We start from the raw sequence: 114,825 nt of genomic DNA on the forward strand, positions 1-114,825 counted from the left end.
GGTGTGGCCGCAGCAGCGGTCACCTCGCGCGTCTTCACCGGCATGCCGACCTGGATCTTCTGCAGGCCCTGCACGATCACGCTCTCGCCTGCAGACAGGCCTTCGCTGACCACCCAGCGGTCGCCCACAGCATCGCCGGTCTTTAGCACGCGCTGCGCCACCTTGCCATCGGCACCGACCACCATCGCCACCGCCTCGCCCTTGCTGTTGCGGGTGACGGCCTGCTGCGGCACCAGGATCGCCTGCTCGTTGACCGCCATCGACAGCACCGCCTTGACGTACATGCCGGGCAGCAGCAGATGGTCCGGATTTGGAATCACCGCACGCAACTTCACCGTGCCGGTGGTGGCATCCACTGCGGTGTCCACCACTTCCAGGGTGCCGGTACGCGCGTAAGCGCTGCCGTCTTCAAGCAGCAACTTGACCTCGGCCTTGCCGTCCACTGCCTTGACCTGGCCGTCGAGCTTGCGGCGCAACTGCAGCAGCTGCGCGCTGGATTGGCTGACATCCACATAGATCGGGTCGAGCTGGTTGATGGTGGTCAGCACATCGGTCTGGTCGGCAGTGACCAGTGCGCCCGGGGTAAAGCTCGATGTGCCGATACGGCCGCTGATCGGCGCGGTGATGCGGGTGAAATCCAGATTGAGTTTTGCGGTCTGCAAGGCGGCCTTTGCGGCGGTCACCGCGGCCTCGTTCTGACGCAACGTGGCGATCGCATCATCGCCATCCTGCTGGCTCACTGCATCGAGCTTGACCAGCGTCTGATACCGCTGCGCCTTGGGCTTGGCCGAGAGCACTGCCGCTTGCGCCTGCGCCAGCTCGCCCTGCGCGGAGGCATACGCGGCCTGAAACGCGGCTGGCTCGATCTGGTACAGCACCTGCCCGGCCTGCACCTGCTCGCCTTCGGTAAACAGCCGCTTGCGCAGGATGCCGCCCACTTGCGGGCGTACCTGCGCGCTTTGATACGCCACCGTGCGGCCGGGCAGCGTCTGGTCCATCGCCAGACGCTGCACGTCCACGCGTTGTACGCCCACTTCCACTTGCCGCTGCTGCGGCGCTTGCGCAGGCGAACAGGCCGCCAGCGCGACGGTGATCATGGCGGCCAGCAGCCATTGGCGCGGTACCACGACAGAACGGGAAGAAGTGACGGAACGCATGCGGCGCACTCGGGAATGATCGGAGGATGCGCACGCTACGCTGCGAATATGGAGCAAATTTGAAGATTTGCTTTGACAGACAGCAGGCGCTTGCTTTCGGGGTTTAATCAAGTCCCAATACGGGTGTGCAAGACAGGCCGCGCAGCTGGCAGCTGCAGTCGACGCCGCTGCAACATTCAGTCAATGCAGGTAGTCATGCCAGCAAGCGCACGTGCGTGACCTCATTCGCAACAAGGTTTTCCCAACGTCGATGAAACTCGGAATCACCGCCAAACTCTTTCTCGCCATCCTGAGCGCGTGCATCGCAGTGCTGTTGATCAATGGCCTGGCCGGGCAGCTATTGCTCAGAAAGCAGTTTCTCGACTATCTCAGCGAGCAAGGCATCGAGCGGATGATGGAAGTGTTGCCGCGCGTGCAGGCCGATTACGCCAAGCATGGCGACTGGAACTTCATCCGCGACAATCCCGATGCCTGGTTCGTGCTGATGCGCCCGGAGCTGGCGCAGAATCTGCCACCGCGCGCGCCGCCGATCTCCGACCAGACCGGCGCGGTGTTTCGCTTCGCGCTGCTGGATCGCGATTACCGCGTGATCATCGGCAACCCCGATGTCAGCCGCACCGACACGCTGCGCCCGGTCGTGGTGCGCGGGCAGACGGTGGGCTGGATGGGCATGCTGCCGTTCGAGAGGGTGCTGACCGCCAACGACGCACGCTTCTACCAGGCGCAGCAACGGCTGTGGTGGACAGTGGGCGCGGCATCGATCGGTGTCGCTGCGCTGTTTGGCTGGCTGTTGTCGCGCACCTTGCTGCGCCGCCTGCGTGGTTTGACAGTGGCAACCCATCGCCTGGCCGCCGGCGACTACGGCACGCGATTGCAAGCGGGCATGCGCGATGAACTCGACCAGCTCGCACGCGACTTCAACCAGCTGGCGCAGGCACTGGACAACAACGAACGCGCACGCCGCGATTTCATGGCCGATGTCTCGCACGAACTGCGCACGCCACTGGCGGTACTGCGCGCCGAACTGGAAGCGCTGCAGGACGGCATCCGGCCGATGACGCGTGAGTCGCTGACCTCGCTGCATCAGGAGGTCGGCCAACTCGGCAAGCTGATCGAAGATCTGTACGACCTGTCGCTGACCGATGTGGGCGCGTTGGCGTATCGGCGCGCGCCGATCGATCTGAGTGTGGTGCTGCAGTCCACACTGGCCGGCATGCAGACGCGCATCGCTGCAGCGGGGCTCACGCTGCGCGCCGCCGGCATCGATGCGCCGCTGCATGTCAACGGCGATGAGCGCCGCCTGCAGCAGTTGCTTTCCAATCTGCTGGAGAATTCGTTGCGCTATACCGATGCCGGCGGCCAACTCGTTGTGCACTGCGCACGACGCGGGCATGCAGTGGAAATCGTGGTGGAAGACAGCGCGCCCGGCGTGCCGGCAGACAAGCTGGATCGCCTGTTCGAGCGCTTCTATCGCGTGGAAGGGTCGCGCAATCGCGCCAGCGGTGGCAGCGGGCTGGGCCTGGCGATCTGCCGCAATATCGTCGGCGCGCACGAGGGCGAGATCCACGCGACCGCTTCGCCGTTGGGCGGCCTGCGCGTGACGCTGCGGCTGCCGGCATTGGAGGCGTAATGGACAGCCAGACCGCAACGACCGCACATGTGCTCATCGTCGAAGACGAACCGCGACTGGCCGCGGTGCTGGGCGAGTATCTGCACGCGGCCGGCTATTCGCATCATTGGGTGGCCGATGGCGCGCAGGCGATCGCAGCGTTTCGCGCGCAGGCGCCGGATCTGCTGTTGCTGGATCTGATGCTGCCAAATCGCGATGGTCTGGAGATCTGCCGCGAACTGCGCAGCCTCAGCGCGGTACCGGTGATCATGGTGACTGCGCGTGCCGAAGAGATCGACCGCCTGCTCGGGTTGGAGATCGGCGCCGACGATTACATCTGCAAACCCTTCAGCCCGCGCGAGGTGATCGCGCGCGTACGCGCGGTGCTGCGCCGGCACCGGCATGATCCCAACAGCGAGCCGACGCACGGCCTGGTCATCGATGACGCCGCCTGCCGGGCCAGCGTGGCCGGACGCGATCTGGATCTCACGCAGGTCGAATTCCGCCTGCTACGTACGCTCTCCGCATCGCCTGGGCGGGTGTATTCGCGCGAACAGCTGATGGACCGTGTGTATGTGGACCACCGCATCGTCACCGACCGCACCGTGGACAGCCACATCAAGAACCTGCGCCGCAAACTGGCCGATGTGGGCGGCGAAGAGTGGGTGCGCTCGGTGTACGGCGTGGGCTACCGCTTCGAGTATTTACCCACCGAGGCGTAATCCCTGCCCCGCTCTTGGTAGCAGCGCGCCCGCGCGCGACGCTTTACCGATAACCCACCAACGACACGCGGGTGACACCCACCACTCACACCTTCAACCACCGCGTGGAAATCGCCACGCCCACCATCAACACCGCAACGCCGAGCAAGGCACCGACCAGGCCGATGCCGTGGGCGGCGAACCCGATCAATGCCGGCCCGGCCAGAATGCCGGCGTAACCCAATGTCGTGACTGCGGTGATGGCGATGCTCTCCGGCATGCGCGTCTGGTTGCCGGCCAGCGAGAACAGGGCCGGCACGATATTGGCGCAACCCAAACCCACCAACACGTAACCGGCCAACGAGGCCTGCCACGGGCTCACCAGCGTAAGCACCAGAAACCCCGCACTTGCCAGCAGCGCGCCAAGCACGATCGAGCGGATGCGCCCCAGCCGCTCCACCACCGAGTCGCCCAGCAGACGGGTCACCGTCATGGTCAACGCAAACGCCACATAGCCCAGCCCGGCGTTGCTCGGGTCGACCTGGTGCACATCGGCCAGGAACACCGAGCTCCAGTCCAGAATGGTGCCCTCGGCCAGAAACACCACAAACGCCAGAATGCCGATAAACAGCACTATACCCTTGGGCAGCGCGAGCAACGGCCCCTGCTGGGAGATGCGCTCGGCACGCCAATGCCGAACGGACAGTGCACCGACAAGCAGCATGGCAATCACACCGGCGATCGCAGCGCTCAGCGGACCAATGCGCACCGACAACAGCAGCGTCGTCGCACCGGCACCGACAAAGCCGCCGATGCTGAAAAACGCATGGAATCCGGACATCATCGCGCGCTTGGCATCGCGTTCGACCACCACCGCCTGCATGTTCATCGCGCAATCCATCGCGCCCACGCCGGCGCCGAACACGAACAGCACCGCGCCCAGCATCCACGGGTTGGCGACAACCGCCAGAAACGGCAGGCTGATGCAGATCAATGCAGCCGTCACCGCCATCACCGTGCGAAAGCCGAAGCGCGCCGACAGGGCGCCGGCCAGCGGCATCGCCAGAAACGAGCCTGCGCCCAGGCACAGCAGGATCAACCCGAGCGCACCATCGTCCACGCCGGTCCTGGCCTTGGCGAACGGCACCAGCACCGCCCAGATGGCCGCAGCAAAGCCGGGAATGAAGAACGCCGCGCGCGTGGCGTGTGGTTGCGCGCGAGCGCTGGAGGCAGGTGCAAGCGGCATGCAAACAATTCCAATAGGAGCGGCGAACAGAAACGGCAACGGGGTCGCCAGGCCGGCGCTCGCTGGTTGGGACGTGGCATGACCACTGCTCCACCACGCTTGCTGCAACCGTCCCTGGCCGATGGGATGAGATGCGTCAACCGCTAGCGAAACACCACCGTGCGATGGCCATTGAGCACCACGCGATGTTCGACATGACGGCGCACCGCACGCGCCAGCACCAGCGATTCGGTATCGCTGCCCAGCCGCACCAGATCGCGCGGCGTCATCGCGTGGTCCACGCGGGCGACGTCCTGTTCGATGATCGGGCCTTCGTCCAGGTCTTCGGTGACGTAATGCGCGGTGGCGCCGATGATCTTGACCCCGCGCGCGTGCGCCTGGTGATACGGCTGCGCGCCCTTGAAGCTGGGCAAAAAGCTGTGATGGATATTGATCGCGCGCCCAGCCAATGCGCGGCATAGTTCCGGCGAAAGAATCTGCATGTAGCGCGCCAACACCACCAAATCGATCTGCAAGGCGTCGACCAGTGCGAGCAATTGCGCTTCCTGCGCAGCGCGCGTGTCTGCCGTTACCGGCAGATGGTGAAAGGCGATGCCGTAAGACGCGGCCAGCGGCGCGAAGTCGGCGTGGTTGGAGACCACTGCGGCGATGTCCACCGGCAGTTGCCGGCTATGCATGCGGAACAGCAGATCGTTGAGGCAATGCCCCTGCTTGCTCACCAGCACCAGCAAGCGCGCGCGACGGCGCGCGTCGTGCAATTGCCACTGCATCTGGAATTCGTCGGCCAGCAGCGCGAAGCGCCGCTCCAGACCGGCGATCTCGGTGGCCTGCGGCTTGTTGAAGTGCACGCGCAGAAAGAAGCGGCCGCTTTCGTCGTCGCCGAACTGCTGTGCGTCGAGAATGTTGCAGGCCAGATCGAACAACAGCCCGGTCACGCGATAGACGATGCCGGTACGGTCGGGACAGGACAGGGTAAGGATGTAGTCGGAGCGCATCTACACAATGATAGCCAATGCGCGCAGCTGCAGGCGCGGTGCTTGCGCCCGTAACTTTTCCCTCCGACTCAGCGCGGCGGCAGGCGCAGCATCAGCCGCCGATTGATCTCGTCCAGTTGCGCCATCGATGCCTCCACCGAGGTTTCCATCGCTTCGTGCGTGGTGATGTGCGCGCGCAGATGCGCGGGGTCGGCGAGCTCGCCACGCACCAGGAACACGTTCTCGCCCACTTCGCCGACATGCCGGCTGAGCACCACGTAGTCCACCTGATCGAAGCCGTGCTGTTTGGCCAGCGGCAACAGACGCGCGGCCATGCGCACGCTGGCCTCGTCGGTGGGTTTGTTCAACTCGGCATCGAGCACCGCCACCGCTTCGCGGATCTGCGCGAACAGATAATGGTCCGGGTGCTCGGGATGCTCCGGGCCCACCGGGCCCTGATCGACGAGGGGTTCGGCGGTCATCGTGTGTCACCGGCGCAGGCAAGTGCGCGCGGTGTGCGCTCGGTCGAACCGAACGTGATCTGCAGGTGTCGCATCGCATCCTCCCTGGAGCGGCGGCTGTTACGAGCCGGCATTTTAGAAGGTCTGCTGCATGTTGGGGTGAGCAAGATGCATCGCGCATCGCCTTCAAGCGAAGCGCGATGCGCGCAACCCACTTGCGCCCCGGTGCTGCGATCAGGCCACCTGCCCTACCCGCCGTGCCGAGACCTCTGCCAGTACCGCCCAATCGGCGTTGCCGTCGCCATGTGCGATCGCCTCGTCCAGGCCGGCGCGCAGCAACTCGCCCAGCGGCATCGGTACCTGCTTGTCGGCGCCGGCCTGGATCGCCAGATCCACATCCTTGCGGCCCAGCGTGGCGGTGAAGCCGGCCGGCAAATACTCGCGCTGCATGATCAAGCGGCCGTAGCCCTGATACGCGGGTGCTGCGAACAAGGTGCTGGTGAGCATGCCCAGGAACTGGGTGGCCTCCACGCCATGGCCGCGTGCCAGCGCGCTGGCCTCGGCCATGGCGCCGATCGCACTGGCCAGGCAGAAGTTCGCCGCCAGCTTGACCGCATTGGCCTGCTCGGGGGTGCGGCCGATCTCCCAGGTGCGCTGGCCGAGCACATCGAACATCGGCTGCACGCGCGCCAATGCTGCCTCGTCGCCAGCGGCCAGAATGTTGAGCTTGCCGGCTTCGGCCACATCCACGCGGCCGAGTACCGGTGCGGCCACGTAGGCCACGCCGCGTTCGGCATGCAGGGCGGTCAACTCGTGCGCCAACGCCACCGAGATGGTGGCCATGTTGACGTGCACGCTGCCGGCCGGCAGCGCGTCCAGCACACCGCGTTCCAGCAGGGTTTCACGCACCGCGCTGTCGTCGGCCAGCATCGAGAACAACAGCGGGCCGTGTGCGGCGTCGCGCGGTGCGTCCACCACCGTTGCACCGGCCTCGCGCAACGATTGCGCGCGCTCGGGCGAGCGGTTCCACACACTCAGCTCGAACCCGCCGCGCAGCAGGTTGTGTGCCATCGGCAGGCCCATTGTGCCCAAGCCCAGAAATCCTATCGGCATCTGTTTTCCTCATGCGATCTTGCGTCAAGAGCGGCGATCCAAACACCGGCCCGCTCTGCTTGTTTACCACTGCCAGCGTAAATCAGCTGGCGAACACGCCGCGCGCCTCACGCGGCTCGCAGCGCAGGTATTGCGGCGCCGGCGTGACCGAGGCACCGAGTGCAGCGGCCGCATGCCACGGCCAGCGCGGGTCGTACAGAATGCCGCGCGCCAATGCGATGGCATCGGCCTGGCCGTCTTGCACAATCGCCTCGGCCTGCGCCGGCTCGGTGATCAGGCCCACGCCGATCACCGGCGTGTCGACCTGCGCCTTGATCTGCTGCGCAAACGGAATTTGATAACCCGCCTGCACCGGAATCTGCTGGCGCGGATCCAGCCCGCCGCTGGAGACATGGATGTAATGCGCACCGCGTGCATCCAGCGCCTTGGACAAGGCAATGCTCTGCGCAAGATCCCAACCGCCCTCCACCCAATCGGTGGCAGAAATCCGCACGCCGATGGCGATCTTGTCCGACACCGCCGCACGCACCGCATCGAAGATGCGCAAGGTCAGCCGCATGCGGTTGTCCAACGAACCGCCATACGCATCGCTGCGCTGATTGCTCAGCGGCGACAGGAACTGATGCATCAGATAGCCATGCGCGGCATGCAGCTCGATCAACTCCAGGCCCAGACGCTCGGCGCGCTGTGCCGAGGCGACAAATGCTTCCACCACCGCATCGATGCCGGCCTCGTCCAGCGCCTGCGGCAACGGCTGGCCCTCGCGAAACGCCAGCGCCGATGCAGACACGGTCTGCCAGCCATGCGCGTGATCCGGTGCGATCGCCTCGCCACCCTTCCACGGCAGATCGGTGGAGGCCTTGCGCCCGGCATGTGCCAATTGAATGCCGATCGGCATCGGCGACCAGCGCCGTACCGATTGCAGCACCTCGTCCAACGCCTGCTCGGTGGCGTCGTCGTACAAACCCAGATCGGCGTAGGAGATGCGGCCCTGCGGCTGCACTGCGGCCGCTTCCAGAATCAGCAGGCCGGCACCGGATTGCGACAGGGTGCCCAGATGGATGCGATGCCAGTCGCTGGCGCGGCCGTCCTGTGCGGAGTACTGGCACATCGGGGCGATGACGATCCGGTTGGCAAGCGCAAGCGGACCGAAGCGAATGGGGGAGAACAGCTGGCTCAAGAGGGCATCCACAAATGACACGGGGATGCCCATTGCACTGCGCCGCGCGCGTGGGCACAACCGCTGCGATGGATCACTGCGTCATGCCGAGCGCGCACTGGCGTCATTGACGCTGCGTGCAAGCAGCGGATCGAACGGTGCAGACAGGAATGCCAAGGCCTGCGCGCACGACTGTTCGACCTTCAGGCTGAGCAGTTCGTCTGCACGGGTGCGCCCGAAGTTGAGCGCGGCGATCGGCAGGCCGTTGCGCGCCGCGCTCTGCACGAAACGAAAGCCCGAATACACCATCAGCGACGAGCCCACCACCAGCACCGCATCGGCCGCCTGCAGATGCGCAAACGCGCGCTCCACGCGCTCGCGCGGCACGTTCTCGCCAAAGAACACCACATCCGGCTTCAGCACGCCGCCACAAACCGGACACGGCGGCACCGCAAAACGGTCGAAGGCCACATCGTCCAGGTCCGCATCGCCATCGGGCGCCTGCGCCGCGTCCAGGTTGGCCCAACCGGGGTTGGCCTGTTCCAGCAGCAGCTGGAAGTCGGTACGTGGCATGCGCCGCTCGCAGCCCATGCAGCGCACCACATCGAGCCGGCCGTGCAGATCGATCACCGCCTGGCTGCCGGCGGCCTGATGCAGGCGATCCACATTTTGCGTCAGCAGCAGTTCCAGCTGGCCACGCGCTTCCAGCGCGGCGAGTGCGTGATGGGTGGCGTTGGGTTGCGCCAACCCGAAACGCGGCCAGCCGACCAGACTGCGCGCCCAATAACGCTGCCGCGTGGACAACTCACCCATGAAGGCCTGGAAGGTCACCGGTTGCGGACGCTTCCAGCCGCCTTGCAGATCGCGGTAATCGGGAATGCCCGAATCGGTGCTGCAACCGGCGCCCGTGAGCACGAACAGGCGCCGATGGCGCTCGATGAAGTCCTGCAGCGCGTTGCCGTCCTGAACCGGTGCCGCCGTCATCGTGCAACTCCGGTGGCCATGAGGTAGCTGCGCAGCAACACCACCAGTTGCGTCTGCAGCGGCGCAATCCGCGCAGCCGGCGCGCCATCCTCGAGCAGGCTCTTCAACGGCCCGGCGATGGCCGCCATGCCGATCTCGGCCACCGCCTGGCAATCGTCGAAGCGCACATCGGAGGCGGTGGCGAGCGCGGCGGCGAACGCCCGCTGCGAGCGCTTGTGCGCTTGCGACCACAGGACGGCGCCACCATGCAGCTCGGCAATGGCGTACAGCGCGCGCGAGACATCCACATGCTGCAGCTTGGCCTGCACGAAGGCGCGCACCAAGACCTCGCACTGCTGCGCAAGCGCGCACCCGTGCTGTTGCGCGCAGGCCAGCTCCACCGCATCGCTCACCGTCTGCAGATGCCACTGCAGCAGCGCGATCAACATCGCCTGACGGTTCGGGTAGTACTGATACACGCTGCCGACCGACACGCCGGCCCGCTCGGCCACTCGCGTGGTGGTGCAGCCCCGCAGTCCGTCGGCCACCAACACCTGAATGCTGGCCTGGCGAATGACCTCCACGGTGGCGCGCGAACGCGCTTGCTGCGGGGCTTTACGCGGTGCTGGCAGGGGCAGGGAGGTGCTCACGAATGCGAATGTACACACGGATGGATGGCACATAGTCTGGGGGCCTTCTTCGTGATTCCAAGGAACCGCCCCATGTCCACCTCCGCACCCGTCGCGCTGATCACCGGCGCCAACAAGGGCATCGGCCTTGCGCTGGTGGACCATCTGGCCAACGCCGGCTGGACCGTCTACCTGGGCAGCCGCGATCCCGCACGCGGCCAGGCTGCACGCGACTCCCTCAGCCAGGCCGACAACGTGCACGTGCTGCCGCTGGATATCACCGACCCCGGCAGCATTGCCGCAGCGGTGGCGCAGTTGCAGGCAGACGGCGCAACACTCGATGTGCTGGTCAACAATGCCGCGGTGATCGTCGACGATGGCACGCCCGCCACCGCGACGCTGGACAACCTGCGCGCCACCTACGAGGTCAATCTGTTCGGCCAGGTCGCCATCACCCAGGCGCTGTTGCCGCTGCTGCGCGCCGGCACGCTCAAGCGCATCGTCAATGTCTCCAGCGATCTGGGCTCGCTGTCACTGCACGGCGACCCCGGTTATCGCTATCACGCGGTCAACGTGTTGGGCTATTGCTCGTCCAAGACCGCGCTCAACGCCTTCACCGTGTTGCTGGCAAAGGAATTGCGCAACGAAGGCTTTGCGGTCAACGTGGTCAATCCCGGTTACACCGCCACCGATCTCAACGGCCACACCGGTCCCGGCAGCGTGGAGCAAGCGGCCGCCACCGTGGCGCATGTCGCGATGTCCGAGCTGGGCACCGGCGGGTACTACACCGAGGGTGGACGATTGGCGTGGTGATGCGCCCTGACTAACGCGTAGCCCGCAGCCTGCCACAAACGGTTGAAACCGCTTTAAAACGGGTTACCCGTCACAGATCGTTACTCCGGATTGCGCACCTAGCGTGATCCGGTGCACACGCAACGCTGCGGAAACATGTCGCCGCGACAGTGGACAACTCCCCCGCTGCCACACTCCTTGCCATGCCCTACACCCACATCCGGACACGCTCCGGAGTGCGTCGTGCCGTGTCGCGTCGTCCGCTCGCCGTCGTTCTTGCACTGAGTCTTGCCACACCCGCATTCGCGCAGGAAACCGGCGCGCCCTCCACGCCTGCCACGCGCAAGAGCGAGGACGGCATCTTCTCGCTGGACCGGATGATCGTCACCGGCGCCGGCCAGGCCCAGAATCAATTCGACGCCTCGTATGCGATCACCGCGCTGACCGCCGAGCAGATCGACAAGCTGGCCCCGCTCAACCTTGCCAGCCTGATCGGCTCGATGCCGGGCATCTATGCCGAATCCACCGGCGGCGAAGTGCAGAACGTCTACCGCATCCGCGGCATTCCTGACGAAGGCGCGTTTGCGGTCATCCAGGAAGACGGCATCAGCCCTTACCCGGACAACAACGGCTACTTCTACAAGACCGAAGGCCTGGTGCGCCCGGATTTGATGGTCGAATCGGTGGAAACCGTGCGCGGCGGTCCCTCGCCGATCTTCGCCTCCAATGCTGCGGCCATCGTCAATTTCGTCACCCGCCAGGGCGGCGACACGCCTGAAGGCGCAGTGCGCACCACCGTCGGCGACACCGGGCTATATCGGCTCGATGGTTATTGGTCGGGCAAGCTGGCGCAGGATTGGTATCTGGCTGCCGGCGGCTTCGTGCGGCGTAACGACGGCTACCGCGATGTGGGCTTTCCGGCCGACGAGGGCGGGCAGTTCCGCATGAACCTCACGCACACGCTGGGCCACGGCAAGCTGACCTTCACCGCCAAGCATCTGGACGACAAGAACGCGTTCTACATGCCGATCCCGCTGTACGACCCGCGCGACACCACGCGCTCGCTGGACCCGCTGATCGACCGCTTCACCGGCACCTTGAGCACCGCGCAACTCAAACGCGCCATACTTATTTCCAGCGATGCCAACGGCGCGCCGCAGCGCGAGTTGCGCGATCTCTCCGATGGCCGCCACATGAAGTTCAATCATCTGGGCGCCAACCTGGACCTGGCCTTCGACAATGGCTGGAGCCTGTCCAACAAGGCCATCGTCAATCGCCTGGACATGACCTTCGATGCGCTGTATTCCAGCAATGCGCCGCAGGATGCCACCGCCTATGCCGGCAGCCGCCGCGCTGCCGCCAGCGCCGCGTTTCCCGGCCTAGCATCGCTGGGCTACGTCTATACCGACAATGGCAGCCGCTTCGATCCAGCCACGACAGATGGCCTGGTGATCCAGGGCCAGTACCGCGCCATGAACGTGCGTGCCGATTCGTTTGCCGATGATCTGCGCCTGCACCGCAGCTTCGATTGGGGCGGCGACACCCATGACATCACGTTGGGCCTCTACGGCGCCTATTACGCCCGCTCGTACAACTCGCGCTACCAGAGCTATCTGTTCGAAATGCGGCAGAACCCGCGCACGATCGACCTGCTCGGCTACGACGCGGCCGGCAACATGGTCGGCGGCGTGACCAAGGACGGCGTGGTGATCTACGGCGCAGACCGCACCCAGGGCAAGGCCTACACCAGCATGCTGGCGCCCTATCTCGCCGACACCTGGCAGGTGACCGACAAGCTGCGTGTGGAAGGCGGCGTGCGTCACGAGCGCTACCGCTATCGCGCCTGGAGCATGCTGCGCAGCACCGGCAACCTGGGCATGACCGACACCCTGGCCGACGATGCCGCACGCCTGTTCACCGGTGCCCGCGCACACACCGCGCTGGACGTGGGCGTGACCAACTGGACGGCGGGTTTCAACTACGACATCACCCCCGTGGTCGGCATCTACGGCCGCGCCTCGCGTGCGCACCGCGCGCCCAGCGAAGGCGCCAACGAAGGCAACGTCAACATCCCCACCGCCGACCAGTTCGAGCTCGGCACCAAGCTCAATTTTGACACCCTGGACGTGTTCGCCACCGCCTTCTACACCAAGTACGACCCGTACAACATCGGCACCAGCGCGGTGAACCCGCAGACCGGCGCCGCCGAGTCCAAGGACTACCGCGGCAGCGTCACCAACCCGGGCATCGAACTGGCGGCGGTATGGACACCGGCGCAGTGGCTGCGTTTCGATGCGAATCTGACCTACAACGACACCAAGGTGTCCGATCTGACCGAAGTGGTGGCCAATGGCGCGGTGGCCGTGATCGATGTGGACGGCAACATGCCCAACCGGCAGCCAAAGGTGTACGGCAATGCGGGGCCAACGCTGTTCTTCACCACCGGCAAGTTCGATTGGGAAACCTCGTTGCGCTACGCCTACGTCGGCAAGCGCTACGCCGACCTGGAGAACACCACCGAGCTGGCCGCCTACGACACCCTGGCGGCCAACATCCTGATGCGCAACGGGCCCTGGGATGTGCAGCTGTCGGTGGACAATCTCACCAACACCTTCGCACTGACCGAAGGCAACCCGCGCACCGACACCATCTCCGGCCAGGGCACGCGCGAGCCGATCTACGGCCGGCCGATCTACGAGCGCAACTCGCGGCTGGTGGTGACTTACCACTTCTGAGTGCGCTGACGTTGAGTGCTGTATCGCTCGATGTCAGCGCCTTACGTTCCCGATGCATCGCCTGCAACGTGGCATACGCGCTGCAGGCCACAAGGACTGCCATGACACCTTCCCCTCTTGCCTGTGCGCTGCTGTTTGCGGCAGCGACGTGTTCCGGCAGTGCCGCCGCCTGGGGCCACCGCGCGCATGCCGCCATCAATCGCGCCGCGGTGCAGGCCCTGCCCGACGATGGCCCGGCCTTTCTCAAACAGTACGCGCAGGTGATTGCCGACGGTGCCACCCTGCCGGATGGCTGGCGCAGCGAAAGCAAGCCGTTTCTCAAGATCGAAGAAGACCCCAACCACGGCTGGTTCCGCGAGCAGTTTTCCTTCATGCAACACCCGCCGCGTTCGCGTTACGCCTTCGTGCTGGCGCTCTACGACGAACAGCGCCGCATCGCCAAGCGCGACCGGCAACTGGCGCAGCGCATGAACGTGCGCTGGGCCGGCACCCTGCCGTACGCAGCTACCGAGGGTTATGAGCGCATCGTCGCCACCATGCGTCAGATCCGCACGCTGCGCGCCAAGGGCCAGGACACGCGCGAACTCGAACACACCTGCGCGTTCTTCGTCAGCTGGTTTGCGCACTACATCGGCGATGGCGCGCAGCCGCAACACGACAGCATCCATCACGATGGCTGGCAAGGGCCAAACCCGAACGGCTATAGCACCGACCCCAAGGTGCACGGCAAGTTCGAGAGCGATTACGTCGACAAGATCGCGCTGACCCCGCAGGACCTGCTGAGCAGCATGCCGGCCCTGGCGCATCAGCAGGGCGATGTGTTCGAGCAGATCCTCGGCTTTCTCGACACCGGTACAGGCCGTGTCGAGCAGGTGTATCGCCTGGAAAAAGCCGGCGCCTTCGACGATGCCGCCCGCAGCGACGGCCGCGCGATGGTCTATCTCACCGCCGGCGATGGCGCGGCGATGCTGCGCGATCTGCTGGTGCGCGCCTGGCACGAAAGCGCGCTGCAGCCGGGCACATCCGCGCTGCCGCGCAGCATGGACCCGAGCCATCCGCAATACGACCCGGCGACCGGATCCGCGCCTGCCGGCACCTCGCCAACCTTGTAACCGCCGTTGGCGAGATGGGTGCGCCGCCATCGGCCGACGCGCACGCCGGCCAATGGCCGCTGCGCGCCTGTCGGCAGCGCAGCGGGCAATCCAGATCGGGCATGCCGTCACGCGGCGTCAGTGGGCCGCGTCGGCCTGTTCGACAAAGCGCAGCAGATCCTGATTGAAGTGCACGCTGTCTTCCACAAATGGCGCATGCCCGGCATCGGGATAAACGCGCGTCTGCGCACGCGGCTGCAATTGCCGCGCACGCGCCAGCGCCGGCTCGGTGGTCACCAGCGCATCGCGTGCACCATACATCAGCAGCACCGGCAGGCGCGTGCGCTGCAGGCCGGCGACATCGATCGACATGCCTTGCACGGCTCGCTGCATGTCCCATGAGGCCAGCGATGCATTGGCCAGCAATGTGTCGAACACCGGTGCAGGCGGGTGAGTGGCAAAGCACAGCCGCAGAAAGTCCTGCACCGCCTGCAGATGCGTGCGCAAGTCATCGGAGACCAGATCGCGATAGATCGCCGGATGCGCGCCCAACTGTTCCGCACGCAGTTCGATCACGCCATCGACATACACCACACCCGCAAGCCCCGCATCGCCGTGGCGCGTGAGGTAGTTGGTGATCACCGCGCCGCCCAGCGACCAGCCCACCAGCACCGCGTCACGCGCGTTTGCGGCTTTCAACACGGCAGCAAGATCGTCAGCCCAGCGCATGCCATCCCGATAGGCCGACGCTGCAGTCGGCTTGCCGGACAAGCCATGCCCACGCAGGTCGTAGGTGATCAGGCGATAGCCTTGCAGGCGCGGATCGGCCAGCTGCGCATCCCAATTGATGCGGCTACCGAGCAGGCCGTGCACGAACACGATCGCCGGACCATCGCTGGCGCCATGTTCCTGCACGGCCAGGGTGACGCCATCGGGCGCGGTCACGGTGTAGCTGCGGGCAGCAGGTGTGACCGCGGGGCCCGCCGCAGCCACTGTTGAAGAAACCAGCAGCAGGCAAGCCAGCGCGTAGCGCATCGGCAGCGTGCCGATGACAGGGAGGAAGCGAACAGACATCGCAGTGAGCTCCGGACAATAGGAGCCGCGATCCTGGAGCCTCACACCAGTGTGAGGGTCAAGCGTTGCGTGCAACGTATGCTTGGCGCATGACGAGATCGTCCGAACCATCGCTGAGCATTGGCGCACTGGCGCTGCAGACCGGCGCCAGCGTGCGCTCGATTCGTCACTACGACGCGCACGGCCTACTGACGTCCTCGCGCAGCGCCAATGGCTACCGGGTGTTTCCCACCACCTGCGTTGCACAGGTGCGGCAGATCCAGCGGTTGATCGCCACCGGCTTCAGCCTGGACGACATTCTCGGCTTCCCCGATTGCATGCGCCTGGTGGAAGGCGCGCAGATGTGCCCGGAAACCGCGCAGGCGCATCGGGCACGCCTGCAGCTGATCGAGCGCCAGCTGGCCGATCTGGAACGGCGACGTGCGCGTTTGCTGGAAACCCTGGCGCAGGGTGCGGCGGATGCAGCCACAACGTGATCGCCAGCAGCGCAGATCAAACGCAGCAAGCGGGCGCCTCAGAGCGGCTGACAAACCCCGTGCAGTCGTGTTGTCAGTCGCGCTTAGATGCGTTGGTCGATCTGCATCACTCGCCCCGCGCTGGGTGCGGGGCAAACCGGCCGTAAGGCCGCGCGTCGTCGGCGCGTTGGCGCAGCACGTAGGCCGCCGCAAAGGCGAGTACCAGCAACGTCAGGCACATGCCCACCAACGCGCCCCAGCCACCGTGTTGCCAGAACCAGCCGCCGAGCGCGCCGATCACGCTGGAGCCGGCGTAATACGCCAGCAGATACAGCGACGCCGCGTGACTGCGATGCGCACCGCCGAGCCGGCTCACCCAGGCGCTGGCGGCCGAATGCGCGATGAAAAAGCCGATCGTCAACAACACGATGCCGGCCACCACCAGCGCAAGGACATGCGCCAGGGTCAACGCCACGCCGAGCATGCACAACACGATGCCGGTGGTGACCACCGGGCCGCGACCGAAACGATCCGACGCCGCACCGGCCACCGACGAACTGACGATGCCGAACACATACGCGCTGAAGATCATGCCGATCTGGCTCTGGCTCAAGCCGAACTCCGGCCCACCCAACCGAAAGCCGGCATAGTTATAGAGGCAGACGAACACGCCCATCAACAAAAACGGCAACGCAAACAGGAACGGCAGATTGCGATCGCGCAGATGCCCGGCCCAGGCACGCAGATGGAAGCGCAGGTTGATGCCGTGCCGGCACACGAAGTTGCGCGAGGGTGGCAGCAGCCAGAAGAACGCCAGCGCGCACAGCAGGTCGAACACGCTCAACATCGCCAGTGCGGTGCGCCAGTCGTAATGATCGGTCAGCACGCTCATCACGATGCGCCCGCTCATGCCGCCGAAGGCGTTGCCGGCCACATACAACCCGGTGGCCGCACCCATCTTGTTGGCCGGCAGCTCTTCGCCCAGGTAGACCATCGCCACCGCGGGCACCCCGCCCAGCGCGATGCCCGACAAGGTACGCACCAACACCAACGCACCCCAATGCGGAAGGAACGCGGCGACCAGGTTGAGCACTGCGGCCAGTGCGATCGACACGAACATCAGCCCGCGCCGGCCGAGGTTTTCCGACACTGCGCCGGCGCAGAAGATCGCCAGCGCCAGCGCACCGGTGGCCAGCGACAACGGCAGCGAGGCGGTGGCCGCGTCCACGCCGAAGGCGCGCGCAAATTCGGGCAGCACCGGCTGCACGCTGTACAGCAGCGAGAAGGTGGCAAAGCCGGCCAGAAACAATGCCAACCGGATGCGGCCGCTGGCGGGCGCGTCGATGGCAGGCGGCTGGGTTGCGAGGCTTGCGGCAGTATCCGGGGACGTGCCGGAGGGGCGATCAGAACAGGACACGGGGGCGATGTTGAGACGTGGGACGGCGAGTATTCGCCTGCCACCACCCCCTGTCCAATATATGATGCTGGCAGTTGCCATATGTAGAACAGATAGCATGGAGCTTCGCCACTTCCGCTACTTCCTGGCTGTCGCCGAAGAAGGCAACTTCACTCGGGCAGCAGCGCGGGTCGGTATCGGCCAGCCACCGCTGAGCCAGCAGATCCAGGCGCTGGAGCGCGATCTGGGCACGCCGCTGTTCCGGCGCACCCACAGCGGCGCCGAGCTGACTCCGGCCGGCGAGGCATTCCTGGTAGAGGTGCGCCGCGTGCTCGCCGATGTGGAACGCGCTGCCGAAACGGCGCGCCGGGTGGCGCGTGGCGAATCCGGCCGGCTGCGCCTGGGCTTTACCGCCTCGGCTGCGTTCAACCCGGTGGTGCCGCATCTGATCCGCGACTTTCGCCGGCAATGGCCGCAGGTCGAGTTGCTGCTGGAAGAAACCAACACCGCCGGATTATTGGTGGCACTGGCAGATGGCCGCCTGGACGCGGCGTTTGTGCGTTACGGCTTGAGCACACCGCCCGATCTGCAGCTGCTGCGCTTTGCCGATGAGCCGATGAAGATCGCCGTGCCCGCCGCGCATCGCCTGGCTGCACGCAGCAGCGCGCCGTTGGCGGCACTGGCGGGCGAGCCGTTCATCCTGTTTCCGCGCAGCTTCGGTTCGAGTCTGTACGACGAGATTCTCGCCGCCTGCCGCGCATCCGGCGTGACCTTGCGCATCACCCAGGACGCGCCGCAGATGTCGTCCATCGTCAATCTGGTCGCCGCCGAACTGGGCGTCTCGGTGGTGCCCGCCTCCACTGCGCAACTGCAACTGCCCGGCGTGCGCTATCTGGACATCGAAGGACAAATGCCGCTGGCAAGGCTTGCGTTGGCGGTCTCGCCCGGTGCGTTGGAGACCGCGCCATTGGTGCGGCATCTATGGGCGCTGGCAGAAGTGCTTTAAGCGAGGTTGAGTTGAGCCAATGACAGCGAACGCACCGCGGCTGTTGTAGGAGCGCACTCGTGCGCGATGGGGCTTTCCCGGTAACGCCCCGTCGCGCACAAGTGCGCTCCTGCCCGCATCCAGGCTTGAACACGTCTTGACCTCAACCGCGATTGAGGTCGTTCAATACGTGCACCTTCTGCCACGTGCGCCCGCCATGCATCTTCGCCATCTGTTGCTGCCCTGCCTCGACCTCGACCTCAGCCTGCGGTTCTATCGCGATGTGCTGCAGCTTCCGCAGTACGGCAACGCCATTTCCATCGGCTGGAGCACGCTGGAATGCGTGCAGGCACAGCAGCCGGTGGGCAGTGTGCATCTTGCCTTCAACGTGGCACCGTCGCGCTTCGAGGCAGCTGCGCAGTGGATCGGCGCGCGCGCAACGCTGCTGGCCGATCCGCAGGGCCGTCGGCAGTTTGAACTGGGGGGCGTCTGGCAGTCGCAGTCGGTGTATTTCGCCGGCCCCGACGGGGCGGTGCTGGAACTGATCGCGCGCAATGCGCTGCAACAGACCGCCACCGGGCAAGGCGATTTTCATGGGGAGGAATTGCTGTGCCTGAGCGAGATCGGGCTTCCCAGCAACAACGTCGAAGCGGTCACCAGCAGCATCGCCAATCACTTCGGCATGCACCCGTTTGCACCTGCACTGGAAGGCTTTGTGGCGCTGGGTGACGATCAGGGCCTGTTGATCGTGGTCGACCAGGCGCGGCGCTGGTTTCCGCAGCAGCGGCAGCTGCCCTGGGCCGATGGTTTACGGATCAGCGTGGATGCACCGCAACCGGGGCTGCGGCTACGCGACGCGCAAGGGTGGGAATTGCTGGCGGCGTGATCCGCCGCCGCTCGACTCAGGCAGCGACCGCAGGCGCGGGCAAACGGAAAAACGCCCGTGCTGCCGCCGTGCTGTTGGCCGCGGTCAGCGCCACGTCCTCACCACGATCGCGTGCGAGTTCTTCCACGATATGCGACAGAAACATCGGCTCGTTGCGGCGGTCCTTGGGCATCGGCTTGAGTGTGCGCGGCAGCAGGTAAGGCGCGTCGGTTTCGATCATCAACCGGTTGGCCGGAATCGAACGCACCAGCTCGCGCAGATGCGCACCGCGACGCTCGTCGCAGAGCCAGCCGGTAATGCCGATGTAGTAATCGCGGTCCAGATACGCGAACAGCTCTTCGCGCGTGCCGGTGAAACAATGCACCACCGCCGGGCCCAGGCGGCCATCGAAGCTGCGCATGATCGAGAGGAAGTCGTCGTGCGCATCGCGCTGATGCAGGAACAACGGTTTGCCGTTGTCGGCGCCCAATTGCAGTTGCCGTTCGAAGGCCCTGTGCTGCGCCGGGCGCGGGGCGAAATCGCGGAAGTAATCCAGCCCGCATTCGCCTACCGCCACCACTTGCGGGTGCGCCTGCAGCGTGCGCATTTCGGCCTCGCATTCGGCGGTGAATTCCACCGCGTGGTGCGGGTGCACGCCGGCGGTGGCGTAGAGAAATCCCGGGTGTTGTTGCGCCAGTTGCAACGCCAATGGTGAGTGCTCACGGCTGGCGCCGGTGATCACCAGTTGCGTAACACCGGCCTCGCGTGCGCGTTGCAGAACCGCATCGCGGTCGCGGTCGAAGGAGTCGTGGGTGAGGTTGGCGCCGATATCGATCAACTGCATGCTGCGGTGTCGTGTGGGGAGAGCCGGGCAAGTGTAACGAGTGGGAGTTGTGTGCGCTTCGCGCTGCGCGCCACCTTCTCCCGCCGGGAGAAGGTGGCGCGCAGCGCCGGATGAGGGTGCGAGCGAAGCCTCGCATGACCAACCACCCAATGTGGCTTCGCCCCGTACCCTCACCCCAACCCCTCTCCCGCAGGAGAGGGGCTTTGCTCCCTTCTTCCAAGAGAGAGAGGGATTCAACCCACCACCGGCACCACCATCGCATCGATCTTCGCCGCCAGCGCCTGGATCGCCAGCTGCGCCGAGCGCGAGAGTTGCCGTTGCGGGGCCACGCACAGCGCCAGCGTCATCGGCTTGGTCAGGTGCTGGCGGAACGGCACGAAGGCCAGTCGCCCATCGGCCACGTCCGGCGCAGCGTCCAACCAGGACATCAGCCCCACGCCGGCACCGGCGCGCACCAGTCCGCGCAAGGTGCGCACGTCGTTGCAATGGGTCAGCCGCTTCACGTCGATGTGCTGGCGCTGGTACAGCACCTTGGCGTGCTCGCCGACGATCAACGGAGCGGCCGGCAGCAGCAGCCGATGCTCCAGCGTCTCGCTCAGCTGCAGCTCGGTGCGGGTGCTCAGCGGGTGGCCCACCGGCATCGCAATCCCCAGCGGGATGTCGGCGAATGCGCGCACCTCCAGGTCCACGCTGCTCACCGGGTCCAGCAGCAGGCCGATGTCCACATCGGCCGAGGTCACCATCTCCATCACCCGCTGGTTGCGCGCGGTGGACAGGTTGAAGGTGATGCCGGGGTACTCCTGCACCAGCGCCGCCACCGCCGCCGGTACCACCCCCTCGCTGAGCGCGTCGATCATGGCGATCTCCACATGCCCGCGGCGCAGCCCCTTGAGCTCGTCGAAGCGCTCCAGCGTGCGTGCGTAGGCCTTCTCCCAGCCGCGCACGTCCACCAGCAGCAGCTCGCCGGCGGCGGTCAGCCGCAGCCGGCCGGGCAGGCGCTCGAACAGCTGCGCGCCCAGTTCTTCCTCGGCCTTGAGGATCTGCCGGTCGATCGCCGAGGCCGACACATGCAGCACGTCGGAGGCCTTGCGGATGCTGCCGCAGCGGGCCACTTCGATGAAGTAACGGGTGAAGCGGGAGAAGGTCAGCATGCGGCGGGGCTCGGTTGGCGTTGCATTTTTTGCAATGGCTTGGCTGAAAATCGATGTTTGATAACACACCCCCGGCTTCCTAGAGTCAATCCGGCACCACTCCCGCCTCACGCCAGAGACCGCCCCATGGATGTCGCCGTCCCAGCCCTGCCGCTGCACTGCACCTTCGAAGCCGCTGACTGGCAACGCCTGGCCCAGCATTGGCACGCGGTGGCGCTGAGCAGCGAGGTAAGCGAGGCGCCGTTCAAGGCCACCCTGCTGGACGAGCCGCTGGTGCTGTACCGTCTGGGCAGCGAGCTGGTGGCCGCGCGCGATGTCTGCCCACACCGCGGCGTGCCGCTGAGCATGGGCACTGCCGATGGCGGCGGCGTGGTCTGCGCCTACCACGGGCTGCGCTTCGGAAGCGGTGGGCGCTGCAACCATATTCCCGCCAGTCCAAATCAGAACATCCCGGCCAAGATGCGCCTGCACACCTATGCGGTGGCCGAGCGCTATGGCTTGATCTGGGTGTGCCTGGCCAAACCGGCAGGCGTCGGAGAGGCCGAGGTACAGATCCCGCCGATGCCCGGCTGGGACGAGGACGGCTTTCAGCAGATCGTCTGCCCGGCCTTCGACATCGGCGGCAGCGCCGCACGCCAGCTGGAAGGTTTCATCGACGTGGCGCATTTCGCCTTCGTGCACACCGCGACCTTCGCCCAGCCGGACAAACGCGAGGTGCCGGCCTACACCACCACCGAAACACCCACCGGCTTCAATGCCGATTATCTGAGCTCGGTGGCCAATTATTCGGTGGACATGCCGTTGCCGGAGGTGGCGCCGGATTTCCAGTGGCTGCGCCATTTCGAGGTGCATCTGCCGTTCACCGCCACGCTCACCATCCATTTTCCGGTGCCGGGCAAGCGGCTGGTGATCATGAACGCGGCCAGCCCGGTGTCCAAGCACAAGACGCGCCTGCTGGTGCCGATCGCGCGCAATTTCGACACCCATCTGCCGGTGGAAGACGTGCACGCCTTCAACCTGCGCGTGTTCGAGGAAGACCGCGCCATGGTGGAGGCGCAGCGCCCCGAATACCTGCCACTGGATCCGCTGCTGGAAGTGCATATTCCCGCAGACCGCAGTTCGATCGCTTACCGCCGTGGCCTGCGCAGTCAGGGCTATAGCGACTTCTTTCTGCGCTGACGGCCGAGGAGCACGCCATGCAACTGCACGAGGTCCGCGTCGCCGACGTCTTCGACCAGGGCCATCGCCAACGCGCGATCCGGCTGGAGCCGGTGGGCGCGCAATTGCCGGCATTCGAAGCCGGTGCGCATGTGGATCTGCATCTGCCCGATGGCTTGATCCGCCAGTATTCGATCGCCAGTGCGCCGCATGTGCGTGATCACTATCTGCTGTGCGTGAAGTTGGCCGATGCTTCACGTGGCGGCTCGCGGCATCTGTGCGAGCAGCTCAGCACCGGCGACCGCCTGCAGATTTCCAGCCCGCGCAATCTGTTCCCGCTGCATCCAGGCGAACGCCATGTACTGCTGGCCGCCGGCATCGGCATTACTCCGCTGCTGTCGATGGCCGAAGCGCTGGAAGCGCGCGGCGAGGCCTTCGTGCTGCATTACTACGCGCGACGGCATGCCGATGTAGCCTTCGTGCAGCGGCTGCAACAAGGCTTCACCCATGGGCAGGTGCACGTGCATCTGAGCGATGGCGGCGAAAGCCCGCGCGTGCATGTGCCCGAGGAACTGGGCCAGGCGCGTGCGCGCGACCAGCTGTATCTGTGCGGGCCTGCCGCGTTCATGGACCACTTCACGCTGCTTGCCAAAGCGCACGGCTGGGCGCCGGAGCAACTGCACCGCGAACACTTCGCCGCTGCCGAAACCAGCCTGGCCCACGATGCCGATAGCACCTTCGAAGTGGAGCTGGCCGCCAGCGGCCGCGTGGTGCAGGTGCCGGCCGATTGCAGCATCGCCAGCGCCTTGCTCGATGCCGGCATCGAGGTGCCGCTGTCGTGCGAGCAAGGCATGTGCGGCGCCTGCCTGACCGGCGTGCTGGGCGGGACGCCGGATCACCGCGACAGCGTGCTCAGCGACAGCGCGCACGCCGCCAATACCCAGATCACGCTGTGTTGCTCGCGCAGCCGTTCGCCACGCCTGGTGCTGGATCTTTGAGCGCTCCGTATGTCGTGCGCCTGCGCAGACACGACGACAGCGGGCGCGCAGGTGGCTGACGCCGGTCACGCTGCAGCGCGAAGCGGCCGCCAACCTCGCAGCACACCTGTGGACGGACGTGAGCCCCGCATCTTCTTTCACGGTTTGGTCGATGGGTGCACAAGGCGCCGCCGGCGCAGATACAGACAAAGCCTGCGGTTATGCCATCACACCGCGCAACACGCATTGCACTTGCAGCGCAATCCGTGCAAAGGGTCCGTGGCAACCGCCGTCGCACAGTGCAAGATAGTTGGCCCGCGCGCGTCCACCGCAATCGCGCGTGCCCCTGTGTGCCGATGAGATGCCTGCCGATGGTTGTTTGTGTGATCGCCTTCGCCCGCCCGTGCACGGGCGTACGCTGATGCGCTGGCCCGGATTTGCACTGTCCGCCAATGGCAGCAGCGTGCGTACCGAGATCCTGGCCGGTGCCACCACCTTCCTGACGATGGCCTACATCGTCTTCGTCAACCCCGACATCCTGGCCACCACCGGCATGGACCACGGCGCGGTGTTCGTGGCGACCTGTCTGGCCGCCGCGCTTGGCTCGCTGCTAATGGGCGTGCTGGCCAACTATCCCATCGGCATGGCACCGGGCATGGGCTTGAATGCGTTTTTCGCTTTCTCTGTGGTGGGCACGCTGGGTTACAGCTGGCAGCAGACGCTGGGGCTGGTGTTCGTGTCCGGCTGCGTGTTCCTGCTGCTCAGCGTCACCGGCGCGCGACGCTGGCTGGTGGATGGCATCCCACCCACCTTACGCAGTGCGATTGCAGCGGGCATCGGCCTGTTCCTGGCGTTGATCGGCTTGCAAAAAGCCGGGCTGGTGGTGGCGCATCCGCAGACGCTGGTGACCCTGGGCGACTTGCATCGGCCCGAGCCATTGCTTGCGTTGGCTGGGCTGCTGCTGATCGGCGTACTGGAAGTGCGCCGCGTGCGCGGGGCGATGTTGCTGGGCATCCTGGCGGTCACCGTCGCTGCGCTGGCGCTGGGTCTGGTGCACTATCAAGGCGTGCTGTCGCTGCCGCCGAGCCTGGCGCCCACGCTGCTGCAGCTGGATATTGCCGGCGCCTTGCAAGGCCATGGCGGCAGCGGCGCACTAACCGCCGTCCTGCACGTGGTGCTGGTGTTCGTGCTGGTGGAAATGTTCGATGCCACCGGCACCTTGATGGGCGTGGCCCAGCGCGCCGGCCTGTTACACACACAGGCGCACCGTCGCCAGTTCGACCGCGCCCTGCTCGCCGACAGCACCGCCATCCTGGCCGGCTCGCTGCTTGGCACTTCCAGCACCACCGCCTACGTGGAAAGCGCTGCCGGTGTACAGGTGGGTGGGCGTACCGGGCTCACCGCGCTGGTGGTGGCAGCGCTGTTTCTGCTGGCGCTGCTGTTCTCGCCATTGGCGGCGATGGTGCCGGCGTATGCCACCGCACCGGCGCTGATCTACCTGGCATCGGTGATGCTGCGCGAGTGCACGCAGATCCAGTGGGACGATGTCGGCGACGCGCTACCGGCCGCGATCTGCATGCTGGCCATGCCGCTCACCTATTCCATCGCCACCGGCCTGGCCTTCGGCTTCATCACCTATGCGGCACTCAAGCTGGGCAGCGGCCGCTGGCGCGCCGTGCATCCGGCAACCTGGGCGATTGCCGGCCTGTTCGTGCTGCGCTATGCCTTGGAGTGAGCGAGTCGCACCAGCTATTTCATCTCCTGCCTCCTGGTCACCCACCGCCTCGCGCGGCAAGCTGCACCGCAACCGGCAGCGCCACGACGTGCTGTCTCATTCCCAGAGCTCACACATGCCACATCGTTATCGCTGTCTGATCCTCAGCTTGTGCACCTTGTTACCGGGCATGACGCTCGCACGCCCGGCGCAGGCGCCTGCGCAACAACGCGAGCAGCAGGTGGCGCAGCTGTTTCACGACGCGGCCGCGCAACCTGCGCAATTGCGCGCGTGGCTGCAAGCCATGCCCAAGGGCGGCGACCTGCATAACCATCTGTCCGGCTCGGTGTATGCCGAGAGCTACCTGCAGTGGGCCAGCGCAGATGGCGCCTGCGTGCAACTGGACGACCTGAGCCTGCGCGCGCCGCCGTGCGCCAAGGGCCAGGAGCCTGCACGCGATCTGGCCACGCGCAATGCCGCGCTGTATGGCCGGGTGGTGGATGCCCTGTCGATGCGCAAGTTCCTGCCCAGCCCATCGCAGCCCACCGGACACGATCAGTTCTTCAGCACCTTCGGCAAGTTCGACGCGGTGGTGCGCGCGCGCGTTGCCGACACCGTGGCCGCAGTGCTGGAACAGGCCGCGCGCGACCGCGTGCCTTACGTGGAAATCATCGCCAACCCGCCGCAGATGGATCAGGCGGCGCAACAGATGCAGGCGCTGCCATGGAAGGGCGAGGACGACGACGCCAATCTGCGCGCGTTGCAAGACGCCTTGCCGCCGCTGGTACTGGCCGCACAAGGGGCGCTTGCCGACACCGACGCCCAGGTGCGCCGCGTGTTGCATTGCGACCTACCCGATGCGCGCCCTGGCTGCCAGGTCACGTATCGCTACGTGCCTTACGTGTTGCGCGTATTGCCGCAGCCGATGGTATTCGGGCAGATGGCGCTGGCCCACGCCTTGATCGCTGCAGGCGGTAGCCGCGCGGTGGCGTTGAACATCGTTGCGCCCGAAGACAACCCGGTGGCGCTGGCCGACTACGCGCGGCATATGGCGATGTTCCGGTTCTTCGCAACGCGCTATCCCAACGTGCCGCTGTCCCTGCATGCCGGCGAGCTGGCGTTGGGCCTGGTGCCACCCGCGCAACTGCGCTCGCACATCCGCCAGGCAGTGGACGTAGGTGCACGCCGCATCGGTCACGGTGTGGATCTGCCTTACGAAGACGACGTGGATGGATTGCTGCAGCGTATGCGCCGCGACCAGATCGCGGTGGAGATCAACCTCACCAGCAACGATGTGATTCTGGGCGTCAAAGGTGGCGCGCATCCGCTGGCAATGTATCTGCGCGCCGGTGTGCCGGTGGTGCTGTCCACCGACGATGCCGGCGTCTCGCGCGCGGACATGACCCACGAGTATCAACGCGCGATGCAGGAGCAAGGCATCGATTACCCCACGCTCAAGCAGCTGGCCCGCAACGGCCTGACCTACAGTTTCCTGCCGGGCACCAGCTTGTGGAGCGCAGAAGGTACAGCTGCGCAGGCCTGCGCCACTGCATTGCAGCGCGAAACCGATGACGCTGCGTGCCAAGCATTTCGCCAGAGCAGCGGGAAGGCACGGCTGCAATGGCAGCTTGAAACCGATCTGGCGCAGTACGAGCGCATGCTGTTGCAGCAACGCAAAGTGCAGACAACAACCGGCTGACGCATAACCCGTAGGAGCGCGCTTGCGCGCGAAGAGGCATCACCGATAACGCCTCATCGCGCGCAAGCACGCTCCTACAAACGCAACGCCCATTAAACGCAGCCTCCATTCCATCTTCGCCGCGATGCATTCCACCCTTATGACCAAAGCGCAATGACCCACTCGCACGCCGCCCCATCCAAACGCCGCGTCATTCTCGAAGACGATATCGACGGCTTCACGCCTGCGCAGTTGCTGCTGTTGCAATCGCCCGAGGTCGAGGTGCTGGGTATCAGCGCGGTCAGCGGCAACATCTGGCGCGACGAAGTGCTGGCGCATACCTGCCGCCTGCTGGAATTGGCCGGCCATCCCGACATCCCGGTGCTGCCCGGCCCGGTGCATCCGCTGCTCAACAGCGAGCTGGCCACCGAGCGTTGGGAAGCGCTGTACGGCAAGCTGGTCTGGAAAGGTGCATGGACCAAACACTGGGTGGATGGCGACACCGTGCAGAGCGCGCCGCGTTATCACGCCCACGACGTGGTGCCCGATCTGGCGTTGGGCAATCCCGGCGTGGTGCGCGCATCCGACGAACCGGCTGCATTGTTCATGCTGCGCATGGTGCGCCTGTATCCAGGCGAGGTGAGCATCATTGCCACAGGCCCGCTGACCAATCTGGCGCTTGCGCAAGCGCTGGATCCGGCCTTCGCCACGCTGGCGCGCGAGCTGGTCTACATGGGCGGCAGCCTCAACCCGCGGCAGCAACGCAACAGCATCAGCGCGCAGCAATTCGCGCGCGAATTCGTCAACTCGCCACGCCGCGAATTCAATATCCGCTGGGATCCGGAAGCGGCCAGCATCGTCATGCGCGCGCCCTGGCGCAAGATCACCATGGTGCCGGTGGATCCATCCACTGCCACCGAACTCACGCCAGCGTTGCTGGCGCGCATGAGCGCTGCCGATACCAGCATCGGCCACGCGTTGCGCCGTCGCGAAACCGGCTTTCCGATGTGGGATGAGCTGGCCACTGCGGTGTGGTTGCGCTCCGAGTTGGCAACGCACACCGAGACGCTCTACGTCGATACCAACACCGCCTTCGATGCAGGGTATGGCGACATCCTGTCGTGGGCACCGGGCTATCAGCCTGGACTGGGCGAACAGGCCCAGACGGTGGTGCATGCGGTGGATGTGGAAGCGTTCGAGCGATTACTGATCGATCACCTCACTGCGCCGCAGCCGCCGGCAGTCGGGTTGCCGTTACCCCTTCTCCCGTCGGGAGAAGTTGCCCGAAGGGCGGATGAGGGTGCGGCAACTGAGAAAAATGCTGCGCCAGTTGAGTAGGTGGCAAGCAAGGTAAACGCGTACCTGATACATCTCCAACCAGCGGGGCACCCTCACCCCAACCCCCCTCCCGGCGGGAGAGGGCCTAGACGACACCCACACCCGCAACTTCCAGCAACCCAAGGTGACCCCATGCAAGTCCCAGCGCAGTGGCAGGCCGGCATCGATCGCAATACCGAGGTCCTGCGCGGCCACGCGCAGCTGCTCGCCAGCTTCACCGCCCCACGCACTACGCGACAGGACAGCACCACTGCGCGCGGGCAGATCGCCTCCATCGTCAGTACCACCCGCAGCCAGCCCACGCTGGCCGCACGCCATGCCACCCAGACGCTCACGCATATCCATCAGGCCAACGACCGCCTGCGCGCGATCACCCGCCTGCTGCCCGCACGCGCCGCCGCCGATGCCGCGCGCGTGCAGGCTGCGCTGGCCGGTGGCAGCGACGGCGGTGCGTTGGCCGGCGTGCCGTTCGTGGTCAAGGATCTGTTCGATGTCGCTGGTCAGGTCACCACCGCTGGTGCCGTCGTCCGCGCGCAATGCGCCCCGGCCGCGCGCGACGCCGCCGTAGTGCAACGTCTGAGCGATGCGGGCGCGGTGCTGGTAGGCACCGCCAACATGGACGAATTCGCCTACGGGTTTGCCACCGTCAACGCGCATTACGGCACCACCGCCAACCCGCACGATCATCGCCATCTGGCCGGTGGCTCGTCGGGCGGCTCGGCTGCTGCGGTGGCCGCCGGGCTGGTGCCATTCGCGCTCGGCTCGGACACCAACGGCTCCATCCGCGTTCCGGCCGCATTGTGCGGCGTGTACGGCCTGCGTCCCACCCATGGCGCGTTGCCGCTGGACGGCGTGTTCGGCTTCGTCGATGCGCTGGATGTGGTCGGCCCGTTCGCCACCTCCATCGCCGATCTACGCCGCGTCTACGAAGTGATGCTTGGTCACTCAGTTGCCTACTGCAATGTCGGCAGCTTGCGCATCGCACGCCTGGGTGGCTGGTTCCAACGCAATCTCGACCCCGACCTGGATGCCGGCCTCAGTGCATTGCTCACCGCCTGCAACAGCACCACCATGATCGAATTACCCGAAGCAGAACGCGCCCGCGCCGCCGCCTTCGTGCTCACCGCTGCCGAAGGCGGCCATCGTCATCGCGCCGGTTTGGGCACGCATGCCGAGCAGTTCGACCCGGCCACCCGCGACCGCCTGCTCGCCGGCCTGCAATTGCCTGCCAGCGCGGTGGCCGATGCACACCGCTTTGCGCAGTGGTTTGGCGCCGCCATGCAACGCCTGTGGGACGAGGTGGATGTGTTGATTGCGCCAACCACACCGTGCGTGGCACCACGCATCGACCAGGACGCCATCCAGATCGACGGCCTGCCGGTGTCTGCGCGCGCCAACTTAGGCATCTTCACCCAACCGCTCGGGCTTGCCGCCTGCCCGGTATTGGCCGCCCCGTTGCCACGCCCCGGCCGCCTGCCGCTGGGCGTACAACTGATCGCCGCGCCCGGCCGCGAAGACCGCCTGTTCGCACTGGCCGCGCAACTCGAACGCGACGGCCTGCTCGCCTTCAGCCCACCGGCGGAGACACGCTGATGCTGCACACCTTGCGCGCGCGTCGCGGCATGGTCGTGGCCCCGCATCATCTGGCCGCACAAGCCGGGCGCGATGTCCTGCGCGACGGCGGCAACGCCATCGAAGCCGCCGTCGCCACCGCCGCCTGCCTGGCCGTGGTGTACCCGCACATGACCGGCATCGGTGGCGACGGCTTCTGGCTGATCCACGAACCCGGCGGCCGCGTACACGCCATCGATGCCTGCGGCCGCGCTGCACAGGCGGCAACCTTGGACTTCTATCGCGGCCACAGCAGCATTCCGTGGCGCGGCCCCGGCGCGGCCAATACCGTGGCCGGCACCGTCTCCGGCTGGGCACTCGCTCTGCAGCACGCAGGCGGCACACTATCGCTGCAACGCTTGTTGCAGGACGCCATTCACCATGCCAGCGATGGCGTACCGGTCACTTTAGGCGGCGCACACATCGCCGCCAACAAGAGCGCCGAACTGCGCGTGCAACCCGGCGCCTACGCCAGCATTTTCGAACCACACGGCGTCCCCCTGCACGAAGGCGCGCTGCTGCAACAAGCGCACCTCGCACGCACCTTGCAACGGCTGGCCGAGAATGGGTTGGAGAGTTTCTATCGCGGCGCAGTGGCCGACGACATCGCCGCCGACCTGCAAGCACTCGGCAGCCCGCTCAACGCACACGACCTCGCACGCCATCATGCCGACGCCAGCGTACCGCTCTCGGTCGCCATCCACGGCGCGCGCCTCTACAACCACGCACCGCCCACGCAAGGCCTTGCCTCACTGCTGATCCTCGCCTTGTTCGATCGCCTACATGCCGAACGGCCCGACAGCTACGCACACCTGCACGGCCTGATCGAAGCCACCAAACAGGCCTTCCTGATCCGCGACGCACACATCGGCGACCCCGCCTGGATGACGCTCGACGCACAGGCCCTGCTCGACGACAACGCCGCACTCGACGCGCTGGCCGCACGCATCGACATGCGCAGCGCACTGCCCTGGCCGCAGCCCTCGCAAGCCGGCGACACTGTCTGGTTCGGCGCCATCGATGCGCGCGGCCGCGCCGTCAGCTGCATCCAGTCAACGTATTTCGAATTCGGCTCCGGCGTGGTGCTGCCGCGCACCGGCATCACCTGGCAAAACCGCGGTTGCAGTTTCCGCCTCGCCGCCGACGGCTGGAACGCCCTCGCCCCGGGGCGCAAACCCTTCCACACCCTCAACCCCGCACTGGCTACTTTCGACGACGGCCGCGTCATGGCCTACGGCACCATGGGCGGCGAAGGCCAACCACAGACACAGGCCGCCCTCTTTTCCCGCTACGCCCGCTTCGGTGTACCGCTGCAACAGGCCATCAGCGCACCACGCTGGTTGCTCGGCCGCACCTGGGGCGAAGACAGCACCTCGCTGAAGCTCGAAGACCGCTTCGATCCAGCGGTCGTGCAAGCACTGCGCGATGCCGGGCATGCGGTGGAGCTGTTGCCCGCATACACATCGGTCATGGGACACGCGGGCGCATTGGTCAGCGAGGCCGATGGCGTGATCAGCGGGGCGAGCGATCCGCGCTCGGATGGTGCGGTGGCTGGATGGTGATGCACTGCGCCTTCCTCGATGATTCACTGCTGGCAGGTGCTTGCTGAGCGATCTTCATGCTTGAACAGCACCATGAATCAACGCATGCTGGCCTAGCCGCTGATAGCCAATCAGAGAGGGAATGATGGCAGCCGATCCAGGTCGCTACGCAATGATTCAAGAGCTCATTGCGATGCCAAAGAGATGGACCTCCGGCGCCGACATGCGGGCGCTGTGGAATCAGGCAAATCAGCGCAGATTTCCAAAACCGTTTTTCTTCAAAGTGACTCTAGAGGTCGACGGCGAGGCGCTAGAAGGTCTCTTCGTCGAAGTACGCTACAAGCAGACCCATGTGCCCGGGAATCGAGATAGCTTGAACATGTCGCTGATCATCGACGGCGTGCGGGCGCTTGGTCTTGATGAAAACGGGCCATCTCTTCACACCAACGTGGTCGGAAAAGGTCTGCCTTACTACCGCCATGTGATCGACCACCCACATTGGAACTTCTGCGTTCCTGAGGCATTAGACGGGTATGCTGAACCTGCATTGCCGGGCAGCTCGGATCATCTCTGGACACTATTCACCCGCAGGGCCAACATCGTTGATGCACCGCCCTTCTTACTGCCCATCGGACAAGCCGAGCTCCCGCTATGAGTTACCAGACCATCGCTGCATCCATCGGCGGAAGCTACACGCGGTTATCCGATGTCAGCGGCTACATCAACTCGCCGCTGGTCATGCCAGAAGACGGCACCATGATTGGTGCCTATCTCATAGATGCGCCCGGCAATCAGGTCCGTATCACCGACGACGCAAATGTGCTCTATCGTGCCTCATTGCATGGTGTCAGCGCTTCGCCCTCAAGAAGCAAACAGATACAGGCTGTAGCCGAGAGCCTGGGGCTTGCGTTATCGGAAGACGGTGAGTTGCATGTTACCTGCGCGATGGCCGATGCATCCTTCTATTTGGTGCGTTTTCTGGAAGCTGCCGACCGTATTGCATATCTGAGCCTGGGCTTCCGACCCAAAGGGACCTCACGCTTCGAGCATCAGGTGGCTGATGCGTTGCAAGAAGCATTTCCTCACGGAGTGGTGCGACATGCCACCGTTACAGGAGCAAGCGGTCATGCGCTGCGCTTTCCTTTCATGCTTGAAGGCTACGGTGAGCAACCGACCGTCATCCAGTCGGTCGCGGCAAAAGACGGCAAGATCGACTGGGGCGGAGTCTATCAGGCAGTCGGAAAGTTCATCGACCTCAAAAACAACCCTATCAGTCATCTACGCAGAGTCACCGTTCTGGAGGGAATGCGGGACCAAAGTGTGGAACAGGCCAAAGCAGCGTTAGCCGATGCATCATCTGTCATCGTCTTCCATGACAGGCAGCAGTTCATTGAGAAATTTCGTAGAGCGGCGTGAAAAGTTCGAAGCAGATGATCGAGGATTGAGAACGACATACAGAGACTACTCGTATCAAATAAGCTCACTTATCGTGGAAGCTTCTTCAAGCTCGAACTAGCAACGCAACAACAACTGCACCTACTTTTGCGACGAAAAACTGTGCTTCCAGCCAATCGAGCACACACGCAAGAGAATGAACTTGCCCAGCAGCACGCGCTAGCGCACAGGATCAAGCCTCAGCCAAGGCAGCCCGACAAGGTGAACTTGTCATAGACTCTGCGCATGCCCTCCAAGGCGACCATGGCGGACTCAACCACGCCGATCACTGGGCAGGACGCACTTGCTTTCTTGGGCATGCGGGGCGATGCGTAGGCACGTCGCTGCGCTTATTTCACATACGCGTTAGACCTTTCACCAAGGAGAGCCACATGACAGATCAAGACGACAATCAACCGAACCTGGAAGACGTCAAGCTGGCGTTCGACGGCCAGAGCCTGGATTGGTATCTGCAGAAGCTGGTCGCCACCGTCAATAGTTCGAACGTGCAGTTCGGCATTACGCTGTTTGTCGAAGGCATCATCGTTTCTGGCCAGCTGGTCAGCGGCAAGCAGTACTTCGAGGCATTCGCGCAGGAATTTTCTGCGGCCTATCCTGGCAGCGCCGAAGAAAAAGAAGATATCCGTCGCGCATTTGCCAGCCATGCCAGCATCTACGACACGGAAGAGGACGCTCAGCAGAGCAGCACGCCTCCGCAATTCCTTCACCTGATCGAGTCGCGTTGCTTCTCGCCCGGCGGCCAGCCCCTGCCCAGCAACCGTGGTGTGCTCTGGCGCGGCAAGGTGAATGCCGTCTCCGGCTTTACCCTGGGATCGCTGTCGGCGGATTAAGCCCGGCAAGCTCCGCTTTGGTGTGAGGTGCCCGTCATCTCACATTGGACTGTTGGAGATATCGCCAAGAGCGCCCACGGCTGCGCGACCCGATCTGTGCGCAACGTCGCGTGGCGATTGGATCCGCAAGCGCTAGGCTTCTGACTGCGCCTTCGAAACGGTTGCGTGCCACACAGGGAGAACACCATGGCGACATTCAATGTGGCAATCGATCCACTGGGCGCAGCCCCAAGCGAAGCCTCGTCGACTGCGGTCGGTATCTGCCTCTCAGGCGGCGGCAGTCGTGCGCTGTCGTGTGCGCTGGGTCAACTGCGCGGGCTGCGTTCCCTGGGGCTTCTGGACAAGGTGGCCGCGATCTCTTCGGTGTCCGGCGGGACATGGGCCAATGTGTTGTTCACCTATCTGCCGACGTCGATCAGCGATGACGATTTCCTGGGGCCGGTGGTGCTGGATCCATCGCAACTCACCTTGGACGAGTTGGGGAAGATGGGCAGCAACAATCTCGGCCAGGTGCCGTACCGACTCGGCACGTTGCCGATCGTCGCCGAACTGGCCGAGTACCGGCTGAGCAAACGTTACGCGCCGGCGGATATGTGGCAAGCGGTGATCGGCAAGCTGGTATTGAAGGATTTCGGTTTGTGGAATCCGGATGCCACAGGCGTCGATCCGCGTTATTTCACCGGCACCACGCAGTATCTGGCGGAAGGCCCGCTGCTGCGCAATCCGCAGTTGAGCAGCGACAACTTCTACACCATCCGCGACGGGCGGCCGTTGCCGATCTTCAATACGTCTGTCTTCATCAACGACAGCGTGACCTCGGATCTGGTGCCGTTCGAAGCCAACTGGTTGCTTGGCGTGCGTGGCGTTTTCAACCAGCCTGAGCAACTCGGTGCGATGGGTGGAGGCCTGATCGAGTCGTTCGCGATGGGCAGCGATTACATCGCCGACAACGGTGCCGACGAAGTCACCACCCGCGTGCCGCTGCGTGCCTTCAGCCTCAACGATATCGCCGGTTGCAGCAGCATGGCGCCGGCGCAAGATTTCGAAGAGAAGTTTCCCGAGATCAATGGCCTGGTGCCGCGTTATCCGTACTGGCCGGTCGATGGTCGTGAGAGCCAACCGACGCTAAGTTACCGCTTCGCCGACGGCGGCAACCTGGAGAACCTGGGCATCATGCCGCTGCTGGCACGTGGCATTGCGCGTCTGCTGGTGTTCGTCAATTCCGATCAAGGGGTGAACATCGACCCGGAATCGGGCGAAACCGTTGTTGCCGACGACCTGCCGCCGCTTTTCGGGCTGCAGCCGTTCTGCGAGAAAACGCGCAGCTATCCGGCATACGCCAATGAGCAATTGTGCGAGGACGCCAACGGCATGTTCCGGCACAACCAGGTGTTCGACACCGCCGCATTCGATGCACTGAAACAGGGGCTGTTGGCGGCCAAGAAATCCGGTGGTTCGCTACTGGTCCGGCAGACCCTGAGCGTGCTGGCGAATGACTGGTTCAATGTGCCTGCGCAGCAGTCGGTCGAGGTGCTATGGGTGTACAACGATCTGGTGCGTGCATGGTGGAAGCAATTGCCGGATGAAACACAGATTGAGCTGGATCTGCAAAGCGTGGACGATTTTCCGCTCTATGGCACGGTCACCCAGCTGCATCTGTCCTACACGCTGGTCAACGCACTGGCGCACCTGAGTTGCTGGAACCTTGCCTCCGACAGCACGGTCGGCAACCCCAACGGGCAAAGCAATGCCGATGTGGTGCGTGGCATGTTTGCGTGATGCGTGCACAGCGCTGTGGCCGCCAATGCAGCCACCCACCAAACGGGGCCGGAGCGCCCTTTGTCAGGCAGCATCTGCCTGCAAAGAGCGCTCCAGCCCCGCGCGGATGCCAATGCCAGCTGCGAATAACACGCTGCATTGGCACGCCACTTACTGCTTTGGCTTTCCAGCCGCCTGCTTTGGCTTGCTAGCCGCGTCGCGCGGCGGCGCGTTTTTCACGTAGCGGTCGAACCACTCCAGCATCTCGGCGACCACGTCTTCGGTGGATTCGCGTGCGGTGTACCAATGCGGTTCGAACGGCAGCAACACCAGCCGCGCGGTGCCGCCGTTGCCGCGAATCGCCTGGAACAACCGCGGTGCCTGGGTGGTTTCGGTCCCGGGGTTGGCGTCGTCCATGCCGTGCACGATCAACAACGGCTCGTTGATCTTGTCGGCGTGGAAGAACGCAGACGCCTGTGCGTAGACTTCCGGCGCGGCCCAGAACGAACGGCGCTCGTTCTGGAAACCGAACGGCGTCAGCGTCTTGTTGTAGCTGCCGCTGGTAGCCGCACCGGCGCGGAACAGGTCGGTCTGTGCCAACAGGTTGGCGGTCATCAGCGCGCCGTGGCTATGCCCGGTGACGCCGATGCGCTGGCGATCGACCACGCCCAGCTCCACTGCCTTGTCCACCGCAGCGGTGGCGTCGTCCACCAGCTGCTGCAGGTAGGTGTCGTACGCGGTCTTGGGGTCTCCCACAATGGGGAAGGCGGCATCGTCGATGATCGCGTAACCGGCCAACAACAGCACCTGGTAGTAGCTGAGGCGGGTGAAGTCGCGCTCGCTGGCGCCGCTGACCTGGCCTGCCTTGGAAGGGTCGGCATAGTCGAGCGGGTAGGCATACAGGATCGCCGGCACGCGCGTGCCTTCCTTATAGCCGGGCGGCGTGTACAGGGTGAACGACAGCTCCACGCCGTCCTTGCGCTTGTAGGTCACCAGCCGCTTCTTGATCTGCCGCACCAGCGGAGTCGGATCCGGAAAGTGGGTGACCGGCGTGGCGGTCGAGGCAAGGACCGCCTCGCCCGTGGCCGCCGTCGGCAGCGGCTGGCCCAGCGTGCGCAGATACACGTTGGGCGGGTCGGTCAGCGACTGGTGCCAGGTCAACAGGCGCGACACATCGTCGCCGGCAAAACCGAAGAACAGCTCGTCCACACTGGCATCGCTGCGGAACAGCCGCTGGGTCTTGCCACTGGCCAGCGTATAGCGATCCAGAAACGGCCGGTCGCCCGCCGGCGAGGCGCCCTGCCCGCTCAGGAACAACGCCCCCCGCTCTTCGCGCAGCACGGCCTGGCCGTTGGCCAGCACGCGCGTCTCCGGCAGACCGGGATCGGCGTACAAATCGTCGGTGGACAGGTCGAACAACACCCGTCCGGTAGTGCCGGGGCGGTCGGCATCCAGCAAGGTGGTACGCCGCCAATGGCGGTTTTCGTCGTATTCGTCCAGCAGCGCTTGCCCGCCTTCGGCAAACCACGACAGGCCCGAATAACGCTGCTGCACGCGGGTGACTTCACGCGGTTTGGCGGTGAACGGTGCAGCCAGCGTCATCAACTTGTCGCGGGCGGGCACATTGGTTTTCCAGTCGCCGCCATCCAGCGCCTCGGCCCAGACCAGCGTGGCTGGTTGGTTGGCGCGCCAGGAATACGCACGCGGGCCGATCGACACACCTTGCACCGGCACCCGGTCGGCAACCGGCAGATCGGCCAGCACGCGCTCGCTGCCATTGGCCAGATCCAGCACCGCCACATCATGGGCAAACCGCGCATAGGTGGTGACGTAGGAATACGGCTGCTTCAGCCGTTCCACCAGCACGTGGCGGCCATCGGGCGCGCCATCCACGTTGCTGTAGACCGCAGACGTACCGAGCTTGCGCTGGCTGCCGTTGGCCACATCTACCGTGAGCAGCTGGGAGGTGGCGTAATAGGTAAACAAGGCCTCGTCTTCGGGGCTGGCGAGCGTATCGCGCGCTTCATAGGTGCTGCTTTCGCCCTTGCCCTGGATGGTTTCCTTGACCTCCGGGCCCGGCGGCACCGCAGCCTTGCGCGGGGCGACGCCCAGGTCTTGCGGCACCGTCTTCAGCAGCAGGGTGTCGCTGCCGCCCAGCCACTGGATCTCGCCGCCCAGCACCGGGTTGAGTTGCACACCGTCGATCCTGCGCAAGTTGCCGGTGGCCACCTCGCCCACCCACAGCTCGACGCGGTCGGCCGCAGTGTTGTTGAAGGCGAAGCGGCGCCCGTCCGGCGACCACACCGGCGCTGCCGGACAGGCACCGGCCGGCAGGCTCACGGCGGTCTGCTTGCCGCTGGCGACATCCACCAGGCTGAAGCCCTGCAGGCAGGAACGAATGCCGTAACCGTTGGACATGTCGTGGCGGCTATGCGTGCGCGGCTCCACACGCACGCCGGCCAGCTTCAGATACGGCTCGGCCACGCGCGCGATCGGCGGGTACTGGGTGCGCTGCACCAGCAACAAGGTCTTGCCGGTGGGGTCCAGCCGCGGCGATGGATTGAGCGGCGCGCGCAACACGCTCAACAATGGCTCCGGTGGCTGCCGGTAACCGCCATCGGGCGTGCCGGCAACCGCAGACACCGGCAAAAGGCTGGCAAGCACCAGTAACCCGCTCCATCGGTACGCGGTGAGCATCTCGGTATTTCTCCGGGGAATGAATCACAGCAACCTAGCACGCCGACACAACGGCTCATATGCGCGCGAACGCAGCCCTGTCGCTGCGTCCGCAGGACGCGTGCAAACGACGCAGTTACGCCGATGCCCTGAGCGTGCGCGACAGGAAGTCGCCGATGTATTGCGCAATCTCCGGCGCATGCGTTTCCAGCGCGAAGTGGCCAGCATCCAGCAGATGCACTTCGGCCTTCGGCAGATCCTTGCGATACGCTTGCGCGCCCGGCGGAATGAAGGCTAGATCGTGCCTGCCCCACACCGCCAGCAACGGTGGCTGATGCTTGCGGAAATACGCGTGGAATCCCGGATAGGCGGCCACATTGCTGCGGTAGTCCAGGATCAGATCGAGCTGGATCTCTTCGGCACCCGCACGCGCCATGTACGCGATGTCCAGCGTGTAGCCATCGGGCGACAGCCTGCTCGGATCGGCGCCGGTGCCGTATTGCCAGTCGCGGATGGTTTGCGGCGACAGCGACCCGCGGCAAGCCTGGCGATTGGCTGCGGTTGGCTCACGCCAATACGTCTGCCAAGGCCCCCATTGGTCGCTGAAACCTTCCAGATAGGCATTGCCGTTCTGGCTAATGATGGCGCTCACCTTGTGCGGGTTTGCTGCAGCCAATCGAAAACCGACCGGCGCACCGTAATCGAACACATACATGCTGTAGCTGGCGAGTCCCAACGCCTCGGTGAAGCCTTCGATCACTTTGTAAAGGTTCTCGAACGTGTAATCGAACTGCCCGCGCGGCGGTGCCTTGGTAGTGCCGAAACCGGGTAAATCCGGCGCGATCAGGCGGTATCGATCTGCCAGCAGCGGCATCAGATCGCGGAACATATGGCTGGCACTGGGGAACCCGTGCAGCAGCAACAGCACCGGCGCATCCTTGCTCCCGGCCTCGCGGTAAAACACCTCGACATCGCCGACCTGTTGGCTGTGGAAGCTGACGCGGAAGGCTTCGTCGTTCGGCATGGTGTTCCCTCTGAGTGTCGTCGTGTTGGAAAGTTCGGCAGCGCCGAGCGCGCCGGCGCCAAGTGCGTACGCGGTGCCTACGCACGATGCCAGCAGCAGGGTGCGGCGGCTGATCCCTGTTGTGGCGTTGTCGTTAGTGGCTGCGATGAGCGCATCGGTATGCGCCATGGAGATCACAGATCGATGAGGTGGCGGCCATGCTAGGTGCACAGGCAGCTGTCGAGAACCGCCAAGGGTGTCAATTCACCATTGCCGTTGCTGCAATGCTGCGCGCAGGTGCGCAGTGCGTGCGATCGCCAGTCATTGCGAGGGTCGCGCAGCGCCCATCGGCAGGCTGCTACCCTGCCGCCACCTCCGACCTTGGGACGCACGTGGACCGCATCCAGGAAATGACCCTGTTTGCCGCGCTGGCGGAGCAGGCAAGCTTTGCCGGCGTTGCGCGGCGTCTTGGCATTTCCACCGCAACGGTCACCCGCATCATCGCGCAACTGGAAAGCCGCCTGGGCGTGCTGCTGGTCGTGCGCACCACACGCAATATGCGGCTTACCGAAGCCGGGCAGCAGTACGCCATCGACTGCCGACGCCTGCTTGCCGATTTGGACGACATCGAAAACAGAGCGGCCGGGCTGCATGCACTTCCCAGCGGCTTGCTGACGGTGACGGCGCCGCAGATGTTCGGCGCGCTGCATGTCACGCCGGTAGTGACGCGCTTTCTCAGCGAATATCCCTCGATGACCGCGCGCGCCATCCTGGTCGACCGTGTGGTGCCGCTGCTGGATGAAGGCATCGATGTCGCCGTGCGCATTGGCGCACTGCCGGACTCATCGCTGACCGCGATCCCGGTCGGCAGCGTGCGTCGCATGGTCTGCGCCTCGCCCGGCTATCTGGCAGCACACGGCACTGCGCAGCGGCCGGACGATCTGCCGCAGCACGCCACCATCTCGACCTCATCGGCCGAACGCTCACACAAATGGCCGTTCCGCGTCGGTGGACGCGAGCATCTGGTCGAGGTGGCATCCCGCCTCCATGTGACCTCGTTCAATGCCGCCATCGTCGCCGCCGTACAGGGCTGGGGACTGACGCAGGTGCCGTTCTACCAGATCCGCGAACATCTTCAGAGCGGCAGGCTCGCCTGCATCCTCGAGGATTTCGAGATCACGCCGGAACCGGTGCACGTCGTCTACATGGAAGGCCGTCGGGGCTCTGCCAAGGTGCGTACGTTCGTCGACTATTGCGTGGACGCACTGCGGCAAGACCTGGATTTCACTGGCAGCGCCTGAACCGGCGACTTGAACGGGCACCGGTCCATCGAAAACAGCGCACAGCATTGATCGTGTGTGCCGACGACGTTCGATACCTGCGTACATCCCGCGCTGCCCGGATGCCCGGCAACTGCGACGGCGCATCGGCGCCGCGCAATGAGCCTATCGGCACTGCAAGGACACCACATGCCCAGCTGCCCGCACTGACCTCACCCAGCGCACTCGCCAGGCAGGGTCATCCACCGGATGGGCCCATCAATCGAGCCTGGCCAGATTGATGATGGCCAGCGGGCCGCCGGGGAACTGGGTCAGCCGACCCTGCTGCACGCCACCGAGGTCGATCGGCGCAAAGCCCAGCGTGGTGGCGAGGTCGCTGACGGTCTGCTTGGCGTCGGCATCCTCGCCGGACAGGAACAGCACGCGCTTGCCGCCGTCCACGTTCGGATCCGAATCCAGTACCGCCGCGATCAGGTGATTGAAGGCCTTCACCACCCGTGCGCCCGGCGCCCACTGCGCCACCGCTTCGCTGGAGGCCAGGCCGCCCAGGTCCACCGGCTGATAGGAGGGCACCTGCACCGCGTTGTTGGCGTCGATCAGGATGCGGTTGTTCCACGGCCCCACGCTGGACAGCAACTCCTGCACACCGCCCCAGTTGACCGCCACGAACACCAGGTCGGCCTGTGCGGCTTCGGCAGCGGTGACCGCAGTGATGTGCGGGCCCAGCTCTGCAACCAATGCCTGCAGCGATGCCGGCCCGCGCTGGTTGGCGATGGCGGCGTCGATGCCGGCCTTGGCCAGCTTGCGTGCGATGGCCGAGCCGATGGCGCCGGCGCCGATGATGGAGATCTTCATGGTCAGAAGCCTGTGTGGTTGGAGGACCTGCACTCTAGGCGTCGGCCACCGACCCGGTTAGCGGGGACGGGCTAGAATCAACTTCAAGCATCACTTGAAGCCGACGATGGAAACCCTGGCCAATCTGGAAGCGTTCGTGCGCAGTGCCGAAGAGGGCAGCTTCTCGGCGGCGGCACGCAAGTTACAGCTCACCCCTGCGGCGGTCAGCCGCAACGTCGCCCAGCTCGAACGCAACCTGGGCGCGCGCCTGTTCCAGCGCACCACGCGCGGGCTGGCCTTGAGCGCGGTGGGCGAGCGGTTTCTGGAGTCGGTGCAGGGCAGCCTGGGCAACCTGCAGGACGCCATCGTGCAGGCCAGGGACAACGCCGGCCAACCGGCCGGCATTCTCAAGCTGACCGCGCCACCCAGTTTCGGCATGGATTATCTGCTGCCGCTGATGCCCGCGTTCCTGCGGCGCTATCCGGCGGTCATCCCGGACTGGGTGTTCGAGACCCGGCCACTGGATTTCATTGCCGGCGGATTCGATGTTGCGATCGGCGGTGGTTACACGCCGCCGCCCAGCGTGGTGGCGCGCGAACTGTGTCGTATCGAATTGATCGCGGTGGCATCGCCGGCATTTCTGCGCGACAGGCAATTGCCACGCCATCCAAGCGAGCTCGCACAGTTGCCGGGCGTGCTGATGCGCTCCACCCACATCAGCCGCGTGCGCACGCGCATCCTGCGCAACGCGCAGGGAGACGAATGCGCGGTCGAGCAACCCCCGGCAATGTTCGTCAACGACCCGGATGCGCAGTGCCGCGCAACGGTTGCCGGCATGGGCGTGGGCCTGGTCGCAGTGCCGCATGCGCTCCCACATCTGAATACTGGCGCGCTGCAGTGGCTGCTGCCGGACTGGCACTGCGACCTGGGGCCGATAGCGCTGTATTACGGCGGGCAAACATTGTTGCCGGGCAAGACGCGCGCGTTTGTGGACTTCGTGCGCGATGCGTTTCAGGAAACCCCGCTGCCGAGCCTGGCGTCGTTGCGAGGCGTGCGCTGACCCGCTGCGCTGCGCGCTGCATCGTGCAATCGCCAGCACTCACGGCTGCAAACGATCGCCACGCCCTGCAACCAGTGACGCTGCCAGCAGCAACACGCTGGCACCGACGAAGGTGGCGCCGATCGACACATGATCCAGCAGCACGCCGCCTGCAGCACCACCCAGCATGATGGAAAGCTGGATCGCGGCCACCATCAGGCCACCACCGCTTTCCGGCGCATCCTTGATGCAGCGGCTCAGCCAGGTGGACCACGCCACCGGCATCGCCGCATTGAGCGTGCCCCAGGCGATCATCGCAATTGCCACAGCCCACACCATATGGCCGGCGAGCAGCATGCACATGGTCGCCACGCCCAGCGCGACCGGCAGTACCGTGAGCAGGGTGAACAAGCGCTTGGGCACCAGCGCGGTAGCGGCATAGGTCCCGACGAACCCGGCCAGACCCAGGCCAAGCAGCAACAACGACAGTTGCGAGACGTCGACCTGCGCAATGGTTTCCAGAAACGGGCGGAAATAGGTGAACGCAGAGAACGCACCGGAAAACCCGAGCATCACCGCCAGCATGGCGCGCGCAACATAACGACGCTTCAACAAGGTGACGATACCGCTCAGCGAGGTGGCGCCTTGCGCTGGCATCGACGGCAGGCTGCGCCACTGCCAGACGATGGTGAGCGCAACCAGCGGCAGCATGCCCCAGAACACCCCACGCCAGCCGATGCTGGCGCCCAGATAGCTGCCCAACGGCGCGGCAAATGCGGCAGCGACCGCGTTACCGATAAATATGATGCCCAAGGCCTTGGGCACCGCATGCTCGGGTACGATGCGCATCACCGTGGCGGTGGACAGCGCCCAGAAACCCCCGATGGTGATGCCGAGCAGCGCACGCGCGACCATCAACATGCCGAAGCTGTGCGCGTTGGCGATCAACAACAGCGACACCAACATCACCGTGGTCAGCGTGAGCAGCACATGGCGCCGGTTGAAGCGCCACGACAGCGGTGCGATCAGCAAGCTGGCGACCACGGCGAACAGGCCGGAGATCGAAATCGCCTGCCCGGCCATGCCAGCGCTTGCGTGCAGATCCGCAGCGATCGGCGTGAGCAGGCTCACCGGCATGAATTCGGAGGCGATCAACAACGCAACGCACAGCGACATCGAGCCCACTGCGCTCCAGGTCTGACGTGTTGCTGCGGGTGCGGCGCGGGATGGTGTGTCTGTGGCGAGCGAACTGGCTGGCATGTGGGGGCCTTGCGCGAAGAGTGGATGCGGTAAGAACGCCACGCCGCAAGCGCGCGATGTCGCGCCGCTCGAGAGCGAACCTGGCGTTCGAGAGGGATGCGCTGAAGACAGCGATGCGACGCATCGACATGCCACTGCAGCGACGCACGACGGGCGCAATGCAGCAACGGATGCTGCGGCTCGGGCGTGCGCGTGTCTGGATGTGCTGCAGCTTACGCAGGCAGCGGGTGGCGATAAAGATGGCTGATCCGCACGGGCTTATGAAGCCCGCTCATCAACGGCACGTTTGCGTCGAACGCCTATCCAAGCCGCGCATCCATCAGCCTTTGTAGCGCAACGCATCGACCACCAGGTTGAACGCCGGCGACGAATGCCGGCGACTGGGATAGAACGCGTGCAAGCCCGGCCAGGTCGGCGACCAATCCTTCATCACCCAGCGCAGGCGCCCTGCCTTGATATGCGGGCGCGCCAGATCTTCCTGCACGAACGCAATGCCGAAGCCATCCACCGCCGCGTCCAATGCTTCGTAGGTGCCGTTGAAGGTCAGCTGGCCATCCACGCGCACGATGACTTCGCGGCCGTCTTTTTCCAGTTCCCAGGCGTAGATGCCGCCGGCGGTTTTCATGCGCAGATTGATGCAGCTGTGCGCGGTGAGATCCTGTGGCGTCCTGGGGATGGGCCGACGCGCAAGATAGGACGGTGCCGCGACGATCGCCATGCGCATGTCCGGCGCGATGCGCGCGGCGATCATGTCTTTTTCCACCTGATCGCCCAGGCGCACGCCCAGGTCGTAACGGTCGGCCACGATGTCGGTCAGACCGTTGTCGACCACGATCTCGACCTTGATGTCCGGGTATTGACGCAGCAGCCTGGACAACTTGGGCCACAGGATCGCGCGCGCGGCGTAGTCGGTGGCGGTGATGCGCACAGTGCCTGCCGGCGTGTCGCGCATTTCGCTGAGCGCAGACAGCGCCTCTTCGATTTCTGCAAAGCGCGGCGCCACCGTCTGGATCAGGCGCTCGCCGGCTTCGGTCGGCGCCACGCTGCGCGTGGTGCGGGTCAGTAAGCGCAGCCCGAGGCTGGCTTCCAGCCCACGAATGGTGTGACTCAGCGCCGATTGTGAGACACCCAACTTGGCTGCAGCACGCGTGAAGCTGCCCTCGCGAACGATGGCGATCAGCGCCAGCAGGTCCTTGAAGCCGTCGCGGGCCATTAGTGAATCCGATTCATGGAATGTAGGCGACTGTAGCAGCCGTTCGGATGCGAGGCGGCGGCGCTTCTGCCTCTTTTCCTTCGGGGCACCAATGCACGCGGCTTGCGCAGCAATGGCGCGCGTGCGTTGGTGCGCCCGCGCCGCAAGCGAGGGCCGGGCCGGGCGCGGATTGGGGATTGGGATTGGGGTGACGGTACGTAGCGAAGCAAGCGATGCGTCACGTCTGAAGGCGCGTGGCGACGCGTTTGTCATTGCAAGGACTGACAGCTCTCTGCGGCGCACCCTCATCCCCCCTTCGGCACCTTCTTCCGTCAGGAGAGGTGATACCAAAGCCCCTCTCCTGCGGGAGAGGGGTTGGGGTGAGGGTACGGCCGCCCAGCATTCTCGACGCTGCCGTACCCTCATCCGCCCCTTCGGGCACCTTCTCCCGATGGAAGAAACAAAACGCGGCCGCCACCGCCCGTCGCATTTTTTGCAACGCGTGACCCTAAAAAAACCGCTTTGGGGTGACGGGGGCGGTTCGTATAGTCGATTCGACGGCTGCCGCCCGCCGCGCACGCCCGATCGCCACGGCTGCGCAGAGCAATAAATCGCTCAACGTCGCCTCGCCCACTTCCCCACCGCCTGCGGAGGCTTTATGCATCAGCACCTGTCGCATCCCAGGCCACGCAGCACCTCTGGGGCAACACGCTTGCACCGCGCCGCATGTTGAGCGCTCCGATCACCGCAGCAACCGACCATTGCTCCGGCGCACGCGCGGTGGCGCGCTGCGATGCACTGGGCGTCGCACCGTACAGCGACACTCCCGGCGGCCTGTTCCGCGCCTGGCTCAGCCCGGCGCATCGCGCGGCCAGCGCGCAGGTGAGCGAATGGATGCGCCAGGCCGGCATGCAGGTGCGACTGGACGCGGCGGCCAATCTGATCGGCCGCTACGACGGCGCACATGCAGATGCACCGGCACTGCTGATCGGCAGCCATCTGGACAGCGTGCGCGATGCCGGCCGCTACGACGGCCCGCTCGGCATCCTGCTCGGCATCGAATGCGTGGCCGCGCTGCATGCACAGGGTCGGCGCCTACCTTTTGCGATCGAAGTCATCGCCTTCGGCGACGAAGAAGGTTCGCGTTTCCCGGCATCGATGTTCTGCAGCCGCGCAGTGGCAGGCACACTCGATCCGGCCACACTGGCCGTGGTGGATGCCGACGGCGTCGAGGTGGCCGCGGCACTGACCAACTGGGGCCTGGATATCGCAGCGATCGGCCACGCCGCACGCGCCCCGGGCAGCGTGCTGGCCTATCTGGAAACCCATATCGAACAAGGCCCGGTGCTGGAAGCCGAAGGCCTGCCGGTCGGCATCGTCACCGCCATCGCCGCGCAACGACGCTTCGCCCTGCGCTTCGACGGCCGCGCCGGCCATGCCGGCACCACCACGATGGGCTTGCGCCTCGACGCGTTGAGCGCAGCGGCCGACGCACTCCTGGCGATCGAGCGCATCGCCCGCGCCGGCAGCGACGATCTGGTCGCCACCGTCGGCAAACTGCAGGTCGCGCCCGGCGCCACCAACGTGGTGCCGGGCCGGGTGGACTGCACGCTGGACGTGCGCGCAGGCGACGATGCCAGCCGCGATGCGGCCGTGCTACAGATCGAACACGCACTCGCAGAGATCAGCAAGGAACGCGGCATCGGCATCGCCATCGACCCGTTGCAGACCCTCGCCGCCAGCCCCTGCGCACCAGCGTTGATCGCGCGCCTGCAATACGCAGTCGCCGAGCAAGGCATCGCGCCGCGCCAACTGGTCTCCGGTGCCGGCCACGATGCGATGGTGATGGCCGCGCTGTGCCCTACCGCGATGCTGTTCGTGCGCTGCGCCGGCGGCATCAGCCATCATCCGGACGAACACGTCGCACCGGCCGATGCCGAGGTTGCCCTGGCGGTCATGCGCCACTTCATCGAACACCTGGGAGATCCCCTTGTCACCTGATCTGCGTCACCTGCACAACTTCGGCGAACTCGATCCCCCGCAGCGGCTGTTGATGGGTCCGGGCCCGGTCAATGCGCATCCGCGCGTGCTGCGCGCGATGGCGGCCGATCTGCTCGGCCAGTTCGACCCGGAAATGACCACCTACATGAACGAGGTGATGGCGCTGTACCGGCCGCTGTTCGGCACCGAGAATCGCTGGACGTTTCTGGTCGATGGCACTGCGCGCGCCGGTATCGAAGCTGCCTTGGTCTCGCTGGTCACCCCGGGCGACCGCGTGCTGGTCATCAACTTCGGGCGCTTCGGCTTGCTGCTCACCGAAATCCTGGGCCGGCTCGGCGCCGAGGTGCACACGGTGGATGCGCCCTGGGGCGAAGTGGTGCCGCTGAGCGCGATTGCCGAAGCGATCGAGCGCGTGGCACCCAAGCTGGTCGCCACCGTGCACGGCGACACTTCCACCACCATGGCGCAGCCGCTCGATGGCCTCGGTGCGTTGTGCCGGGCGGCCGGTGCGCTGAGTTACGTGGATGCCACCGCCACCATCGGCGGGATGGAGATCGCCAGCGCCCGCTGGGACGTGGACGTGGTGACCGGCGGCCTGCAGAAATGCCTGGGCGGGCCATCCGGCTCGGCACCGATCACCGTGTCCGAACGTGCGGCCAAAGCAATCTTCGCACGCCGCCATGTCGAACGCGGCATCGTGCGCGCCGACATCGCCAACGGCAGTGGGCCGCGCATCGCTTCGAATTATTTCGACCTGGCCATGATCATGGATTACTGGTCCGACAAACGCCTCAACCACCACACCGAAGCCACCACCATGCTCTACGGCGCACGCGAATGCGCGCGTGTGGCCCTGCAGGAAGGATTGGATGCACGCTTCGCCCGCCATGCTGCGGCCGGGCGTGCGGTGAGCGCCGGCATCCGCGCATTGGGGCTGGAGGTGTTCGGTGACGATGCGTACCGCATGAGCAATGTCACCGGCGTGGTGATTCCGCCAGGTATCGACAGCGATGCGGTGCGGCGGCGCATGCGCGAGGATTTCGAGATCGAGATCGGCACCGCGTTCGGGCCGTTGCAGGGCAGGATCTGGCGCATCGGCGCGATGGGCTACAACGCGATGAAGCACAAGGTTTTGATTACCTTGGCCGCGCTGGAAGCCGTGCTGCGCGCCGAAGGTTACGCGTGCACGCCAGGGCTGGCGGTGGAAGCCGCACTGGCGGCCTGGCATGCGGAGCCGCATGCATGAGCGCAGCGCGCAACCTGATCGGCTATGGCGCCACCCCGCCTGCGGCGCAGTGGCCCGGTGGCGCACGCATCGCGGTGCAGTTCGTCATCAACTACGAAGAGGGCGCGGAAAACTGCGTGCTCAACGGCGATGCCGGCTCGGAAGCGTTCCTGTCGGAAATGGTCGGCACGCAAGCGCAACCCGGCGCGCGCGCCATGGCGATGGAAAGCCTGTACGAATACGGCAGCCGCGCCGGCTTCTGGCGGCTGCATCGGCTGTTCACCGCGCGCAACGTGCCGGTGACCGTGTTCGGCGTGGCGCAGGCATTGGCCTCCAATCCTGAAGCAGTGGCCGCGATGCAGGCGGCGGACTGGGAAATCGCCAGCCACGGCCTGCGCTGGATCGATTATCAGCACGTGGATGAGGCCACCGAACGGGCGCATATCGCCGAGGCCATCGCCTTGCATACCCGCGTCACCGGCAGCCGTCCGCTGGGCTGGTATCAGGGTCGCACCAGCCCCAACACTGCGCGGCTGGTGGCAGAAGAAGGCGGCTTTGTCTACGACGCCGACAGCTACGCAGACGATGTGCCGTATTACGACCGTCGACATGGCCGTGCGCAGTTGATCGTGCCGTACACGCTGGACGCCAACGACATGAAGTTCGTCGCCTACAACGGCTTTGCCGATGGCGAGCCGTTCTTCCGCTATCTGCGCGACAGCTTCGAGCAACTGCGCAGCGAAGGCGGGCGCATGCTCTCAGTCGGCCTGCACGGACGCATCGTCGGCAAACCGGCGCGCGCGGCCGCACTGGCGCGCTTTGTCGATCACGTGCTGGCCAGCGGCGATGCGTGGGTGGCGCGCCGCATCGACATCGCACGCCACTGGCTGCAGGCAAACCCGGCATGAGCATCCACGCCTCCGATATCGATCTGCCCGAGGTGATCGCGCAAGTGACTGCCGCCTTCCATGCCTACGAGGATGCCTTGATGGGCGACGACATCGCCGCGATGGACGCGCTGTTTCACGCCGCGCCAAGCACGGTGCGCTATGGCGTGGGCGAAGTGCTGTACGGCATCGAGGCGATCCGCGCGTTTCGCATTGGCCGCGGCGGTTCGCCGCAGCGCCAGCTCGCGCATGTGCAAGTGCACGGCTTTGGCCACGATTTCGCCACCACGCATGCGGAATTCATCCGCGACGGCAGCAGCGCGCGTGGCCGCCAGAGCCAGAGCTGGGTGCGCTTTGCCGATGGCTGGAAAGTGGTGGCCGCGCATGTCTCCCTGCAAGGCACGCACGCATGAGCGTGGTCGATGCCAACGCGCTGGACAATGCCGCCTTCGTGGCGCGCTACCGCGAGTTGTTCGAGCACTCGCCGTGGGTGGTGGAACGCGCCGCACAACGGCGCCCGTTCGACGATGTACATCGCGGGCTGATGCAGGTGGTGCTGGAGGCATCGCAGGTAGATCAGATCGCCTTGATCCGCGCGCACCCGGAGCTGGCCGGCAAGGCGGCCATTGACCGCACACTCACCGCCGCCTCGGCCGCCGAACAGGCCTCGGCCGGGCTGGATCGGCTCAGCGAAGCCGAGTTCAAGCGCTTCCATGCGCTCAATCAGGCGTATCGCCATCGTTTCGGATTTCCATTCGTGATCTGCGTGCGGCTGCACGACAAGGCCGGCATTCTTGCCGCGCTGGAACGGCGACTGGACGCATCGCGCAGCGAAGAAATTTCCACCGCCCTCGCCGAGATCGGCAAGATCGTTCACCTGCGCCTGGAGGCACTGCCATGAGCCTGGCCCAACTCGAACGCGAGCTCCACCACGATCTGCAACGCCTGGCCCACGGCGGCGACGCATGGACGCAGCCGCGCGTGCATCCGGCCGGGCATGTCTATGACGTGGTGATTATCGGCGCCGGCCAGAGCGGCCTGGGCGCGGCGTTCGCGCTGCAACGCGAGCGCGTGCACAACGTGCTGATCATCGACGAGAACGCCGCCGGGCAGGAGGGCCCGTGGGTGACCTACGCACGCATGCAGACCTTGCGCACGCCCAAGCAGATCACCTCGATCGACCTGGGCGTGCCATCGCTGACCTTCCGCGCCTGGTGGGAGGCCCAGCACGGCACCGCCGGCTGGGACGCGCTGGACAAGATTCCACGCGGCAGCTGGATGGATTATCTGCGTTGGTACCGCGCCGTGCTGCGCCTGCCGGTGCGCAACGCCACGCAACTGGCACGGGTGGAACCGGACGTGGCGCCAGGCATCCACCGCCTGCATCTGGCGATGGGCGCGCCGCTGCTGACACGCAAGCTGATCCTGGCCACCGGCATCCAGGGCGGCGGGCAATGGATGGTGCCGGAGTGGATCAGCCGCGCGCTGCCCGCGCAGCGCTATGCGCATACCTCCGGCCATATCGATTTCGCCGCACTGGCCGGCAAGCGCGTGGGCATCCTGGGCGGCGGCGCCTCTGCATTCGACAACGCCTGTTTCGCGCTGGATCAAGGCGTCGCCACTGCCGACGTGTTCGTGCGCCGCAGCGAATTGCCGCGCATCAATCCGTTCCGCCACATGGAGCAGGCCGGCATCATTCCGCGCTTTTTGACACTGCCGGATGCGGACAAGTACCGCATGATGGCCAGCTTCTTCGCGCACAACCAGCCGCCGACCAACGACACCTTTCAACGCGCCTGCGCGCATGCCGGCTTTGCGCTGCATCTGGGCGCGCCGTGGCTGGAGGTCGCCGAGCGCGATGGTGAGGTGGTGGTGCGCACGCCGCAGGGCGAACATCGCTTCGATTTTCTGGCCGTGGCCACCGGCCTGGTCACCGACCCGCAGCTGCGCCCGGAACTGGCCGCGCTGTCCGGGCGCATCGCCTGCTGGGCCGACCGCTACCAGCCGCCACCGGGCCAGGCCAATGCGGTACTGGATGCGCACCCCTACCTGGGGCCGGGCTTCGAACTGCTCCCACGCACGCCCGAGGATGCTGCGCTGCTGCACGGGCTGTTCGCCTTCAACTATTCGGCGCTGATCAACCACGGCCCCTCGGCGGCGGCATTGTCCGGGCTCAAGGTCGCGTTGCCGCGGCTGGCCCGTGCGGTGGCCGATCAGCTGTTCCTGGACGACCACCAGGCCATCGTCGACAGCTACCTGGCCTACGACCAGCCCGAATTCGTCGGCCAATGGCCGCAACCGACCCAGGCGGTGGCATGAGCACGCTGTCCACCCATGTGCTGGATACGGCCACGGGCCGCCCCGCCGCCGGCATCGCCTTGCGCCTGTTCGCCGGCGAGACGCTGCGCTTCGAGGGTGTCACCAACGTCGATGGACGCTGCCCCGAGCTCGGCGGGCTTACGCTGCAATCCGGCCGTTATCGGCTGGAATTCGAGGTGGCCGCCTACTGGCACGCGGCCGGCACTGCGCTGAGCGACCCGCCTTTTCTGGAGCAGGTGCCGATTGCCTTCGGCCTCACCGGCGAGGGTCACTACCACGTGCCGTTACTGCTCTCGCCGTACGGGTATTCCACCTATCGCGGCAGCTGAGCGACTTCAGGTCCGCAATGGGTCGGATCGGGCATATGCCGCGTTCCGCATCGGCCCCGTAGAATGACGCCTTTCCGGCGACAGGCCGGGGCCCCGGAATTGTCATGATCCACAACGATGTACTGCGCAGCATCCGTTACATGCTCGACCTCAGCGACGACAAGGTGGTGGAAATCACTCACCTGGCCGACCCGGAGTTCGCGCTCGACAAGGCGCAGTTGCAGGCCTGGCTGAAGAAGGAAGACGAGCCCGGCTTCGAACCCTGCCCCGACGCGATGATGGCGCGCTTTCTCGATGGCCTGGTGCTGCGCTTCCGCGGCCGCGACGAGAGTCAGCCGGTGCGCCCGCTGGAAACCAAGGTCGGCAACAACCTGGTGTTGAAGAAACTGCGGGTGGCGTTCGAGCTGAAGGACGTGGACATGCACGCCATTTTCGCCAGCGCCGGATTCCCGCTGTCCAAGCCGGAACTCTCCGCCCTGTTCCGCCAGCCCGGCCACAAGAATTTCCGCCCCTGCCTGGACCAGTTGCTGCGCGCCTTCCTCAAGGGCCTGACCGCCCGGATGCGCGAAGCGGGTTGATGTCTGGGTGACTGACCTGTTGTGTGTCACGAGCAACGCGTGGCAAGTGCAACTTGGGCGTGGCCTGCTGGGCGACGCCCGGCAGGCCATTCATGATGTCGTACAGGCGCAGTGTCGGAAATCCTTCAAAAACGTCTGAGTGCGGAACAGCCGACCTTGTTTCCTGGCTCTTATCCCGCTGTCATCGCACCTGGTTGGACAGCGCGGATAGATCAGTTGCACAGCGGCTGATCTGCGGTTTGGCTGCAGGGTCCTTGCCCGCCCACCATCGCGGGACACGCCGCAAGTACGTCCGTGTAGGCTCTTACGCGGCATCCATGCCGCGTAAGGTCCCGCGACGGTGGGCGGGCAAGGACCAGTCGAGATGGTCGGTGTGCAGGGTTGCAAGCACTGCATTACGTGCTTCTGATTTGCTAGCTATCGTGTAGTTCTGCGACCCGCACCGGCAAGCCCACGCAACTTGCGAGACGCTCAGCTTTTTACCCGGCGACCGACTAACTCTCTGGCGCGGTGCCCTCGCCGATTGCGGGACCGTGTGGCGGCATGGATGCCGCCACCGAGCCCCCAGGGACGGGTTTACGGCGTGTCCCGCGAGCGGTGAGGGCACTGTGCCCTCGACGCTGCGACTTGGCTGCAGGGCCCTTGCCCGCCCACCATCGCAGGACACGCCGTGAATCCGTCCATGGAGGCTCTTACGCGGCATCCATGCCGCGTAAGGTCCCGCGACGGTGGGCGGGCAAGGACCAGTCGAGTTGGTTGGTTTGCATGGAAGAGCAGTGCTGGATGCGCCTTGTTCGACCATGAAGCGTCGGCTCAATATCTGATGCACACCGCAATGCAGACAGCTTTTCGAACGAGCGCCGACCAACTGTCTGGTGCGGTGTCCTCGCCGATTGCGGGACCGTGTGGCGGCATGGATGCCGCCACCGAGCCTCCAGGGACGGATTTACGGCGTGTCCCGCGAGCGGTGAGGGCATCGCGCCCTCGACCAGCTAGGCTGTTGACCTAGCTGTTGACTGCATCTTGGCGTGTGCCGGGCATCTCTACTCGTACGTCCTGTGTCACGCCGCAGCCGCCAGGCGCGGCCGGCGCGCATCCAGGCGGAACACCGACACCGCCTCGCTCAGTTCCACCGCCTGCTCTTCCATCGCACGTGCTGCCGCAGAAGCTTCTTCCACCAGCGCGGCATTGCGCTGGGTGGTTTCGTCCATGTCATTCACGGTGCGGGCGACCTGCTCGATGCCGGACGACTGTTCGCGCGACGCCGCAGAAATTTCCGCGATCAACGTGGTCACCTGCTGCACCGATTGCACGATCTGCTGCATCGTCTGCCCGGCCTGATCCACGCGTGCGCTGCCGCGCTCTACGCTGGCCACCGAGGCATCGATCAATTGCTTGACCTCCTTGGCCGCGCCGGCCGAACGCTGCGCCAGCGCGCGCACTTCCGAGGCGACTACCGCAAAGCCGCGGCCCTGTTCACCGGCACGTGCGGCTTCTACCGCAGCGTTCAAGGCCAGGATATTGGTCTGGAACGCGATGCCGTCGATGACGCTGATGATCTCGGCAATCTTCTTGGACGAGACCTCGATCTCGCCCATCGTGTCGACCACGCTGGCCACCATCTCGCCACCGCGGTCGGCGATCTCGGCGGCGGCCTGTGCACCGCGGCTGGCCTGCTGCGCGGTGTCCGAATTCTGCCGCACGGTGGAGGTGAGTTCTTCCATCGAGGCGGCGGTTTCTTCCAGATTGGCGGCCTGCTGCTCGGTGCGCTGCGCAAGATCGTTGTTGCCGGCGGCGATCTCTGCCGACGCGGTGCGAATGGTCTGCGCGGCCACGGTGATGTCGCCGACGATATCAGTCAAACGTTGCACGGTGGCGTTGGCATCGTCGCGCATGCGCGCGAACACGCCTTGCTGGTTGCCGTGCATGCGCGCGGTCAGGTCGCCATCGGCGATCGCCTTGAGCAGCTGCGACAGCTCGGCCAGATTCTGGTCCACGCTCTGCATCAGGCCGTTGACGCCGCTGACCATGGCGCGGAATTCGAACTGGTAGGCCTCGGCGTTGCCGCGCGTGGCGAAGTCGCCGGCCGCAGCCGCGTTGACCAGGCCACGGATTTCGCCGTTGATCGCCGCCAGGTTGCGCTTGGTGGTGTCCATCGCATCGGTGATCTGCGCTTTCTCGCCCGGCAGGCGCGGCATGTCCACCGACATGTCGCCCACCGCGTAATGCTGCATCACCTGCAGCATGTCGCCGATCAGACCGACCTGCGCGCCGATCAAGCCATTGGTGTCGTCGACCATGCGGCCGTACGCGCCAGGGAAGGCTTGCGCGTCCATGCGGTAACTCATCTGCCCGGCTTCGTGGCGCTGCGCCATGTCGGCCTGCGCGGTGGAGACATCGCTGAGCGTGTTGACCACCTGGCCCATGGCCTGACCAAGCAGACCGATTTCATCGCGATTGCTGACCGCCGCACGCGCCGATAGATCGCCGGCTGCCACCTGGCGTGCCGCACGTGCGACGCTTTCGATCGGGCGCACGATCGAGCGACGGATCCACCAGCCCAGCACTGCCACCAGGCACAGCGCCGCAACGATCGTGGCCACCGCCGACAGCACCAGCTTGTGCTGCGCCGATTGCGAACCCGCCAGCACCGCGGCATCGGCCAGGGTCTTGCTGCGCGTCACCAGCGCTTCCAGCGCCTGGCTGGGCGCGCGGTCCTGGCCCTTGACCAGCCGGTCGCCCACCTGGGTGTCGTAGCCGGCCTCGGCGAACTTGCCCAGCGCCGCTTCGTAGTTGCGCTGCAAACCCAGATGCGCCTTGGCAAAGTCCTGTGCCAGCGAGCGCGCCTGCGGGTCCCGGGTGGCCTTGGCCAGCGCCTCGGTGCTTGCCTGCACCTTCCTGCCCTGCTCGCGGAAAGCGCTCAGGTGCTTGTCCAGCTGCGCCGGATCGCGCCCGCGGATCAGCACGTTCTTCCACTCCTGCACCTGCAGGCGGAAATCGCGGGTGATCTCTTCGCTGCTGGAGGCCTGCGCCACTTCTGGCGGCACCTTGCCCGACAAGCTCAACCACGCCGTCCCCAAGCCACCAAGCGCACACAGCAAGATGACCGCCAACCCCAGCGCGAGCGCGCCGAGCAGTTTGCTTTGCAGGCTGACGAATTTCGGGGTGGCAGCAGACATGGTGAATCCAGACAAGGGGATTACACCGGTTATCGACGTCCCTGCCCGGGCCTGAAGCAAGCTCGGCCTTTAAAACAGCCAGGCATGTCTTGGCAGGCACTTCGCCACTCGGCATTCCCTGACAGCCTTCACCCATCAACCCGACCATCGCGCAGATTCGGGCCGCCCCGTATCCTTCCCGCGCATGACCGACCCCGCGTTTCCGATCTTCCCGTTATTGCCGCAAATCCGCGACAGCCTGGCGGCCCATCCGCGGCTGGTGCTGGAAGCCCCGCCCGGCGCCGGCAAGACCACCCAGGTGCCGCTGGCCTTGCTGGACGCGCCGTGGCTGGCCGGTCGCAAGATCGTGATGCTCGAACCACGCCGCGTGGCCGCCCGTAGCGCGGCGATGTTCATGGCGCGCCAGCTCGGCGAGCCGGTCGGCGAAACCGTGGGCTACCGCATCCGCTTCGAGAACAAGACCTCCGCACGTACCCGCATCGAGGTCGTCACCGAGGGCATCCTGACGCGGCTGATCCAGGACGACCCGATGCTGGAACACATCGGCGCACTGCTGTTCGATGAATTCCACGAACGCCATCTGGCCGGCGACCTCGGTCTGGCGCTGGCGCTGGATGTGCAGGCGCAGGTGCGCGAAGACCTGCGCATCGTGGCGATGTCGGCCACGCTGGATGGCGAGCGCCTGGCCGGCTTTCTCGACGCACCGCGCCTGAGCAGCGCCGGACGCAGTTTCCCGGTGGAGATCGCGCACTTTCCCGCGCGCCGCGACGAAGCGCTGGAACCGCAGACCCGCCGCGCGGTGGAACACGCCTTGGCCACCCATCCGGGCGATGTGCTGGTGTTCCTGCCAGGCCAGCGCGAGATCGCACGCGTGCACAGCGCGCTGCAGGACGTGCTGGACCCGGCGGTGCAGGTGCTGCCGCTGCATGGCGAATTGCCGGTCGAGGCGCAAAGCCAGGTACTGCAACCCGACCCGTCCGGGCGCCGGCGCGTGGTGCTGGCGACCAATGTGGCCGAGTCCTCGGTGACCCTGCCTGGCGTGCGCGTGGTCATCGACAGCGGGCTGGCGCGCGAGCCGCATTACGATCCCAACAGCGGTTTCTCGCGGCTGGACATCGCCACCATTGCGCAAGCCTCGGCCGACCAGCGTGCCGGCCGCGCCGGGCGTGTGGCCAGCGGTTGGGCGTACCGGCTGTGGCCGCAATCGCAACGGCTGGAACCGCAGCGGCGCGCCGAGATCACGCAGGTGGAACTGGCCGGCCTGGCACTGGAACTGGCCGCCTGGGGCAGTGCCGCATTGCGTTTCGTCGATGCACCGCCGGCCGGCGCGCTGGCCGCCGCGCACGAATTGCTGCAGCGGCTGGGCGCGCTCACCGGCAGCGGCGGCATCACCGCGCTGGGCCGGCGCATGCTCGCGCTGGGCACCCATCCACGCCTGGCCGCGATGCTGGCGCAGGCCGGCGATGCCGCGCGCGTAGCGTTGGCCTGCGACCTGGCCGCCTTGCTGGAAGCGCGCGACCCGCTGCGTCAGGGCGGCGATGGGCTGGCCGCCCGCTGGCGCGCACTGGCCGCATTCCGCCAAGGTCGCAGCACACACGATGCCAACCGCGGCGGCCTGGCCGCGATCGACAGCGCCGCCAAACAATGGCGACGCCGGCTGCGTTGCGACAGCGCACCGCCCGCCAGCGTGGAGGCGCATGCGCTCGGCGATCTGCTCTCGCACGCCTTCCCCGACCGTATCGCCGCGCGCCACCCTGCCGACCCGCTGCGCTACCTGCTCGCCAACGGCCGCAGCGCGCGCCTGTTCGACCACAGCGACCTGCGCGGCGAACCCTGGCTGGTGGCCAGCGAACTGCGTTACGAAGCCAAGGACGCGCTGCTGCTGCGCGCCGCGCCGGTGGACGAAGGCTATCTGCGCCGCAGCGCGCCAGAGCGCTTCGTGCAGCAGGACCTGGTGCAATGGGATGCGGACAAGCGCGCCCTGGTGGCGCGCCGGCAATCCAGCTTCGACCGCATCGTGCTCGACAGCCGCCCGGCCGGCCGCGTCGATCCGGCACAGGCCGCCAGCGCCCTGACCGAGGCAGTGCGTCAGCTGGGCCTGGATGCCCTACCCTGGACCGACGGCCTGCGCCAATGGCGCGCACGCGTGCAGTCGCTGTGCGCCTGGATGCCGGAGCTCGCGTTGCCCGATCTCTCCGATGCAGCCCTGATGGCCACGCTGGAGACCTGGCTGCGCCCGGCGTTCGTCGGCAAGACCCGGCTCGACGCACTCGACGAAAGCAGCCTGGGCGAAGCGCTCAAGGCCGCCTTGCCGTGGGACCGCCGCCAGTTGATCGACCGCCACGCGCCCACCCGGATCGGCGTGCCCTCGGGCATGGAGCGGCAGATCAGCTACGCCGTCGATCACGCCGGGCAACCGTTGCCGCCGGTGCTGGCGGTCAAGCTGCAGGAACTGTTCGGCCTGGCCGAAACCCCGCGCATCGCCGATGGCCGCATCCCATTGACCTTGCACCTGCTCTCACCAGGTGGGCGACCGTTGCAGGTCACACAGGATCTGAAGAGCTTCTGGGTAACGACGTATCCGGAGGTCAAGAAGGAGATGAAGGGGCGGTATCCCAGACACCCGTGGCCAGAGGATCCATGGACCGCAACAGCAACGCACAGGGCAAAACCGCGTGGCACATGACGGGTCCTGACCCGCAGCGGCGGTGAAAGATGTCATGTACTCAACGACTTCTGCGGCGCGCCGGAAGACCCATGGACGGCAGCCGCAACGCACAGGGCAAAACCACGTGGCACGTAAAGCCCCTCTCCCGTCGGGAGAGGGGTTGGGGTGAGGGTACGGGGCGAAGCACTCGCGTCGTTCAAGCGCACGTGGCTTCGCCCGTACCCTCATCCGCCCTTCGGGCACCTTCTCCCGGCGGGAGAAGGGAAAAGCCGCGCATGCTCATCAGATCTGTTTTTTACCGCTACCTCCGACTCCCACATACAAAGCGCAACGCATCATTACTTAACCGCAACCCAAACAAGCTCCACCACCGCTAACACGGTCTATACGCACCAGCCCACACACTGCGGACCACGTACTCAGAAAGGAAACGCCTCCAATGAGCAAGCTGACTGTGATCACCGAACGCGCCCTGGAGCGTGCCCTGGAACTGGCTGGCACTGCCGGCGACCATCTGCGTCACGCCGCGTCCGACGCGGGCGACAAGGCACGCAACGCGGGCAGCAGCCTGCGTCATTTCAGCCCGGGTGCCAGCGAATGGCTCAAGACCGGCGCCGCGCTGGGTGCCGTGCGTACCGGCGGCAAGGTCGTCAGCAAGGCGGTCAAGCGCAATCCCGCCATCACCGTGGCAGCGGCCGTCGCCGGCCTCGGCCTGATCGGCTATGCGGTGTACCGCAAGCGGCAGCGTGATCAGCAGGTGCTCGGCGGCAACGTGCATCGTTTCGATCGCGAAAACGCCGGCAACGCCAGCGCACGTCGCGCGGCCTACCAGCGTCGCGGTGCAGTGACCCCGAGCGACGGCATCGAATAAGCCATCTCGCCAGGTAAATTCAGACAACGCCACGGCCCTGCGCCGTGGCGTTGTCGTTTGTGGGATGCAATCCATCGCGGTGCCCTGATGTCAACGCGTGACACACCACTGCAATCACCATAGCCATTTGGCGTAGCGACATAACCACACTCCATTTCTGAATAGCGGGCTCGGCGGTGATTAATGTCCGCGGGGAGCCACACCGAGATCGGCGTCGCAAGTGCGCGCTTGCGGGGTGCTCCCACCTCCCCACATCCAGAAGTGATTGTTCATGACCGTTCGCTCTCCCATCTTCCGGCCTAGCGCACTCGCGTTGGCGCTCTTGCTTGCCACTGCCTCACCGTTGGCCCTGGCGCAATCCACCACCGGCAGCATCGCCGGTCAGGCCCCTGCCTCGGCCAGCCGCGTTGTGGTGCGTAGCGATACCGGCCTCACCCGCGAAGTGGACGTCGATGCACGCGGCCGCTACGCCTTGGGCCAATTGCCGTTAGGCACTTACTCGGTCGTGGCCAAAGATGCCGCCGGAAACGTGTTGAATACACGCGAGGCAGTGACGCTGACGGTGGGCACCACCACCGATGTGTCGTTCGGCGGGGTGACACAACTGGATGGCGTCAGCGTCACCGCCGATCGTGCGGCAGCCGCGATCGATGTCACCACCGTGGATTCGCGCACCGTCATCACTGCCGAGCAATTGCAGCGATTGCCACTTGGCCGTTCGGCCGAGGCGATCGCGCAGCTGGCACCGGGCGTGGTCGGCAACAGTGGCAGCGGCACCTATAGCGGCCCGAGCGGCGAGCAGTTGGTGAGCTTCGGCGGTTCTTCGGCTGCGGAGAACGCGTATTACATCAACGGCTTCAACACCACCGATCCGCTGCGTGGCCTGGGCGGCCTGACCCTGCCCTACGGCAGTATCGATCAGCTGGAGGTCTATACCGGCGGCTACAGCGCCAAGTACGGCCGCTCCGATGGCGGCGTGATCAATGCAGTGGGCAAGCGCGGCACCAACGACTGGCACTTTGGTGGACAGGCGTTGTGGGAGCCGGCATCTGCGCGCGCGGACAAGGACGATGTGCGCTACCCAGCCAATGGCGCGCTGTATCGCCCCGACAATCAGGACCGCCAATGGGTGTCCACCCAAAGCGTGTATGCCGGCGGGCCGTTGATCCAGGACAAGCTGTTCCTGTTCGGCTCCTATGAACTGGAGCGCCGCCAGGGCCGCGAACTGGACAGCGTGGAAGACACCAATGCCGACACCAGCTATCGATACGACCGCCCGCGCTGGTACGGCAAGCTGGATTGGAACATCACCGACAACCACCTGCTGGAACTCACCGGCGCCTCCAGCCGCAACGTGTATCGCGGCAGCATCTACAACTACGATTACGACGCGTTGAGTCGCGGCAGCTTGCGTGGCCAGGACGACACCACCAAGACCGGCGGCAATCTGTGGAGCGCCAAATACACCGGTTATCTCACCGACCGCCTCACCGTCAGCGCGCTGTACGGCAAGATGAAATCCGACGACTACGTCGGCAATCCTGCCTATGACAGCTCGCTGACCTTTCTGTCCAATGCCTCGCTGCAGAATCCCGCGCTCACTGGCGGCAACCCGATCACCAATGCGCAGACCACCTCATCGCTGGTCGATCCGGATCGCGGCAACCGCAGCGACAATTTGCGGCTGGATCTGAATTACGTCATCGGCCATCACTCGATCACCGTCGGGATCGACAACCAGAATGCACGCGCCCTCAATCGCGGCTCGGTGACCTCCGGCGATGGGTATTACTGGGCCTACGGCCAGTCCAACCCCAATGTGCCGATCAGCACCGGCCTGGGCGTGCCGGCCACTGGCGGCATCGTCAATGGCGAAGACGGCTATTACGTGCGTCGCTATGTCTCCAGTTCGCTGGCCTCGGTGCGCTCGGCGCAACGCGCGCAATACATCGAAGACAACTGGCAGGTCAGCGACCGGCTGTTGCTCAATCTTGGCTTGCGGCTGGATCAGTTCACCAACTTCAACCGCGATGGCGATGCCTACATCAAGCAGTCCAGCAGGCAATGGGCGCCGCGTCTGGGCTTCAGCTGGGACGTCGATGGCGACGGGCGTTTCAAGGTGTTCGGCAATGCGGGGCGTTACTACCTGGCACTGCCGCTGAATCCGGCCTTCAACGCGGCCGGTGCCACCTTGGCGACGTCGACGTATTACACCTATGGCGGCATCGATGCCAACGGCTATCCCACCGATCTGACCCAGTTCTCCGACCCGGTCTCGTCCAACAACAATTACGGGATCCTGCCCGACCCCAAGACCGTGGCGACCTCCGGCATCAAGCCCTCGTTCCAGGACGAGTTCATCCTGGGCTTTTCCAAGACACTCGGCGACAGCTGGGTTTACGGCGCCAAGGCGACTTATCGTTTGTTGCGCAGCGGCGTGGATGATTACTGCGATATCGATGCGGTGCTGGCCAAGTCCGATGCGCTGGGCTACGACGTCACCAAGCAGAGCAATCCGGTCAGCTGCTGGCTGATCAATCCGGGCAAGGCCAACACCTTCACCCTGGTCGATACCGGCGGCAACTACGTCAGCGTGCCGCTGAGCAACGCCGAGCTCGGCATGCCGGCCTTCAAGCGCAACTACTACGCGCTCAACCTGTCGCTGGAACATCCCTTCGACAGCCGCTGGTACGCCAAGGCCGACTACACCTTCTCGCGCAGCTACGGCACCACGGAAGGCCAGCTGCTCTCCAACATCGGCCAGACCGCGGTGGCCACATCGCAGGCCTGGGATTACGCGCAGCTGATGGAGCATACCAACGGCCCGCAGAGCAACGACCACACCCACCAGCTCAAGCTGTATGGGTATTATCAGATCACCCCGCAGTGGCTGGTGTCGGCCAACCTGGCCGTGGTTACCGGCGCGCCGTTCAGCCCGCTCGGCTCGTATGGCGCCGATCAGACCGACCCTGCCGGCTACGGCATCGCCTACCACTACTACCAGGGCCAACCTGCGCCTCCGGGCAGCCAAGGCCGCCTGCCGACGATGACGCAACTGGATCTGGGCCTGGCCTATCGCCCCGGTTTTGGCGACGGCAAGCTCGGTTTCAATCTGGATGTGTTCAACGTGTTCAATACCCAGACCGCGCTGTGGCGCTATCCCTATTCGGAACTCGAACCGGGACAACCGGATCCGCTGTACGGGGCGGCCAATGTGCGGCAGGCACCGCGTTCGTTGCGGGTGAGCGTGAGCTTCGATTATTGAGGCTGCGTGCAGCTGACAAGGCGTTGCGAGCGAGCATGTGTCGCACGACGGTTGTGTCGATCGCTGTTGTCAGTTGCTCTTGAACGCACGCATCGCGGCCCTAAGTCGCGGTGCGTTGCTGTGTCTCGCTGCCGTGCACGGAACGAACGCTGAGAAAGCAGAACACTCAGCGTCGCGTCCGGCTTGGCCGCGCGTGATGGGTTTCATCCGCGCGCCACTGCCCAGGTGCGAGCGCATCCAACCTCCAGTCACCGATCGCCACACGGATCAGACGCAAGGTGGGAAGGCCTACCGATGCGGTCATGCGCCGCACCTGACGGTTACGGCCTTCGGTGATCTGCAGTTCCAGCCATGCGTCGGGCACGGTCTTGCGCACGCGTACCGGCGGATCGCGCGGCCACACCTGCGGTGACGGATCGATGCTGCGCACCTTGGCCGGGCGGGTCGGGCCGTCGTTGAGCACCACGCCATCGCGCAAGGCCTGCAACTGCGAAGGCGCAGGCGTACCTTCCACCTGCACCCAGTAGGTCTTGGGTTGTTTGTGGCGCGGGTCGGTCAAGCGGTGCGCCAATGCGCCATCGTCGGTCAGGAGCAGCAAGCCTTCGCTGTCGTGATCCAGACGGCCGGCCGCATACACGTCGGCCGGCAAGCCGAATTCGGCCAGCGTGCGTTTGGGCGGCTGCGAGCGGTCGCTGAATTGCGACAGCACGCCATAGGGTTTGTTCAACAACACCAACATGCCAGTCCCGTTGCGTCAGAGCGAGGCACAACGCCGGCAAGACGCAATGCGCGTGCGTGGCGTCATGCGTTGGTTGGCGGTATGCAAACGGCTGCATGCCGAACGCGCACTGCGCGCCGGCATGCAGGCACTGCCTCACTGCTTGACGAACTTCAAGGTCATGCGGTCGCTCTCGCCGATCGCCTTGTACTTGGCTTCGTCGGCCTTGTCGTGGCTGTTGCTCGGCGGCAGCGTCCACACGCCACCGGCATAGTCCTTGGTGTCGCGCGGGTTGGCGTTGACCTCACTCTTGCCCGCCAGCTTGAAACCGGCCGCTTCGGCCATCGCAATCAACTGCGCCTGGCCCACATAACCGCTCTTGTCGTCCGCCGGCACATCGGCCTTGGCACGATGCTCCACCACGCCGAGCACGCCACCGGGCTTGAGCACCTTGTAGAAGCCGCTGAACATCGCCTCGGCATTACCGGCCATGCGCCAGTTGTGCACGTTGCGGAAGGTCAGCACCAGGTCGGCCGAATTGTCCACGCCGAACGAGGGCGTCTTCGGCACGTACGACACGAACGAGGGCTTGCCATACACCTGTGGCTTGGCCTGGAACTTCTTTTCCAGCTCGTCGCGCCCGCGCTGTGCGGAGTCGCGGCTACGGCCTTCCGGGACCGCCGCCGGGTCGACCACTGCTGCCACGTACTTGCCCTTCTCGCGCAGATATGGCGCCAGAATCTCCGAGTACCAGCCGCCCCCCGGTGTGATTTCGATAACGGTCTGGGTCGGCTTGATGCCGAAGAACGCCAGCGTCTGACCCGGATGGCGATAGACATCGCGCTGCACATACACACGGTCGCGCCAGTTGCCGTCGATGGCTTTTTGCAGCGCCGCATCGGGCGCCGGCAGGGTTGCGCTATCGGCCGGCTTGATTGCCATTGCCAGCGGCGCGCTCATCGCCACTGCCATCCCCACCACACATGCACACACCAGCTTGTTGCGGATCATCACAGCGCCCTTTACGGGAAAAAGTAGCGCGAGCCTAGCATGCGATTTGGAGCCTGCCATGTGCAGGACTTCGCATGCTGCACTGCGCGCGACACACGACATGTTCAAATTCTGTGAGGCATTGCGGCAGCTGGGCGGAACGCTGAATCCACGTTGGTGTCACACGCAACGCCGGTGTGCATGACTATCCTGTTCGGCAGTTTCGAATCAGGAGCTTTCACCATGACTCACTCCCGCGCGCTGGGCCGCTCCGGCCTGCAGATTCAACCGATCGTCTTCGGTGGCAATGTGTTCGGCTGGAGCGCCGATGAAGCGACCTCGTTTGCGCTGCTCGATGCCTTCGTCGATGCCGGTTTCAATCTGATCGATACCGCCGATGCCTACTCCGGCTGGGTGCCTGGCAACCATGGCGGCGAATCGGAAACCATCATCGGGCGCTGGCTCGCACGCAGTGGCAAGCGCGACAAAGTGTTGATCGCCACCAAGGTGGGCAAGTGGAGCGAGCATCCGGGCTTGTCGCCGGAAAACATCGCCGCAGCCGTGGAGGATTCGCTCACGCGTCTGCAGACCGATGTGATCGACCTATATCAGGCCCACGCAGACGACGAATCGGTTCCGCTGGAAGCCACGCTGGCCGCATTCGGTCGCTTGATCGAACAAGGCAAGGTGCGCGCGATTGGCGCCTCCAACTACAGCGCCGCACGCCTGCGCGATGCACTGGATATTTCCGAGCAATACAAGTTGCCACGCTACGAAAGCCTGCAGCCGGAATACAACCTCTACGACCGCGTCGGTTACGAAGCCGAGCTGGAACCGCTGGTACGCGAGCGCGAGATCGGTGTGATCAGTTATTACTCGCTGGCCAGCGGCTTTCTCACCGGCAAGTACCGCAGTGCAGACGATGCCAGCAAGAGCAGCGCGCGCGGTGCGTCGGTGGTCAAGCAGTACGTCAATCCGCGTGGCTTGCGCATCCTGCAGGCGCTGGACGATCTGGCCGCCACCCACACCGCCACGCCCGCGCAGATCGCATTGGCCTGGTTGATCGCGCGACCGGGCCTGAGCGCGCCGATCGTCAGTGCCACCAGCGTGACCCAGCTGCACGACGTACTGGCGGCAGCGCGCGTGTCGCTGAGCGCCGATCAGATTGCGCAGCTGGATAGCGCAAGCGCGCCGGATCCTTCCGAAGCCGCTTGACGCCTCGCCTCTGCAGCGCATGTAACCCATCGCACGCACTCCCTCGCGCAGCCGCTATGCGGCTGTGCTCCCTCGGCCGCGCACGCGTGGTCCTTTCCGCGAGGAATTCCGCATGACATCGATCACCAACCGCCGCATCGTGCTGGCCTCACGCCCGCACGGCGAGCCAAGCGCCGACAACTTCCGCCTGGAAGAGCTCGCCTTGCCGCCCACCGGGCACGAACAGATTCTGGTGCGCAATCGCTTTCTCTCGCTGGATCCGTACATGCGTGGACGCATGGACGAAGGCCCGTCCTACGCCGCACCGGTGGAGATCGACGCGGTGATGGAAGGCGGCACCGTGGGCGAAGTGCTCGAATCGCATCATCCCGACTATCAACCCGGCGATCTGCTGGTGCTGCCGGGCGGCTGGCAGACGCATAGCCTGTTCACTCCTGACGCGCCATTACGCAAGCTGCCCAAGGACGATGCCTTGCCGCTGAGCACCGCGCTCGGCGTGTACGGCATGCCCGGCTTCACCGCCTACGCCGGCCTGCATGAAATCGGCAAGCCGCAGGCGGGCGAGACATTGGTGGTTGCGGCCGCCAGCGGCCCGGTCGGCGCCACCGTGGCGCAGCTGGCACGCCTGCAAGGCTTGCGCGTGGTGGCCATTGCCGGCGGCGAAGAAAAGGTGCGTTACCTGCGCGAGACGTTGCGCGTGGATGTGGCACTGGACCACCGCGCCGACGACTTTGCCGAGCAGTTGCGCACCGCCACGCCGGACGGCATCGACATCTATTTCGAAAACGTCGGCGGCAAGGTGTTCGACGCGGTGTTGCCGCAGTTGAATGCGTTCGCACGCGTCCCGGTGTGCGGCGTGATCGCCACCTACAACAGCCGGGGCCAGGCGCTGCCGGGGCCGGACCGTCTGCCGGACTTCATGGGTCAGGTACTGCGCAAACGACTGACCGTGCGCGGCTTCATCCAGCACGATTTCATTCGCCTGATGCCTGCCTTCCTGCGCGAAATGGGCCAGTGGCTGCGCGAAGACCAGATTCAGTATCGCGAACACGTGCTGCACGGCCTGGACAGCGCACCGCAAGGCCTGATCAGCCTGCTGCGTGGCGAAAACTTCGGCAAGGCCGTCGTCGCGCTCGACTAAATAACTCGCAGCACCCCGCACACCATCAGCTTTTACGATTCCCCATTCCCTATTCCCGATCAACAAAGGAACACCATGACAGTCCCCGCATTCGGCCTGGGCACCTTTCGTCTCAAGGACCAGATCGTCATCGACTCGGTGCGCAACGCGCTGGAGTTGGGCTACCGCGCCATCGATACCGCACAGATCTACGACAACGAAGAACAGGTCGGCCAGGCCATTGCCGCCTCCAACGTGCCGCGTGATCAGCTGTATCTGACCACCAAGATCTGGGTCGACAAGTTCGGCCGCGATGCCTTGCTGCCGAGCCTGCAGGAAAGCCTGCGCAAGCTCGGCACCGAGCATGTCGATCTCACCCTGATTCACTGGCCCTCACCGAAAGATCAGGTGCCGATGCGCGAATATCTGGAAGCGCTGGCGCAGGCCAGGCAGCAGGGCCTGACCCGCGCAATCGGTGTATCCAACTTCACTATCGCACTGATCAAACAGGCTATCGAGATCCTGGGCACCGATGCCATCGCCACCAACCAGATCGAAGTGCATCCCTACCTGCAGAACCGCGCGCTGATCGCGTTCCTGCGCGAGCAAGGCATCCATGTCACCTCGTACATGACGCTGGCGGTTGGCGAGGTGTTGAAGGATCCGGTGATCCAGGCGATTGCCGCGCGCCACGACGCCACTGCGGCACAGGTGACCTTGGCCTGGGCACTGCAGCAGGGGTATTCGGTGATTCCGTCCTCGACCAAGCGCGAAAACCTTGCAAGCAATCTCAAGGCGCAGTCGTTGCAGCTGAGCGAACAGGACATGAGCGAGATTGCCGCACTCGACCGCGGTCAGCGCCTGGCCAATCCGAAGGCGATTGCACCCGACTGGGATTGAGTTCTCGGTTTTCCACGTATCGGCATCGCCCGATAGGGGGCATAACCGCCGCGACGACCGCTCGTCGTCGCGTGCTGGTTGCACGTGACAGGCGCTGCTACGGTGCCAGCCACAGGGGGTAAGTCTCGACAACGGAGTCCTACCCATGCACACCGCATCCGTTTTGACCCGCCGCGTCGTCAACCTCGACGCTGAGATCGCCTATTGGCGCGATGTCCACGCCGAAGGCCATCTGGGCGGCTACGATTTTGCCGACTATGCCCGGCTGCTGAAGCTCGGCTACGACATTTATCTGGCTTACCCGCGCGCTACCGAGGCGCAGCTCTATCGCGTGTTGCAGGACGGCTTTTACCACTATCAACCGATGCTGTCGGTGCCCTGGGATGAGGCGCGCTGGATCGTGCGGCATGCGTGGCGGCATATGGAAGAGGCGGCCGTTCGGCACTGAAGCGGTGGCTCGAACACCTGCGCAACCACTCGGCCACGCAGTGCCGCAATAAACGCCTAGTTCAACTGCCCCATCGCCATCGCCTGGCGATCGATGCGGTGTTTTTCGGCCAATGCCTGCATGCCTTGCAGGGTGGCGGCGATCAGGCTGGCATAGCGCAGCCGCCACAAGTTGGCGCGGTCGTTGTCGTCGTCGGTGCTGCCCAGGCCGTCCAGCACCTGCGGCAGACGCCGATCGGCCAACGCCGAGGCAGCCAGATAGGGCTTTGCCGGAGCGATCACATCCACCGGTTCGCGCCAGTCGTTGGCCACCTGCCGGGCGATGCCGGCCAGATGCGAGAGCTGGTGCATGCCGATCAGGGTCTCATGCAACATCTCGCGGCAGGCCCATTGCCACAGCGCCACCTTTTCCGATGGATTCTGGGCGATCTCGGTCAGAGCCAGATCAACCTTTTCGATGCGTGAGTCGAGCATTGCGGAGCTCCGATGCTGCTGTGCAACATAATTCACACCATACGCCGTGAGAGTCAAGTGAGCCAGCCGCTAAAAAGATGTCAGCGTGCAGGCGCTCGACCCGCTTCACGCTTTTGCGGTTGCCGTTTGTTCGGATAAAGAGGTGCGGCACCCTGACTTCCTGCCCATGGCGGTGCGCATCGCCACGCGTGATGCTGGGGTCCGCCGATTTCCAGGCCGCCGCCATGCGCCCCACCGCCTTTCTCGCGCCGCTGTTACTGCTGGCGGCCTGTAGCGCGCAGGCCGAAACCGCCAAGCCGCAGGTGTCTTCGCAGCAGTGCGAGGTCCGTACGTCCTACGACGTGCTGGCCGATAGCGGCGGCATCTGGCTACGCCGCAAACAGGGCGTGCCGCGCGAGATCTTTTTCCACGGTGGCGAGCTCAACGTGGACCGTCAACCGCAACCGGTCAGCGCTGCAGACGCGCAACGCCTGCGCGAGATCGAGCACGGCGCCCGCACGCTGATGCCGGCAGTGACCGACATCGCCCGCTCGGTGGTCGACATCACCTTCGATGCGCTGGCCGGCGTGGTGCAGATGCTCACCGGCAGCACGCGCCAGGAGCGCAAGGTGGAGCGGCTGCGCGTCACCGCACTTGCGCAGGTCGATGCCACCCTGGGGCGTGGACGCTGGGAGCAGGAGCTGTTCGACGAACACTTCGAAGCCAATGTCGAACAGGCCGCAGAAGAGTTGGCCGGCGGCCTGACCCGCAGCGTGATGTGGACGGTGATGACCGGACGCACCGCGCAGCTGGAGCGACGCGGAGAGCAATTGGACGCGCGGATGGAACAACAGATGCAGGCACGCAGCGAAGCGCTGGAGGCGCAGGCACACAGCTTATGCACACAGGTAGAAGCGTTGTACGCGGTGCAACAGGCACTGGACTATCGCTTTCAAGGCGAGCGCTTGCAGATGCTGGAGCTCAAGACGCATCAGCAAAACGAGCAAGACGATGCGCCGGCTTCCAACAGCGTGGTGGTGACGGCTGCGCACTGAGGGCGCGTATCAGGCCAGCAGCCATTCCCGCAGCGCATCCGATACCGCCTGCGGCTGCTCCAATGGCGACAGATGGCCACACGCAGGCACTTGCACCAACTGCGCCTGCACGGCGAGCGCAGCCATTTCCTCGTGCAACGTAGGCGGGGTGATCGCATCGTCCTGGCCGCACAGCACCAGCACAGGACCAGTGAAGGCGCCTAGCAACGCGCGACCATCTTCCCGCTCCAGCCGGTTCTGGCGCACGAAGACCTCCACGCCCAGGCGCTGGGTCATGCCGCGCACGCGTTCCAGCAAGGCCGCGTCCTTCCAGCGCGATGGATGCACGTAATGCCGCATCAGCCGTTCGCCGAATCCAAGAAACGTCTTTCCGCCACGCACGCTCGCCTCCTGCGCGCGCCGTTGCGCGACACGCTCGGGCGAATCGGCACGGGCGGAGGTATCCAGCAAGGCCAGGCGCTCCACACGCTCGGGCGCGATGCGCAGGATTTCCTGCGCCACATAGCCGCCCAACGAAAAACCGGCCAATGCGAAACGCGGCGGCATACGCTCCAGCACCTGCGTCGCCAGCGCGCGCATGCTCTCGCCCTGGGTGATGTCGCCGACCACACACTCGGCAACGTCGGCCAATGCCACGCGCTGCGCGTGCCACAGCTGCGCATCGTTGAGCAGGCCAGGCAGCAGTAACAAGGTAGGACGCGGCGCGCTCATGCGCAGAAGATTCCGGTCGGCACCGGCGAAACAAGCACTGTCATCGCCGTAGTGTGCCGCGCGGCTGCGGGCATCGCCAGCACGTCCAAACGAACGCGGCCCGGCGCATGCGCCGGGCCGCTTCTGACACTGCTACGCGATATGCGCGGCAGCACTGGCGTGGATCAGGCCAGGGTCAGGGTGACGTCGATGTTGCCACGCGTGGCGTTGGAGTACGGGCAGACCTGGTGGGCCTTGTCGACCAGCGCCTGCAGTTCGGCCTTGTCCATGCCCGGCACCGCGATGCGCAATTCCACCGCAATGCCGAAGCCGCCCGGAATCTGGCCGATGCCGACGCTGCTGTCGATGCTCACTTCGCCCGGCAGCTTGAGCTTGTCCTGACCTGCAACGGCCTTCATCGCGCCGATGAAGCAGGCCGCATAACCGGCAGCGAACAGCTGCTCCGGGTTGGTGCCGTCGCCGCCCGCGCCGCCCAGCTCACGCGGGGTGGACAGCTTGGCGTCCAGCGCCTTGTCCGAGGACACGGCACGGCCTTCACGGCCGCCGGTTGCGGTGGCGTGGGCGGTATAGAGGATCTTTTCAGGTGAGGCCATGGTGGTTCTCCAGAGTGAGCGCTCTCGGCGCAGGATGTAGTTGAATCGTTGACGATTGAATCGTGTGCGACATGTAAATTGAGAACGTAAGCACGGGTGGGTCGACTCACGCCGCTCCGAGGCTGGAGCGTAGCTTTTCCAGTTCCTGCTTGAGTTGACGCAGTTCGTCCAACGAACACGCCGACGCGCAGAACACCTGCTCCGGCACCGCGCCCGCCTTGCTGCGCAAGGCGCGGCCGGCGTCGGTCAGCCCGATGATCACCTGACGCTCGTCGCTGACGGCACGCGTGCGGGTGACCAGGCCAGCGGCCTGCAGGCGCTTGAGCAGCGGCGTCAGCGTGGCCGAGTCCAGGTACAGGCGCTCGCCGATCTCCGACACGCCGCGCCCGTCGGTCTCCCACAGCACCAGCATCACCAGGTACTGCGGATAGGTCAGGTCCAGCGCCTTCAGCAGCCCGCGGTAGAGCTTGTGCATCGCCAGGTTGGCCGAATACAGCGCAAAGCACAGCTGGTTGTCGAGCTGCAGCAGCGCGTTGGTCCGGGCGGTGGTGGCTGTGGCGGTGTCCATGGCTGCAATTTACATAGTGCACTATTAAATTGCAAGCGACTTTATTCGCCCTTGAGAAAAATCCGCAATGTGCTGCAGCCGTGCAGCTGCCGGCCACCTGAGTTATAAGTAATTGGGAACCCTGCTCGTATCGCCAGAATCGTATGTCCGACCTCACATCTGTCCTCCGATCACTTCACCTGAAGGGCAAAACATCACCCCTGGTGAAAGACATGCCGGCCGTAAAGCTGGCGGCTGCCAAAGAGCTGGTAGCAGCCGGCGTCATGTCAGACGCGATCGTGCTCGGGGCCGACGATGGCTATGCGGTGCAACTGCTTGCGCGCGACCATAGCCGGCGCCTGCTCATCTCCAAATTGGGAGAGCCGCGCACCTTTGCCGGGATCGAGGCTGCAGCGAAAGCGTTGCACCAGATCGGCATCCACAGCTACCGCGTCGACAATACCCGGCAAGCGGATCCGGCAAACAATGTGCGCATCAGATTGCGCAAGCGCGCAGATCAGCAGAGCCGCATCGCGGGCGTGCACAAGGATGCTGCGTATCTACGGTTTTTGACCGACCGCACGCGCTCTGCCGTGGAGGCCGCCGATGCCAATCCGGCTGACTCGCTGACAGGCCAACACGCACGTGATCGCTTGCAGGCATTGAAACAGCAGGCCAGGAAACACATCGCCAAGACATGACCGTGTACTGGACGCTGCGCGCGGACGAAGCCAGGATCGAGTACTGGGTCGATTGCATGGAAGCGACCAACGAAGGCACTGCAGACGCACAGGATCAGCGAATCTACGACAAGGGCCAGACCCTTGATGGCGTCATGACCCATCGCAAAGGCGTGCAGCCAGGAACCTATCTGGCGCCCGCCTGCAGCGGAAAATTCACTCTGATCTATCGCAGATTTCCGAATGGTGATGCCGAAATCCTCGACGTTGTCCCGAGCCGCAGTAACTGGGAAAGTCCCTGAAGGCCAAGAGCCACTAACAAAACTACTGCGCAGCCGTCAGGTAGGCACTCGCTACGTTTTTTAGTCGCTCTAAGGTGCGCAACCACGCAAGCAACTCACGCCCGATGCGCAGTGGCCAGATAATCGGCGCTCTGCATCTCGATCAAACGCGAGGCGGTGCGCTCGAAGGCGCCGGCCAGGCGCTGGCCGCTGTACAACGCCGGCGGCGCGTCCTGCGCGGTGCAGACCAGATTGACGTGGCGGTCGTACAGCTCGTCGATCAGATTGACGAAACGGCGCGCCGCGTCCTCGTTCATGCGGTCGAAATGCGGAATGCCACCCAGCAGCACCGTGGTGAATTCGCGCGCGATCTCGATGTAGTCGCCCGGGCCGCGCGGGCCTTCGCACAGCGCAGCAAAGTCGAACCAGGCGATGCTCTTGCCGCGTGCGCGCACCGCAATCTTGCGCGCTTCTATTTCGATATTGCCGCCACGTGCCTCGGCATTTCCGCTCAATTCGCTCCAGCGCTGGCTGAGCCACTCATCGGCCTGCGCATCCAGCGGCGCGCGGTACACCGGCGAACGCGTCAATGCGCGCATGCGGTAATCCTCGGTGCCTTCGGCATACAGCTCGACGCAGAACTTCTGCAGCAAGCCGATCGCCGGCATGAAGCTGTCGCGCTGCAAGCCATTGGCGTAGAGGTTTTCTGGTGCGGTATTGGAGGTGGTCACCAGGGTCACACCTTCGGCGAACAAACGTTCCAGCAAGCGCGCCAGCAACATCGCATCGCCGATGTCGGTGACGAAGAATTCGTCCAGCACCAGCACGCGCAGATTCTCGCGCCACTGCTGGGCGATCTTGGCCAACGGGTCGCTCTGCCCGGCATGCTCGCGCAATTGCTCGTGCACGCCGCGCATGAACCTGTGGAAATGCGTGCGGTATTTCTGCTTGATCGGCAGCCCGTCGTAAAACAGGTCGACCAGGAAGGTCTTGCCGCGCCCCACGCCACCCCAGAAGTACAGGCCGCGCACAGGCTCGGGCTTTTTCCAGAAGGCCGACAGCCGGTCCAGCCAGCCATCCTGCGCGCTGTCCACCAATGCATCGTGGATACGGTCCAGCTCCGCCAACGCCGCCTGCTGCGCAGGATCGGCGCGCCAGTCGCCGCGTTGTACGCCGGCGGCGTAGCGCTGCGACGGGGTCATCTCAGTCATCGTGTTCTCCGCGGGCCGGCTGCTGCCAAGCCCGCTTAACGGCGCGTCGCAGAGCGATACGCCTGTGCGTGGGCCATGCCGCGGTCAGACTGCGGCCGGCAACCAGCGCCGGACACCATGCTGGATCGCACCGCGTAGGTCGATCAATTTGCGGTGGAAGAAGTGGCTGGTGTCGGGCATGCGCACCAGCTCGGGTTGCTGCTCCAACGTGTCCAGCCAGTCGTAGACCGCCTGCGGGTCGACGATTTCATCGGCATCGCCCTGAATCACCAACCAGTTCGCAGGCGGCTGCATGCCGCTGAAATCCCAGCGCCCGGCCGGCGGCGCGATCGAGATCAACACCTGCGGTTCGAGCGAGCCGGCAGCGCGCAACGACACGTAGGCGCCGAAGCTGAAACCGGCCAGCCACAGCGTGTCGCCCGGGCGTTGGCTGCGCACCCACGCGGCAACCGCACGCAGATCGTCCTGCTCGCCGTTGCCATGATCGAAGCTGCCGGCCGAGGTGCCGACACTGCGGAAATTGAAGCGCACCACGGTGATGCCCAGCTCGCGCAACGCGCGCGCGGCCATGGTGACGACCTTGTTGTGCATGCTGCCCCCCTCGGTGGAGAGCGGATGGCAGACGATGGCGGTGACCGGTTGCACAGCGACGTCCGGCTCGGGCAGATCGACTGCGATATCGAGCGGGCCGACCGGCCCCTCCAACGTCAACGCAGCCGATTCGGTGGGGAATGGGAGATTGGACATGCCCTCATAATAGCCGCCCCGCCGGCCGCGTTCATCGCCCTGCCTGCACACTTCGTTGCGTTGCCTATGTATTTCCTGCTGTTTGCCGTTGTTTGCAGTGTCCTGGTGTCGGTGCTTCTCAAGTTGGTGCCGCGCTATCGCCTGGATGCTTCCCAGACCATCACCTGGAACTACGCCACCGCTGCCGTCCTGGCGTGGCTGTTGCTGGATCCTGCGTTGGACACGCTGCATGCGCCGTCCACACCGTGGCCAGCATTGCTGGCGCTTTCGGTTGCGTTGCCGTCGATCTTCATGGTGCTGGCGCGCGCCGTGACCACTGCCGGCATCGTGCGTACCGAGATGGCACAACGTTTGTCGTTGCTGCTGTCGTTGGCGGCGGCTTTCACCCTGTTCGGCGAACCGTTCAACGGATGGAAGCTGACTGGACTGGGCATGGGCCTGCTGGCCATCGTATGCATCGTGCAACGCGCAGATCCGCGCGACCGCGCTGCGCCAGCGCCCTTGGCTGCGTGGCCGTGGCTACTGGGTGTGTGGATGGGCTTTGCACTGATCGATCTGTTGCTCAAGACCATCGCGCAGGCCGGTACGTCGTCGCTGACCTCGCTCACACTGTGCTTCGCCATCGCCTTCGTCCTGATGTCGCTGCTGCAGGGTCTGCGCTGGACACGCGGCGTGCGGATGGACGGCCGCAACGTCGTGGCCGGCGTGCTGCTGGGCATGCTCAATTTCGGCAACATCTTTTGCTATGTGCGCGCCCATCAAGCGCTGCCGCACAGCCCCGCTACGGTCTTTGCGAGCATGAACATCGGCGTGGTCGTCCTTGGCGTGCTGGTGGGCGCGCTCGGGTTCAAGGAGCGTCTCGGTACACGCGTATGCGTGGGTCTGCTGCTGGCGGTCCCGGCGATCGCCGCCATTGCATGGGGCATGTACACCGCTTGAAAACATCAGCCGTTCGGTTAGTGGGCCGTTTGTTCGCAGCGTACCGGGTTCGGTAAAACAAGCTCGATACCGTAGCGACCACACACAGGGCTTGTCGTCCGGTTGGAGTGGATCATGCGGCTGAATCCCTGGTTGAAAGAGCGGCAGGCAACGAGCGCTGCCGCAGATGCAACCGGTGCCTGCGGCTCAGGCACGTCGCGGCTGTTCGCCCAACCGCGCAGGCTGCCTGCGGCGGCTGGCGGTGTAAATGTGCGGCATGCGCCTGCCGCACGACAGGAGCAAGCACCTGCCTGCGCGCTTCAACGGACGCAGCAACAGGCAGCGCAGGCCTGGCTTCCATCATCGCCGTGCTTGGCAGGTGTTGCGTCCCACGCATCACCGCCAGGCGCTGCGCGATTGCCGCGCGCTGGAATGCGGTCTCTGTTGCAAGGCATGAACCGCCGTCTGATCCAACTCAACACGCAATACCACGCCATCACCACGCGCTTGTTTCTTGAGGAGCGCCAGGCAATGCCGCAGGAACAACGCGTGCTTGATCAACGCAATCGTCTATTGGCGCGGCGCAATCAGGTACGCGACAGTCAATTGGTGTTTCTGCTGCAAGCACTTGCACCGTTGGAGCAAGTGGATGCCCCGACCACGACAGCCGACCAGCGGACCAATACGCACAACGATGCGATGCAGCGCGCTCACGTGCGATCGCTGGCATTGAACGCGATGGCTCGCGCAACCTGCCTGGCCGAGGTCTTCAGGCATGCCGAAATGCAGCTGGATGGCTTGCAGGAAAGCGCTGCGCCATGCGAACGGATCCTGAAACTGCAACGGCTCATGCAATGCTACCGCACCCTGGCGGCTACGACTGTCGGCTCCGATAAATAACCTGAAGGAAGTCCGCCAACAGCGGAAGCAAGGCGACGGACATGCATGACCACGTTTTTGGATACCTCGACGCCGAGCGGAGGACGGCACCTGCAAGTGCGGCGATCGCCTGCGGTGTGCACATCGATTGAAGAGTGACATTTCGGCTTGCGCGACGCCGGTTCGCAGCCTGCATCACGCCATCGGAGGCGGTCGCTACTGTGGGCACGTACGACCCACAGGAGTTCGTTATGCGCCTAAATCCGTTTTCGAGCAGCCGCCATCGGGTCGCTCCAGAACCGCTCAGCCCCGCCTCGACCACGACCACAAAGCACATTGAGACGACCACGCAGCATCCGCTGTCTCAAGCGCACAAGCGCAGCAAAGCGCAGGGCGCGGCGAAAACATCTACCCAAGCCTTTCTTGCGTCCGCGCGCAAATCATTCGAGTCCTTGCGCAAGCAGCTGCCGTCAATGCACATGAGCTCTTCAGCGCTACGGCCAACGCGCACCTCAGCTGCGCCCGGGCCTTACGTGACGCAGGTGGCCACGCAGGATCGCCCACCGCAAGGGCATGACGCGCAGCCCGTTGTCGATGCACGCCGGCAGCAGCCTGCTCCACAGGCCACCGGGCCAGCGCGCGCAAAGGGGCCGGAACCACAGCGGACTGCCTCCATACCGCGGCCAGCTCCGATCAAGCAGGCACCTATCCCGATAGTTTCTCCGCCACTGGCGACATCGCCGGTCATGCCCGGACCCGGGCATGTGCAGCAGGCACAGCAGCAACCTCGCACCGAACACGGATTGCAAGCGTCCATTTCCAACGCAAGGCATCGCGAAACCCCGCAGCAGCCGAAACCGCGACACAACGCGGGGAGCGCGCGATCTGTGCCGCCTGCAGTAGAGCCAGCGTCGTCGACAGTGGCCTCTCCGCGCGCGCGCATGGAACGGCAACCCTCGCTACGCCGCTTGACTCAGGATTTTGCGGAGATCAACAAACGCTACAACGAGATCAGCAAACAGCTGTTTGTTGAGGATCGCGATGCAACGTCAGCAGAAGAGCAGGTGATAGAGCAGCGTTATGCGCTGCTCACCAAGCGCAATGAAGTCCGCGACAGCGAGCTCAATGCACTGTTGGCCGCACTCGCACCGATGCAAGACATCTCTGCACCACACGCCACGACCGGCGCGACACCGCAGTTTGCCAGGGAACATAATCAGCGCGAGTTGAAATCGCTTGAGAAACAACTCCAGTTTGTTGACGAAGAGGTGCTGAAAAAATCTTACACGCGCGCAGCGAGGCGCCTGGACAGTCTGGAGGAAAGCGGCGCACCGCCTGCCAAGATGCGCCAACTGAAGCGCATGATGCAGGGTTACCAGAACATGCTTGCCCTGAAGGAAGCCGGGAAAGTGCAACTGGCATCTTCCAACAATGTGCGCCGTGCTGATGGGCAGCGCTCGCAGCACGCGGCGTCTGATTCACGTTCGGCAACGCAATTGCAAGCCCCCCTCCCCCAGCAAATGCGCCGTGATAAGAGGCAGCATCCGCAGCATACCGTGCCAACACCACAGCTCGTACCGGTCGCACCCGCACTATCGCAAGGCCGCGTTCCTCAGCTCGAAACATTATTGGCCGCGCTCGCACCAGTTGAAGACATTCCTGCACCGAAACCCATCGCGCTTCCCTCCACATCCAAGGACAACGCGGTCGCGTTGAACTTCAACAGCGCCAAGTCATGGGTCAAAGACAACGCAGTCGCGGTGAACTTCAACAGCGCCAAGTTATGGGAGTTCATCAATAAGAACATCGATGGAGATATGTTGAAGAAGAATTATGCGCTCGCCGAGCGGTACCTGGAGTCCCTTGAAGAAGGCGCCATGCCCTCCCCCGGGATAGTGCGTCTTCGACGCATGATGCAGGGCTACAAGAATCTGGTTTCTCTGAAGAATATCACCGAGCAAACAGACAACCATCTGCATAAAATTGGAGCGCCGCGACAGATGTCATTGATGCCAACCACAGCGCAAGAGCGTAAGCGGTCCTACGACATAGAACGTAACGATCATCAAGAGGCAATCGACAATGGTTATTTGTGAGAGTCGAAACTCGGCACGCCCCTGCAGCCACGCGGTCAGCGCAGATGCCGACAGCAGTCGGCGCCCATGTGGTTTTGCATCCTGCACGCCACGAAAAGTTTTGCGCAGCGTGTAGCCGATGACATACGGGCTGCCGGCGGGCTGACTTTGGCAGTAGGACCAAGTCGCTTCACCGCTCCCAATGCGGAAACGGATCATCCAGTAGTTGCCATTGCGCCGGGCCCTGGCGCAGTTCGTGATCGCTGAGCAGGCACGCGTCCAGCGCAGCGCGCGTGCCCGGCGCATCCATGTCCACGCCGATCACCGCCAGCTCCTGGCGGCGGTCGCCCCATAGCGGATGCCATAGCCGCTGCATCGCGGCGTATTCGCTGGCATCGCCTACTTCGTGCAATTGCGGCAGCGGCGCGGTCCAGCACTGGATCTGCTGACGCTGCCAGCCAATGTCGGTGTACGGCAGCGGGGTGATACTGGTCTGCAGCGGCTCGCCGATCGCGTGCGCATCCACACGATGGCGCGCGGCGAACCAGAAGCCGGCGGCGTTGGTTTGCGTGGCACCGCCTACGCTGGACAACTCGCCCACCCAATCCATGCGACTGGCCAGCCAGAAAAAGCCCTTGCTGCGAATCACCTGCGGCAGACCGCTGTGCACCATCCGCGCGAAGCGCTGCGGATGGAACGGCCGGCGCGCGCGGTACACGAAACTGCTGATGCCGTATTCCTCGGTCTCCGGCGTGTGCTGGCCGCGCAGTTCCTGCATCCAGCCCGGCGCCAGCTGCGCACGGGTGAAATCGAAGCGCCCGGTATCGAGCAAGCTGCGCAGCGGCACCTCGCCATGCGTGGCATCCACAATCGCCGCCTCGCGATTGAGCGCACGCAATACCGCGCGCAGACGTTGCAGCTGCGATGCATCGATACGGTCGCACTTGCTGATCACCAGCACGTCGGCGAACTCCACTTGCTCGCCCAGCAACTGCACCAGCCCGCGGGTGTCGTCCGGGCCGGCTTGCTGGCCAAGTTCGGCCAGGGTGGCGGCCGAGCCGAAATCCTGCAGGAAGCGGCTGCCGTCCACCACCGTCACCATGGTGTCGAGCCGGGCGATGTCGGCCAGGCTGAAGCCGTCGGCATCGCGCACCGCGAAGGTGGCCGCCACCGGCATCGGCTCGGCAATGCCGGTCGATTCGATCAGCAGATAGTCGTAGCGCTTCTGCTCGGCCAACCGCCGCACTTCCTGCAGCAGATCGTCGCGCAGCGTGCAGCAGATGCAGCCATTGCTGAATTCCACCAGCGTTTCTTCGGTGCGTCGCAGGGCCGCGCCGCCGTCGCGTACCAGCTGCGCGTCGATGTTGACCTCGCTCATGTCGTTGACGATCACCGCCACGCGCAGGCCGTCGCGGTTATGCAGGATGCGGTTGAGCAAGGTGGTCTTGCCGGCACCAAGGAAGCCGGACAGCACGGTGACGGGAAGACGTGAATCGCGCTTGGGGGACAGGGACATCCTGAGAGCCTGGCTGGAGTGAAGTGTTACTATATAACACTTACTCGACAGGGCACGCTCCATGCGCGTTACCGCTTCTGTGCTGGATCGCTCGGCCATCGCGCTGTCCAGCCTGTGTCTGCTGCACTGTCTGGCCCTGCCGCTGCTGGCCGCCGCACTCCCGCTGCTAGGCGCCTGGAGCCGGGCCGAATGGGTGCATGTGGTGTTCGCCACCGCCGCCGTGCCGCTCAGCGGCTACGCACTGTGGAGCAGCCATCGCCGACACGCACTGCCCGCGCCGGTGTGGGCATTGGCGGCATTCGGACTGGCCGGCCTGGTACTCGGCGCAAGCGGGGTGGCCGGCGGCACGCTGGAGACCCCGATCACTGTGACTGGCAGCCTGCTGCTGGCCAGCACCCACCTGGTCAATCTGCGGCTACGTCGCCGCTCGGGGCATTGCGCGAACTAGGTGCTCGCGGCCTGCCTTTTTTCCATGGCAGCACAGCAGCGCGCGAAAACACGTTGCAGACAGCACGTGTCGCGCACGCGCCTGCAGCGGGATTCGAACGCCAGCTTGCGCTACAGCGAAAAGCCCAGCAGCACCGGGTCGTGGTCGGAACTGCGCCACGGACCGGCCAGGTTGCGCTTGGCGTAGCCGGCATCGTCCATGACATCGGCGTTGATATGCCATTCCACCGCGCCGCGCAGTTGCTTGGCCATCGCCGGGCTGAGCAGCGCGTGATCCAGCCGCCCGCTCATGCCATCGTAGACGTAGCTGTAAGGCTGTTTCACTCCGGCCACCGCGAACGCATCCTGCCAGCCGCTGGCGCGCAGGCTGCGCATCGGGCTCTCCATGGCGTAGGCGTTGAAGTCGCCCAGCAGCACGGCAAGTTTGGTCTGCGCGCCGGTGGGGTCGGTCTGCAGCCACTGGTGCAGGCGCTTGGCCGACTCGGTGCGGGTGGCGTTCCAGCAAGCCTGGCCGTCACGCTGGTCGGCATCGGCGCCGCTGGCGGTGCCGCACCCCTTGGACTTGAAGTGGTTGGCAACCACCACGAAGGTCGCGCCGCGGGTGCTGCGAAACGCCTGCGCCAACGGCACACGGCTGTGGCTGTCGAACGGCCCGCCGGTCAACGTGGCCGGCTTGCCGACCGGGGTGACCTGGGTGCTGCGATAGACGATGCCAACCCGGATCGCGTCATCGCCCGGGCCGCTGCCGGTGTCCACGAACTGCCAGTCCTTGTCGGTGCCGGCAGCGTTGAGCGCAGCCACCAGTTGCGCCACTGCGGCATCGGCGCCGTTGCCGTCGTTTTCCAGCTCCATCAACGCGGCCACGTCGGCACGCAACGGCACGATGGTGGACACCAGCTTGGCCAGCTGCGCCTGGAACTGCTCATGCGTGCGCGCACCGCGCTTGGTCGGAAACCCGCCGCCGCGGCCATTGCCGTTGAAGAAGTTCTCCAGATTGAACGAGGCGATACGCAGATCGCCGCCGACCTGCGGCGTAACTGCAGTCGGCATCGCCGGCAGCGTCAGCGGATTCAGCACCTGGATGCGGTAGTTGCCGTCGTAGCGCTGGTCGACGATACCATCCACCGACTTGAGCAGGCTGCCGGTGCGCAACACCGCATCTGCCGGCAGATAGGCCACCGTTTTGGGACTGCGGCCATTGCGTGCATCGTCCAGCAGCACCCGGCGGCGTGCGTTCTCCGCCTCCAGCTGCGTGAAAGCCGCAGTGCCGGTCGCGGCCACTTCGCTCGGCTGCCACACGCGCCCACCGAAGGCGGCGACCAGCTCGCCGTAAGTCTCCAGGCGATCGCTGCCGTTGAGCGTCAACGCAGCGATGCGCACATGCTCGCCTTCGAGCGCTTCCCAGTTGGCCGGCGGCCCGCTGAGCATACGCACCGGTACCGGCTGGCCACTGGCGAGCCGCTCGATACTGCTGGCATCCACCGTGGTCAGGCTCGCCTCGCCGCCTGCCGACACTTCGCGCACCGTGCCGATGACGCGCACGCGATCACCCGCTGCCACCTCGGCATCGCCGGCGCCGGTGACGAACAGGCCGTGCGAGCGCCGCGGCTCAAACCCGGGCTGCTGCACGAACAGGCCGGCAAGGCCGATGCGGGTATCGGCAGTGACGATACCTTCGACCTCCACCACGCGGCCGTCGTAGGGGCTACGCGTGTCTTCGCCCTGCACATCGGCAATCGACAGGCGTTGCGGCGCGCCATCGGCGGCACTGCCCAGCAGCGGAGCCAGCAGACCGATCACACCGAGCACAACAAGCGAGCAACGCGACATCGACACACTCCAGAAAGACGTAGACCAAAATGCAAGCGCCGCCCGGAAGGCGGCGCATGAGCGGCTGAGCGTTGCAACAGGCTAACAAACCGCTGCGAACTGCGACCAGATGGTGCGTGGAGCCGCTTGTTTCAGGCGCCTACTTCAGATTGCCCAGCATCCAATCGACCGTGGCACGTACCTGTTCTTCGGTCAGCGCCGGGTTGCCGCCCTTGGCCGGCATGATGCCGCCGTCCGGGCCGGTGTAGCCCTCGATCGCGTGCTTGTACAAGGTGTCCTTGCCCTGGGCGATGCGCGCGTCCCAATGCGAATGATCCAGCGTCGGCGCCTTGCCTACGCCGGTGGTATGGCAGGCGGTGCACAGATTGTCGAAGATGGTCTTGCCGTCGGTGCTGCCGCCATAGGCGGACTGCGAGGAGGCCTTGGCCAGTGCTGCTGCCTGAGCCGCCGCTTGTGCGGACGCGCCGGTGGTGCCGGCATACACCGCACCGGCCGGTGCGATGCGTTGCTGCACGCGTTTGGCCGCAGTGGGCGAGACTTCGTCGGGAATGGCACGTTGCAAATAGGCTGCCAGGGCGATCAGGCCCAGGGTGATCACTACCAGTAGTCCGATCACCATCGAGAATTTTTTCAGGAACTCGAGGTCGTAATTCCGCACGCGCTCACCCCTGGCTGTTGGTCGAAGACCTCTGCTAGCGCCGGAGTATAGAGCACAGTTCGCGCCAGTCTGGCCACTGTGCATGACAGTTATCGCCGCGATGCGTCCTGCAGCTTGGCGGGCGGTACGTCTTGTGCGCAGGCACCTGGCGTGCCGCCGGCAAATTGCCGCGATGCCGCATGACATGGCCGCTTGGCACTACCCTTCTGCGGCAGAACCCGCTTCCCGCATGATGAGCAGGCGCTGGTCGAACCCGCAGGTCCCGGATGGCGCGTTGGTCTCGTTTCGTGGAATTGCGTATCATTCCCATCAACCCACGGTGACGCGGTTCTCGCCTCGCCCGGTCCCGCTTATGAGGAGTCGCCGCGATGAAGTCCTTTCTGCTGTCCTGCCTGGCCTTGGCCAGCATCAGTCTGTCTGCCCAGGCCCATGAAATCTGGATCGAGCGCGACGGCAGCGGCCCGGTGCGCATCTACTTCGGCGAGCCGGCGCAGGACACCCTCGACCACGGCGAAGACGAGATCAAGCGGGTGGTCAAGCCGACCGTGTTCGGCACGGCCGGCAAGGCCGGCGCATTGCAGCGCGGCAGCGAGTTCCTCACCGCGCCGCTGTCCGGCACCGGCGATGCCTGGCTCAGCGACGACAGCGTGTTCGAACCGTGGAAGGGCGAAGCCGGCGGTTTCGAGACGGTGAGCTATTACGCCCGCGCCGGCCGCGCCACGCCCGCGGCCAAGCTCGATTTCGAACTGGTGCCCACTGCCGCCAACAGCAACACGCTGACCGTGCTCTATCGCAACAAGCCGCTGCCCAAGGTCGAGGTGACCGTGATCGACCCGCAGAAGTGGCAGAAGACGCTGACCTCCGATGCCAAGGGTCAGGTGACCTTGCCCAAGCTGCGCGCCGGCCGCCACATCCTGGTCGCCACCAACAAGGAGCCGGTGAAGCGCGAGGTCGCCGGCAAGCAGGTGGCGATGATCCACCACATCAGCACGTTGACCTTCCTGGCCGAGTAAGTCGGCCGCACATGCAGCACAGCTGATGTCTACCGCCCCGCCCCTGTCGCTTCCCTGGTTCAGGCGCCCCTGGCTGGGCGTGCTTGCGCGCACGCTGGCCGCGATCTTTGGCGGTTACGCGCTCGCCAGTGCCACCAATCTGTTGCTGGCGCTGGTACTGCCGATGCCGCCCAGCGAAGCGGTGCTGACCAGCATGCTGGTCGGCATCGTGGTGTGCGCGTGTGCCCCGTTGTGGGCCTTTGCCACCGCCAGCGTGTGGCGGGCGTGGGCAGGCATCGCGGTGCCGGCGGCGCTGATGTTCGCGCTGGCCGCATGGCTGCAACGGAGCGTGGCATGAAGCAGGGATTCCGCCAGTCGATGGCGTGGCTGCACACCTGGACCGGCCTGCTGGTCGGCTGGGTGTTGCTGCTGATCTTCATGGGCGGCACGGCGAGTTATTACCGCGACGAAATCAGCCGCTGGATGCGCCCGGAACTGCCCACCACCACGGTGAGCAACGCGACCGCACTGCGCAGCGCCGAACAGTATCTGCAAGCGCATGCAGCCGATGCGCAGAGCTGGAACATCACCTTGCCGGACACGCGCAATCCGGTGGTGAGCATGTACTGGCAAAATCCTGCGCCAGCCGATGGCAAACCCGCCAGTCGCCGCGAGATGTATGGCAATGCCATCATCGACCCGGCCACCGGCCAGGAGATCGCCGCACGCGACACCCTGGGCGGCGACTTCTTCTATCGGCTGCATTTCGATCTGCATTATCTGCCGGTGCTGTGGTCGCGCTATATCGTGGGTTTCTGCGCGATGTTCATGCTGGTGGCGATCATCAGCGGGGTGATCACGCACAAGAAGATCTTCAAGGATTTCTTTACCTTTCGCCCGGGCAAGGGCCTGCGCTCGTGGCTGGATTTCCACAACGTCAGCGCGGTGACCGCGTTGCCGTACCACGCGATGATCACCTACACCGGCATCGTGACCTTGATGTTCATGTACCTGCCGTGGGGCATCAAGGCGCAATACCCCGACAACGAAATGCGTTTCTACGAAGAAGCCGCCAACCGGGTTGCCGATACGCGGAAGGCATCGGGCACACCGGCGCGCATGCTGCCGCTGGAACAGTTCGTGGCACGTGCGCGCAGCGACTGGCGCGGTGGCGAGATCGGCAACGTGGCGGTGTCGCTTCCCAACGATGCGCATGCCGCAGTCGGCGTGACTCAGGTGGCCGGCAGTCTCTCGACCGATGCGCCGTCCATTCTGTTCGATGCGATCAGCGGCCAGCGCCTGCAGCGTAGCGGCGCGCCGGGCGGTGCCAGCCAGACGCGCGGCACGATGGTGGGCCTGCATATCGCCCACTTCGCCGGGCCATGGATGCGCGCACTGTTCTTTGGCTCTGGTTTGCTCGGTTGTTTGATGGTGGCCAGCGGTGTGGTGATGTGGGCGGTGAAAGAACGCCCCAAACATCTCAAGGCCGGGCGCATCGGCTTCGGGCTGCGTCTGGTGGATGCGCTCAACATCGGCACGGTCGCCGGCTTGCCGATCGCCTTTGCCAGTTTCTTCTGGGCCAACCGATTGCTACCGGTGACGCTGGACGCACGCGCGGCGATGGAGGCCAATCTGTTTTTCGCTGCATGGGCCACCGCATTGCTGGCCGCCTTCGCCTGGCCACGGCGCGCGATGTGGAGTTGGCAGCTGTATCTGGGCGCGGCGTTGTTTGCGCTGGTGCCGCTGCTCAATGCGATCACCACCGATGTGCATCTGGGCGTGACGTTGCCGGCCGGGCAATGGGCGCTGGCCGGTGTCGATCTGGTGTGCCTGTTCCTTGGCGTGTGTCTGGGGATCGCAGGTTGGCGGTTGCAGCATTGGAAGGCACCGCAATCGGCATCTGCGCGACGCGCGCGCGCCACTGCGTCTGCGTCTGCGTCTGCGTCTGCGCAGAACAGCGTGCCGATGCAGGAAAGCGCATGAGTGTATTGCTCTTGCTGGCACTGAATTTTTCGGGATTCGCTGCGTTATGCCTGGCGATGGACAAGCATCAGCAGGAAGTGCGTGGCCGCATGCTGGGCGCTGCGCGCTCGCGGCAATTGCGGGCGCTAGGTTGGCTGCTGTTGCTGCTCACCTTTGGCCTGGCGGTGCACGCGCAGGGCTGGGGTATCGGTTCGGTGTTGTGGATTGGCACCTTGACCGGTGCTGCGGCGTTGCTGTCGCTGTGGTTGCTGCCGTATCGGCGTGGCTTGATTCTGCCGACAGCTGTGGCCGCGCCAGTGCTGGCCGGTGTGGTGCAGCTGTTGGTTGGTTGAAAATTCGATCGTGGCGTCATGCATCGCGCGCGCGCCATTACACCACGATCGGCGGATCGCCCCAACTCCGCCCGTCGCGCGGCAGGCGGCCATCGTCGAGTACGTGCAGCACTTGCTCAGGCTGCAGCATGTCCAGGAACAGCACCACGTTGATGCCCTCCGGCAACGCCATGCTGGGAAAGATCACGCCTGGAATTAGCGCCTCGCGCAGCATGTCGCCGAGTACCCAGCTCACCGGTTCGATCTTGTTGACCAGGGCCTTGCGCCAGTCCTCGGTCCAATCGGCCCAGAGCGGATCCCAGCTTGCATCGAGCAGGCGCAGATCGGCCAACGCGGGCAGATCGACGGCGTAACTGACCAGCGTCAATGGCGGTAGAAACGGCGAGGCCTGCGCGTATTCGGCGGCAGCGGTTTCCAGTTGCTGCGAGAGATACAAGGCTGGTTGACCGAAGCGATTGAAGCGCCCGCCCGAGCGCGCGGCACCGGCGCCGCTCAGCGGTTCGGCGGCCCAGCGCGGAGTGAAGGCGCGATACAACGTGCAGTGCGCCGGGGCGCTCAGCTTCAACCGGCAGCCCCGGCTTCAACGGTGCGCAGGTAGGTCAATGCATCGTCGGTGCGGCCCTGTTTGACCACCTCCAGCAAGGTGGCGAATTCGAACGCGGGGATCGGCGTGTTCTTGAGGTGGAACACCACCTGGCGTTCGTCCGGTTGGACTTGCGCCATCGCCACCAGCAAGCGCGACAGGTTGCGCAGCAGGTCCTGCACGCGCGGGCTTTCCGGGTGCACGCGCAGGCTGTTGCGATGCACGCCGGCCAGTTCGGCCAGTTCCTGTTGCGACAGATCCAGCAGGCCGGCCATCGCCGATGGCGACAGGATGGTGCGGTCTGGCACACGCAGGCGTTCGGTCAGGGCCAGGGGATTGAGGACGGCGACCATGGGCGACTCCGGTAAGTGTGCACAGTATATGCACACTCAAGTGGATTAATACGGCACAGCAGACACCTCGGTCAGTGCATTGTCAGCTCGACACCTGCCGCGCACCCACCGCGCGCAAGCAGAAGCCGCAGATCGCCTCGACCAGCTGCTCCCCCTGTTGCGGGTCGCTGCGGCTGGGGGCAACCGGGCCCACCAAGGCCTCGGTGAAGGCGCCGACGATGCAGGCCGCCGCTGCGTCCAGCGATTGCTGCGGGAACTCACCGGCGGCCACGCCTTCGGCAAGCAGCTGGCGGAACACCTCGCCAAACAGGCGCCGGCCACGGATGCGCTCGGCATCCACTTCGCTTTCCACCGGCTCGGCGATGAACGCGTAGGCCAACGCGGGACCGGCCAGCGCGCGCCGTACAAACGTGGCGATGGCGTTACGCAGACGCTCGGCGGCACTGGCCTGGGTGGTGGCGATGGTGCGCAGAATGGTCATCTCGCGCTGCACGGCCTCATTGAGAACTTCCACGAAAAGGTCAGCTTTTGAGGGGAAATGTCGGTAAATCTGCCCGGTCGAGACACCTGCTGCGGCGGCGACGGCGGTCACTGGCGCATTGCGGTACCCGCCTTCGGCGATCAGGGCGCGAGCTGCGTGCAGGATGCGTTCGCGGTTGCCGGCAAGGCGTTCTTCCATCAGGGCGGAGCGTCGATAAGCCATGGTGTGATTCTGGGTTCAATAGTTGAATTTTAGTTCACTTTTTCACTGCGGACCGCTAGGCTGCGCACAAACGCCGTGCGGCCTGCCCGCTCCTACCCGGCACACCCCGATCCTTGCGGAGTCGCTCCATGCACGTGCCGTCCTTGAACTTCGCGCTTGGCGAAGAAATCGATCTGCTGCGCGAAAGCGTGGCGGCCTTTGCCAGCCACCATATTGCCCCGCTCGCGGCCGCTGCCGATCAGGACAATGTTTTCCCCGCGCAGCTGTGGCGCCTGTTCGGCGAGCAGGGCCTGCTCGGGTTGACCGTGGAAGAAGACTACGGCGGCAGCGGCATGGGCTATCTGGCGCATGTGGTGGCGATGGAAGAAATTTCGCGGGCCGGCGGCGCGATCGGGCTGTCCTACGGCGCGCATTCCAACCTGTGCCTCAACCAGCTGCGCAAGAACGCCACGCCCGAGCAGAAGCAGCGCTACCTGCCCAAGCTGTGCACCGGCGAGCATGTCGGCGCGCTGGCGATGAGCGAGGCCGGCTCCGGCTCGGACGTGGTGTCGATGAAGCTGCGTGCCGACGCGCGCGGCGACCGCTTTGTGCTCAACGGCAACAAGATGTGGATCACCAACGGCCCGGACGCCGATGTGCTGGTGGTGTACGCCAAGACCGATCCGGCCGCCGGCGCACGCGGCATCACCGCCTTCATCGTCGAAAAGGGCATGCCCGGCTTTTCCACTGCGCAGAAGCTCGACAAGCTCGGCATGCGCGGCTCCAATACCTGCGAATTGGTGTTTACCGATTGCGAAGTGCCGGCCGAGAACGTGCTGGGCACGCTCAACGGTGGTGTGCGCGTGCTGATGTCCGGATTGGATTTCGAAAGGGTGGTGTTGGCCGGTGGCCCGCTGGGATTGATGGCCGCCGCGATGGACGTGGTGCTGCCCTACGTGCACGAGCGCAAGCAGTTCGGCGAGCCGATCGGCACCTTCCAGTTGATGCAGGCCAAGCTGGCCGACATGTACGTCGGGCTCAACGCCTGCCGTGCGTACGTGTATGCGGTGGCGCGCGCCTGCGATGCCGGGCAGACCACGCGCCAGGACGCGGCCGGCGCGATTCTCTACGCGGCCGAAAAAGCGACCTGGCTCACTGGCCAGGCGATCCAGGTGCTGGGTGGTAACGGCTATATCAACGACTACCCCACCGGGCGCTTGTGGCGCGATGCCAAGCTGTACGAAATCGGTGCGGGCACTTCGGAGATCCGACGCATGTTGATCGGCCGCGAGTTGTTCGAACGCACCGCCTGACGGAGCCATCATGAGCGTGATCATCAGCCAGCTGCAGATCAGCGGCGAGAGCTTCCAACACAACGCTGCCGCACTGCGCGCAGTGATCGAGGATCTGCGCAGCACGCTGGCGCACACTGCATTGGGCGGCAGCGAGGCCGCGCGCGCCAAGCACACCGCCCGCGGCAAATTGCTGGTGCGCGAACGCATCGACGCCTTGCTGGATCCGGGCAGCGCCTTGCTGGAGATTGCGCCGCTGGCCGCGCACGGCATGTACGACGATCAGGTGCCCTGCGCTGGCGTGGTGGCCGGCATCGGGCGCGTGTCCGGGGTGGAATGCGTGATCGTGGCCAACGATGCCACCGTCAAGGGAGGCACCTATTACCCGATGACGGTGAAAAAGCATCTGCGTGCGCAGGAGATCGCGCAGCAGAACCGCCTGCCGTGCATCTATCTGGTCGATTCAGGTGGTGCGTTTCTGCCGCTGCAGGATGAAGTGTTTCCCGACCGCGATCACTTCGGGCGCATCTTCTACAACCAAGCCAATCTGTCGGCCAACGGCATCCCGCAGATCGCCTGCGTGATGGGGTCGTGCACCGCCGGCGGTGCCTACGTGCCGGCGATGAGCGATGAGACGGTAATCGTGCGCGAGCAGGGCACGATCTTTCTCGGCGGCCCACCGCTGGTGAAAGCCGCCACCGGCGAAGAAGTCAGTGCCGAAGAACTCGGCGGTGCGGATGTGCACACGCGCATATCGGGCGTGGCCGATCACTTTGCCGACAACGATCTGCAGGCCCTGGCGCGCGTGCGCGCCATCATCGCGCAGCTCAACTGGCGCAAACCGGCAGCAACATTGGCACTGCGTGCACCGCTACCGCCGCGGCATGCCGCCGATGAGCTCTACGGCGTGATCCCTGCCGATACGCGCAAGCCGTTCGATGTGCGCGAAGTGATCGCACGCATCGTCGACGACTCGCAGCTGGACGAATTCAAGCCGCGCTATGGCAGCACCCTGGTCACCGGCTTTGCGCATCTGCATGGTTACCCGGTGGGCATCATCGCCAACAACGGCATCCTGTTTTCCGAGTCCGCGCTCAAGGGCGCGCACTTCATCGAGCTGTGCACGCAGCGCGGCATTCCGCTGGTGTTTTTGCAGAACATCACCGGCTTTATGGTCGGGCGCAAATACGAGCACGGCGGCATTGCCAAGGACGGTGCCAAGCTGGTGATGGCGGTGGCCTGCGCCAAGGTGCCCAAGTTCACCGTGGTGATCGGCGGCTCGTTCGGTGCCGGCAACTACGGCATGTGCGGTCGTGCGTATTCGCCGAACTTCCTGTGGATGTGGCCGAATGCGCGCATCGGTGTGATGGGCGGCGAACAGGCCGCCAGCGTGCTGGCCACGGTGCGCCGCGACGGGATCGAAGCCAAGGGTGGGGCCTGGTCGGGCGAGGAAGAAGAAGCGTTCAAGGCGCCGATCCGGGCGCAGTTCGAGCAGCAGGGGCATCCGTACTACGCCAGTGCGCGGCTGTGGGACGACGGCATCATCGACCCGGCCGATACGCGTCGTGTGCTTGGGCTGGGATTGTCGGCTGCGTTGAATGCGCCGATCGAAACGACACGCTTCGGCGTGTTCCGGATGTGAGGCGGTGATGCGCCTGCATGTGCGGCTCTTCAGTGGTTGGCGCTGCACAGACATGTGCGAACAGCTTGTCGCAGGTTGTCTGGAGCGCTGCATGAGCGCGCACGTGTTTTCAAGTAGCGGATCACGGTGGAGACCACCTGTGCCAGCAGCAGTCCCCGTCTTTATCTTGCAATGCACGCAACCGTTTTTTTATCGCAGTCCCCGCCGCCATGGCGGGGTGCAGAGACCTTCGTCATGACCCAGCACGAATCCACCGCAGCAACACGGCCGTACTTCGACAAGATCCTGATCGCCAATCGCGGCGAGATCGCGTGCCGGGTCATTGCCACCTGTCGCAAGCTCGGCATCGCAACGGTGGCGGTGTACTCGGATGCCGATCGCGATGCGCGACATGTGCGTCTGGCCGATGAAGCGATCCATATCGGTGCGGCACCGGCGCAGCAAAGCTACCTGCGTGGCGAGGTCATTCTCGACGCCGCACGCGCAAGCGGCGCGCAGGCGATCCATCCGGGTTATGGCTTTCTTTCGGAAAACGCAGCGTTTGCCGATGCCTGCGCGCAGGCGGGCATCGTGTTTATCGGCCCACCCGCAGCCGCGATTCGCGCGATGGGCGACAAGAGTGCGGCCAAGGCGCTGATGCAACGCGCCGGCGTGCCGTTGACGCCGGGCTACCACGGCGACGAACAGGCGCCGGCCTTCCTGCGCGCGCAGGCCGATGCGATCGGCTATCCCGTCTTGATCAAGGCCAGCGCCGGCGGCGGTGGCAAGGGCATGCGCCGCGTGGATGCCAGCGCGGCCTTCGAAGAAGCCTTGGCCAGCTGCCAGCGCGAGGCGCACTCGGCGTTCGGCAATGCCCAGGTGCTGGTGGAAAAATATGTCGAGCGGCCGCGCCATATCGAGATCCAGGTGTTCGGCGATACGCAGGGCGAGGTGGTGTATCTGTTCGAACGCGACTGCTCGGTGCAGCGCCGCCATCAAAAGGTGCTGGAAGAAGCGCCCGCCCCCGGCATGAGCGAACAACGCCGCGCAGAGATGGGCAAGGCCGCCGTGGACGCCGCACGCGCTGTGGGCTATGTCGGTGCGGGCACGGTGGAGTTCATTGCAGGCCCGGATGGCGATTTTTACTTCATGGAAATGAACACCCGGCTGCAGGTCGAGCACCCGGTGACCGAGTTGATCACCGGTACCGATCTGGTCGAGTGGCAGCTGCGTGTGGCTGCCGGCGGGCCGCTGCCGCAGCGTCAGCACGAACTGCGCATCCACGGACATGCGCTGGAAGCGCGCCTGTATGCCGAGGATGCCGAACGCGGCTTTCTGCCCTCGACCGGCACGCTGCGGCAGCTGCAGCTGCCTGCGCCCAGTGCGCATGTGCGCATCGACGCGGGCGTGGAGCAAGGCGACACCATCAGCCCGTATTACGACCCGATGATCGCCAAGCTGATCGTGTGGGATATCGATCGCCCCGCCGCGCTTGCACGCATGCGTCAGGCGCTTGCGCAGTGCCATGCGGTCGGTGTCACCACCAATAGTGCATTCCTCTCGCGTCTGATCGGCACCAAGGCGTTTGCCTCGGCGGATCTGGACACCGCATTGATTGAACGCGAGCATGCGGCCCTGTTTCCGCAAGCGCATGCGCCAGACAGTGCGTGGTGGTGCCTGGCTGCCGTGTTGATGGCCGAGGCGGTGCCGAACGCCACGCCCGATCCGGCCGACCCGTTCTCGCCGTGGGGAAACACCGATGGATGGCGTATCGGCGCGCATGCAGCGCAGGCCATCACGCTGGAGGCCGCAGGCGAGCGGCGCCAGCTAGGCGTGCGTCGGCTGGCTGATGCTTGGCAGGTTACTGACCTGGGCAACACGCATGCGCTGCGCTACCAAACGCAGGGCACCGCGCTACGCGTGGAGATGGATGGACGGCAATGGCGCGCACAGGTGCTGCGCGACGGCAGCACGCTGACCCTGATCGGCGCTGAAGACCGTGCGGTCTTCCGCCACCACGACGCATTGATCGAAGCCGATCAACCCGCGCATGAAACCGGCGGCCTGACCGCACCGATGCCGGGCCGCATCGTGTCGCTGGTCGCCGCGGTCGGCCAGCCGGTCACGCGCGGGCAAGCCCTGGTGGTGCTCGAAGCGATGAAGATGGAGCACACCCTGCACGCGCCCGGCGACGGCACCGTGCAGGCGTATCTGGTCGCAGAAGGCGATCTGGTCGCCGATGGTGTCGCGTTAGTGGAATTCGTGTCCGCGTCTGCGTAGCGCCGCACCAAAGGGTGACCAACGGCACGCTCGTGTGCGCAGGCATTGCGTCTAGCGTTGCGGAAAGCGGCCGGCCTGGCCGCGATTCTCACCGGAGGCTTTAAAACCGCGTCCACGACCGATCAGGCCGCACCGCCTGCAGCAACCGCGACAGCGCCCGCCGGCCCCCCCCCCCCCCCCCCCGGAACTGATCACCCGCGATGCGCTGTTCGGCAATCCCGAGCGCGCCAACGTGACCATCAGCCCGGACGGCAAGTATCTGAGCTGGGTGGCACCGCTGGAGGGTGTGCTCAATGTCTGGGTCGCGCCGGTGGATGCGCATCGCCGCCGATCTGCAGAAACTCAAATCACTCGGCGCAGGCGATGCCAGCGTCGCATCACGCACGCTCGATGACCGCACCTGGATCGTGGTGTATTCGGCAGCGGAAACACCGCTCACCTACTACCGCTACGACCGCGCCGATGGCGGCAAGCTGACCAAGTTGTTCTCCGCCCGGCCCGCGCTGGATGGCAAACCGCTGGTACCGATGTGGCCACAGGAACTGACCTCGCGTGATGGCCTCAAGCTGGTCAGCTATCTCACCCTGCCCGTCGAGGCCGACGCCAACCACGACGGCAAGGCCGATAAACCGGTGCCGCTGGTGCTGTTCGTGCATGGCGGCCCGTGGGCGCGCGATAGCTACGGCTACGGGCCGTACGAGCAATGGTTGGCCAATCGCGGCTATGCGGTGCTGGCGGTCAATTTCCGCGGCTCCACCGGCTTCGGCAAGGCGTTCACCAACGCCGGCAACGGCGAGTGGGGCGGCAAGATGCACGACGACCTGCTCGACGCGGTGCAGTGGGCCGTCAAGCAGGGCGTGACCACCCCCAACGAGGTCGCCATCATGGGCGGCAGCTACGGCGGCTACGCCACGCTGGCCGGCATGACCTTCACCCCGGACGCGTTCAAGTGCGGCGTGGACATTGTCGGCCCGGCCAACCTCAACACCTTGCTCGCCACCATCCCGCCGTACTGGGCCAGCTTCTACAAGCAGGCGACCAAGCGCATGGGCGACCCGGCCACCGCCGCTGGCAAGCAATGGCTGACCGATCGCTCACCGCTCACGCATGTCGGCAAGATCAGCAAGCCGTTGTTGATCGGCCAGGGCGCCAACGACCCGCGCGTCAAACAGGCCGAGAGCGACCAGATCGTCAACGCGATGAAGGCCAAGAACATTCCGGTGACCTATGTGCTGTTCCCGGACGAAGGCCACGGCTTCCGGCGCCCGGAAAACAGCAAGGCCTTCAACGCGGTGACCGAGGGCTTCCTGGGCCAATGCCTGGGCGGCCGCGTGCAACCCATCGGCGAAGACCTGACCGGCTCCAGCATCACCGTCCCGGAAGGCGCCGACAAGGTGCAGGGCTTGAGCGATGCGTTGAAGACGCATACGCAGGCGATTCGGCGGTAAATCGGCCGAAGTGGTCGATCGCTTCACAGTGATGGCACTTGCTACTGCGCTCGCCTGCAAAGGCGAGCGCTGACGCGCAGCTCTGGAGCACGGAGCACGGAGCACGGAGCACGCATAAATTGCCTCAACGCACGATAGACGTCTCGAGGCCCGATGCTTGCTCGCTACTGTTGCCCGATCCTCCGGAAGCCTCTCGATCAAGACTAATCGACCACACTGCGCCAGCAGGATCCAGCTCGGTATTTTTCATTTCCTCGGCACGCCAACCGAAGCCGCAGATGGCCAACGGGCCATCCTGCAGGCCATCCAGGCCTAGCGCGTGTTCGATATCCACCTCGTTGATTGCCGAGGTGACAAACGCTCCCAGCCCCAAATCGGTCGCGCTCAAATAGAGCGTCTGTGCAATATGGCCCACGTCCAGAATCATTGCGCGGTAAGCCTTGGCATGGTTCCGATATTTCCAGAAGCTGCGTAAAAACCGCGGCGCCAGAATCAACAGCACCGGCGCATCGGCAAACCAGTGCTGCCCCGACACTGCCTTGCGTGCGAATTCCGCGAGCGGCTGTGCAGGCGATGGCAAGGGGTGCAATGCATGGTCGAGCGGGCGGTAGTGATACAGGCCACTTGCCATGCCCTCGACCCGCTGTACCAGCAGATAGGTTTCGGTGGGATGCAGGCTGCCTCCCGATGGCACTGGCTTCTTCAAGAATGCGGTATCGTGCCCCACCTCGATCCGCGCGCTCGCCATGACGCTGCGTTCGAGCATCTGGGCCAATAATTCGCTTGATAGCGGGCGCCGCGTATCGAAATTGCGGCAGGTCACGCGCCGCGCCAGTAGTTGATCGAACGTACCCGGCGTTGCGCGCGGCAACGCTATTCGGGCTTCGGCGCCTCCCTCGCCACGGCTAACGACCTCTGCCGGCGGCGCACCAAGGCGCTCCACCATGCCTTCTGCAGTCGTCAGACCTTGCGCCTCCATCGTCGCCACGCTGTCCTCGCCTTTCCAACGCGCGAAGCGGTGCCACAACGCAGCCAATGGCCACCAGCGCTGCTGCTGCACCCGCTCGTCATTGTGGCGATGCGCTGCATGCTCCGGTTGATCGCTGATCACAAGCCCCCGCTCGATCAACCCATCGAGCCAGGCCGGTGGTGGCTGCATCTGATCGATCGATCGCCAGCGCGTCGGGCTCAACTCGCTCAGCCACTCGCGCTCGGCTGTGCCGACGTCCACTTCTGCATCGAGATGCGGCGCCAGTGCCAGCCATCGTGCGCGACGACGCAGTCCATCGCCGCCAGCAAGCAAGTGAGCAAGATCGAACACCGCATCGTTGCGGAGTTCGAAGAACAGCGTGGCACAGCGACGGATCTGCATAGGAACATCTCAAGGACGCATGAGCATGGTCGATATTGTGTCAGCTCTCCTGTCACACCACGCACCACACACCCTCATTCTGCAGGCAAGACCATGACCGACTCAGCCGATAACGCACATCCTCCGCTGGATGCATCCATTGCCGACAAGCTGCTGGAGCTGCTGTCCAGCGACGACGACTTCCGCGAATGCTTTCAATGTAATCCGGCTCAAGCGCTTGCCCGGATTGGCGCAGCCGGTGCGAACGCCGACGACAGCGTGCCCAGCATGGGAGAGCCATACTTCTGCATGACCACCAATCAGCTCGCCTCGAAGGAAGAGATCGCGCTGGCCCGTACCGAGTTGCATAGCTACCTGACCCAGAACGCCAATCACACCGTGATCTTTGCCTTCGAATCGGAGAGCATCCGTTCTACCCGGGTGCGCAGGTAAGCGGGCAAACGCGACACAGGCCACGCACGTACAAATGCCTGCGCCTGTTCGCGTGCCTCGTGGGTGCGGCCGAGTGCATGCAACGACTCGGCCATCCAGAGCTGTGCCAGCCGCGCATCGGCCACATTGAGTGGCTGCAGTGTTTGTGACGCGTTCGCCTCGATGTAAGCGCGACCTCGGCGCAGGGATAACCAACGCGCTTGTTGCAGCGCTTCGGCATGCCGTCCGCTGTCGCTCAGCAGCGCATACAGCGCAACGCGTGTCTGGAAGAGGGTGTCGTCACCGACTGGCAGATGCGCAACAGCCGCCGCACGGTCACCCGTCAGCGCAAGATGTTGGGCTTCGACAATCGCGCGAAGGTCGGCAAGTACCGGCGTTTCATGTACCAGCGCCGGCTTGATCGCCTCAAGCGCGCGCGCGGTCAGACTATCGTCGCCGCTGCGTTGTGCGTGGCTGGCCACGATCAAGACCATCGCTGCATTGTCCTGCTGGTTCGCCATCGCCAACCTGTCGTCGGTGACTGCTGATGTCAAGCGATCGAACGTCGGCTTCAGCTTGGTTGGGGTGGCCGGATCGGTTAGGGCGTCCGTCGTCAACGCAATGACCAGGAACTGCCGATAAAGGAAATCGTCGGCCTGCTTGCTACGCGTCAGAGCTTGCGCAATGGAAGCGCGCGCAGCCATCCAGTCGGCCTGATCGATCGCAATACTGGTGCGGTCGATCAACGGCACCACATCGTCGTTGACATAACCGCTCCTCACGATCGTATCGAGCGCTTGCTGTGCTTCGGCGTAGCGATTCAGTGATGCCAACGCGCAGGCCCGCCGCCTTAGCGGACCTGCGCGATCAACGTCGTCAGGGACAAAATACTTTAATGCGGCCTCGGCTTTTCCCTGAGCCAGCAAGATGCGTCCAACCCGATCCGTGGCGATCGCACGTAGTGGATCCTGCGGAACATCGGCTGCCTGCGCATAGGGAAGCGCCTCGGCAAAGCGATTGGCAACGAATAGATGCCAGGAGGCATTGGCGGTTCCAGCGAAGTTATCCGGGTACAGCGATGCCAGGGTTCGCCACAGCGGCAACGCTTTCTCGGGCGCACGCAACTCGGCCGCCCATGCATCCAGATAGAGCTGGTCACGCTCCGGCAAACGCCGGCGGAAACGGATCGCTTGATCCAGATACGGCAGCGCGCCATCGCGGTCGGAGATGGCGACCTTGATGCGTGCTGCGCCCAGATAGGCCAAGGCAAATTCCGGGTCGATGCCAACCGCGCGCTCGAAGAGTTCCATGCCTTGGCTCCACTGGCCTTTCACCGTGGCGTCGACGCCAAGGGCATAGGCACGCAATGCATCCAGGCTTGAGGTGGTGACGGCGGGCAATGGCACCGAATGCTTGTCGATCGAAGCGACAACTTCGCCAAGTCCCTGCCTCAACTTACGGGTGACCTGATCTACGGACGACAGCGCGGACGGTAAGCCATCGCCTTGCACAAACTCCGAGTACACCGTGGTCTGCGTGCGTGGATCCACCAACTCCACACTGAAGCGGAGCTTGCCCCCAATTTCGGCCACAGTCGGCAGAATGACTGCACTGGCGCCATCGCGCATGGCCACTTCCGAGGCGATGGCACGATCGACGACAACGCTGTCCGGATCGCGTTTCATCCGGGTCATTGTGTCGCGCACTTTCATATCGCTCAGGACATTGACGTAGCGCGACTGCTCCAGGCTGATACGTAGCGCCTGCTCCAGCGAACTGTCGAGCAGCGTATTGCCCGTCAGATTGCGCAAGTCGCCCACCACCACCCAGCCGCGTTCGGCGAAAGCGATCGCGGGCTCGGCGCGAGTGAAAAACCACACCGACACACAGACAGTGACGACCAACAAGGTTTCCGCCAACAGCGCTGCCGGCCGGCGCCATAACGGAATATCCCGCCAGGCCTTGGGCGAATGCCTGGGCGCGCGCAGCGGCGTGAGATAGATCTCGCCGACCTCGTAAATCTCCATTGGAGTAGGCACGCCCTTGAAGCGCCAGCGACCGTGGGATTTCCACAACAGTCGCTCAGCATGCGTGCCCAATTCGCGCGCAGCGCGATGCGTCAACGACTCGGCCACCGCCGAGATCAGGATCTGCCCGGGCCGTGCCATCGACATCAGGCGGGCGGCGGTGGGCTTGGCCAGGCCTTCCACTTCCAGCGGTTTGGCACCGATGCTCACCGCTTCGTCGCTGTTGCGCCAGGTCAGCACTTCGCCGACGTGCAGGCCCTGGCGCGCGCATAGCGTCAGCGCGCGGGCATCGCCCATCGCCTTGAGTCCACGTGCGTAATCCAGTGCGAAGCCCAGGCCATCGATGGGGCGATCGAACAGCAGCAGCAGCCCATCCGAGCGGTCGATCAGACGGCCGCGCCATTGCTGCTGCAGTTTGACCACCAGACGGTCATGCTCGCGGAACAATGCGGCGGCGGCGTTGTCACCGATACGTTCGACCAGTGCAGTGGAATCGCATAGATCGGTCAACAGCAAGGTGCGCAGACGCGGCGCCTGGATCGCTTCCGACGACGCATCCTTGCGTGCGTGGGTGCGCGTGCTCATTGCTCAGTGATTGCCAGAGGCGAGCGTGTTGCCCGATACCAGCGTGCTACCCGGCGCAGGTGCTTCGTGCATGCACAACACGTTACCGCCCTGCCGCTTGGCCTGGTACAACGCGCTATCGGCCAGCGTGTACCAGTCGTTCCATGCCGCATCCGCATCGATCATGCACAGGCCGAGACTGACCGAGCAGCCTTGCTCGCTCTGGGTGTTGCCCAGGCGTGCTTCCACCGCGCGCACGATGCATTCGCCGATGTGGTGCATCAGTTCCCGCGTGCCTTGCGCAACCAGCACGCAGAATTCGTCGCCTCCCAGCCGACAGGCCAGATCGCCATCGGCGATCACCGAGCGCAGTGCATGGGCAACGTTCTGCAGCACACGGTCGCCGGCCAGATGACCGAACTCGTCATTGATGCGCTTGAACCGGTCGCAATCGATCAGGATCAGGCCCACACCGGGCACCGCGCCGGAACGCCGACATTCCTGCAGATGCAGCGCCAGACCGCGGCGGTTGTGCAGGCCGGTGAGCTCGTCGGTGCGACTCAACTCTTCGGTGTGGTTGAGTTTGTGCGAGGTGACATAGAGATTGTCCAGCGCCGCTTCCAGATCGTGGTTGCGACGGCGCAGCTGACGGATCAGCAACTGCTCGTTGTTGACCACGCGCACGATGGAGCGGCGCAGAAAATGCGCCACCATCGACGGGTCGTGATCGACCAGGCGCTGAAAATCGTCGTGGGCCAGTTCGATCAAACGGCTGTCGGTGGAGGCACTGGCGCCGGCACTGCGTGCGTGGTCGCCGATCAACAAGCCGAGTTCGCCGAAGAATTCGCCCGGGCCCAGATGCTTGAGCATCAGGTCCTCGCCAAAATCCAGATCGATCTGGCCGCTGACAACGATGAACATCTGCGTGCCCACGGCACCACGCTCGAACAGCGCCTGGCCCGCCGCCAACTCGCGCGCACGGCCGAAGCGGGCGAAAAACGCCAGCTCTTCGGCAGTCATCAGCGCATGCAGCCCGTCGGACAACGTTTTGGCAACGCCTCCAGTCGGTTCGACCGCGCCCGCAGTGTTGTGGCAAGTCATCCAGATTCCCTTAGGCCGGCCTACAACGTTAGCCCATGGACAAATCCTACAGGACCCCTTTGTTCAGCACCAGGTCACACTATTTCTCACGGATGAAGAGACGGAATGACGGGTATGAGGTGAAAAAAAAGGGCCCGGTTTCCCGAGCCCTCTCCCTCCCGAGCTGCGCATGGCGGCTTGCTGCAGGCTAAGAGCGGCTAACAAAGACTACTGCGCGGCCGCCAAGTGGGCGCTCGCTACGTTTTGTTAGTCGCTCTAAGCCGCTTTTTCACTATGAAACTGCTCTTCCTCGGTCGACCCACGCAGCGCGGTGGTGGACGACTGCCCCTGCTGAATCGCCTGCGTCACCGCGTCGAAGTAACCGGTGCCCACCTCGCGCTGATGCTTGACTGCGGTAAAGCCCATGTCCGCCGCTGCGAATTCGGCCTGCTGCAGCTCGACGAAGGCGCTCATGTGGCGGCGTGCGTAGCCATGGGCCAGGTTGAACATGCCGTAGTTCAAGGCGTGGAAGCCGGCCAGGGTGATGAACTGGAATTTATAGCCGTAGCTCGCCAGTTCGGTCTGGAATCTGGCGATGGTGGCGTCGTCCAGGTGCTTTCTCCAGTTGAAGCTCGGCGAGCAGTTGTAGGCCAGCAATTTGCCGGGGAACTTGGCATGGATGGCTTGGGCGAAGGCGCGCGCGAATTCCAGATCCGGCTTGCCGGTCTCGCACCAGATCAGATCCGCATACGGTGCGTAAGCCAGCCCACGGCTGATCGCCTGATCCAGTCCGTTGCGGGTCTTGAAGAAACCCTCGACAGTGCGCTGCCCGGTGGTGAATGGCTGATCGTTGGCATCCACATCGCTGGTGATCAGATCGGCCGCTTCGGCATCGGTGCGTGCGATCAACAGCGTCGGTACGCCCAACACATCGGCCGCCAGACGCGCGGCATTCAACTTTTCGATCGCCTCACGCGTGGGCACCAACACCTTGCCGCCCATGTGGCCGCACTTCTTCACCGATGCCAGTTGATCTTCGAAGTGCACGCCGGCCGCGCCGGCTTCGATCATCGCCTTCATCAGCTCGAAGGCATTGAGCACGCCGCCGAAGCCGGCTTCGGCATCGGCCACGATAGGCTGCAGGAAGTCGATGTCATCGTTGCCTTCGGCGTGGTGCAATTGATCGGCACGCAGCAAGGTGTTGTTGATGCGCTTGACCACCGCAGGTACCGAATCGGCCGGATACAGCGATTGATCTGGATACATCTGCCCGGCCAAGTTGGCATCGGCGGCGACCTGCCAACCGGACAGGTAAATCGCCTTCAAACCGGCCTTGACCTGCTGCATCGCCTGATTGCCGGTCAACGCGCCCAGCGCATTGACGAACGGCGTGGTGTGCAGCGAGGCCCACAACTTGTCCGCACCCAGCCGTGCCAGCGAATGCTCGACATGCACGGTGCCGCGCAAGCGCACCACATCGGCGGCGGTGTAGTTGCGGGTGATGCCGGTCCAGCGTGGGTTGCTGGCCCAGTCCTGCTGGATCTGTTCGGCGGTCTGCAGTGTGTTGCTCATGGTGCGTTCTCCTGACAGGGATACGGCGGATGCAACGAGAAAGGAATCGCGCGGTGTGCTGTGCGCGGGACATGGCATGGCCGTCGTTGCGCGTGGGCGCAATCGGGCGGTGTGCAGTGTTGACGTAGTGCGTTGCGTTGATGGGTTGCAGCGACAGCACGCGTGCTGTGGCCTGTCGCTGCAGTGGATAGATCAATCGATCAATCGATACGCCGGAACGGTGAGGAAGTCGGCCAGTTCATCGGCGCGGCTGAGTGTTTCCAGCAAGGCAATGGCGTCGTCGATGCGCGCAGCGCCAGGCAGTGCATTGGTCGCTCCCAGGCGTGCCGGCAGCGCACTCAACGCGGCCTGCAATAACTGCTGATCGATGGCAGTGCCGTCGTCCAGATGCTGGCCATGATGCAGCCACTGCCACAGCTGCGCGCGGCTGATTTCTGCAGTGGCGGCGTCTTCCATCAGGTTGTGGATCGGCACGCAGCCATTGCCGTCCAGCCAGGCGGCCAGGTAGCGCACGCACACTTCCACATTGCCTTCGAAACCGGCGCGGGTGACGTTGCCCGGCGAGGGGGCGATCAACATGTCGCGCGTCACCTGCACATCGTTGCGCAAGACGTGATGCTGATGCGCAGTGGGCATGTGCTCGTCGAACAATTTCATCGCCACCGGGATCAAGGCCGGATGCGCCACCCAGGTGCCATCGTGCCCGGCCGTCACTTCGCGCAGCTTGTCGGCACGCACGCGCGCCATCGCCTGCTCGTTGGCGGCTTCGTCGTGATTGATCGGAATCTGCGCGGCCATGCCGCCCATCGCATGCGCGCCACGGCGATGGCAGGTCTTGATCAACAGCTCCGAATACGCCTTCAAAAACGGCTGGGTCATGGTGACCTGGCCACGCTCGGGCAGCACGCGGTCGCGATGCGCGCGAAAGGTTTTCAGATACGAAAAGATGTAATCCCAGCGCCCGCAGTTCAGCCCGACGATGCGGTCGCGCAGCGCGTGCAGGATCTCGTCCATCTCGAACACCGCCGGCAGCGTTTCGATCAGCACGGTCACCTTGATCTGCCCATGCGGCAGGCCGAGCATCGCTTCGATATGCGCCAGCGCGGTCTCCCACAGCGCGGCTTCTTCCATGCTCTGCAGCTTGGGCAGGTACAGATACGGGCCGCGGTCCTTGGCCAGCAGCGCGCGGCCGTTGTGGTAGGCGAACAGGGCGGCATCGAACAGGCCGCCGGCCAGCGGCTGCCCATCGATGAGCACGTGCTTTTCATCCAGATGCCAGCCGCGCGGGCGCACGATCAATACCGCATGTTCGGCTTCCGGGCGCAGCGCGTAATGCTTGCCGTTGGGCGCATCGAAGCTGAGATCGCCGCGTACCGCAGCAGCCAGCGTGCGTTGCCCGGCCAGCAGGTTGCGCCAGGTTGGTGCGGTGGAATCCTCGAAGTCGGCCATGAACACCTTGGCGCCGGAGTTCAGCGCGTTGATGACCATTTTCGGATCGGTGGGGCCGGTGATCTCGACGCGGCGATCCTGCAGCGCCGCCGGCAGTGCGGCCACGCGCCAGTCGCCGGCGCGGATGGCGCGGGTGTCGGGGCGGAAGTCCGGCAACTGGCCGGCGTCGAAGTCGGCCTGCCGCACCCGCCGCTGGGCCAGGCGCTGCTGGCGACCGGGTTCGATCGCCCGGTGCAGCGACACAAGCAACGCCAACGCGGCGGCTGGCAGGAGTTCTGCCTGGCCGGCCATCTGCGTGGTCAGCGACAGACCGGGCGTGGCGCGTTCGATCGGGCGTGGGGCAAAAGCGGTGGCAGACATGTCGGGGAGTCCTTGTGCATCCGGACTTGCACCGTGCGCCGCCAGCAACTATTTGACAAAGCAGTTTTATCAATGCTGTAAATAAGCCAGACTTATACTGAAGTGCGGCGACTGCTAAAATGGCGCCAACCCCTCGATTTTCCTACAAATCCGACCGGCTCAAGCCACTGCGCGCGTTTTGTCAGACAGTGCGATTAGGCTCCGTCTCACGGGCGGCTGAGGCGCTTTACGTCAGCCAGCCGGCGGTGACGCTGCAATTGCAGGCGCTGGAACGCGACCTGGGCGTGGCCTTGTTCGAGCGCTCCGGGCGCCGGATGACACCCAGCCGCGAGGGCCAGCTGCTCTACGACATGGCACTGCCGCTGGTGGAAAGCCTGGACGGCCTGGAAGCGAGCTTTCGCGAGAAGGTGCGCGGGCTGGATGCGGGCGAGCTCAATATCGCCGCCAACAGTTCCACCATCCTGTATCTGCTGCCGCGCATCGTGGCCAACTTCCGCGCGCGCCATCCGGACGTGCGGCTGACCCTGCACAACGCCATCAGCGCCGACGGCACCGACCTGCTGCGCGAGGATGCGGTGGACCTGGCAGTGGGCTCGATGCTGGACGTACCGGCCGACCTCAACTACGCGCCGGTGTATCGCTTCGAACAGCTGTTGATCACCCCGCCCGATCACCCGCTGGCAAGCAAGCCCAGTGTGACGCTTCAGGATCTGTCGCCGTATCCGCTGATCCTGCCGCCGCGCAGGCAAGTGACCTATCGACTGGTCGATCTGGTCTTCCAGCAGGCACGCGTGCCCTACACCGTGGCCTTGGAAGTGGGCGGTTGGGAGGTGATCAAGCAATACGTTGCGATGGGCATGGGCATTTCCATCGTCACCGCAATCTGCGTCACGGAGGCCGACCGCGACAAACTCGCCACCCGCTCGCTCAAGGACTACTTCCCTACGCGCAGCTATGGCGTGGTGGTGCGCAAGGGTAAATATCTCTCGCCGCAGGCACGCGCGTTTATCGAGCTGATCCAGCCGGATCTGTTTACCCCGCGCGGGTATGACGAAAGTGGCGATTCGGAGCGGTGAATTTCTGCTGCGTGCTGCGTGCTGCGTGCGTGTGAGTTGAATCATGTCTGACCTTGCTCGACAGGGATTGCGCATGAGTTCGTCATGCATCCTCCATCGAGGTTGCAGTGTCCGGCATGGGCGTCGCCATTTCGAGGCGTCGCTCGATCAAGCCGTGCAAGTGCAAGGAAGACAGCACAGAAGATCGGTTCCTGCATGCACTACCGGCCACTCCGCATCGCGCAGAGTTTTTGCCGGCTCGCTAGCACTGCACGGCATTTACCGTCATAGACTAGGCCGATGCTGCAGGCAGCAACGCATTGCAGTACCAGCCGGTCGGTCCGGGAACGGCTGACCACAGCACAGCAGTCCCGCACTACTGGGGCGGGCCAACTCAACCGATGCAAAGGCTGACGCAATGAATCCGACCACGTTATTGCTGGTGCAGTTGGCGGTGATCCTGGGCCTGGCACGTGCATGTGGCGCGTTGCTGCAACGCTTCGGGCAGCCGCCGGTAATCGGCGAGATGGCGGCCGGCTTGCTGCTGGGGCCGATCGCATTCGGCGCATGGCTGCCGGACTTGCACGGGGTGTTGTTCGCCTCCAACAGCCTGCCGCCGTTGTCCGGCTTGGCCAACATCGGCGTGGTGCTTTTCATGTTTATCGTGGGCGTGGAGCTGCGCGCGCCGGAAGGCACCACCGCGCAGGTGCGTGCGTCGATCCTGGTGGGCTTGTCGGGCATCGTGCTGCCGTTGTTGCTTGGCCTGGCCGCAGCACCTTGGTTGTTTGCGCGCTTTGCACCGCAGGGCATTGGTTTTTGGCCGTTCGCGTTGTTCATCGCCGCGGCGATGTCGGTCACCGCGTTTCCGGTGCTGGCGCGCATCCTCAAGGACCGCAACCTGACCCGCACGCCTGCGGGCCGGTTGGCATTGGGCGCGGCGGTGATCGACGATGCCACGGTGTGGATTTTCCTGGCGCTGGTGCTCACGCTCACCGGTAGCGACACACATGGCGGCGTCGGCTTCACTGTGGCCGGCGCGTTGGCGTTGATCGCGGTGGTGTTCGGCCTGTTGAAACCTGCATATGCGCGTTTGCTCAAACCGCGTGCGCGCGATGGAGGCTATGCGCCAACTGCGCTGGTGTGGGTGCTGATCGGTTTACTGGCCTGCGCTGCAGTGGCCGAGTGGATTGGCTTGCATGCGATCTTCGGCGCGTTCCTGTTCGGAATCTGCGTGCCGCGCGATGACCGCTTGCTGGAACACCTGGCCGGGCGCATCGAGCCATTGGCGATTACCTTGCTGATGCCGGTGCTGTTTGCGGTCGCCGGCCAGGCCACCAGCCCGGGCGTCTTCGTGGGCGCCGGCATCGCCGGCTTCGCGCTGGTCGTCGGCGTGGCGGTCACCGGCAAGCTAGTCGGCTGCACGCTGGGCGCGCGCCTGAGCGGTCACGATTGGCGCGACAGCCTGACCGTGGGCTCGCTAATGAATGCGCGTGGCCTGATGGAGCTGGTGGTGATCAAGATCGGCCTGGACAGCGGCGTGATCGGGCCGGATCTGTTTACGCTGCTATTCGGCATGACCCTGGTGACCACGGTGATGACCTCGCCGATGGTGGCCTGGTTGCAACGCGGCCGGCACACGGCCAACGCCACCGGGCTGGGAGCAAGTCACTGGCCGCATTGACGATGCGGCGCACGCACTCACTGGTGGCCGTACAGCCCCAGGAACATCGCTACCGCCGATTCGGCCACCTGGGTCTGTTGCTGCGGTGACAGCGGCGGCTGGCCCATGGTGAGCTGCGGCCAGAACGCGAAGCCTTTGATCAGCGCCTGCAACTGCTGTGAGGCAAAGTCAGCGTCCACGCCTGCCAGCCGGCCGTCGGCCAATGCGGCGCGCAGCCAGGTGGTGGTGCCTTCTTCCTTGCTGCCCAGCTGCGATATCAGTTCGCGCGCACGCGTCGGCGAGTGGATGCCCTCGGCGATGGCCACGCGCGACAGGTCGATAAACGCCGGGTCGTCGAGCAGGCGCAGCTTTTGCTGCAGGAGCTGGATCAACTGCGCGCGCAAGGGCTGATCGGGCCGGTAGGCCAGGTTTACCGCGTCGGCGCTGCGCTGCCACAGCCCGCGCAGGATCTCGCCAAATAGCGCGTCCTTGCTGGGGAAATGGTTATAGACGGTGCGCTTGGACACGCCGGCCGTGGCCGCCACGCGGTCCATGCTGGTGGCCTCGAACCCGTGCTGGCGGAACTCGGCGATGGCCGCCTCGACAATGGCGTGGCGCTTGCGGTCGGTGAGCCGTTGCTGCGCCGGCGCCGCGTCGGATGAACTGGACATGGTGCAATGTTACACCGCTCGGTTTACATTCCCCAAGATAAAACTACACTGTGTAGTGTAATTACAGCGCCGGCATCGCCGGTTCGTCCGCCCCCCACCGATGGATAGCGTCGTGCCCACCCAGTCCCGTCATCTGCCACGCACCGCCTCGCATGCCGCCTCACCGCAGTTCCGCAATGGCCGCTTCCGCAACGCACTGCCCACCCGCCTGAGCCAGCCCGGTGTGCTGGGTGGCTTGCGTCTGTTGTGGGAGGTGCTGTTCAACAAACCCACGCACACGGTGCCGTCGCAGGCGCTGCCGGTGCTGCCGCTGAGCGCGGCGCAGTTGCGCGACGCACCCGACCACAGCCTGTTCCGGCTCGGTCATTCCACGGTGCTGATGAAACTGCGTGGCGGCCTGTGGCTGACCGATCCGGTGTTCTCCAAGCGCGCCTCGCCGTTCGCGTTTGCCGGGCCCAGGCGCTTCCACGCGCCGCCGATCGCGCTGGACGCACTGCCGCCGCTGGCCGGCGTCCTGCTGTCGCACAACCACTACGACCACCTGGACCGCGCCACCATTGCCGCCCTGGCCGACCGTGTCGGAGTGTTCGTCGCGCCGCTGGGCGTGGGCGACCTGCTGGTGCGCTGGGGCGTGGACCCGGGCAAGGTGCGGCAGCTGGACTGGTGGCAATCGGTGGAGGTGGGTGGCCTCACCCTCACCGCCACGCCGTCGCGGCATTTTTCCGGCCGCGGCCTGTTCGACCGCGACCGCACGCTGTGGTGCTCTTGGGCGATCCAGGACGCCGACCTGCGGGTGTTCTTCAGTGGCGACGGTGGCTATGGCCCGCACTTCAAGACAATCGGCCAGCGTCTGGGGCCATTCGATGTGGCGCTGATCGAAAACGGCGCCTACGACCAGATGTGGCCGGACGTGCACATGCAGCCGGAGCAGAGCCTGCAGGCGTTTATCGATGTCGGCGGGCGCACCTTGCTGCCGATCCACAACGGCACTTTCGATCTGGCCATGCATGTCTGGTCCGAGCCGCTGGAGCGCATCGTGGCGCTGGCCGACGCCGCCGGCGTTGCCCTGGCCACACCGTGCATGGGCGAACGCGTGGATTTGAATGCCCCCGACAACCGCGTGCGTTGGTGGCGACAGGACGCTGCGACGCAGGCGTCGGAAGGGGTTGGTGGCGACCCGGTAATTGGCTGAGGCATGCCGACTCGTTGCCATCAGGTTTTGATGGCGCACCACGCACGCAGATACGCACGGAGGCCGTGACGCGTGACGGCCTCCCCAATCCTGCCAGGGGAACGCGGCGCACCCGATTGGGGATTCGGATGCAGCGACGTCAGTTCTGTTGTCCGGCAAAGATGGGCCTCGGCAGTTTGATTCAATCCTCGCGCAGTGCGGTCCGCCTTTTGGGATTTCATCTCTGATAACGGTTGCGTCGCGTGGTTGAAGGCGGTGCTTCCTTCGAGCCATGGCGACCATGCTGCCCCTGGACAATGCACCCAGCTCCAGGGTGGTAGACGATCTCATTTCTCGGCACCGGCCATTGATCGATGCCGCCACTGCATCAAGCACCAGGAGAAATCTGATGAAACCTGCTGCATCCGCCAATCCGATCAATCGCCCCGTGTCAGTGTCAACTGCGGGCACCCATGAGATCGAGGAAGAAGCATCCCCGCACGCATCGCCTAGCCATTCGTCTGCCCAGCCCGAGGGCGCATTGAGCATGCTCTCGCGCCGTCCGAGCAAGCGCGGCAAGGAGCCCGCAGACGCCGCTGCGCACGCATCCCAGACGGCCAGCCACGTGAACGTGGTTGATCTGCAGGTGTCGCAGCCTGCAACGTCGTCAAACCCCGTCACGACGTCGCTGGTGCGACTCAAAGAGCAATTGGCTGCCGACAAGCAGCGGCCGGTCGAGCCGCAATTGGCCGCCGAACTCGTCAACAAGATGAGGCCGATGAAATTGCCAGATGCCACCGGCCCGCAGGAACGCGCAGCAACACATGCTGATCTGTTGGGCCGCATCCGCGAAACGGATGCGATGGCTTGGTACAGGGCTCAGGGATTGAGCGAAAACGAGGTTTCGAACTTGCGGCGTACCGCATTGCTGTCGGGCATGCCCAACCCCACCGGCAGCTTCCTCAACAATGCAATGCAGTACATCGTCTCGCCCTGGATCAACTACGCGACCCGTCAGCCATGGGCAGGCGCCGGCTTCGGCTTTGCGACGGCAGCGATCGCCGCGCCCATGAATGCGGCACAGCAGTCGGCGGTGGTCAGCCTGTGCGAATCCATCCGCGAGCATGGGGGGCACGTCATCGTTCCGGACAAGGATCAGATCAACGACAGGCATTGGCTGCCGGACCTTGCGCAGGCGCTGGAAAGCCATATCGAAACATTCAGCGAGTGCTGCGACAAGTTCCGCGTACTCAAGCAGGCCGCAGACCAGAACCCCGCAGCAGCACCAACTGCCGAGCTCTCCGCCGCTGCCCGGCAATTGCTGCAAGCCGAAGCGCGCCTGCATCAGGCCCAGCACGACTTCGTCATGACCCAGGGCGCGCACCAGCGGCAATGGATGGGCAATCGCTGGCAGGCTGTCCCGCGTATCCTGCGGTCGCCATTGGCGGGCACGCTGGGCCTGCTCAGCAAGACCGGCGCAATGCGGGCGCTGTCGCCGACCGCGCAGACCGTCGGCGCCCTGCTGATGACCGCTGCGCAGCATGTGGCTGCCGGCTTCGACGAACAGGCAAAACAGGATTACAACAACAAGCTCAATCTGCTGTACGCCGATGTATTGACCGACACCGGCAAGTCGAAACTTGCACGTGGCGAGCCAGTGGCGGCGGAGGAGATCGATCAGGGCAAATTGCGCAAACTGATTCAATCGCCTACGCAGGCGCTGGTGAAACGTGTCACCAACGGACTGACGGCGATGGAAAAGGCACTCAAAGCGGAACTGGCCGCGTCAAGCTCGACGCAGGCGACGACAGGCGACGACGACCTGGATCTGGAAGCGGGCCACGGCGCCGGCCCCGCGAAGGCACTGAAATTGCTGAGCCAGGATCTGCAAGCCTTGCGCGAAGGCAGGCTGGACGAACTCGATCCGGGCGGCGTCGCTGCAACGCTGCTGCTCGGTGCCGAGAAGTCTGTGGTATCGGACCAACTGATCGGCGATATCGTCAAGAAGTACACCTTGCGCGAGTTCTCGGCACAGACCGCCCAACGCATTGGCCAGATGTTTCATCTAGGCGTGCTGGGCAGCGCGGCGTCCTCGGTGATCGGCAAGGCCAGCTCCGCGGCGCAGGGAGGAACGCGCAACGTGCCAATCCCGCAGACGTTGGCAATTTCCGCCCTGTCAGGAGGCATGGCTGCAGTCGGCGCGCTGAATCAGCACACCGCCATCACTGTCAAGAACAACCGCCGCGAGGGCGAGACAGACATCGGATTGAAGCAGCAAGTATTGCGCGGCGTAATGGGGGGCACCAACGAAGCGCTGTCCCAACGGCGGGCAACCAAGGCGAGTCGAGCCATCAATGCGCTCGTGCAAAACAGCGATGTGGAAGAGTTCTTGAGTCAAGCCAAAGCGCTCACCCAGCAGTCCGAGGCCTCGTCATCTGCGGCTCATGCCACACCCTCGCTGACCCTGCCGGAGGCGGTGGAACAGCTGCGTCCAGGCGTGGCGTCCGCATCGCAGTCGCACGAGGTGATCGTGCAGATCGGAGACGATCGGGCAACGCCGCCTGCCTGATCCGGCGCCCACTATTGCAATTCATCTACTGCGATGCATCAAAAACCACGTAAGCAAACGGGATGGCGCAAGGCCATCCCGTCTTGGATCATCGCCGGCATCCGCGTGCGTCGTGCACGCGGGTGTCTCACTCGGTCAAACCGCGATTTTCCAGCAGCGCCTTGACGCTGGGATCTTTGCCGCGGAAGTCGCGGTACAGCGTGGCAAGGTCCACGGTGTTGCCGCGCGAGAGGATCTTGGCGCGGAAGATGTCGCCGTTCTTGCGATCCAGGCCGCCGTTTTCCTTGAACCATTCGAATGCGTCGTCGTCGAGCACTTCCGACCAGAAGTAGGCGTAATACCCGGCCGAATAGCCGCCGCCCCAGATGTGGTCGAAATAGCTGCTGCGATAACGCGGCGGCACTTCGGCCAGGTCGACCTTGAAGCGCTTCAACGCGTCGGCTTCGAACTTGCTCACGTCCTGCAACGACGCGTCGGCCGGCTGGGTGTGCCAGGCCAGATCGAGCAACGCGGCCGAGAGATATTCGGTCGTTCCGTAGCCGCTGTTGAAAGTCTTGGCCTTCTTGATCTTCTCCACCAGCTCGGCCGGCATCGCCGCGCCGGTCTGGTAGTGCTTGGCGTAGTTGGCGAAGACCTTGGGATCGGAGGCCCAATGCTCGTTGAACTGCGAGGGGAACTCGACAAAATCGCGCGAGGTGCTGGTGCCGGCGATCGAGGGGTACTTCACCTTGGAGAACATGCCGTGCAGCGCGTGGCCGAACTCATGGAACAAGGTGGTGACGTCGTCGAAGCTCAGCAACGCCGGCTGGCCGGCGGCCGGCTTGGTGAAGTTGCAGACGTTGTAGACCACCGGCTTGGCGCCAGTGAGGCCGTCCTGTTCGACGAACACGTCCATCCAGCCGCCACCGGACTTGCTGTCGCGCTTGAAGTAGTCGGTATAGAACAGCGCCATCGAGGTGCCGTCCGCGTCGAACACTTCATACACCTTCATGTCCGCGTGATAAGTCGGAATGTCGGTGCGCTGCTTGAAGGTGATGCCGTACAGCTGCGTGGCCGCGTAGAAAACGCCGTTCTGCAGTACGTTGTCCAGTTCGAAATACGGCTTGATCTGCGACTCGTCCAGGTCGTACTTGGCTTTGCGCACCTGCTCGGCGTAGAAGTCCCAATCGGACGCGGCCAGTTTGAAGCCACCCTTCTGCGCGTCGATCACCTTCTGCATCTCGGCCACTTCGCGGCGCGCCTTGGCAGTGGCGGCCGGCACGGTGTCGGTCAGCAGCTTGAGCGCGGCGGCCGGGGTCTTGGCCATCTGGTCGCCCAGACTGTAGGCGGCGTAGCTGTCGAAGCCGAGCAGCTTGGCCTTTTGCGCGCGCAGAGGCGCCAGGCGCTAGATGGTCTGGCGGGTGTCGTTGGCATCGCCCTTTTCCGCGCGCGTTTCCGAGGCCTTGAGCACCTCGGCGCGCAGCTGGCGGTCCTTCAACGAGGCCAGCACCGGCTGCTGGGTGGTGTTCTGCAAGGTGAGCAGGTACTTGCCATCGAGCTTGCGCGCCTTGGCCGCATCGGCGGCGGCGGCGATATCGCCCTCGCTCAGGCCATCGAGCCTGGCCTTGTCGTCCACCACCACCGCACCGGCGGCCGAGGCGGCAACCAGACGGGTATGGAACTGGGTGGAGAGCGTGGTCTCTTCGATATTGAGCTTGCGCAGGCTGGCCTTGTCGGCATCGGACAGCTGCGCACCGGCGCGCACCAGCTCTTCGTAATCGCGCTCGAGCAGACGCTTCTGCTCCGGGTCCAGGCTCAGCGTGTCGCGCTGGTCGTAGAGGGTTTTGACGCGTGCGAAGAGCTTGGGATCGAGATTGATTTCGTCCTGGTGCGCAGCCAGCTTGGGCGCGATCTCTTCCTGGATCTTCTGGCGTGCGTCGCTGGTATCGGCCTGCACCAGTCCGAAGAAAATGCGCGATACGCGCGAGAGCGTTTCGCCATCACGCTCCATCGCTTCGATGGTGTTGTCGAAGGTGGGCGGTTCGGGGTTGTCGGCAATGCTGCGGATCTCGGCCAACTGCAGACGCATGCCTTCTTCGAAGGCCGGCAGGTAATCGCTGTCCTTGATCTTGTCGAACGGCGGCGCCTGGAACGGCAGCGTGCTGGGGGTGAGCAGCGGGTTCGGCGCGGCATCGGCGGCCGGGGTGGCGGCGGTCTTCTCGGGCACGGTGGTGGACTCCTTACCGGACGAATCTTTTCCAGAACAAGCAGCCAGTAGCCAGGGTGATGGCAGCGGCCAGAACGACGGTACGCGACATGGCGTGTGATTCCTGAGTCGGTAGAGCAGCCGGTCACGCTAGCGGGTTTGCGGGCCGCTGGCATGTGCCGTTGGATTGGATGGACGGGTTCGGTTGAGGATGTGCGCTACAACGTCTCGTCCTTGAAGATCGCCACGTGCGGGGTGCCATCGGCGCCGATCCAGCCGCGATACATGCCCTCGGTGTTGAACGGGAACGCGGCATTGCCCTGCGCATCCAACGCGATGGCGCCGCCGTCACCACCGGCCTTGGGAATCTCCTGGTCGATCACTGCTTCGGCCGCCTGTTGCAACGACTGGCCGGCGTATTTCATGCGGGCGCAGATGTCGTAGGCGGCCACCGCGCGGATATAGAACTCGCCCCAGCCGGTACCGGACACCGCGCACTGGCTGTTGGCATAGGTGCCGGCGCCGATGATCGGCGCATCGCCGACGCGGCCATAGCGCTTGTTGGTCATGCCGCCGGTGGAGGTGCCGGCGGCCAAGTGTCCTTCGCGATCCAGCGCCAGCGCACCGACAGTGCCGAAGTGCTTGGCGGTTTCCAGATCGAGTTCGGCCTGCACCTTGCGGTCGCCGGCCTCGGCCTTGAGCGCTTTCTGCAGTTGCTGCCAACGCTTGTCGGTGCGGAAATAGCTCGGGTCGACCAGGGTGATGCCTTGCTCGCGCGCGAACTGTTCGGCGCCGTCGCCGACCAGCATCACGTGCTTGGAGCGGTCCATGACGCTGCGCGCCAGCTGGATCGGGTTCTTGACCGTGTGCACGCCGGCAATCGCGCCGGCCTTGCCGGTGGCGCCGTCCATGATCGCCGCATCCAGTTCGTTCTTGCCGTCATGGCTGAACACCGCGCCGCGCCCGGCGTTGAACTGCGGGGCGTCCTCCAGCACGGTGATCGTAGCGGCCACCGCATCCACTGCGCTGCCACCGCGTTGCAGCACCACGTGACCGGCTAGCAGCGCGCGTTGCATCGCCTCGCGCGCCTGCGCCTGTTCGTCTGCAGACAGGCCGGCTTTCTCCACGCCGGCGCCGCCGTGGATCACCAGCATCGGAGTGGCCGCCAGCGCCGGGCCGGTACACAGCAACAACGACAGGCACAACGCGCGAGCGCACAAGGCGATCATGATGCTTCCTCACGGCGTTACGTAGTGTTAGCCGCTCTGAGCCGATGCACGCCGCGCCGAGTTTCGGCAGCGCGCATTAGCATTAAAATGAAGTGTCGGGCATCGGCGGGTCTGGGTGAATGTAGAGTTTCTCTGCCCATGGCCGCACGTCCAAAAAGTAACGCACGCCGCAGCCTTTACAGGATGCGGGATGTTCCTCGTCGCTTCCGCGCTGGTTTTCGAGTGAAACAGCGACGATAGGGTGCCCGCATGTGAAACAGCAGAACGCCACGTTGTTGCCGTGAGCATCTGCGTCGATCTCGTTGCCGAGTGCATCCATGACGAGGAAGGCGGTGATCTTCATGTGTGCATGAACCTCGATCGCTTCTGATGGGGCCCAGCAATGGCTGGAAGGCGCATCGACACCTCCCGGCGCTTACCGCCGCTCACAGCGTATCGCGATGCTTGCCGCGCCACGGCCGGTACCAGGTGCGGATGGCGGCGATATCGGCGGCCATGTCGGTGCCGGTCCAGAACGGCTCGCCGATGCCCACGGTCTTGCTGGGATAGTCGAAATACACCGGCAGGATCGGCACCTTGGAGTCGGAGGCGATCTTCCAGAAGCCCGCCTTCCAGTTTTCCACGCGCTTGCGGGTGCCTTCGGGGGTGATCACGTACCACATCTGCTCGGAGTTACGGATCAGCCGCACCGCCTGGCCGATGGTGCCCTGCGGCGAGCTGCGGTCCAGCGGGATGGCGCCCAGCTTGCGCAGCAGCGGGCCCAGCGGCCACCAGAACAACTGCGCCTTGCCCAGCACGCGCACATCGAAGCCCAGCGCGAACTTGGCCGCAAAGCCCACAAAGCCGTCCCAGTTGGACGAATGCGGGGCAACGATCATCACCAGCTTGGGTTCGTCGGGCAGCCGCCCGAGCAGGCGCCATCCGGTCAGGCGCAAGGCGGTGCGGCCCAGCCAGCGGCCGAAGCGGCCGTGCGCACGCGGCATTCTGGGCGGGGCTGACTGCAGCAGGATGTTGGCCTGTGTTACCGGTGGCAACGACGGGTCGGTGTGACTCACGCTTACTCCCAGTGGGACGCAGAGCGTCCACGCTTGATATGGCTGCGCTCACGCTTGGCATCCAGCCGCCGCAGCTTGGCCCCATGACTCGGTTTGGTGGCGACCCGGCGCTTGGGCACCGACAGGCACGCATTGATGATTTCGACCAGCCGCTCGCGCGCATCCTCGCGGTTGCGGTCCTGGGTACGAAAGCGCTGCGCGTCGATCACCAGCACGCCCTCGGCGGTCATGCGGCGGTCGCGCCGCGACAGCAGCCGTGCGCGCAGGGGTTCGGGCAGCGACGGCGATCCGGCCACGTCGAAACGCAGCTCCACCGCGGTGGAGACCTTGTTGACGTTCTGCCCACCGGCGCCGCTGGCGCGCACGAAGCGTTCGACGAGTTCGCTGGGCGGAATCGTCAGGCTGGGGGTGATCTGGATCGGGTCGCTGGCCATTGTCCGGCGATTGTATCGGCAGCGGCGTGGACGCGCGCGCGAACGCCGGCTCCCGTATGCTGCGGCCGGTCCCCAGTTTGCAGGATGCTCCGATGACACCACCCCGTTCCGTTGCCACCGTCCGCGCCTTCGCGCGCCGTCTGATCGTGCTGGCCGCGCTGGCACTCACCACGCCCGCCGCGTTCGCGCAGGCGCCCAGCGATGCCGACGTCAACCGATTGCTGGCCGCCTCACGCGCGCAGACCATGCTGGACACGATGCTGCCGCAGATCGAAGCGATGCAGCAGCAGCAATTCGCCCAGCTCACCGCCCAACGCCAGCTCGACGCCGCCCAACAG

General features: G+C 64.9%; 98 protein-coding genes and 2 pseudogenes (2 of these 100 running past the window's edge). 57 read left to right on the top strand and 43 right to left on the bottom strand.

The window, feature by feature from the left end:
* Positions 1–1,157, bottom strand: partial view of an efflux RND transporter periplasmic adaptor subunit gene (locus NYR97_RS06350; protein WP_316697136.1) — the 5' portion only. It extends 133 nt beyond the left edge of the window; the window shows 1,157 of its 1,290 coding nt (coding positions 1–1,157); the start codon lies at positions 1,155–1,157; its stop codon lies beyond the left edge, outside the window.
* Between the two features lie 250 nt (positions 1,158–1,407).
* Here NYR97_RS06350 and baeS point away from each other — a divergent pair, with 250 nt between their 5' ends.
* Complete coding sequence (baeS, locus tag NYR97_RS06355) at positions 1,408–2,787, top strand: sensor histidine kinase efflux regulator BaeS (protein ID WP_316697137.1); 1,380 nt, start codon at positions 1,408–1,410, stop codon at positions 2,785–2,787.
* Positions 2,787–3,488: a response regulator gene (locus NYR97_RS06360; RefSeq protein WP_205393366.1), complete on the top strand. Its 702-nt coding sequence runs from the start codon at positions 2,787–2,789 to the stop codon at positions 3,486–3,488. The genes baeS and NYR97_RS06360 overlap by 1 nt, the downstream gene beginning before the upstream one ends.
* Positions 3,489–3,573: 85 nt before the next feature.
* Here the strand turns inward: NYR97_RS06360 and NYR97_RS06365 are convergent, their stop codons facing one another.
* The 7 genes from NYR97_RS06365 to NYR97_RS06395 form a co-directional block, all read right to left on the bottom strand.
* Positions 3,574–4,713, bottom strand: coding sequence for an MFS transporter (locus tag NYR97_RS06365; protein WP_316697138.1), 1,140 nt, complete (start codon positions 4,711–4,713; stop codon positions 3,574–3,576).
* Positions 4,714–4,856: 143 nt separating this feature from the next.
* Positions 4,857–5,708 carry a formyltetrahydrofolate deformylase gene (gene purU, locus NYR97_RS06370; protein ID WP_205393364.1) on the bottom strand — a complete coding sequence of 284 codons (852 nt, stop codon included), beginning with the start codon at positions 5,706–5,708 and terminating at the stop codon, positions 4,857–4,859.
* 68 nt (positions 5,709–5,776) lie between these two features.
* Positions 5,777–6,169 (bottom strand): XVIPCD domain-containing protein, encoded by a 393-nt coding sequence (locus NYR97_RS06375; RefSeq protein ID WP_205393363.1) that lies wholly within the window; start codon positions 6,167–6,169, stop codon positions 5,777–5,779.
* A gap of 213 nt (positions 6,170–6,382) precedes the next feature.
* Complete coding sequence (locus tag NYR97_RS06380) at positions 6,383–7,261, bottom strand: NAD(P)-dependent oxidoreductase (RefSeq protein WP_316697139.1); 879 nt, start codon at positions 7,259–7,261, stop codon at positions 6,383–6,385.
* An 82-nt stretch (positions 7,262–7,343) separates the two neighbouring features.
* Positions 7,344–8,462, bottom strand: coding sequence for an NADH:flavin oxidoreductase/NADH oxidase (locus tag NYR97_RS06385; RefSeq protein WP_316698065.1), 1,119 nt, complete (start codon positions 8,460–8,462; stop codon positions 7,344–7,346).
* 60 nt (positions 8,463–8,522) lie between these two features.
* Positions 8,523–9,404 carry an NAD-dependent protein deacetylase gene (locus tag NYR97_RS06390; protein ID WP_316697140.1) on the bottom strand — a complete coding sequence of 294 codons (882 nt, stop codon included), beginning with the start codon at positions 9,402–9,404 and terminating at the stop codon, positions 8,523–8,525.
* Positions 9,401–10,021 (bottom strand): TetR/AcrR family transcriptional regulator, encoded by a 621-nt coding sequence (locus NYR97_RS06395; RefSeq protein WP_205394731.1) that lies wholly within the window; start codon positions 10,019–10,021, stop codon positions 9,401–9,403. Before NYR97_RS06395 ends, NYR97_RS06390 begins: the two co-directional genes overlap by 4 nt.
* An 84-nt stretch (positions 10,022–10,105) precedes the next feature.
* On the opposite strand from NYR97_RS06395, the gene NYR97_RS06400 reads away from it, so the two are divergent.
* The 3 genes from NYR97_RS06400 (at position 10,106) to NYR97_RS06410 (ending at position 14,651) form a co-directional block, all read left to right on the top strand.
* A complete protein-coding gene (locus tag NYR97_RS06400; RefSeq protein ID WP_316697141.1) occupies positions 10,106–10,825 on the top strand; it encodes an SDR family NAD(P)-dependent oxidoreductase in 720 nt (239 codons plus the stop codon).
* 227 nt (positions 10,826–11,052) lie between these two features.
* Positions 11,053–13,539, top strand: coding sequence for a TonB-dependent receptor (locus tag NYR97_RS06405; RefSeq protein WP_316697142.1), 2,487 nt, complete (start codon positions 11,053–11,055; stop codon positions 13,537–13,539).
* A 101-nt stretch (positions 13,540–13,640) separates the two neighbouring features.
* A complete protein-coding gene (locus NYR97_RS06410) occupies positions 13,641–14,651 on the top strand; it encodes a nuclease (RefSeq protein ID WP_316697143.1) in 1,011 nt (336 codons plus the stop codon).
* Between the two features lie 117 nt (positions 14,652–14,768).
* Here NYR97_RS06410 and NYR97_RS06415 read toward each other — a convergent pair whose 3' ends face one another.
* On the bottom strand, positions 14,769–15,704 hold the full coding sequence (locus NYR97_RS06415) for an alpha/beta fold hydrolase (RefSeq protein ID WP_316697145.1): 936 nt from the start codon (positions 15,702–15,704) through the stop codon (positions 14,769–14,771).
* Between the two features lie 89 nt (positions 15,705–15,793).
* Between NYR97_RS06415 and NYR97_RS06420 the strand changes: the two genes are divergently transcribed.
* Positions 15,794–16,180, top strand: a complete 387-nt coding sequence (locus NYR97_RS06420; protein WP_316697147.1) for a MerR family transcriptional regulator — start codon at positions 15,794–15,796, stop codon at positions 16,178–16,180.
* Positions 16,181–16,286: 106 nt separating this feature from the next.
* Here NYR97_RS06420 and NYR97_RS06425 read toward each other — a convergent pair whose 3' ends face one another.
* Positions 16,287–17,576, bottom strand: coding sequence for an MFS transporter (locus NYR97_RS06425; protein WP_316697148.1), 1,290 nt, complete (start codon positions 17,574–17,576; stop codon positions 16,287–16,289).
* Positions 17,577–17,673: 97 nt separating this feature from the next.
* Between NYR97_RS06425 and NYR97_RS06430 the strand changes: the two genes are divergently transcribed.
* Positions 17,674–18,561, top strand: coding sequence for a LysR family transcriptional regulator (locus tag NYR97_RS06430; RefSeq protein ID WP_176340092.1), 888 nt, complete (start codon positions 17,674–17,676; stop codon positions 18,559–18,561).
* Between the two features lie 196 nt (positions 18,562–18,757).
* The gene (locus NYR97_RS06435) at positions 18,758–19,426 is read left to right on the top strand and encodes a VOC family protein (protein ID WP_316697150.1); all 669 of its coding nucleotides are present in this window, start codon (positions 18,758–18,760) and stop codon (positions 19,424–19,426) included.
* 16 nt (positions 19,427–19,442) lie between these two features.
* Here NYR97_RS06435 and NYR97_RS06440 read toward each other — a convergent pair whose 3' ends face one another.
* Both NYR97_RS06440 and NYR97_RS06445 read right to left on the bottom strand, forming a co-directional pair.
* Positions 19,443–20,249 (bottom strand): TatD family hydrolase, encoded by an 807-nt coding sequence (locus NYR97_RS06440; protein ID WP_316697151.1) that lies wholly within the window; start codon positions 20,247–20,249, stop codon positions 19,443–19,445.
* Between the two features lie 233 nt (positions 20,250–20,482).
* A complete protein-coding gene (locus NYR97_RS06445; RefSeq protein WP_115515045.1) occupies positions 20,483–21,400 on the bottom strand; it encodes a LysR family transcriptional regulator in 918 nt (305 codons plus the stop codon).
* Positions 21,401–21,526: 126 nt separating this feature from the next.
* Between NYR97_RS06445 and NYR97_RS06450 the strand changes: the two genes are divergently transcribed.
* The 11 genes from NYR97_RS06450 to NYR97_RS06500 all read left to right on the top strand — a co-directional run bounded on the left by NYR97_RS06450 (position 21,527) and on the right by NYR97_RS06500 (position 35,481).
* Positions 21,527–22,579: a Rieske 2Fe-2S domain-containing protein gene (locus tag NYR97_RS06450; RefSeq protein ID WP_316697153.1), complete on the top strand. Its 1,053-nt coding sequence runs from the start codon at positions 21,527–21,529 to the stop codon at positions 22,577–22,579.
* A gap of 17 nt (positions 22,580–22,596) precedes the next feature.
* Positions 22,597–23,556 carry a PDR/VanB family oxidoreductase gene (locus NYR97_RS06455; protein WP_316697154.1) on the top strand — a complete coding sequence of 320 codons (960 nt, stop codon included), beginning with the start codon at positions 22,597–22,599 and terminating at the stop codon, positions 23,554–23,556.
* A 400-nt stretch (positions 23,557–23,956) separates the two neighbouring features.
* Positions 23,957–25,270, top strand: coding sequence for an NCS2 family permease (locus NYR97_RS06460; protein ID WP_316697155.1), 1,314 nt, complete (start codon positions 23,957–23,959; stop codon positions 25,268–25,270).
* Between the two features lie 115 nt (positions 25,271–25,385).
* A complete protein-coding gene (locus NYR97_RS06465; protein WP_316697156.1) occupies positions 25,386–26,948 on the top strand; it encodes an adenosine deaminase family protein in 1,563 nt (520 codons plus the stop codon).
* A gap of 153 nt (positions 26,949–27,101) precedes the next feature.
* Complete coding sequence (locus NYR97_RS06470) at positions 27,102–28,265, top strand: nucleoside hydrolase (protein ID WP_316697157.1); 1,164 nt, start codon at positions 27,102–27,104, stop codon at positions 28,263–28,265.
* Positions 28,266–28,397: 132 nt separating this feature from the next.
* The gene (locus NYR97_RS06475) at positions 28,398–29,858 is read left to right on the top strand and encodes an AtzE family amidohydrolase (RefSeq protein ID WP_316697158.1); all 1,461 of its coding nucleotides are present in this window, start codon (positions 28,398–28,400) and stop codon (positions 29,856–29,858) included.
* Entirely contained in the window at positions 29,858–31,438 is a 1,581-nt protein-coding gene (locus tag NYR97_RS06480; RefSeq protein WP_316697159.1) for a gamma-glutamyltransferase family protein, read from the top strand. Before NYR97_RS06475 ends, NYR97_RS06480 begins: the two co-directional genes overlap by 1 nt.
* A gap of 121 nt (positions 31,439–31,559) precedes the next feature.
* Positions 31,560–32,072: a hypothetical protein gene (locus tag NYR97_RS06485; RefSeq protein ID WP_316697160.1), complete on the top strand. Its 513-nt coding sequence runs from the start codon at positions 31,560–31,562 to the stop codon at positions 32,070–32,072.
* Entirely contained in the window at positions 32,069–32,833 is a 765-nt protein-coding gene (locus NYR97_RS06490) for a DUF1828 domain-containing protein (RefSeq protein WP_316697161.1), read from the top strand. Before NYR97_RS06485 ends, NYR97_RS06490 begins: the two co-directional genes overlap by 4 nt.
* Positions 32,834–33,243: 410 nt before the next feature.
* Positions 33,244–33,702, top strand: a complete 459-nt coding sequence (gvpU, locus tag NYR97_RS06495) for a gas vesicle accessory protein GvpU (protein ID WP_074058586.1) — start codon at positions 33,244–33,246, stop codon at positions 33,700–33,702.
* Positions 33,703–33,888: 186 nt separating this feature from the next.
* A complete protein-coding gene (locus NYR97_RS06500) occupies positions 33,889–35,481 on the top strand; it encodes a hypothetical protein (protein WP_316697162.1) in 1,593 nt (530 codons plus the stop codon).
* A 150-nt stretch (positions 35,482–35,631) separates the two neighbouring features.
* On the opposite strand, the gene NYR97_RS06505 is transcribed toward NYR97_RS06500, so the two are convergent.
* Both NYR97_RS06505 and NYR97_RS06510 read right to left on the bottom strand, forming a co-directional pair.
* Positions 35,632–38,157: a S9 family peptidase gene (locus tag NYR97_RS06505; protein WP_316697163.1), complete on the bottom strand. Its 2,526-nt coding sequence runs from the start codon at positions 38,155–38,157 to the stop codon at positions 35,632–35,634.
* Positions 38,158–38,272: 115 nt separating this feature from the next.
* Complete coding sequence (locus NYR97_RS06510) at positions 38,273–39,160, bottom strand: alpha/beta fold hydrolase (protein ID WP_425613044.1); 888 nt, start codon at positions 39,158–39,160, stop codon at positions 38,273–38,275.
* A 389-nt stretch (positions 39,161–39,549) separates the two neighbouring features.
* Between NYR97_RS06510 and NYR97_RS06515 the strand changes: the two genes are divergently transcribed.
* On the top strand, positions 39,550–40,440 hold the full coding sequence (locus NYR97_RS06515; protein ID WP_316697165.1) for a LysR family transcriptional regulator: 891 nt from the start codon (positions 39,550–39,552) through the stop codon (positions 40,438–40,440).
* Positions 40,441–40,677: 237 nt separating this feature from the next.
* Here NYR97_RS06515 and NYR97_RS06520 read toward each other — a convergent pair whose 3' ends face one another.
* Complete coding sequence (locus tag NYR97_RS06520; protein ID WP_316697166.1) at positions 40,678–41,274, bottom strand: NADPH-dependent F420 reductase; 597 nt, start codon at positions 41,272–41,274, stop codon at positions 40,678–40,680.
* Positions 41,275–41,380: 106 nt separating this feature from the next.
* Between NYR97_RS06520 and NYR97_RS06525 the strand changes: the two genes are divergently transcribed.
* Complete coding sequence (locus NYR97_RS06525; protein ID WP_316697167.1) at positions 41,381–42,313, top strand: LysR family transcriptional regulator; 933 nt, start codon at positions 41,381–41,383, stop codon at positions 42,311–42,313.
* Between the two features lie 39 nt (positions 42,314–42,352).
* On the opposite strand, the gene NYR97_RS06530 is transcribed toward NYR97_RS06525, so the two are convergent.
* The gene (locus NYR97_RS06530) at positions 42,353–43,552 is read right to left on the bottom strand and encodes an MFS transporter (protein ID WP_316697168.1); all 1,200 of its coding nucleotides are present in this window, start codon (positions 43,550–43,552) and stop codon (positions 42,353–42,355) included.
* Positions 43,553–43,871: 319 nt separating this feature from the next.
* Positions 43,872–44,765: a LysR family transcriptional regulator gene (locus NYR97_RS06535; RefSeq protein ID WP_316697169.1), complete on the bottom strand. Its 894-nt coding sequence runs from the start codon at positions 44,763–44,765 to the stop codon at positions 43,872–43,874.
* A 705-nt stretch (positions 44,766–45,470) separates the two neighbouring features.
* Between NYR97_RS06535 and NYR97_RS06540 the strand changes: the two genes are divergently transcribed.
* The 8 genes from NYR97_RS06540 (at position 45,471) to NYR97_RS06575 (ending at position 52,083) form a co-directional block, all read left to right on the top strand.
* Complete coding sequence (locus NYR97_RS06540; RefSeq protein ID WP_316697170.1) at positions 45,471–46,745, top strand: allantoate amidohydrolase; 1,275 nt, start codon at positions 45,471–45,473, stop codon at positions 46,743–46,745.
* Positions 46,735–47,991, top strand: a complete 1,257-nt coding sequence (locus NYR97_RS06545) for a pyridoxal-phosphate-dependent aminotransferase family protein (RefSeq protein WP_316697171.1) — start codon at positions 46,735–46,737, stop codon at positions 47,989–47,991. The genes NYR97_RS06540 and NYR97_RS06545 overlap by 11 nt, the downstream gene beginning before the upstream one ends.
* On the top strand, positions 47,988–48,878 hold the full coding sequence (gene puuE / locus NYR97_RS06550; protein ID WP_316697172.1) for an allantoinase PuuE: 891 nt from the start codon (positions 47,988–47,990) through the stop codon (positions 48,876–48,878). Before NYR97_RS06545 ends, puuE begins: the two co-directional genes overlap by 4 nt.
* A complete protein-coding gene (hpxZ, locus tag NYR97_RS06555; protein WP_316697173.1) occupies positions 48,875–49,270 on the top strand; it encodes an oxalurate catabolism protein HpxZ in 396 nt (131 codons plus the stop codon). Before puuE ends, hpxZ begins: the two co-directional genes overlap by 4 nt.
* Complete coding sequence (gene uraD / locus NYR97_RS06560) at positions 49,267–49,758, top strand: 2-oxo-4-hydroxy-4-carboxy-5-ureidoimidazoline decarboxylase (protein WP_104592528.1); 492 nt, start codon at positions 49,267–49,269, stop codon at positions 49,756–49,758. The genes hpxZ and uraD overlap by 4 nt, the downstream gene beginning before the upstream one ends.
* Positions 49,755–51,176 carry an FAD-dependent urate hydroxylase HpyO gene (gene hpyO / locus NYR97_RS06565; protein ID WP_316697174.1) on the top strand — a complete coding sequence of 474 codons (1,422 nt, stop codon included), beginning with the start codon at positions 49,755–49,757 and terminating at the stop codon, positions 51,174–51,176. Before uraD ends, hpyO begins: the two co-directional genes overlap by 4 nt.
* Positions 51,146–51,505, top strand: a complete 360-nt coding sequence (uraH, locus tag NYR97_RS06570) for a hydroxyisourate hydrolase (protein WP_316697175.1) — start codon at positions 51,146–51,148, stop codon at positions 51,503–51,505. Before hpyO ends, uraH begins: the two co-directional genes overlap by 31 nt.
* Positions 51,506–51,609: 104 nt before the next feature.
* The gene (locus NYR97_RS06575) at positions 51,610–52,083 is read left to right on the top strand and encodes a YehS family protein (RefSeq protein ID WP_023902212.1); all 474 of its coding nucleotides are present in this window, start codon (positions 51,610–51,612) and stop codon (positions 52,081–52,083) included.
* A gap of 1,061 nt (positions 52,084–53,144) precedes the next feature.
* Here NYR97_RS06575 and NYR97_RS06580 read toward each other — a convergent pair.
* Positions 53,145–55,262: a methyl-accepting chemotaxis protein gene (locus NYR97_RS06580; RefSeq protein ID WP_316697177.1), complete on the bottom strand. Its 2,118-nt coding sequence runs from the start codon at positions 55,260–55,262 to the stop codon at positions 53,145–53,147.
* 184 nt (positions 55,263–55,446) lie between these two features.
* Between NYR97_RS06580 and hrpB the strand changes: the two genes are divergently transcribed.
* From hrpB to NYR97_RS06595, 3 genes are all read left to right on the top strand, one after another.
* The gene (hrpB, locus tag NYR97_RS06585; RefSeq protein WP_316697178.1) at positions 55,447–57,948 is read left to right on the top strand and encodes an ATP-dependent helicase HrpB; all 2,502 of its coding nucleotides are present in this window, start codon (positions 55,447–55,449) and stop codon (positions 57,946–57,948) included.
* Between the two features lie 421 nt (positions 57,949–58,369).
* Complete coding sequence (locus NYR97_RS06590) at positions 58,370–58,801, top strand: hypothetical protein (protein WP_168958566.1); 432 nt, start codon at positions 58,370–58,372, stop codon at positions 58,799–58,801.
* A 271-nt stretch (positions 58,802–59,072) separates the two neighbouring features.
* Positions 59,073–62,066: a TonB-dependent receptor gene (locus NYR97_RS06595; RefSeq protein ID WP_316697179.1), complete on the top strand. Its 2,994-nt coding sequence runs from the start codon at positions 59,073–59,075 to the stop codon at positions 62,064–62,066.
* Between the two features lie 166 nt (positions 62,067–62,232).
* On the opposite strand, the gene NYR97_RS06600 is transcribed toward NYR97_RS06595, so the two are convergent.
* On the bottom strand, positions 62,233–62,805 hold the full coding sequence (locus NYR97_RS06600) for a pseudouridine synthase (RefSeq protein ID WP_205393325.1): 573 nt from the start codon (positions 62,803–62,805) through the stop codon (positions 62,233–62,235).
* Positions 62,806–62,940: 135 nt separating this feature from the next.
* Positions 62,941–63,795: a class I SAM-dependent methyltransferase gene (locus NYR97_RS06605; protein ID WP_316697180.1), complete on the bottom strand. Its 855-nt coding sequence runs from the start codon at positions 63,793–63,795 to the stop codon at positions 62,941–62,943.
* 222 nt (positions 63,796–64,017) lie between these two features.
* Between NYR97_RS06605 and NYR97_RS06610 the strand changes: the two genes are divergently transcribed.
* The 4 genes from NYR97_RS06610 (at position 64,018) to NYR97_RS06625 (ending at position 67,457) form a co-directional block, all read left to right on the top strand.
* Positions 64,018–64,989, top strand: a complete 972-nt coding sequence (locus NYR97_RS06610) for an aldo/keto reductase (protein WP_316697181.1) — start codon at positions 64,018–64,020, stop codon at positions 64,987–64,989.
* A gap of 112 nt (positions 64,990–65,101) precedes the next feature.
* Positions 65,102–66,130 carry an NADP-dependent oxidoreductase gene (locus NYR97_RS06615; RefSeq protein WP_316697182.1) on the top strand — a complete coding sequence of 343 codons (1,029 nt, stop codon included), beginning with the start codon at positions 65,102–65,104 and terminating at the stop codon, positions 66,128–66,130.
* Between the two features lie 75 nt (positions 66,131–66,205).
* Entirely contained in the window at positions 66,206–67,009 is an 804-nt protein-coding gene (gene dkgB / locus NYR97_RS06620; protein WP_316697183.1) for a 2,5-didehydrogluconate reductase DkgB, read from the top strand.
* Between the two features lie 145 nt (positions 67,010–67,154).
* Positions 67,155–67,457: a hypothetical protein gene (locus tag NYR97_RS06625; RefSeq protein WP_023902203.1), complete on the top strand. Its 303-nt coding sequence runs from the start codon at positions 67,155–67,157 to the stop codon at positions 67,455–67,457.
* A gap of 56 nt (positions 67,458–67,513) precedes the next feature.
* Here NYR97_RS06625 and NYR97_RS06630 read toward each other — a convergent pair whose 3' ends face one another.
* On the bottom strand, positions 67,514–67,930 hold the full coding sequence (locus NYR97_RS06630) for a hypothetical protein (protein ID WP_205393320.1): 417 nt from the start codon (positions 67,928–67,930) through the stop codon (positions 67,514–67,516).
* 191 nt (positions 67,931–68,121) lie between these two features.
* On the opposite strand from NYR97_RS06630, the gene NYR97_RS06635 reads away from it, so the two are divergent.
* The gene (locus NYR97_RS06635) at positions 68,122–68,964 is read left to right on the top strand and encodes a DUF2884 family protein (protein WP_316698068.1); all 843 of its coding nucleotides are present in this window, start codon (positions 68,122–68,124) and stop codon (positions 68,962–68,964) included.
* A 9-nt stretch (positions 68,965–68,973) separates the two neighbouring features.
* Here NYR97_RS06635 and NYR97_RS06640 read toward each other — a convergent pair whose 3' ends face one another.
* From NYR97_RS06640 to NYR97_RS06650, 3 genes are all read right to left on the bottom strand, one after another.
* The gene (locus NYR97_RS06640) at positions 68,974–69,675 is read right to left on the bottom strand and encodes an alpha/beta fold hydrolase (protein ID WP_316697184.1); all 702 of its coding nucleotides are present in this window, start codon (positions 69,673–69,675) and stop codon (positions 68,974–68,976) included.
* Positions 69,676–69,839: 164 nt separating this feature from the next.
* Positions 69,840–70,268, bottom strand: coding sequence for an organic hydroperoxide resistance protein (locus tag NYR97_RS06645; RefSeq protein ID WP_023902199.1), 429 nt, complete (start codon positions 70,266–70,268; stop codon positions 69,840–69,842).
* A gap of 106 nt (positions 70,269–70,374) precedes the next feature.
* Positions 70,375–70,836, bottom strand: a complete 462-nt coding sequence (locus tag NYR97_RS06650) for a MarR family winged helix-turn-helix transcriptional regulator (RefSeq protein WP_316697185.1) — start codon at positions 70,834–70,836, stop codon at positions 70,375–70,377.
* Positions 70,837–70,979: 143 nt separating this feature from the next.
* Here NYR97_RS06650 and NYR97_RS06655 point away from each other — a divergent pair, with 143 nt between their 5' ends.
* Positions 70,980–71,516 carry a hypothetical protein gene (locus tag NYR97_RS06655; protein ID WP_176340057.1) on the top strand — a complete coding sequence of 179 codons (537 nt, stop codon included), beginning with the start codon at positions 70,980–70,982 and terminating at the stop codon, positions 71,514–71,516.
* Positions 71,513–71,797 (top strand): hypothetical protein, encoded by a 285-nt coding sequence (locus NYR97_RS06660; protein ID WP_316697186.1) that lies wholly within the window; start codon positions 71,513–71,515, stop codon positions 71,795–71,797. The genes NYR97_RS06655 and NYR97_RS06660 overlap by 4 nt, the downstream gene beginning before the upstream one ends.
* Positions 71,798–71,892: 95 nt before the next feature.
* On the opposite strand, the gene zapE is transcribed toward NYR97_RS06660, so the two are convergent.
* Complete coding sequence (zapE, locus tag NYR97_RS06665; protein ID WP_316697187.1) at positions 71,893–72,987, bottom strand: cell division protein ZapE; 1,095 nt, start codon at positions 72,985–72,987, stop codon at positions 71,893–71,895.
* Between the two features lie 84 nt (positions 72,988–73,071).
* Positions 73,072–73,734: an alpha/beta hydrolase gene (locus tag NYR97_RS06670; protein ID WP_316697189.1), complete on the bottom strand. Its 663-nt coding sequence runs from the start codon at positions 73,732–73,734 to the stop codon at positions 73,072–73,074.
* A 66-nt stretch (positions 73,735–73,800) separates the two neighbouring features.
* Between NYR97_RS06670 and NYR97_RS06675 the strand changes: the two genes are divergently transcribed.
* The 3 genes from NYR97_RS06675 (at position 73,801) to NYR97_RS06685 (ending at position 77,627) form a co-directional block, all read left to right on the top strand.
* Positions 73,801–74,673 carry a hypothetical protein gene (locus NYR97_RS06675; protein WP_316697190.1) on the top strand — a complete coding sequence of 291 codons (873 nt, stop codon included), beginning with the start codon at positions 73,801–73,803 and terminating at the stop codon, positions 74,671–74,673.
* 432 nt (positions 74,674–75,105) lie between these two features.
* Positions 75,106–75,552 carry a hypothetical protein gene (locus NYR97_RS06680; protein ID WP_316697191.1) on the top strand — a complete coding sequence of 149 codons (447 nt, stop codon included), beginning with the start codon at positions 75,106–75,108 and terminating at the stop codon, positions 75,550–75,552.
* A 920-nt stretch (positions 75,553–76,472) separates the two neighbouring features.
* On the top strand, positions 76,473–77,627 hold the full coding sequence (locus NYR97_RS06685; RefSeq protein WP_316697192.1) for a hypothetical protein: 1,155 nt from the start codon (positions 76,473–76,475) through the stop codon (positions 77,625–77,627).
* 169 nt (positions 77,628–77,796) lie between these two features.
* Here NYR97_RS06685 and NYR97_RS06690 read toward each other — a convergent pair whose 3' ends face one another.
* Positions 77,797–79,122 (bottom strand): GTP-binding protein, encoded by a 1,326-nt coding sequence (locus NYR97_RS06690; protein WP_316697193.1) that lies wholly within the window; start codon positions 79,120–79,122, stop codon positions 77,797–77,799.
* Between the two features lie 61 nt (positions 79,123–79,183).
* Here NYR97_RS06690 and NYR97_RS06695 point away from each other — a divergent pair, with 61 nt between their 5' ends.
* Entirely contained in the window at positions 79,184–79,570 is a 387-nt protein-coding gene (locus NYR97_RS06695; RefSeq protein WP_316697194.1) for a MerC domain-containing protein, read from the top strand.
* Positions 79,571–79,680: 110 nt separating this feature from the next.
* Here NYR97_RS06695 and NYR97_RS06700 read toward each other — a convergent pair whose 3' ends face one another.
* Together NYR97_RS06700 and NYR97_RS06705 are read right to left on the bottom strand one after the other, a co-directional pair.
* Positions 79,681–81,399, bottom strand: a complete 1,719-nt coding sequence (locus NYR97_RS06700; protein ID WP_316697196.1) for an ExeM/NucH family extracellular endonuclease — start codon at positions 81,397–81,399, stop codon at positions 79,681–79,683.
* A gap of 139 nt (positions 81,400–81,538) precedes the next feature.
* On the bottom strand, positions 81,539–82,057 hold the full coding sequence (locus tag NYR97_RS06705; protein WP_074058609.1) for a c-type cytochrome: 519 nt from the start codon (positions 82,055–82,057) through the stop codon (positions 81,539–81,541).
* Positions 82,058–82,425: 368 nt separating this feature from the next.
* Between NYR97_RS06705 and NYR97_RS06710 the strand changes: the two genes are divergently transcribed.
* From NYR97_RS06710 to NYR97_RS06725, 4 genes are read left to right on the top strand one after another with little or no spacing between them, the layout of a single operon-like run.
* The gene (locus NYR97_RS06710) at positions 82,426–83,070 is read left to right on the top strand and encodes a DUF4198 domain-containing protein (protein ID WP_316697198.1); all 645 of its coding nucleotides are present in this window, start codon (positions 82,426–82,428) and stop codon (positions 83,068–83,070) included.
* Between the two features lie 25 nt (positions 83,071–83,095).
* A complete protein-coding gene (locus NYR97_RS06715) occupies positions 83,096–83,407 on the top strand; it encodes a DUF3649 domain-containing protein (RefSeq protein ID WP_128417191.1) in 312 nt (103 codons plus the stop codon).
* Complete coding sequence (locus tag NYR97_RS06720; RefSeq protein WP_316697199.1) at positions 83,404–85,032, top strand: PepSY-associated TM helix domain-containing protein; 1,629 nt, start codon at positions 83,404–83,406, stop codon at positions 85,030–85,032. Before NYR97_RS06715 ends, NYR97_RS06720 begins: the two co-directional genes overlap by 4 nt.
* Complete coding sequence (locus NYR97_RS06725; protein WP_043888837.1) at positions 85,029–85,364, top strand: DUF3325 domain-containing protein; 336 nt, start codon at positions 85,029–85,031, stop codon at positions 85,362–85,364. The genes NYR97_RS06720 and NYR97_RS06725 overlap by 4 nt, the downstream gene beginning before the upstream one ends.
* Before the next feature lie 37 nt (positions 85,365–85,401).
* Here NYR97_RS06725 and NYR97_RS06730 read toward each other — a convergent pair whose 3' ends face one another.
* From NYR97_RS06730 to NYR97_RS06740, 3 genes are all read right to left on the bottom strand, one after another.
* Positions 85,402–85,929 carry an RES family NAD+ phosphorylase gene (locus NYR97_RS06730; protein ID WP_316697200.1) on the bottom strand — a complete coding sequence of 176 codons (528 nt, stop codon included), beginning with the start codon at positions 85,927–85,929 and terminating at the stop codon, positions 85,402–85,404.
* Positions 85,926–86,300, bottom strand: a complete 375-nt coding sequence (locus tag NYR97_RS06735; protein WP_006450089.1) for a hypothetical protein — start codon at positions 86,298–86,300, stop codon at positions 85,926–85,928. The genes NYR97_RS06730 and NYR97_RS06735 overlap by 4 nt, the downstream gene beginning before the upstream one ends.
* Positions 86,301–86,382: 82 nt before the next feature.
* Positions 86,383–87,003, bottom strand: coding sequence for a TetR/AcrR family transcriptional regulator (locus tag NYR97_RS06740; protein ID WP_316697202.1), 621 nt, complete (start codon positions 87,001–87,003; stop codon positions 86,383–86,385).
* Between the two features lie 128 nt (positions 87,004–87,131).
* Between NYR97_RS06740 and NYR97_RS06745 the strand changes: the two genes are divergently transcribed.
* The 4 genes and pseudogenes from NYR97_RS06745 to NYR97_RS06760 all read left to right on the top strand — a co-directional run.
* Entirely contained in the window at positions 87,132–88,295 is a 1,164-nt protein-coding gene (locus NYR97_RS06745; protein ID WP_006450091.1) for an isovaleryl-CoA dehydrogenase, read from the top strand.
* A 10-nt stretch (positions 88,296–88,305) separates the two neighbouring features.
* A complete protein-coding gene (locus NYR97_RS06750; protein WP_316697203.1) occupies positions 88,306–89,916 on the top strand; it encodes a carboxyl transferase domain-containing protein in 1,611 nt (536 codons plus the stop codon).
* A gap of 234 nt (positions 89,917–90,150) precedes the next feature.
* Positions 90,151–92,175: an acetyl/propionyl/methylcrotonyl-CoA carboxylase subunit alpha gene (locus NYR97_RS06755; RefSeq protein ID WP_316697205.1), complete on the top strand. Its 2,025-nt coding sequence runs from the start codon at positions 90,151–90,153 to the stop codon at positions 92,173–92,175.
* A 320-nt stretch (positions 92,176–92,495) separates the two neighbouring features.
* Positions 92,496–93,623: pseudogene (locus tag NYR97_RS06760) on the top strand (alpha/beta hydrolase family protein); the annotation flags it as partial.
* 124 nt (positions 93,624–93,747) lie between these two features.
* Here NYR97_RS06760 and NYR97_RS06765 read toward each other — a convergent pair.
* Positions 93,748–94,995 carry a putative peptide maturation dehydrogenase gene (locus NYR97_RS06765; RefSeq protein ID WP_316697207.1) on the bottom strand — a complete coding sequence of 416 codons (1,248 nt, stop codon included), beginning with the start codon at positions 94,993–94,995 and terminating at the stop codon, positions 93,748–93,750.
* Between the two features lie 93 nt (positions 94,996–95,088).
* Between NYR97_RS06765 and NYR97_RS06770 the strand changes: the two genes are divergently transcribed.
* A complete protein-coding gene (locus NYR97_RS06770; protein ID WP_205393301.1) occupies positions 95,089–95,427 on the top strand; it encodes an NHLP-related RiPP peptide in 339 nt (112 codons plus the stop codon).
* On the opposite strand, the gene NYR97_RS06775 is transcribed toward NYR97_RS06770, so the two are convergent.
* From NYR97_RS06775 to aceB, 4 genes are all read right to left on the bottom strand, one after another.
* On the bottom strand, positions 95,367–98,018 hold the full coding sequence (locus NYR97_RS06775) for a putative peptide modification system cyclase (RefSeq protein ID WP_316697209.1): 2,652 nt from the start codon (positions 98,016–98,018) through the stop codon (positions 95,367–95,369). The two genes, NYR97_RS06770 and NYR97_RS06775, sit on opposite strands and share 61 nt — an antisense overlap.
* A gap of 3 nt (positions 98,019–98,021) precedes the next feature.
* The gene (locus tag NYR97_RS06780; RefSeq protein WP_006450098.1) at positions 98,022–99,098 is read right to left on the bottom strand and encodes a GGDEF domain-containing protein; all 1,077 of its coding nucleotides are present in this window, start codon (positions 99,096–99,098) and stop codon (positions 98,022–98,024) included.
* 255 nt (positions 99,099–99,353) lie between these two features.
* Positions 99,354–100,649 (bottom strand): isocitrate lyase, encoded by a 1,296-nt coding sequence (aceA, locus tag NYR97_RS06785; RefSeq protein ID WP_316697210.1) that lies wholly within the window; start codon positions 100,647–100,649, stop codon positions 99,354–99,356.
* A 192-nt stretch (positions 100,650–100,841) separates the two neighbouring features.
* Positions 100,842–102,458 carry a malate synthase A gene (gene aceB / locus NYR97_RS06790; protein ID WP_316697211.1) on the bottom strand — a complete coding sequence of 539 codons (1,617 nt, stop codon included), beginning with the start codon at positions 102,456–102,458 and terminating at the stop codon, positions 100,842–100,844.
* A gap of 119 nt (positions 102,459–102,577) precedes the next feature.
* On the opposite strand from aceB, the gene NYR97_RS06795 reads away from it, so the two are divergent.
* On the top strand, positions 102,578–103,534 hold the full coding sequence (locus NYR97_RS06795; protein ID WP_316697212.1) for a LysR family transcriptional regulator: 957 nt from the start codon (positions 102,578–102,580) through the stop codon (positions 103,532–103,534).
* Between the two features lie 397 nt (positions 103,535–103,931).
* On the top strand, positions 103,932–105,194 hold the full coding sequence (locus NYR97_RS06800; protein WP_316697213.1) for a cation:proton antiporter: 1,263 nt from the start codon (positions 103,932–103,934) through the stop codon (positions 105,192–105,194).
* A 17-nt stretch (positions 105,195–105,211) separates the two neighbouring features.
* Here the strand turns inward: NYR97_RS06800 and NYR97_RS06805 are convergent, their stop codons facing one another.
* Positions 105,212–105,844 (bottom strand): TetR/AcrR family transcriptional regulator, encoded by a 633-nt coding sequence (locus tag NYR97_RS06805; protein ID WP_316697214.1) that lies wholly within the window; start codon positions 105,842–105,844, stop codon positions 105,212–105,214.
* Positions 105,845–105,944: 100 nt separating this feature from the next.
* Here NYR97_RS06805 and NYR97_RS06810 point away from each other — a divergent pair, with 100 nt between their 5' ends.
* Positions 105,945–107,036, top strand: coding sequence for an MBL fold metallo-hydrolase (locus NYR97_RS06810; RefSeq protein ID WP_316697215.1), 1,092 nt, complete (start codon positions 105,945–105,947; stop codon positions 107,034–107,036).
* A 388-nt stretch (positions 107,037–107,424) separates the two neighbouring features.
* On the top strand, positions 107,425–109,584 hold the full coding sequence (xopN, locus tag NYR97_RS06815; RefSeq protein ID WP_316698071.1) for a type III secretion system effector XopN: 2,160 nt from the start codon (positions 107,425–107,427) through the stop codon (positions 109,582–109,584).
* A gap of 127 nt (positions 109,585–109,711) precedes the next feature.
* Here xopN and dcp read toward each other — a convergent pair.
* The 5 genes and pseudogenes from dcp to arfB all read right to left on the bottom strand — a co-directional run bounded on the left by dcp (position 109,712) and on the right by arfB (position 114,487).
* A pseudogene (gene dcp / locus NYR97_RS06820) lies at positions 109,712–111,881 on the bottom strand (peptidyl-dipeptidase Dcp).
* A gap of 106 nt (positions 111,882–111,987) precedes the next feature.
* Positions 111,988–112,998: an isoaspartyl peptidase/L-asparaginase family protein gene (locus NYR97_RS06825; protein ID WP_316697216.1), complete on the bottom strand. Its 1,011-nt coding sequence runs from the start codon at positions 112,996–112,998 to the stop codon at positions 111,988–111,990.
* Positions 112,999–113,080: 82 nt separating this feature from the next.
* Positions 113,081–113,341 carry a hypothetical protein gene (locus NYR97_RS06830; protein WP_316697217.1) on the bottom strand — a complete coding sequence of 87 codons (261 nt, stop codon included), beginning with the start codon at positions 113,339–113,341 and terminating at the stop codon, positions 113,081–113,083.
* Between the two features lie 82 nt (positions 113,342–113,423).
* Entirely contained in the window at positions 113,424–114,053 is a 630-nt protein-coding gene (locus NYR97_RS06835) for a lysophosphatidylcholine acyltransferase (RefSeq protein WP_115037099.1), read from the bottom strand.
* Positions 114,054–114,055: 2 nt separating this feature from the next.
* Positions 114,056–114,487, bottom strand: a complete 432-nt coding sequence (arfB, locus tag NYR97_RS06840; protein ID WP_023902157.1) for an alternative ribosome rescue aminoacyl-tRNA hydrolase ArfB — start codon at positions 114,485–114,487, stop codon at positions 114,056–114,058.
* A gap of 56 nt (positions 114,488–114,543) precedes the next feature.
* Between arfB and NYR97_RS06845 the strand changes: the two genes are divergently transcribed.
* Positions 114,544–114,825, top strand: the beginning of a protein-coding gene (locus NYR97_RS06845; RefSeq protein ID WP_205393288.1) for a DUF2059 domain-containing protein. Its footprint extends 297 nt past the window's final position; 282 of the gene's 579 nt are visible here — the first part of the coding sequence; it begins with the start codon at positions 114,544–114,546; the stop codon falls past the right edge of the window.

Origin of the sequence: Xanthomonas hydrangeae, from assembly GCF_032697525.1 — a bacterium.
Taxonomy (GTDB): Bacteria; Pseudomonadota; Gammaproteobacteria; order Xanthomonadales; family Xanthomonadaceae; genus Xanthomonas; species Xanthomonas hydrangeae.

What these genes read in the sequence shown, in the direction of transcription:
- NYR97_RS06775 (WP_316697209.1), bottom strand. Translation starts at nt 98,018, where the DNA reads ATGAGCACGCGCACCCACGCACGCAAGGATGCGTCGTCGGAAGCGATC.
- NYR97_RS06750 (WP_316697203.1), top strand. Translation starts at nt 88,306, where the DNA reads ATGAGCGTGATCATCAGCCAGCTGCAGATCAGCGGCGAGAGCTTCCAA.
- NYR97_RS06440 (WP_316697151.1), bottom strand. Translation starts at nt 20,249, where the DNA reads ATGCAGTTGATCGATATCGGCGCCAACCTCACCCACGACTCCTTCGAC.
- NYR97_RS06470 (WP_316697157.1), top strand. Translation starts at nt 27,102, where the DNA reads ATGACCCACTCGCACGCCGCCCCATCCAAACGCCGCGTCATTCTCGAA.
- NYR97_RS06795 (WP_316697212.1), top strand. Translation starts at nt 102,578, where the DNA reads ATGGCGCCAACCCCTCGATTTTCCTACAAATCCGACCGGCTCAAGCCA.
- NYR97_RS06520 (WP_316697166.1), bottom strand. Translation starts at nt 41,274, where the DNA reads ATGAAGATCTCCATCATCGGCGCCGGCGCCATCGGCTCGGCCATCGCA.
- NYR97_RS06575 (WP_023902212.1), top strand. Translation starts at nt 51,610, where the DNA reads ATGATCCACAACGATGTACTGCGCAGCATCCGTTACATGCTCGACCTC.
- NYR97_RS06710 (WP_316697198.1), top strand. Translation starts at nt 82,426, where the DNA reads ATGAAGTCCTTTCTGCTGTCCTGCCTGGCCTTGGCCAGCATCAGTCTG.
- NYR97_RS06435 (WP_316697150.1), top strand. Translation starts at nt 18,758, where the DNA reads ATGCATCTTCGCCATCTGTTGCTGCCCTGCCTCGACCTCGACCTCAGC.
- NYR97_RS06480 (WP_316697159.1), top strand. Translation starts at nt 29,858, where the DNA reads ATGCTGCACACCTTGCGCGCGCGTCGCGGCATGGTCGTGGCCCCGCAT.
- NYR97_RS06465 (WP_316697156.1), top strand. Translation starts at nt 25,386, where the DNA reads ATGCCACATCGTTATCGCTGTCTGATCCTCAGCTTGTGCACCTTGTTA.
- xopN (WP_316698071.1), top strand. Translation starts at nt 107,425, where the DNA reads ATGAAACCTGCTGCATCCGCCAATCCGATCAATCGCCCCGTGTCAGTG.
- uraH (WP_316697175.1), top strand. Translation starts at nt 51,146, where the DNA reads ATGGCCGCAACCGACCCAGGCGGTGGCATGAGCACGCTGTCCACCCAT.
- NYR97_RS06735 (WP_006450089.1), bottom strand. Translation starts at nt 86,300, where the DNA reads ATGGTCGCCGTCCTCAATCCCCTGGCCCTGACCGAACGCCTGCGTGTG.
- NYR97_RS06680 (WP_316697191.1), top strand. Translation starts at nt 75,106, where the DNA reads ATGAACCGCCGTCTGATCCAACTCAACACGCAATACCACGCCATCACC.
- NYR97_RS06685 (WP_316697192.1), top strand. Translation starts at nt 76,473, where the DNA reads ATGGAACGGCAACCCTCGCTACGCCGCTTGACTCAGGATTTTGCGGAG.
- NYR97_RS06675 (WP_316697190.1), top strand. Translation starts at nt 73,801, where the DNA reads ATGTATTTCCTGCTGTTTGCCGTTGTTTGCAGTGTCCTGGTGTCGGTG.
- aceB (WP_316697211.1), bottom strand. Translation starts at nt 102,458, where the DNA reads ATGTCTGCCACCGCTTTTGCCCCACGCCCGATCGAACGCGCCACGCCC.
- NYR97_RS06450 (WP_316697153.1), top strand. Translation starts at nt 21,527, where the DNA reads ATGGATGTCGCCGTCCCAGCCCTGCCGCTGCACTGCACCTTCGAAGCC.
- NYR97_RS06455 (WP_316697154.1), top strand. Translation starts at nt 22,597, where the DNA reads ATGCAACTGCACGAGGTCCGCGTCGCCGACGTCTTCGACCAGGGCCAT.
- NYR97_RS06540 (WP_316697170.1), top strand. Translation starts at nt 45,471, where the DNA reads ATGTTGAGCGCTCCGATCACCGCAGCAACCGACCATTGCTCCGGCGCA.
- hpyO (WP_316697174.1), top strand. Translation starts at nt 49,755, where the DNA reads ATGAGCCTGGCCCAACTCGAACGCGAGCTCCACCACGATCTGCAACGC.
- NYR97_RS06515 (WP_316697165.1), top strand. Translation starts at nt 39,550, where the DNA reads ATGACCCTGTTTGCCGCGCTGGCGGAGCAGGCAAGCTTTGCCGGCGTT.
- NYR97_RS06415 (WP_316697145.1), bottom strand. Translation starts at nt 15,704, where the DNA reads ATGTCTGTTCGCTTCCTCCCTGTCATCGGCACGCTGCCGATGCGCTAC.
- NYR97_RS06635 (WP_316698068.1), top strand. Translation starts at nt 68,122, where the DNA reads ATGCTGGGGTCCGCCGATTTCCAGGCCGCCGCCATGCGCCCCACCGCC.
- NYR97_RS06430 (WP_176340092.1), top strand. Translation starts at nt 17,674, where the DNA reads ATGGAGCTTCGCCACTTCCGCTACTTCCTGGCTGTCGCCGAAGAAGGC.
- NYR97_RS06695 (WP_316697194.1), top strand. Translation starts at nt 79,184, where the DNA reads ATGCGCGTTACCGCTTCTGTGCTGGATCGCTCGGCCATCGCGCTGTCC.
- NYR97_RS06400 (WP_316697141.1), top strand. Translation starts at nt 10,106, where the DNA reads ATGTCCACCTCCGCACCCGTCGCGCTGATCACCGGCGCCAACAAGGGC.
- NYR97_RS06770 (WP_205393301.1), top strand. Translation starts at nt 95,089, where the DNA reads ATGACCGACTCAGCCGATAACGCACATCCTCCGCTGGATGCATCCATT.
- NYR97_RS06720 (WP_316697199.1), top strand. Translation starts at nt 83,404, where the DNA reads ATGAAGCAGGGATTCCGCCAGTCGATGGCGTGGCTGCACACCTGGACC.
- NYR97_RS06390 (WP_316697140.1), bottom strand. Translation starts at nt 9,404, where the DNA reads ATGACGGCGGCACCGGTTCAGGACGGCAACGCGCTGCAGGACTTCATC.
- NYR97_RS06830 (WP_316697217.1), bottom strand. Translation starts at nt 113,341, where the DNA reads ATGAAGATCACCGCCTTCCTCGTCATGGATGCACTCGGCAACGAGATC.
- NYR97_RS06700 (WP_316697196.1), bottom strand. Translation starts at nt 81,399, where the DNA reads ATGTCGCGTTGCTCGCTTGTTGTGCTCGGTGTGATCGGTCTGCTGGCT.
- NYR97_RS06380 (WP_316697139.1), bottom strand. Translation starts at nt 7,261, where the DNA reads ATGCCGATAGGATTTCTGGGCTTGGGCACAATGGGCCTGCCGATGGCA.
- NYR97_RS06605 (WP_316697180.1), bottom strand. Translation starts at nt 63,795, where the DNA reads ATGATCCGCAACAAGCTGGTGTGTGCATGTGTGGTGGGGATGGCAGTG.
- NYR97_RS06725 (WP_043888837.1), top strand. Translation starts at nt 85,029, where the DNA reads ATGAGTGTATTGCTCTTGCTGGCACTGAATTTTTCGGGATTCGCTGCG.
- NYR97_RS06460 (WP_316697155.1), top strand. Translation starts at nt 23,957, where the DNA reads ATGCGCTGGCCCGGATTTGCACTGTCCGCCAATGGCAGCAGCGTGCGT.
- NYR97_RS06805 (WP_316697214.1), bottom strand. Translation starts at nt 105,844, where the DNA reads ATGTCCAGTTCATCCGACGCGGCGCCGGCGCAGCAACGGCTCACCGAC.
- NYR97_RS06780 (WP_006450098.1), bottom strand. Translation starts at nt 99,098, where the DNA reads ATGACTTGCCACAACACTGCGGGCGCGGTCGAACCGACTGGAGGCGTT.
- NYR97_RS06650 (WP_316697185.1), bottom strand. Translation starts at nt 70,836, where the DNA reads ATGGACACCGCCACAGCCACCACCGCCCGGACCAACGCGCTGCTGCAG.
- NYR97_RS06755 (WP_316697205.1), top strand. Translation starts at nt 90,151, where the DNA reads ATGACCCAGCACGAATCCACCGCAGCAACACGGCCGTACTTCGACAAG.
- NYR97_RS06595 (WP_316697179.1), top strand. Translation starts at nt 59,073, where the DNA reads ATGACCGTTCGCTCTCCCATCTTCCGGCCTAGCGCACTCGCGTTGGCG.
- NYR97_RS06600 (WP_205393325.1), bottom strand. Translation starts at nt 62,805, where the DNA reads ATGTTGGTGTTGTTGAACAAACCCTATGGCGTGCTGTCGCAATTCAGC.
- NYR97_RS06365 (WP_316697138.1), bottom strand. Translation starts at nt 4,713, where the DNA reads ATGCCGCTTGCACCTGCCTCCAGCGCTCGCGCGCAACCACACGCCACG.
- NYR97_RS06765 (WP_316697207.1), bottom strand. Translation starts at nt 94,995, where the DNA reads ATGCAGATCCGTCGCTGTGCCACGCTGTTCTTCGAACTCCGCAACGAT.
- zapE (WP_316697187.1), bottom strand. Translation starts at nt 72,987, where the DNA reads ATGACTGAGATGACCCCGTCGCAGCGCTACGCCGCCGGCGTACAACGC.
- NYR97_RS06445 (WP_115515045.1), bottom strand. Translation starts at nt 21,400, where the DNA reads ATGCTGACCTTCTCCCGCTTCACCCGTTACTTCATCGAAGTGGCCCGC.
- NYR97_RS06740 (WP_316697202.1), bottom strand. Translation starts at nt 87,003, where the DNA reads ATGGCTTATCGACGCTCCGCCCTGATGGAAGAACGCCTTGCCGGCAAC.
- NYR97_RS06530 (WP_316697168.1), bottom strand. Translation starts at nt 43,552, where the DNA reads ATGCCAGCCAGTTCGCTCGCCACAGACACACCATCCCGCGCCGCACCC.
- NYR97_RS06715 (WP_128417191.1), top strand. Translation starts at nt 83,096, where the DNA reads ATGTCTACCGCCCCGCCCCTGTCGCTTCCCTGGTTCAGGCGCCCCTGG.
- NYR97_RS06490 (WP_316697161.1), top strand. Translation starts at nt 32,069, where the DNA reads ATGAGTTACCAGACCATCGCTGCATCCATCGGCGGAAGCTACACGCGG.
- NYR97_RS06615 (WP_316697182.1), top strand. Translation starts at nt 65,102, where the DNA reads ATGACATCGATCACCAACCGCCGCATCGTGCTGGCCTCACGCCCGCAC.
- NYR97_RS06645 (WP_023902199.1), bottom strand. Translation starts at nt 70,268, where the DNA reads ATGGCCTCACCTGAAAAGATCCTCTATACCGCCCACGCCACCGCAACC.
- NYR97_RS06745 (WP_006450091.1), top strand. Translation starts at nt 87,132, where the DNA reads ATGCACGTGCCGTCCTTGAACTTCGCGCTTGGCGAAGAAATCGATCTG.
- baeS (WP_316697137.1), top strand. Translation starts at nt 1,408, where the DNA reads ATGAAACTCGGAATCACCGCCAAACTCTTTCTCGCCATCCTGAGCGCG.
- NYR97_RS06525 (WP_316697167.1), top strand. Translation starts at nt 41,381, where the DNA reads ATGGAAACCCTGGCCAATCTGGAAGCGTTCGTGCGCAGTGCCGAAGAG.
- gvpU (WP_074058586.1), top strand. Translation starts at nt 33,244, where the DNA reads ATGACAGATCAAGACGACAATCAACCGAACCTGGAAGACGTCAAGCTG.
- NYR97_RS06510 (WP_425613044.1), bottom strand. Translation starts at nt 39,160, where the DNA reads ATGCCGAACGACGAAGCCTTCCGCGTCAGCTTCCACAGCCAACAGGTC.
- NYR97_RS06825 (WP_316697216.1), bottom strand. Translation starts at nt 112,998, where the DNA reads ATGATCGCCTTGTGCGCTCGCGCGTTGTGCCTGTCGTTGTTGCTGTGT.
- NYR97_RS06590 (WP_168958566.1), top strand. Translation starts at nt 58,370, where the DNA reads ATGAGCAAGCTGACTGTGATCACCGAACGCGCCCTGGAGCGTGCCCTG.
- NYR97_RS06475 (WP_316697158.1), top strand. Translation starts at nt 28,398, where the DNA reads ATGCAAGTCCCAGCGCAGTGGCAGGCCGGCATCGATCGCAATACCGAG.
- NYR97_RS06580 (WP_316697177.1), bottom strand. Translation starts at nt 55,262, where the DNA reads ATGTCTGCTGCCACCCCGAAATTCGTCAGCCTGCAAAGCAAACTGCTC.
- purU (WP_205393364.1), bottom strand. Translation starts at nt 5,708, where the DNA reads ATGCGCTCCGACTACATCCTTACCCTGTCCTGTCCCGACCGTACCGGC.
- NYR97_RS06410 (WP_316697143.1), top strand. Translation starts at nt 13,641, where the DNA reads ATGACACCTTCCCCTCTTGCCTGTGCGCTGCTGTTTGCGGCAGCGACG.
- NYR97_RS06535 (WP_316697169.1), bottom strand. Translation starts at nt 44,765, where the DNA reads ATGGCCCGCGACGGCTTCAAGGACCTGCTGGCGCTGATCGCCATCGTT.
- NYR97_RS06360 (WP_205393366.1), top strand. Translation starts at nt 2,787, where the DNA reads ATGGACAGCCAGACCGCAACGACCGCACATGTGCTCATCGTCGAAGAC.
- NYR97_RS06500 (WP_316697162.1), top strand. Translation starts at nt 33,889, where the DNA reads ATGGCGACATTCAATGTGGCAATCGATCCACTGGGCGCAGCCCCAAGC.
- hpxZ (WP_316697173.1), top strand. Translation starts at nt 48,875, where the DNA reads ATGAGCATCCACGCCTCCGATATCGATCTGCCCGAGGTGATCGCGCAA.
- NYR97_RS06505 (WP_316697163.1), bottom strand. Translation starts at nt 38,157, where the DNA reads ATGCTCACCGCGTACCGATGGAGCGGGTTACTGGTGCTTGCCAGCCTT.
- aceA (WP_316697210.1), bottom strand. Translation starts at nt 100,649, where the DNA reads ATGAGCAACACACTGCAGACCGCCGAACAGATCCAGCAGGACTGGGCC.
- NYR97_RS06800 (WP_316697213.1), top strand. Translation starts at nt 103,932, where the DNA reads ATGAATCCGACCACGTTATTGCTGGTGCAGTTGGCGGTGATCCTGGGC.
- NYR97_RS06610 (WP_316697181.1), top strand. Translation starts at nt 64,018, where the DNA reads ATGACTCACTCCCGCGCGCTGGGCCGCTCCGGCCTGCAGATTCAACCG.
- NYR97_RS06420 (WP_316697147.1), top strand. Translation starts at nt 15,794, where the DNA reads ATGACGAGATCGTCCGAACCATCGCTGAGCATTGGCGCACTGGCGCTG.
- NYR97_RS06640 (WP_316697184.1), bottom strand. Translation starts at nt 69,675, where the DNA reads ATGAGCGCGCCGCGTCCTACCTTGTTACTGCTGCCTGGCCTGCTCAAC.
- puuE (WP_316697172.1), top strand. Translation starts at nt 47,988, where the DNA reads ATGAGCGCAGCGCGCAACCTGATCGGCTATGGCGCCACCCCGCCTGCG.
- hrpB (WP_316697178.1), top strand. Translation starts at nt 55,447, where the DNA reads ATGACCGACCCCGCGTTTCCGATCTTCCCGTTATTGCCGCAAATCCGC.
- NYR97_RS06660 (WP_316697186.1), top strand. Translation starts at nt 71,513, where the DNA reads ATGACCGTGTACTGGACGCTGCGCGCGGACGAAGCCAGGATCGAGTAC.
- uraD (WP_104592528.1), top strand. Translation starts at nt 49,267, where the DNA reads ATGAGCGTGGTCGATGCCAACGCGCTGGACAATGCCGCCTTCGTGGCG.
- NYR97_RS06375 (WP_205393363.1), bottom strand. Translation starts at nt 6,169, where the DNA reads ATGACCGCCGAACCCCTCGTCGATCAGGGCCCGGTGGGCCCGGAGCAT.
- NYR97_RS06810 (WP_316697215.1), top strand. Translation starts at nt 105,945, where the DNA reads ATGGATAGCGTCGTGCCCACCCAGTCCCGTCATCTGCCACGCACCGCC.
- NYR97_RS06630 (WP_205393320.1), bottom strand. Translation starts at nt 67,930, where the DNA reads ATGCTCGACTCACGCATCGAAAAGGTTGATCTGGCTCTGACCGAGATC.
- arfB (WP_023902157.1), bottom strand. Translation starts at nt 114,487, where the DNA reads ATGGCCAGCGACCCGATCCAGATCACCCCCAGCCTGACGATTCCGCCC.
- NYR97_RS06655 (WP_176340057.1), top strand. Translation starts at nt 70,980, where the DNA reads ATGTCCGACCTCACATCTGTCCTCCGATCACTTCACCTGAAGGGCAAA.
- NYR97_RS06625 (WP_023902203.1), top strand. Translation starts at nt 67,155, where the DNA reads ATGCACACCGCATCCGTTTTGACCCGCCGCGTCGTCAACCTCGACGCT.
- NYR97_RS06690 (WP_316697193.1), bottom strand. Translation starts at nt 79,122, where the DNA reads ATGTCCCTGTCCCCCAAGCGCGATTCACGTCTTCCCGTCACCGTGCTG.
- NYR97_RS06670 (WP_316697189.1), bottom strand. Translation starts at nt 73,734, where the DNA reads ATGTCCAATCTCCCATTCCCCACCGAATCGGCTGCGTTGACGTTGGAG.
- NYR97_RS06485 (WP_316697160.1), top strand. Translation starts at nt 31,560, where the DNA reads ATGATGGCAGCCGATCCAGGTCGCTACGCAATGATTCAAGAGCTCATT.
- dkgB (WP_316697183.1), top strand. Translation starts at nt 66,206, where the DNA reads ATGACAGTCCCCGCATTCGGCCTGGGCACCTTTCGTCTCAAGGACCAG.